The 111,013-nt window shown below is 63.7% G+C and carries 113 protein-coding genes and 1 tRNA gene (2 of these 114 only partly in view); 35 read left to right on the top strand and 79 right to left on the bottom strand.

Annotated features, from left to right (window positions below; all coding sequences use genetic code 11):
• Positions 1-890: the end of a TRAP transporter permease gene (locus AC0L3S_RS05580; protein WP_473278363.1), read on the top strand. Its footprint begins 1,186 nt before the window's first position; only the last 890 of its 2,076 coding nucleotides appear in the window; its start codon lies beyond the left edge, outside the window; the stop codon is at positions 888-890.
• 22 nt (positions 891-912) lie between these two features.
• On the top strand, positions 913-2,760 hold the full coding sequence (gene glsA, locus AC0L3S_RS05575) for a glutaminase A (protein WP_473278362.1): 1,848 nt from the start codon (positions 913-915) through the stop codon (positions 2,758-2,760).
• A gap of 5 nt (positions 2,761-2,765) precedes the next feature.
• Here glsA and AC0L3S_RS05570 read toward each other — a convergent pair whose 3' ends face one another.
• From AC0L3S_RS05570 to AC0L3S_RS05505, 14 genes are all read right to left on the bottom strand, one after another.
• Positions 2,766-3,068 carry a nucleoside triphosphate pyrophosphohydrolase family protein gene (locus AC0L3S_RS05570; RefSeq protein WP_007592303.1) on the bottom strand — a complete coding sequence of 101 codons (303 nt, stop codon included), beginning with the start codon at positions 3,066-3,068 and terminating at the stop codon, positions 2,766-2,768.
• A 26-nt stretch (positions 3,069-3,094) separates the two neighbouring features.
• A complete protein-coding gene (locus AC0L3S_RS05565; RefSeq protein WP_473257475.1) occupies positions 3,095-3,622 on the bottom strand; it encodes a carboxymuconolactone decarboxylase family protein in 528 nt (175 codons plus the stop codon).
• Positions 3,623-4,108: 486 nt separating this feature from the next.
• Positions 4,109-4,468, bottom strand: coding sequence for a Zn-ribbon domain-containing OB-fold protein (locus AC0L3S_RS05560; protein ID WP_473278361.1), 360 nt, complete (start codon positions 4,466-4,468; stop codon positions 4,109-4,111).
• Entirely contained in the window at positions 4,465-5,601 is a 1,137-nt protein-coding gene (locus AC0L3S_RS05555; RefSeq protein WP_473278360.1) for a thiolase family protein, read from the bottom strand. The genes AC0L3S_RS05560 and AC0L3S_RS05555 overlap by 4 nt, the downstream gene beginning before the upstream one ends.
• The gene (locus AC0L3S_RS05550; protein WP_473278359.1) at positions 5,598-6,821 is read right to left on the bottom strand and encodes a CaiB/BaiF CoA transferase family protein; all 1,224 of its coding nucleotides are present in this window, start codon (positions 6,819-6,821) and stop codon (positions 5,598-5,600) included. The genes AC0L3S_RS05555 and AC0L3S_RS05550 overlap by 4 nt, the downstream gene beginning before the upstream one ends.
• A gap of 123 nt (positions 6,822-6,944) precedes the next feature.
• Positions 6,945-7,151 (bottom strand): hypothetical protein, encoded by a 207-nt coding sequence (locus tag AC0L3S_RS05545; RefSeq protein WP_473278358.1) that lies wholly within the window; start codon positions 7,149-7,151, stop codon positions 6,945-6,947.
• Positions 7,152-7,266: 115 nt separating this feature from the next.
• Positions 7,267-8,436, bottom strand: coding sequence for an acetyl-CoA acetyltransferase (locus AC0L3S_RS05540; protein ID WP_063992796.1), 1,170 nt, complete (start codon positions 8,434-8,436; stop codon positions 7,267-7,269).
• Between the two features lie 59 nt (positions 8,437-8,495).
• Positions 8,496-9,146, bottom strand: a complete 651-nt coding sequence (gene eda / locus AC0L3S_RS05535) for a bifunctional 4-hydroxy-2-oxoglutarate aldolase/2-dehydro-3-deoxy-phosphogluconate aldolase (RefSeq protein ID WP_007609035.1) — start codon at positions 9,144-9,146, stop codon at positions 8,496-8,498.
• Positions 9,147-9,159: 13 nt separating this feature from the next.
• Positions 9,160-10,140, bottom strand: a complete 981-nt coding sequence (locus tag AC0L3S_RS05530; RefSeq protein ID WP_473278357.1) for a sugar kinase — start codon at positions 10,138-10,140, stop codon at positions 9,160-9,162.
• A gap of 23 nt (positions 10,141-10,163) precedes the next feature.
• Entirely contained in the window at positions 10,164-11,150 is a 987-nt protein-coding gene (gene denD / locus AC0L3S_RS05525) for a D-erythronate dehydrogenase (protein ID WP_473278356.1), read from the bottom strand.
• Positions 11,151-11,229: 79 nt separating this feature from the next.
• Positions 11,230-12,105, bottom strand: coding sequence for a carbohydrate ABC transporter permease (locus tag AC0L3S_RS05520; protein WP_473257496.1), 876 nt, complete (start codon positions 12,103-12,105; stop codon positions 11,230-11,232).
• A gap of 2 nt (positions 12,106-12,107) precedes the next feature.
• Positions 12,108-13,055: a carbohydrate ABC transporter permease gene (locus tag AC0L3S_RS05515; protein ID WP_473257499.1), complete on the bottom strand. Its 948-nt coding sequence runs from the start codon at positions 13,053-13,055 to the stop codon at positions 12,108-12,110.
• Between the two features lie 66 nt (positions 13,056-13,121).
• On the bottom strand, positions 13,122-14,435 hold the full coding sequence (locus AC0L3S_RS05510) for an ABC transporter substrate-binding protein (RefSeq protein ID WP_473257501.1): 1,314 nt from the start codon (positions 14,433-14,435) through the stop codon (positions 13,122-13,124).
• Positions 14,436-14,512: 77 nt separating this feature from the next.
• Positions 14,513-15,574: an ABC transporter ATP-binding protein gene (locus AC0L3S_RS05505; protein WP_473257504.1), complete on the bottom strand. Its 1,062-nt coding sequence runs from the start codon at positions 15,572-15,574 to the stop codon at positions 14,513-14,515.
• A 202-nt stretch (positions 15,575-15,776) separates the two neighbouring features.
• On the opposite strand from AC0L3S_RS05505, the gene gntR reads away from it, so the two are divergent.
• The 7 genes from gntR (at position 15,777) to AC0L3S_RS05470 (ending at position 22,186) form a co-directional block, all read left to right on the top strand.
• Positions 15,777-16,877: an HTH-type transcriptional regulator GntR gene (gene gntR / locus AC0L3S_RS05500; RefSeq protein WP_473278355.1), complete on the top strand. Its 1,101-nt coding sequence runs from the start codon at positions 15,777-15,779 to the stop codon at positions 16,875-16,877.
• 122 nt (positions 16,878-16,999) lie between these two features.
• On the top strand, positions 17,000-18,829 hold the full coding sequence (locus tag AC0L3S_RS05495; RefSeq protein WP_473278354.1) for an IlvD/Edd family dehydratase: 1,830 nt from the start codon (positions 17,000-17,002) through the stop codon (positions 18,827-18,829).
• Between the two features lie 132 nt (positions 18,830-18,961).
• Complete coding sequence (locus tag AC0L3S_RS05490; RefSeq protein ID WP_473257510.1) at positions 18,962-19,693, top strand: SDR family oxidoreductase; 732 nt, start codon at positions 18,962-18,964, stop codon at positions 19,691-19,693.
• A 16-nt stretch (positions 19,694-19,709) separates the two neighbouring features.
• Positions 19,710-20,456, top strand: coding sequence for an SDR family NAD(P)-dependent oxidoreductase (locus tag AC0L3S_RS05485; protein ID WP_473278353.1), 747 nt, complete (start codon positions 19,710-19,712; stop codon positions 20,454-20,456).
• Positions 20,457-20,463: 7 nt separating this feature from the next.
• Positions 20,464-20,856, top strand: a complete 393-nt coding sequence (locus AC0L3S_RS05480) for a GFA family protein (RefSeq protein WP_473278352.1) — start codon at positions 20,464-20,466, stop codon at positions 20,854-20,856.
• Positions 20,857-21,017: 161 nt separating this feature from the next.
• Entirely contained in the window at positions 21,018-21,698 is a 681-nt protein-coding gene (locus tag AC0L3S_RS05475) for a site-2 protease family protein (RefSeq protein ID WP_473278351.1), read from the top strand.
• 65 nt (positions 21,699-21,763) lie between these two features.
• Positions 21,764-22,186 carry a hypothetical protein gene (locus tag AC0L3S_RS05470; protein WP_473278373.1) on the top strand — a complete coding sequence of 141 codons (423 nt, stop codon included), beginning with the start codon at positions 21,764-21,766 and terminating at the stop codon, positions 22,184-22,186.
• Here the strand turns inward: AC0L3S_RS05470 and AC0L3S_RS05465 are convergent.
• From AC0L3S_RS05465 to AC0L3S_RS05440, 6 genes are all read right to left on the bottom strand, one after another.
• Positions 22,174-22,989, bottom strand: a complete 816-nt coding sequence (locus tag AC0L3S_RS05465; RefSeq protein WP_473257516.1) for an energy transducer TonB — start codon at positions 22,987-22,989, stop codon at positions 22,174-22,176. The genes AC0L3S_RS05470 and AC0L3S_RS05465 overlap by 13 nt on opposite strands.
• A 9-nt stretch (positions 22,990-22,998) precedes the next feature.
• The gene (exbD, locus tag AC0L3S_RS05460) at positions 22,999-23,454 is read right to left on the bottom strand and encodes a TonB system transport protein ExbD (protein WP_007609020.1); all 456 of its coding nucleotides are present in this window, start codon (positions 23,452-23,454) and stop codon (positions 22,999-23,001) included.
• 3 nt (positions 23,455-23,457) lie between these two features.
• On the bottom strand, positions 23,458-24,378 hold the full coding sequence (exbB, locus tag AC0L3S_RS05455) for a tonB-system energizer ExbB (RefSeq protein WP_473278350.1): 921 nt from the start codon (positions 24,376-24,378) through the stop codon (positions 23,458-23,460).
• Positions 24,375-25,064: a Fe2+-dependent dioxygenase gene (locus AC0L3S_RS05450; protein WP_473278349.1), complete on the bottom strand. Its 690-nt coding sequence runs from the start codon at positions 25,062-25,064 to the stop codon at positions 24,375-24,377. Before AC0L3S_RS05450 ends, exbB begins: the two co-directional genes overlap by 4 nt.
• Positions 25,065-25,083: 19 nt before the next feature.
• Entirely contained in the window at positions 25,084-27,615 is a 2,532-nt protein-coding gene (locus tag AC0L3S_RS05445) for a TonB-dependent receptor (RefSeq protein WP_473278348.1), read from the bottom strand.
• A gap of 229 nt (positions 27,616-27,844) precedes the next feature.
• Positions 27,845-28,084, bottom strand: coding sequence for a hypothetical protein (locus tag AC0L3S_RS05440; RefSeq protein ID WP_007592354.1), 240 nt, complete (start codon positions 28,082-28,084; stop codon positions 27,845-27,847).
• Positions 28,085-28,459: 375 nt separating this feature from the next.
• On the opposite strand from AC0L3S_RS05440, the gene AC0L3S_RS05435 reads away from it, so the two are divergent.
• The 3 genes from AC0L3S_RS05435 (at position 28,460) to AC0L3S_RS05425 (ending at position 33,414) form a co-directional block, all read left to right on the top strand.
• A complete protein-coding gene (locus AC0L3S_RS05435) occupies positions 28,460-29,632 on the top strand; it encodes an efflux RND transporter periplasmic adaptor subunit (protein ID WP_473257532.1) in 1,173 nt (390 codons plus the stop codon).
• A complete protein-coding gene (locus AC0L3S_RS05430) occupies positions 29,629-32,775 on the top strand; it encodes an efflux RND transporter permease subunit (RefSeq protein ID WP_473257535.1) in 3,147 nt (1,048 codons plus the stop codon). The genes AC0L3S_RS05435 and AC0L3S_RS05430 overlap by 4 nt, the downstream gene beginning before the upstream one ends.
• Before the next feature lie 66 nt (positions 32,776-32,841).
• Positions 32,842-33,414 carry an invasion associated locus B family protein gene (locus tag AC0L3S_RS05425; protein ID WP_473278347.1) on the top strand — a complete coding sequence of 191 codons (573 nt, stop codon included), beginning with the start codon at positions 32,842-32,844 and terminating at the stop codon, positions 33,412-33,414.
• Positions 33,415-33,425: 11 nt separating this feature from the next.
• Here AC0L3S_RS05425 and AC0L3S_RS05420 read toward each other — a convergent pair whose 3' ends face one another.
• Positions 33,426-35,714, bottom strand: coding sequence for an arylsulfatase (locus AC0L3S_RS05420; protein ID WP_473278346.1), 2,289 nt, complete (start codon positions 35,712-35,714; stop codon positions 33,426-33,428).
• A gap of 108 nt (positions 35,715-35,822) precedes the next feature.
• Here AC0L3S_RS05420 and AC0L3S_RS05415 point away from each other — a divergent pair, with 108 nt between their 5' ends.
• Complete coding sequence (locus AC0L3S_RS05415) at positions 35,823-36,491, top strand: TetR/AcrR family transcriptional regulator (protein ID WP_473278345.1); 669 nt, start codon at positions 35,823-35,825, stop codon at positions 36,489-36,491.
• Here the strand turns inward: AC0L3S_RS05415 and AC0L3S_RS05410 are convergent.
• The 8 genes from AC0L3S_RS05410 to AC0L3S_RS05375 form a co-directional block, all read right to left on the bottom strand.
• Complete coding sequence (locus AC0L3S_RS05410; RefSeq protein WP_473278344.1) at positions 36,486-36,656, bottom strand: hypothetical protein; 171 nt, start codon at positions 36,654-36,656, stop codon at positions 36,486-36,488. The genes AC0L3S_RS05415 and AC0L3S_RS05410 overlap by 6 nt on opposite strands.
• A gap of 81 nt (positions 36,657-36,737) precedes the next feature.
• Positions 36,738-37,004, bottom strand: a complete 267-nt coding sequence (locus AC0L3S_RS05405) for a hypothetical protein (protein WP_473278343.1) — start codon at positions 37,002-37,004, stop codon at positions 36,738-36,740.
• 49 nt (positions 37,005-37,053) lie between these two features.
• Positions 37,054-37,773, bottom strand: coding sequence for an ABC transporter ATP-binding protein (locus AC0L3S_RS05400; protein ID WP_473278342.1), 720 nt, complete (start codon positions 37,771-37,773; stop codon positions 37,054-37,056).
• Positions 37,770-38,537: an ABC transporter ATP-binding protein gene (locus tag AC0L3S_RS05395; RefSeq protein ID WP_473278341.1), complete on the bottom strand. Its 768-nt coding sequence runs from the start codon at positions 38,535-38,537 to the stop codon at positions 37,770-37,772. The genes AC0L3S_RS05400 and AC0L3S_RS05395 overlap by 4 nt, the downstream gene beginning before the upstream one ends.
• A complete protein-coding gene (locus tag AC0L3S_RS05390) occupies positions 38,527-39,498 on the bottom strand; it encodes a branched-chain amino acid ABC transporter permease (protein WP_473257553.1) in 972 nt (323 codons plus the stop codon). The genes AC0L3S_RS05395 and AC0L3S_RS05390 overlap by 11 nt, the downstream gene beginning before the upstream one ends.
• Before the next feature lie 13 nt (positions 39,499-39,511).
• Positions 39,512-40,375, bottom strand: a complete 864-nt coding sequence (locus tag AC0L3S_RS05385; RefSeq protein ID WP_473278340.1) for a branched-chain amino acid ABC transporter permease — start codon at positions 40,373-40,375, stop codon at positions 39,512-39,514.
• A 65-nt stretch (positions 40,376-40,440) separates the two neighbouring features.
• Positions 40,441-41,694 carry an ABC transporter substrate-binding protein gene (locus AC0L3S_RS05380; protein ID WP_473278339.1) on the bottom strand — a complete coding sequence of 418 codons (1,254 nt, stop codon included), beginning with the start codon at positions 41,692-41,694 and terminating at the stop codon, positions 40,441-40,443.
• A 179-nt stretch (positions 41,695-41,873) separates the two neighbouring features.
• Positions 41,874-42,236 carry a DUF1428 domain-containing protein gene (locus AC0L3S_RS05375; protein ID WP_473257559.1) on the bottom strand — a complete coding sequence of 121 codons (363 nt, stop codon included), beginning with the start codon at positions 42,234-42,236 and terminating at the stop codon, positions 41,874-41,876.
• Between the two features lie 295 nt (positions 42,237-42,531).
• Between AC0L3S_RS05375 and AC0L3S_RS05370 the strand changes: the two genes are divergently transcribed.
• Positions 42,532-42,605, top strand: a tRNA-Gln gene (locus AC0L3S_RS05370).
• 61 nt (positions 42,606-42,666) lie between these two features.
• Here the strand turns inward: AC0L3S_RS05370 and rnz are convergent.
• Positions 42,667-43,569 (bottom strand): ribonuclease Z, encoded by a 903-nt coding sequence (gene rnz / locus AC0L3S_RS05365; protein WP_473278338.1) that lies wholly within the window; start codon positions 43,567-43,569, stop codon positions 42,667-42,669.
• Positions 43,570-43,834: 265 nt separating this feature from the next.
• Here rnz and AC0L3S_RS05360 point away from each other — a divergent pair, with 265 nt between their 5' ends.
• Complete coding sequence (locus tag AC0L3S_RS05360) at positions 43,835-45,337, top strand: amidase (RefSeq protein WP_473278337.1); 1,503 nt, start codon at positions 43,835-43,837, stop codon at positions 45,335-45,337.
• 22 nt (positions 45,338-45,359) lie between these two features.
• Here the strand turns inward: AC0L3S_RS05360 and AC0L3S_RS05355 are convergent, their stop codons facing one another.
• Positions 45,360-45,965: a TetR/AcrR family transcriptional regulator gene (locus AC0L3S_RS05355; protein WP_473278336.1), complete on the bottom strand. Its 606-nt coding sequence runs from the start codon at positions 45,963-45,965 to the stop codon at positions 45,360-45,362.
• A gap of 201 nt (positions 45,966-46,166) precedes the next feature.
• Between AC0L3S_RS05355 and AC0L3S_RS05350 the strand changes: the two genes are divergently transcribed.
• Positions 46,167-47,408 (top strand): efflux RND transporter periplasmic adaptor subunit, encoded by a 1,242-nt coding sequence (locus tag AC0L3S_RS05350; RefSeq protein WP_473278335.1) that lies wholly within the window; start codon positions 46,167-46,169, stop codon positions 47,406-47,408.
• 150 nt (positions 47,409-47,558) lie between these two features.
• Positions 47,559-50,747 (top strand): efflux RND transporter permease subunit, encoded by a 3,189-nt coding sequence (locus AC0L3S_RS05345; protein WP_473278334.1) that lies wholly within the window; start codon positions 47,559-47,561, stop codon positions 50,745-50,747.
• Here the strand turns inward: AC0L3S_RS05345 and AC0L3S_RS05340 are convergent.
• From AC0L3S_RS05340 to AC0L3S_RS05275, 14 genes are all read right to left on the bottom strand, one after another.
• The gene (locus AC0L3S_RS05340) at positions 50,744-51,472 is read right to left on the bottom strand and encodes a sulfite exporter TauE/SafE family protein (protein ID WP_473278333.1); all 729 of its coding nucleotides are present in this window, start codon (positions 51,470-51,472) and stop codon (positions 50,744-50,746) included. The genes AC0L3S_RS05345 and AC0L3S_RS05340 overlap by 4 nt on opposite strands.
• A 14-nt stretch (positions 51,473-51,486) precedes the next feature.
• On the bottom strand, positions 51,487-51,663 hold the full coding sequence (locus AC0L3S_RS05335; protein ID WP_473257574.1) for a hypothetical protein: 177 nt from the start codon (positions 51,661-51,663) through the stop codon (positions 51,487-51,489).
• Positions 51,656-51,913 carry a hypothetical protein gene (locus AC0L3S_RS05330; protein WP_473278332.1) on the bottom strand — a complete coding sequence of 86 codons (258 nt, stop codon included), beginning with the start codon at positions 51,911-51,913 and terminating at the stop codon, positions 51,656-51,658. The genes AC0L3S_RS05335 and AC0L3S_RS05330 overlap by 8 nt, the downstream gene beginning before the upstream one ends.
• Positions 51,914-52,141: 228 nt before the next feature.
• Positions 52,142-53,260, bottom strand: coding sequence for a helix-turn-helix transcriptional regulator (locus tag AC0L3S_RS05325; protein WP_473278331.1), 1,119 nt, complete (start codon positions 53,258-53,260; stop codon positions 52,142-52,144).
• A 112-nt stretch (positions 53,261-53,372) separates the two neighbouring features.
• Complete coding sequence (locus tag AC0L3S_RS05320) at positions 53,373-54,491, bottom strand: helix-turn-helix transcriptional regulator (RefSeq protein ID WP_473278330.1); 1,119 nt, start codon at positions 54,489-54,491, stop codon at positions 53,373-53,375.
• Positions 54,492-54,656: 165 nt separating this feature from the next.
• A complete protein-coding gene (locus AC0L3S_RS05315; RefSeq protein ID WP_473278329.1) occupies positions 54,657-54,905 on the bottom strand; it encodes a DUF6894 family protein in 249 nt (82 codons plus the stop codon).
• A gap of 82 nt (positions 54,906-54,987) precedes the next feature.
• Complete coding sequence (locus AC0L3S_RS05310; protein WP_473278328.1) at positions 54,988-55,959, bottom strand: helix-turn-helix transcriptional regulator; 972 nt, start codon at positions 55,957-55,959, stop codon at positions 54,988-54,990.
• A 228-nt stretch (positions 55,960-56,187) separates the two neighbouring features.
• On the bottom strand, positions 56,188-57,345 hold the full coding sequence (locus tag AC0L3S_RS05305) for a helix-turn-helix transcriptional regulator (RefSeq protein ID WP_473257589.1): 1,158 nt from the start codon (positions 57,343-57,345) through the stop codon (positions 56,188-56,190).
• 240 nt (positions 57,346-57,585) lie between these two features.
• Positions 57,586-58,098 (bottom strand): hypothetical protein, encoded by a 513-nt coding sequence (locus tag AC0L3S_RS05300; RefSeq protein ID WP_211399667.1) that lies wholly within the window; start codon positions 58,096-58,098, stop codon positions 57,586-57,588.
• A 90-nt stretch (positions 58,099-58,188) separates the two neighbouring features.
• Entirely contained in the window at positions 58,189-58,635 is a 447-nt protein-coding gene (locus AC0L3S_RS05295; protein ID WP_247297582.1) for a MaoC family dehydratase, read from the bottom strand.
• 384 nt (positions 58,636-59,019) lie between these two features.
• The gene (locus AC0L3S_RS05290) at positions 59,020-59,442 is read right to left on the bottom strand and encodes a hypothetical protein (protein ID WP_007592397.1); all 423 of its coding nucleotides are present in this window, start codon (positions 59,440-59,442) and stop codon (positions 59,020-59,022) included.
• 12 nt (positions 59,443-59,454) lie between these two features.
• Positions 59,455-59,676, bottom strand: a complete 222-nt coding sequence (locus AC0L3S_RS05285) for a hypothetical protein (protein WP_007592399.1) — start codon at positions 59,674-59,676, stop codon at positions 59,455-59,457.
• 195 nt (positions 59,677-59,871) lie between these two features.
• Entirely contained in the window at positions 59,872-60,690 is an 819-nt protein-coding gene (locus AC0L3S_RS05280; protein ID WP_473278327.1) for a lytic murein transglycosylase, read from the bottom strand.
• Positions 60,691-60,729: 39 nt separating this feature from the next.
• Entirely contained in the window at positions 60,730-62,583 is a 1,854-nt protein-coding gene (locus tag AC0L3S_RS05275) for a flavin-containing monooxygenase (protein ID WP_473278326.1), read from the bottom strand.
• 176 nt (positions 62,584-62,759) lie between these two features.
• Here AC0L3S_RS05275 and AC0L3S_RS05270 point away from each other — a divergent pair, with 176 nt between their 5' ends.
• Positions 62,760-64,385: a long-chain fatty acid--CoA ligase gene (locus AC0L3S_RS05270; protein WP_473278325.1), complete on the top strand. Its 1,626-nt coding sequence runs from the start codon at positions 62,760-62,762 to the stop codon at positions 64,383-64,385.
• A gap of 43 nt (positions 64,386-64,428) precedes the next feature.
• Positions 64,429-65,640, top strand: a complete 1,212-nt coding sequence (locus AC0L3S_RS05265; protein ID WP_473278324.1) for an acyl-CoA dehydrogenase family protein — start codon at positions 64,429-64,431, stop codon at positions 65,638-65,640.
• Positions 65,641-65,661: 21 nt separating this feature from the next.
• Here AC0L3S_RS05265 and AC0L3S_RS05260 read toward each other — a convergent pair whose 3' ends face one another.
• The 5 genes from AC0L3S_RS05260 to AC0L3S_RS05240 all read right to left on the bottom strand — a co-directional run bounded on the left by AC0L3S_RS05260 (position 65,662) and on the right by AC0L3S_RS05240 (position 70,503).
• Positions 65,662-66,528: an efflux RND transporter periplasmic adaptor subunit gene (locus AC0L3S_RS05260; protein ID WP_473278323.1), complete on the bottom strand. Its 867-nt coding sequence runs from the start codon at positions 66,526-66,528 to the stop codon at positions 65,662-65,664.
• Complete coding sequence (locus AC0L3S_RS05255; protein ID WP_027517340.1) at positions 66,525-66,731, bottom strand: DUF1656 domain-containing protein; 207 nt, start codon at positions 66,729-66,731, stop codon at positions 66,525-66,527. Before AC0L3S_RS05255 ends, AC0L3S_RS05260 begins: the two co-directional genes overlap by 4 nt.
• A complete protein-coding gene (locus tag AC0L3S_RS05250; RefSeq protein WP_473278322.1) occupies positions 66,728-68,779 on the bottom strand; it encodes an FUSC family protein in 2,052 nt (683 codons plus the stop codon). The genes AC0L3S_RS05255 and AC0L3S_RS05250 overlap by 4 nt, the downstream gene beginning before the upstream one ends.
• A gap of 217 nt (positions 68,780-68,996) precedes the next feature.
• Positions 68,997-69,905, bottom strand: a complete 909-nt coding sequence (locus tag AC0L3S_RS05245; protein WP_473257609.1) for an amino acid ABC transporter substrate-binding protein — start codon at positions 69,903-69,905, stop codon at positions 68,997-68,999.
• A gap of 178 nt (positions 69,906-70,083) precedes the next feature.
• Complete coding sequence (locus AC0L3S_RS05240; protein ID WP_473257611.1) at positions 70,084-70,503, bottom strand: nuclear transport factor 2 family protein; 420 nt, start codon at positions 70,501-70,503, stop codon at positions 70,084-70,086.
• 143 nt (positions 70,504-70,646) lie between these two features.
• On the opposite strand from AC0L3S_RS05240, the gene AC0L3S_RS05235 reads away from it, so the two are divergent.
• Together AC0L3S_RS05235 and AC0L3S_RS05230 are read left to right on the top strand one after the other, a co-directional pair.
• Complete coding sequence (locus tag AC0L3S_RS05235) at positions 70,647-71,888, top strand: amidohydrolase family protein (protein ID WP_473278321.1); 1,242 nt, start codon at positions 70,647-70,649, stop codon at positions 71,886-71,888.
• A 212-nt stretch (positions 71,889-72,100) separates the two neighbouring features.
• Positions 72,101-72,412 (top strand): hypothetical protein, encoded by a 312-nt coding sequence (locus AC0L3S_RS05230; RefSeq protein ID WP_473257615.1) that lies wholly within the window; start codon positions 72,101-72,103, stop codon positions 72,410-72,412.
• A 12-nt stretch (positions 72,413-72,424) separates the two neighbouring features.
• Here AC0L3S_RS05230 and AC0L3S_RS05225 read toward each other — a convergent pair whose 3' ends face one another.
• The 6 genes from AC0L3S_RS05225 to AC0L3S_RS05200 form a co-directional block, all read right to left on the bottom strand.
• Positions 72,425-73,348: a DUF1932 domain-containing protein gene (locus tag AC0L3S_RS05225; protein ID WP_473278320.1), complete on the bottom strand. Its 924-nt coding sequence runs from the start codon at positions 73,346-73,348 to the stop codon at positions 72,425-72,427.
• Positions 73,348-74,217, bottom strand: coding sequence for a substrate-binding domain-containing protein (locus AC0L3S_RS05220; RefSeq protein ID WP_473257619.1), 870 nt, complete (start codon positions 74,215-74,217; stop codon positions 73,348-73,350). The genes AC0L3S_RS05225 and AC0L3S_RS05220 overlap by 1 nt, the downstream gene beginning before the upstream one ends.
• 19 nt (positions 74,218-74,236) lie before the next feature.
• Positions 74,237-74,920 carry a 4-carboxy-4-hydroxy-2-oxoadipate aldolase/oxaloacetate decarboxylase gene (locus AC0L3S_RS05215; RefSeq protein WP_473278319.1) on the bottom strand — a complete coding sequence of 228 codons (684 nt, stop codon included), beginning with the start codon at positions 74,918-74,920 and terminating at the stop codon, positions 74,237-74,239.
• Positions 74,917-75,630 (bottom strand): PIG-L deacetylase family protein, encoded by a 714-nt coding sequence (locus tag AC0L3S_RS05210; RefSeq protein ID WP_473278318.1) that lies wholly within the window; start codon positions 75,628-75,630, stop codon positions 74,917-74,919. The genes AC0L3S_RS05215 and AC0L3S_RS05210 overlap by 4 nt, the downstream gene beginning before the upstream one ends.
• An 83-nt stretch (positions 75,631-75,713) precedes the next feature.
• The gene (locus tag AC0L3S_RS05205) at positions 75,714-76,598 is read right to left on the bottom strand and encodes an amidohydrolase family protein (protein ID WP_473278317.1); all 885 of its coding nucleotides are present in this window, start codon (positions 76,596-76,598) and stop codon (positions 75,714-75,716) included.
• 29 nt (positions 76,599-76,627) lie between these two features.
• A complete protein-coding gene (locus AC0L3S_RS05200) occupies positions 76,628-77,338 on the bottom strand; it encodes a TetR/AcrR family transcriptional regulator (RefSeq protein WP_473278316.1) in 711 nt (236 codons plus the stop codon).
• Between the two features lie 111 nt (positions 77,339-77,449).
• Here AC0L3S_RS05200 and AC0L3S_RS05195 point away from each other — a divergent pair, with 111 nt between their 5' ends.
• A complete protein-coding gene (locus tag AC0L3S_RS05195) occupies positions 77,450-78,430 on the top strand; it encodes a tripartite tricarboxylate transporter substrate binding protein (RefSeq protein ID WP_473278315.1) in 981 nt (326 codons plus the stop codon).
• 88 nt (positions 78,431-78,518) lie between these two features.
• On the opposite strand, the gene AC0L3S_RS05190 is transcribed toward AC0L3S_RS05195, so the two are convergent.
• The gene (locus tag AC0L3S_RS05190; protein WP_473278314.1) at positions 78,519-79,667 is read right to left on the bottom strand and encodes a mechanosensitive ion channel family protein; all 1,149 of its coding nucleotides are present in this window, start codon (positions 79,665-79,667) and stop codon (positions 78,519-78,521) included.
• A 127-nt stretch (positions 79,668-79,794) separates the two neighbouring features.
• Here AC0L3S_RS05190 and AC0L3S_RS05185 point away from each other — a divergent pair, with 127 nt between their 5' ends.
• Positions 79,795-81,045: a DUF763 domain-containing protein gene (locus AC0L3S_RS05185; RefSeq protein ID WP_473258369.1), complete on the top strand. Its 1,251-nt coding sequence runs from the start codon at positions 79,795-79,797 to the stop codon at positions 81,043-81,045.
• 38 nt (positions 81,046-81,083) lie between these two features.
• On the opposite strand, the gene AC0L3S_RS05180 is transcribed toward AC0L3S_RS05185, so the two are convergent.
• The 8 genes from AC0L3S_RS05180 to AC0L3S_RS05145 form a co-directional block, all read right to left on the bottom strand.
• Entirely contained in the window at positions 81,084-81,326 is a 243-nt protein-coding gene (locus AC0L3S_RS05180; protein WP_473278313.1) for a hypothetical protein, read from the bottom strand.
• Positions 81,327-81,359: 33 nt separating this feature from the next.
• Positions 81,360-81,623 (bottom strand): hypothetical protein, encoded by a 264-nt coding sequence (locus tag AC0L3S_RS05175; RefSeq protein WP_007608913.1) that lies wholly within the window; start codon positions 81,621-81,623, stop codon positions 81,360-81,362.
• A gap of 15 nt (positions 81,624-81,638) precedes the next feature.
• On the bottom strand, positions 81,639-81,866 hold the full coding sequence (locus AC0L3S_RS05170; protein WP_473278312.1) for a hypothetical protein: 228 nt from the start codon (positions 81,864-81,866) through the stop codon (positions 81,639-81,641).
• A gap of 3 nt (positions 81,867-81,869) precedes the next feature.
• Positions 81,870-82,070 carry a hypothetical protein gene (locus AC0L3S_RS05165; protein ID WP_007592432.1) on the bottom strand — a complete coding sequence of 67 codons (201 nt, stop codon included), beginning with the start codon at positions 82,068-82,070 and terminating at the stop codon, positions 81,870-81,872.
• Between the two features lie 13 nt (positions 82,071-82,083).
• On the bottom strand, positions 82,084-82,266 hold the full coding sequence (locus AC0L3S_RS05160) for a hypothetical protein (RefSeq protein WP_473278311.1): 183 nt from the start codon (positions 82,264-82,266) through the stop codon (positions 82,084-82,086).
• Between the two features lie 136 nt (positions 82,267-82,402).
• Entirely contained in the window at positions 82,403-83,659 is a 1,257-nt protein-coding gene (locus AC0L3S_RS05155; RefSeq protein WP_473278310.1) for a cytochrome P450, read from the bottom strand.
• A gap of 107 nt (positions 83,660-83,766) precedes the next feature.
• Entirely contained in the window at positions 83,767-84,093 is a 327-nt protein-coding gene (locus AC0L3S_RS05150) for a hypothetical protein (RefSeq protein ID WP_473257645.1), read from the bottom strand.
• A gap of 106 nt (positions 84,094-84,199) precedes the next feature.
• Positions 84,200-84,973, bottom strand: coding sequence for a ferredoxin--NADP reductase (locus AC0L3S_RS05145; RefSeq protein WP_473278309.1), 774 nt, complete (start codon positions 84,971-84,973; stop codon positions 84,200-84,202).
• A gap of 156 nt (positions 84,974-85,129) precedes the next feature.
• On the opposite strand from AC0L3S_RS05145, the gene AC0L3S_RS05140 reads away from it, so the two are divergent.
• Positions 85,130-86,326, top strand: coding sequence for an amidohydrolase family protein (locus tag AC0L3S_RS05140; RefSeq protein ID WP_018459312.1), 1,197 nt, complete (start codon positions 85,130-85,132; stop codon positions 86,324-86,326).
• Between the two features lie 57 nt (positions 86,327-86,383).
• Here AC0L3S_RS05140 and AC0L3S_RS05135 read toward each other — a convergent pair whose 3' ends face one another.
• From AC0L3S_RS05135 to AC0L3S_RS05095, 9 genes are all read right to left on the bottom strand, one after another.
• A complete protein-coding gene (locus AC0L3S_RS05135) occupies positions 86,384-86,773 on the bottom strand; it encodes a hypothetical protein (RefSeq protein ID WP_473257648.1) in 390 nt (129 codons plus the stop codon).
• 43 nt (positions 86,774-86,816) lie between these two features.
• Positions 86,817-87,272 (bottom strand): MarR family winged helix-turn-helix transcriptional regulator, encoded by a 456-nt coding sequence (locus AC0L3S_RS05130; protein WP_473278308.1) that lies wholly within the window; start codon positions 87,270-87,272, stop codon positions 86,817-86,819.
• Between the two features lie 26 nt (positions 87,273-87,298).
• The gene (locus AC0L3S_RS05125; protein ID WP_027569464.1) at positions 87,299-88,003 is read right to left on the bottom strand and encodes an ABC transporter ATP-binding protein; all 705 of its coding nucleotides are present in this window, start codon (positions 88,001-88,003) and stop codon (positions 87,299-87,301) included.
• Positions 88,000-88,791 carry an ABC transporter ATP-binding protein gene (locus tag AC0L3S_RS05120; RefSeq protein WP_473257653.1) on the bottom strand — a complete coding sequence of 264 codons (792 nt, stop codon included), beginning with the start codon at positions 88,789-88,791 and terminating at the stop codon, positions 88,000-88,002. Before AC0L3S_RS05120 ends, AC0L3S_RS05125 begins: the two co-directional genes overlap by 4 nt.
• On the bottom strand, positions 88,788-90,677 hold the full coding sequence (locus tag AC0L3S_RS05115) for an ABC transporter permease (RefSeq protein WP_473278307.1): 1,890 nt from the start codon (positions 90,675-90,677) through the stop codon (positions 88,788-88,790). Before AC0L3S_RS05115 ends, AC0L3S_RS05120 begins: the two co-directional genes overlap by 4 nt.
• A gap of 147 nt (positions 90,678-90,824) precedes the next feature.
• A complete protein-coding gene (locus AC0L3S_RS05110; protein ID WP_473278306.1) occupies positions 90,825-92,027 on the bottom strand; it encodes an ABC transporter substrate-binding protein in 1,203 nt (400 codons plus the stop codon).
• 25 nt (positions 92,028-92,052) lie between these two features.
• Positions 92,053-92,637, bottom strand: coding sequence for an amino acid synthesis family protein (locus tag AC0L3S_RS05105; protein ID WP_354103794.1), 585 nt, complete (start codon positions 92,635-92,637; stop codon positions 92,053-92,055).
• A gap of 27 nt (positions 92,638-92,664) precedes the next feature.
• Positions 92,665-93,561, bottom strand: coding sequence for a UPF0280 family protein (locus tag AC0L3S_RS05100; RefSeq protein WP_473278305.1), 897 nt, complete (start codon positions 93,559-93,561; stop codon positions 92,665-92,667).
• Complete coding sequence (locus AC0L3S_RS05095; protein ID WP_035974002.1) at positions 93,558-95,015, bottom strand: hypothetical protein; 1,458 nt, start codon at positions 95,013-95,015, stop codon at positions 93,558-93,560. Before AC0L3S_RS05095 ends, AC0L3S_RS05100 begins: the two co-directional genes overlap by 4 nt.
• 281 nt (positions 95,016-95,296) lie before the next feature.
• Between AC0L3S_RS05095 and AC0L3S_RS05090 the strand changes: the two genes are divergently transcribed.
• Positions 95,297-95,779, top strand: a complete 483-nt coding sequence (locus tag AC0L3S_RS05090) for a (2Fe-2S)-binding protein (RefSeq protein WP_473278304.1) — start codon at positions 95,297-95,299, stop codon at positions 95,777-95,779.
• Complete coding sequence (locus AC0L3S_RS05085; RefSeq protein WP_473278303.1) at positions 95,779-99,309, top strand: molybdopterin cofactor-binding domain-containing protein; 3,531 nt, start codon at positions 95,779-95,781, stop codon at positions 99,307-99,309. The genes AC0L3S_RS05090 and AC0L3S_RS05085 overlap by 1 nt, the downstream gene beginning before the upstream one ends.
• Here the strand turns inward: AC0L3S_RS05085 and AC0L3S_RS05080 are convergent.
• A complete protein-coding gene (locus AC0L3S_RS05080; protein WP_473257671.1) occupies positions 99,306-100,274 on the bottom strand; it encodes a catechol 2,3-dioxygenase in 969 nt (322 codons plus the stop codon). The two genes, AC0L3S_RS05085 and AC0L3S_RS05080, sit on opposite strands and share 4 nt — an antisense overlap.
• Before the next feature lie 439 nt (positions 100,275-100,713).
• Between AC0L3S_RS05080 and AC0L3S_RS05075 the strand changes: the two genes are divergently transcribed.
• From AC0L3S_RS05075 to AC0L3S_RS05065, 3 genes are all read left to right on the top strand, one after another.
• Positions 100,714-102,453, top strand: a complete 1,740-nt coding sequence (locus tag AC0L3S_RS05075) for an ATP-binding protein (RefSeq protein WP_007592463.1) — start codon at positions 100,714-100,716, stop codon at positions 102,451-102,453.
• Between the two features lie 204 nt (positions 102,454-102,657).
• Positions 102,658-103,239, top strand: a complete 582-nt coding sequence (locus tag AC0L3S_RS05070; protein ID WP_473257675.1) for a peroxidase-related enzyme — start codon at positions 102,658-102,660, stop codon at positions 103,237-103,239.
• A gap of 200 nt (positions 103,240-103,439) precedes the next feature.
• On the top strand, positions 103,440-104,381 hold the full coding sequence (locus tag AC0L3S_RS05065; protein WP_473278302.1) for a hypothetical protein: 942 nt from the start codon (positions 103,440-103,442) through the stop codon (positions 104,379-104,381).
• Between the two features lie 15 nt (positions 104,382-104,396).
• Here AC0L3S_RS05065 and AC0L3S_RS05060 read toward each other — a convergent pair whose 3' ends face one another.
• The 3 genes from AC0L3S_RS05060 to AC0L3S_RS05050 form a co-directional block, all read right to left on the bottom strand.
• Positions 104,397-104,618, bottom strand: a complete 222-nt coding sequence (locus AC0L3S_RS05060) for a hypothetical protein (RefSeq protein ID WP_473278301.1) — start codon at positions 104,616-104,618, stop codon at positions 104,397-104,399.
• 141 nt (positions 104,619-104,759) lie between these two features.
• Positions 104,760-104,993 carry a hypothetical protein gene (locus AC0L3S_RS05055; RefSeq protein WP_473257681.1) on the bottom strand — a complete coding sequence of 78 codons (234 nt, stop codon included), beginning with the start codon at positions 104,991-104,993 and terminating at the stop codon, positions 104,760-104,762.
• Positions 104,994-105,052: 59 nt separating this feature from the next.
• Positions 105,053-105,676 carry a ParB-like protein gene (locus AC0L3S_RS05050; RefSeq protein ID WP_473257683.1) on the bottom strand — a complete coding sequence of 208 codons (624 nt, stop codon included), beginning with the start codon at positions 105,674-105,676 and terminating at the stop codon, positions 105,053-105,055.
• Between the two features lie 268 nt (positions 105,677-105,944).
• Between AC0L3S_RS05050 and AC0L3S_RS05045 the strand changes: the two genes are divergently transcribed.
• The 6 genes from AC0L3S_RS05045 (at position 105,945) to AC0L3S_RS05020 (ending at position 110,823) form a co-directional block, all read left to right on the top strand.
• Entirely contained in the window at positions 105,945-106,286 is a 342-nt protein-coding gene (locus tag AC0L3S_RS05045) for a hypothetical protein (protein ID WP_473278300.1), read from the top strand.
• Positions 106,287-106,534: 248 nt separating this feature from the next.
• Positions 106,535-106,822: an acyl carrier protein gene (locus AC0L3S_RS05040; protein WP_007592476.1), complete on the top strand. Its 288-nt coding sequence runs from the start codon at positions 106,535-106,537 to the stop codon at positions 106,820-106,822.
• Between the two features lie 10 nt (positions 106,823-106,832).
• Positions 106,833-107,303, top strand: a complete 471-nt coding sequence (locus AC0L3S_RS05035; RefSeq protein WP_007608856.1) for a 3-hydroxyacyl-ACP dehydratase FabZ family protein — start codon at positions 106,833-106,835, stop codon at positions 107,301-107,303.
• The gene (locus AC0L3S_RS05030; RefSeq protein WP_007592478.1) at positions 107,300-108,505 is read left to right on the top strand and encodes a beta-ketoacyl-ACP synthase; all 1,206 of its coding nucleotides are present in this window, start codon (positions 107,300-107,302) and stop codon (positions 108,503-108,505) included. Before AC0L3S_RS05035 ends, AC0L3S_RS05030 begins: the two co-directional genes overlap by 4 nt.
• Before the next feature lie 99 nt (positions 108,506-108,604).
• Positions 108,605-109,882: a beta-ketoacyl-ACP synthase gene (locus tag AC0L3S_RS05025; RefSeq protein ID WP_473278299.1), complete on the top strand. Its 1,278-nt coding sequence runs from the start codon at positions 108,605-108,607 to the stop codon at positions 109,880-109,882.
• A gap of 8 nt (positions 109,883-109,890) precedes the next feature.
• The gene (locus AC0L3S_RS05020) at positions 109,891-110,823 is read left to right on the top strand and encodes a lipid A biosynthesis lauroyl acyltransferase (protein ID WP_473278298.1); all 933 of its coding nucleotides are present in this window, start codon (positions 109,891-109,893) and stop codon (positions 110,821-110,823) included.
• A gap of 144 nt (positions 110,824-110,967) precedes the next feature.
• Here the strand turns inward: AC0L3S_RS05020 and AC0L3S_RS05015 are convergent, their stop codons facing one another.
• On the bottom strand, positions 110,968-111,013 hold the 3' portion of the coding sequence (locus tag AC0L3S_RS05015) for a polyamine ABC transporter substrate-binding protein (RefSeq protein WP_473278297.1). 1,061 nt of this gene lie beyond the right edge of the window; the window shows 46 of its 1,107 coding nt (coding positions 1,062-1,107); its start codon lies off the right edge, out of view; its stop codon occupies positions 110,968-110,970.

Raw genomic sequence — 111,013 nt, 5'->3', positions numbered from 1 at the left:
TGCTCTACTTCAAGCGCGAGAGCCATGCGCCGTTCTACGCCACCGCCCTGCTTCTGGTCCTCAACCAGCTGTTCGCGAAGGACACGCGCTGGACTGTCGCGACCATCGGCAAATTCCTCGAGGTCAACGGGCGCACCTTCGTCGAGCTCGTCGGCATCCTCGCCGGCTGCGGCCTGCTGATCGGCGCCTTCTCGATGACCGGCGTGGTGTCGAGCCTCGCCAACGATTTGCTGCGCATCGCCGGCGACAATCCGTTCCTGCTGCTCGGCATGTGCGCACTGACCAGCCTGATCCTCGGGCTCGGCCTGACCACGACGGCCTGCTACATCTTTCTCGCCATCCTGGTCGCGCCGGCGCTGGAGAAGCTCGGGTTGAACAGGATGGCCGTGCACATGTTCATCTTCTACTGGGGCATGCTGTCCTCGATCACCCCGCCAGTCGCGATCGCCTCGTTCGCGGCCGCAGGCATCGCCGGCTCGCCGGCGATGAAGACGGGCTGGGAATCGATGTGGGTCGGCAGCATCATCTATTTCATTCCGTTCTTCTTCGTGCTCAATCCGGCGCTGGTGCTGCAGGGGCCGAGCCCCTATTTCGCCGGCCTCGGCTTGATGGCGCTCGCGGCGTTCGGCACGCTGTTCATCTGCGGCGGCATCCAGGGCTACCAGCCCTTCGTCGGCGATCTCCGCGGCGCCGGTGCCCTGGAATGGCCAATCCGCGTGCTGCTCGTGATCGGCGGGTTCGTGGTGGCTACCCCCGGCGGCGGCATCATGCCGCTGTCGCAGATTCAGGTGACGCTGCTCGGCCTCGCCATCCTCGTCCCTACGGTTTTGCTCGCCCTGCTGCTGGTCCGGCGGCAGACCGTGGTGCCGGACGGGTTGCGCGTGCCCTGATTGCGTTGCACAAAGAGAGGCGATGAAACCGCTTTCGCCTCTCGCCACCGCCTGGACCCGCTCGAAGCCGCCTTTGCTGCGGTTTCTGGACAATTGCCTCAACGAATTCTCGGCGGAGACCTCCGGCACAGTCGCCGATTACATTCCCGAGCTGAGCAAGGCCGATCCTGCCTGTTTTGGCGTCAGCCTCGCGACCCTGGACGGTCATGTCTACGAGGTCGGCGACTCCAGGGTGCCCTTCACCATCCAGTCGATGTCAAAGCCGTTCGTGTTCGCACTGGCGCTGGACCTGCTCGGCGCAAACAGGGTCGAGAGCGCGATCGGCGTCGAGCCTTCAGGCGATCCCTTCAACTCGATCCGGCTCAACTCGGAGAACCATCCCTTCAACCCGATGGTCAATGCCGGCGCGATCGCCTGCACCGGGCTGATCCACGACAGCAAGGGTCCAGATGCCTTCGAGCAAATTCGCCTCGCGCTCAGTCGTTTTGCCGGCCGCGACCTCGCCGTCGACGAGGCCGTCTACGCTTCCGAAAGCCAGACCGGCGACCGCAACCGCGCCATCGGCTATCTTCTCAAGACCAATGCGGTGATCTCGGACAATGTCGCCGCCGTACTCGACGTCTATTTCCGGCAATGCGCGGTGCTGGTCACCGCGCGCGACATCGCGGTGATGGCGGCAACGCTCGCGAACCGCGGCGTCAACCCGGTCACAGACGAGCAGGTGCTGACGCCTTACGCAATCTCGCGCACGCTGTCGGTGATGACGTCGTCGGGCATGTACGACTATGCCGGCGAATGGATCTACCGGATCGGCATCCCCGCCAAGAGCGGCGTCGGCGGCGGAATTCTCGCAGCCCTCCCCGCCCGCCTCGGGCTCGGCAGCTATTCGCCAAGGCTCGACAAGCACGGCAACAGCGTGCGCGGCATCAAGGTCTGCGAGGCGCTGTCCTCGCATTACGATCTGCATATGCTCAACCGCAGCGACGATGCGCGCAACGCCGTCATCGCCGATTACGACATCGGCAAAAGTCCGTCGCGGCGCGTGCGCCGCCCGCAGGAGCGCGATATTCTCGCGGCCCACGAACAGGAAGTGCGGATCATCGAGCTGGTCGGCACGCTGTCGCTGTCGGCTGTCGACTATGTCTCGCGCCGGCTTGCGGGCCGGCCGCGGCCGCAATTCGTGATCTTCGATCTCCACCGCGTCACCTCCACCACGCGCGCCGGAGCGCGGCTGGTGGCCGAAGCGTTCGAGGAGCTGGCGGCGCTGAATGTGACTGTCGTCCTGTCAGGCGTCAGGCGCGCCTCCAAGGAATGGGACAGCCTGCGGGAATGGACCGCCGAGCTCAAGAACGTCCGCGACTTCTATCTGCTCGACACCGCGATCGAATGGGCCGAAGACCAGATCATCTATCGGTACGGAGGTTCGATCGATTTCCACGAGACCACCGAGCTTGCCGAACAGCCGCTGCTGGACGGCATGAGCGAGGAAGAGCTGACCGACCTCGCCTCGATCTGCACGATCCGGACCTATCAATCCGGGACAAAGATCCTCACCACGGGCGATCCCGCCGATGCTCTGTTCTTCCTGCGCAGCGGCGCCGTGCATGTCACGCTGCCCGACGGCGTGCGGCTGGCGACGCTCACCGCCGGCATGGCCTTCGGCGAAATGGCCCTGATCGAGACCACTCGCTCCGCCGACGTGTTCGCGGACATGGCGGCGACCGCGTTCGAAGCGCCCCTGAAAGCGTTCGAACGCTTCCGCAAGCAACACCCGCACGCCAGCGAACGCATCATGCGCAATCTTGCGCAGCTTCTCGCCGACCGCCTGATCGTCGCCAACGCCAGGGTGGATATCCTGACGTCGACCTGAGCGGCCTAGCGGCCCGCCGCCTCGCTGATCCGCCGATTGATCTTGGCCGCACTCGCCTTGAGCAATTCGGATGGCTGCTGGCCGGTCGCGGCGCACAGGCAGGCCCAGTAATAGATGACATCGCCGAGCTCTTCGACGAGGCCTGCCTGGTCAAGCCAGTCATCGCGCAGCAGCTTCTTGATGTGCTCGGCGACCTCGCCGGATTCGCCGGCGAGACCGAGGCCCAGATAGGACAGCCGTTCGTTGGACGGATGCTCATCGACTTTTGCAACGGTGGCGGCCCAGGCCGCATATTCATCGATTGTCATGAGCATCCCTCACAGCAATTGCTCGATCAGCCTACCACTTCGGTGACCGGCTGAAGGTCGATCTCAAAGGTCTCCAGAAACTTTGACGTCATGATGTAGAATCCGACCGAGAGCTGCAGTTCAACCAGCGCGGCCGGCGTCAGCTTCGATGAGATCGCCTTGAACGTCGCATCAGTCGGCTTGTTCAATTTCACGATCTCGTCGGTGAAGGCGAGCGCGGCACGCTGCACCTCGTCGAAGCACTTGGCATCCTGCCAGTTCTCGATCGCTTCGTTCTGCTCGTCGGTGACGCCGACATTCTTGCCGATGCGCTTGTGCGCGACGATCTCGTACGGCGCCTCGCACAAAATGCCGGTGCGGGTGATCGCGAGTTCGCGCACGATCGGATCGAGCTCCCCCTTGTGGCGGATGGCGCCGCCGAGCCGGCAGTACTGCTCGAAATAGCTCGGCGAATGCGACATCATCCGGAAGATGTTGGCATTGCGGTTCTTGTCGAGGATCTCGCGGGTGCGGTCGGATGCCTTGGACGGGTCGCTGTAGTTGATACGGGCCATGATTTTCCTGAAGTTTTTCCCTAGGCCTTTGATGCTTTTTGTCGCTAGCGGCGAAAGTTCCACGAAACTGTATTCTTGCGCGTCCGCAGGAGCAACAACATCGAGTCAAAATGCCGCCGCATTGCTGAACGACCTTGGCACAGTCGATATTCGCCGCGTGGGGACTTGATCGCGGCGGATACTCGCAAGGGGTGTTCCGAGTAAAAACAATTGGCCATTGGGCGCTAACCGCGCATCGATGAGTCACGCCCAAGTCTAGGGAGAAAATGGCATGAAGGAAGCCACCAAGGGGGCGGCCTCGGAAGCGTTCGCGCATATGCTGGCGGTGATGGCGATGCTCGTCATCGCCAGCATCTTGTTCTACGGGCGTTAGTTAAGAGTCGCGTAGGAGTTTTCGTCATTCCGGGGTGGCCCTCGCACAAGCCAGGCCCAGAATTCCCGTTCCAGGCTCGGTCTCTCAGGACCGCCCCCGAATGACGAATCCCACTATGATCTCTTCGTGAAAAACGGCACAATCTTCCCAGCGAACAGTTTGAAGCTCGCACTGACCTCATCGCCGATGGCGAGATCATTCTCACCATGCGCCATCATGCGAAAACCCTCGGCGCAATCGACCAGCAGGATGTTGTAGGGCACGTGGGACCGCGTCTCAGGCGTCGCGGCGCGGCAGACCAGCGATGCCGCGTAGACCCTGCCCTTGCCGCTGGCGTGCTGCTCGCGCGGATCGGACGCGCCGCAGGCCGCGCAGAAGGCGCGGTGGAAATACTGCACATGTTTGCATGAGGTGCAGGTCTGAAAGGTGATGACCTGCTCACCTTGGGTCCAATCCGCGATTCGCTCGCTCATCGCACCCGCTCCAGGAACATGGTCACGTGAGACGACAGCACGCCGCCGTCGCCGTGCAGCAGCGCGATCGAGGCGTCACGCACCTGACGATTCGCCGCCCGCCCCGTCATCTGCAGATGCGTTTCGACCAGATGCGCCATGGCGCCACCGACGCCGCAATGACCGTAGCTGAGCAGGCCGCCATGGGTGTTCAGCGGCATTGCGCCGTCGCGGCTGAAATGGCCTGCGCGCACGCGCGCGGCTGCCTCGCCCCGGCCAGCGAGGCCGAGGTCTTCCAGCAGCATCGCGAGCGTGATCGTAAAGCTGTCGTAGATCGCGGCGTAGCGCACGTCGGAAATCGCGAGGCCGGTGGCCTCCCTGGCGCGGGCGACGGAGATCTCGGCGCCGAGTTCGCTCAGGGCGGGCGCTGCAGTAACGTGCTGATGGGTATGAGCCTGGGCACAGCCGCGAATGCGCACGCCGGCCTCTCCGGTCCGCTCGCGGCTGATGACGAAGGCGGCGCCGCCGTCGGACACCGGGCAGCAATCGAGCAGCTTCAGCGGCATCGCCACCGGCTTCGAGGCCATGACGTCGGAAACAGTGATGGGATCTTGGAATTGCGCACCGGGATGAGTGCAGGCGTGGGTGCGCATCAGCACCGCGAATTCGGCGAGGTCTTCTTCTGTCACGCCGTATTCGTGCATGTATCTGTTAGCGACGAGGCCGTAATAGGCGGGAATGGTCGGTCCGAGCGGCACCTCGTAGTCGGGATGGCCGACCTGCGCCAGCGCCTGGATCGAGGCATCGCGGCTCTGCCCGGTGAGGCGGTTTTCGCCGGCCACGACAAGCACATTGCTGGCGACGCGCGCTTCGACCAGATGATGGGCGAGCATGGTCATCGCGAGGCCGGTCGCGCCGCCGACCTGGACGGCGTGGGCGTAACTGGGGCGGATGCCGAAATGCTCGGCAAAGACGGTCGCCAGCATGATGTGCGGCGAGACGGTCGAGTAGCCGCAGAGGATGCCGTCGATCTCGGCGCGCTTGAGCCCGGCATCATCGAGTGCGGCCTGCGCGGCCTTGCTCATCAGGTCGAGCGAGGACGAGCCTTCGTGCTTGCCGAAAGGCGTGAGGCCGACGCCGGTGATGAAGCTCATGGGCGCACCAGTGCATCGTCATTCCGGGGCGGCGAACGGGTGACGCCATCGCGGACCATGGCGTCGATCTCGTCGGCGGAATAGCCGATCTCACGCAGGATTTCCGCGCCGTGCTCGTTGAGCTGCGGCGCAAGCCGTACCGGTTCGGCCTCGGTCTCCGACCAGGTCGCCGTCACCCTCATGCTCCGGATCGGCCCTTCAGTTGGATGGTTCACCACTGGGAAAAAGCCGGTCGTCTCCAGATGCTCATCGTGCAGCATCGACGCAAGGTCGTGCATCGGCATCACAGGCACGTCCGCCCTGGTCAGCAGGTCGATCCATTCTGCCGTGGAACGCGTCTCGAAGATGCGCGCGAGCTCGGCATAGACGACGTCGATATTGGCGGCGCGACCGGCGAAGCTCGCGAACTTGGGATCGGCGCGCAGATCGTCGCGTCCCGTCGCCTTGAAGAAGTTCTCCCACTGCTTGTCGTTGTAGACGATGACGCTGAGATAGCCGTCTGATGTCTTATAGGGCCGGCGGTCGCGCGAGAGGTGGCGGGCGTACCCGCCCTTGTCGAGCGGGGGCTCATAGGTCAATCCGCCCATGTGGTCGCCCATGACGAAGCCGGCCATGGTCTCGAACATCGGGATGTCGACGCGCTGGCCGCGTCCGGTGCGGTCGCGATGCACGAGGCTGGCGCAGATCGCGCCCACGGCAGTCAAGCCTACGATGCGGTCGACCAGCGCGTTCGGCACATAGCGCGGCACACCGTCACCAGTCTGCGCCATCAAGGTCGGCAGCGCGGTGGCGCCCTGGATCAGATCGTCATAGGCCGGTTTTGCAGCATACGGCCCGTCCTGGCCGAAGCCGAACACGCCGGCATAGACCAGCCGCGGGTTGATCTTGGAAACAACGTCATAGCCGAGTTGAAGCCGCGCCATCGCCTGCGGGCGGACGTTGTAGACGAGAACGTCGGCGTCTTTCAGCAAGCGCAGCACGGTCTCGCGGCCGGCGGGCTTTTTCAGGTCGAGGCAGATCGAGCGCTTGCTGCGGTTGGTGTTGAGGAACACCGGGCCCATGCCGGCGTGCCGCATCGGACCGATCAGGCGGGTGACGTCACCGTCCAGAGACTCCACCTTGATGACATCTGCGCCGTAGTCGCCGAGCATCTGGGTCGCATAGGGACCCATCAGCACGGTGGTCATGTCGACGACCTTGATGCCCTTCAGCGGCCCCATCGTTCACTCCCGATTGCGCGGGCTCAAGGCGCGGCCCTGCGATTTCGGTTCAGCTAACGGCAGCGGCGGCGCGTGCGCAAGGGCGGCTGGCGTATGGCCGCATGCGCCGGCGGCGAAAGGCCGCTATTTCTTCTGACGGGATTCGCGAACCTTGAGGAGACGGTCGAGCTCCTCGTTCTGCTGGTTGATGCGGTCCGCGATCCGCGACTCGCTCTGCTCACCCGAGGCGGCCGCGGCCTGCTCGATGAGCTGGCGGATATTGTCCTCGAGAATCGCGATGCGGTCGTTGAGTGTGTCCATCGACAGCGAGTCTTCGTAGTCATTGCTCATGATGTATTCCCTGCAAATCGATCAAGAGCTTTAAGGGCCCCGGGCGGGCCCACCATGATCTAGCGCAAGAAGAAGGTGGGCATGGGCGCTTCTCGCCTTTGCCCACCGTGGAGCCTTACTTCAGCGGCTCCAGTACGGAGACGTAGTTGGCGACCGCGGCGCCGCCCATGTTGAAGATGCCGCCGAGTTTTGCGTTTTTGAGCTGCATCCCCTCGGGCGCTTGGCCGGCGAGCTGCATCGCGGTCATCACGTGCATGGAGACGCCGGTGGCGCCGATCGGATGGCCCTTGGCCTTCAGGCCACCGGACGGATTGACCGGCAGCTTGCCGTCCTTGAGCGTCCAGCCTTCCTTGATGGCGCGGGCACCCTGCCCCCTGGGCGTCAGGCCCATCGCTTCGTACTCGATCAGCTCGGCGACGGTGAAGCAGTCATGGGTCTCGACGAAGGAGAGATCGGACAGTGTAATGCCCGCCTTCTCCAGCGCGCGCTGCCAGGCGACCGTGCAGCCCTCGAACTGGAGGATGTCGCGCTTGGACATCGGCAGGAAATCCTGGGCGTGCGCGGTGGCGCGGAAGCCGATCGACTTGCTCATGCCCTTGGCGGTTTCCGCGTCGGCCAGCACCAGGGCAGCGGCACCGTCCGAGACCAGCGAGCAGTCGGTGCGCTTCAGGGGGCCGGCAACGTAGGGGTTCTTCTCGCTCTCGGCGCGGCAGAAGTCGAAGCCGAAGTCCTTGCGCATCTGGGCGAAGGGATTGGCCACACCGTTCTTGTGGTTCTTGGCCGCGATCAGCGCCAGTGCGTCGGACTGGTCGCCGTATTTCTGGAAATAGGAGCTGGCGATCTTGCCGAACACGCCGGCGAAGCCGCCGACGGTGTCGCCGTCCTCAGGCAGATAGGACGCCTTGAGCAGGTTCTTGCCGATCTCCGGCCCCGGCGTGCGCGTCATCTGTTCGACGCCGACGACGAGGACAATCCTGGCCGCGCCGGCCGCGATCGCGCGCACGCCCTGATGGACGGCGGCGGAGCCGGTGGCGCAGGCGTTCTCGACCCGGGTCGCCGGCTTGAAGCGCAGCTTCGGGTCGGCCTGGAGCACCAGCGACGCCGTAAAATCCTGGGGCGAGAAGCCGGCGTTGAAATGGCCGAGCACGATCTCGTCGACATCGCCGGCCGAAATGCCGGCATCCGCCAGCGCCTCATTGGCGACCTTCACCACAAGGCTTTCCACGGTCTCGGTGTCGAACTTGCCGAACGGCGTATGCGCCCATCCGACGATGCTGGCGGTCATGGTCATTCTCCCTGGCGCTCTCTTGCTGAGCTAAGTCTTAGCTCAGCGATGGCAAGACTTCACGCGGGTTTAAGGGCCTGGAGGGTGCGCTGGCAGATGGCAGTTATGCCGGCCCAGTTCCCGGCCCTGATCTCCGCCGTCGGGCACAGCCAGGAACCGCCGACCGCGATCACATTGGGCTCCGCGAGCCAGGTTGCCGCATTGGTCTCGCCGACCCCACCGGTCGGGCAGAACCGCACGTTCGGGAACGGACCACCCAGCGAGCGCAGCCCCTTGATGCCGCCGGCCTGCTCGGCCGGGAAGAATTTTGCGACGTCGAAGCCGTAGGACAGCGCCATCATCAGTTCGGAGGCCGTGGCGATACCCGGCGCAAACGGCAAGGAGCTATGGGTCGCGGCCGCCAACAGGTCCGGTGTCAAGCCCGGGCTGATGCCGAACGCAACGCCGAGCTTCTCGACACGCGTAAAGTCGGCCGGATTGAGAATCGTGCCGATGCCAACCACCGCCTCGGGCACCTCGGCCATCATCGCCCTCGCCGCCTCGATCGCAACAGGGGTCCGCATGGTCACCTCCAGCGTGCGGACGCCGCCGGCCACCAGCGCACGCGCCAGCGGCACCGCATCCTGGATACGCTCGATGGTGAGGACGGGGATGACGGTCGCGGCCTTGAACAGCGCGACGAGGTGGTTCTGCTGGGCAGTGGTGGTCATCTTGGCTTTCGTTTCACTTGGTCGCTTGACGCGTCGTCGCCGGCCGGTGCCGTTTCTTCGGCGGCATGGCATACCCCGGAATGATGGCACCGGAATAGCAGATCACGAGGCTGGCGAGCCGGTGCCCGGCCTGGGCGGCCTCGACCGGGTCGGACCCAGCGAGCCGCGCCGCGATATAGGCCGCGGCAAAACTGTCGCCGGCCGCGGTGGTGTCGACCACGGGTTTGGTCATGGGCTCGGCGCGGACCTCGTAAGGCCCCCCGGGAAAACGCAGCAGGCTGACCGGCTCGGCGAGCCGGAACACCAGCTCGGGGCTCGGGATGTGCGCCATCAGCTGCTCGTGGCTCTCGCCGGGATAAAGGGCGAGCAGATCCTCGGTCGAAGTCAGCACGATGTCGGCAGCCGCGAAGGCCGCTGAAAACACCTCGCGCGCGACATCGCGATCCGGCCATCCCCGCGCGCGGAAATTGGTGTCGAACACGAAGCGGGTGCCGAGCAGGCGCGCGCGCTTGATCGCCGCGAACAGCCGCTCGCGCCCGGCCGCGTCGTAGATCGAGAGCGTGATCGCAGAGAGATAGACGATGTCGTAGCTCATCAAGGAGTTGAGGAGATCGTCCGTCTCCGGCAGATTCATCAGCTGTCGCGCCGCCGCACTGTCGCGCCAGTGGAAGAACTGGCGCTCCCCCTTCGCATCCAGCTGGATCATGTAGAGGCCGGGCAGCTTGCCGGGCAGGCGCGCGACGCGCCTCGTGCCGACGCCCTCCGCAGTCCAGGCCGCGATCATCTCATCGCTCAGGGCATCGTCGCCAAGCGCGGTAAAATAATCGACTTTGACCTCGAGCCGCGCGAGGTACACGGCCGTGTTGAGAGTGTCGCCGCCGAATCCACGCGAGTAGAGGCCACCACCCTGCCCGCTGGAATGTCCGGCGGATTGTCCACCCTGGGCCTGCCGGAGCTCGACCATGCATTCGCCGATGCAAGCAACGCTCGCCATCACTTTACCCGCTCAGTCAGGGATCAGGCGACGAAATTGCCGCCGAGCTCGTCTTCGATGTGAATGCGGATGATGTCGTCGAAAGTCTTCTCGGCGGTGGTGAAGCCGAGCTCGAGCGACCGCTTTGCATTGAAGTTGCGCGGCCAGCCGCCGACGATGCCGACGATGAAGGGATCCGGCTCCCGCTTGATGCGGGCGGCGACCTTGTCGCCGGCGACGCGCTTCAGCGCAGCGATCTGCTCGCCAACCGTCGCCGACAGGCCCGGCATGGTCAAATTACGGCGCGGCCCCACTGCGGCCAGGTCCATGGTGCCTGCATGCAGCAGGAAGCCGACGGCGGAGCGCGGCGTGGCATGCCAATGGCGGACGTCCTCGGACACGGGAAGGACCGCTTCCTTGCCGGCCAGCGGCTCGCGCAGGATGTTGGAAAAGAAGCCCGATGCCGCCTTGTTGGGCAGGCCGGGCCTGATGCAGATGGTCGGCAGGCGGATGCCGATACCGTCGAGGAAACCGCGGCGGGAATAGTCGGCCAGCAGCAATTCGCCGATCGCCTTCTGCGTACCGTAGCTCAGAAGCGGCGTGTGGAAGAACTCGTCGCCGATCGCATCGGGGAACGGCGCGCCGAACACCGCGATCGAGGACGTGAAGACCACGCGCGGCTTGTAGCCGCCGCCGGCGAGCCTGACGGCATCGAGCAGCATCCGCGTGCCGTCGAGATTGATGCGGTAGCCCTTGTCGAAATCGAGCTCGGCTTCGCCCGAGACGATCGCGGCGAGATGAAAGATCACGTCCGGACGGCCGGCGATCAGCTTTTCGGCCGCACCCGGCACGGCGAAATCGCTCGACATGGTCTCGACGGCAAAACCGGCTTTTTCCGGCGCCTTCGGCTCGACCACGTCATGCATAGTCAGCTTGGTGATGTCGCTCTTGCCGAGCCGGCCGTCGCGCAACAACCGTTCGCATAGTTTGCGGCCGACCATGCCGGCGGCGCCCAGAACCAGAATGTGCAAGAGCCTACTCCTTTTTATTGGCCGGAACGCGCCGATTTTGCCGATTCGTCCTGGCGCGTTCTCAAGGCAGGCCCCGCGATCATTCCTTCACGGCGCCGGTCATCGCCGACACATAGTACTCCACGAAGAAGGAATAAAGGATAACTACGGGAACCGAGCCGGTCAGAGCCGCCGCCATCAACGCGCCCCAATGATAAACGTCGCCATTGACGAGCTCGGTGATCGCGCCGACGGGGATCGTCTTGTTCTCGGACGAGGAGATGAAGGTCAGCGCGTAGATGAACTCGTTCCAGGACAACGTGAAGGCGAAGATGCCCGCCGAGATCACGCCCGGCAGCGACAGCGGCAGCGTGATCTTCATCAGAATCTGCAGCCGCGTCGCCCCGTCGATCAGCGCACATTCCTCCAGCTCATAGGGGATGGTGCGGAAATAACCCATCAGGAGCCAAGTGCAGAACGGGATCAGGAAGGTCGGATAGGTCAGGATCAGCGCCAGATTGCCGTCGAACAGGCCGAGCTGAAACACGATCGCCGCCAGCGGAATGAACAGGATCGAGGGCGGCACGAGATAGCCGAGGAAGATCGCAAGACCGACATAGCGCGAGCCCTTGTAGCGCAGGCGCTCGATCGCGTAGGCGGCGCAGACGCTGGCGAACAACGAGATGAAGGTCGAGGACACCGAGACGATCACGGTGTTCCACATCCAGAGCGGATAGTCGGTGTCGAAGAACAGCTTCTTGATGTGCTCCAGCGTCGGATGCACGATCCAGAACGGATTGTACTTTTCGTAGTCGTACATCTCCGCGTCCGGCTTGAACGTCGCGATCGCCATCCAGTAGAACGGGAACAGCAGGAAGAAGATGATCAGGCCGAGCGGAAAGTAGACGCGGAGAAACCTCCGCGGGAAGCTTTCGAGGTAGTCCATTCCGACGCTTTGGTCGTCCGCCGTGGTCATGGTCAGTCCCTCCCGCCCTGCTGCCAGCGGGAACGCTGAAGCCCGAAAAAGCTGAGCAGGATCGCCGCGACCAGGAACGGAATCATCGCGTTCGAGATCGCCGCGCCCTCGCCGAGATTGCCGCCGGTGATGGCGCGCTGGAACGACAGCGTCGCCATCAGATGGGTGGCGTTGATCGGCCCGCCCCGCGTGATGGTGTAGATGAGCTGGAAGTCAGTGAAGGTCATCAGCACCGAGAACGTCATCACCACCGCGATGATCGGCGACAGCATCGGCAGCGTGATGTGACGGAATCGCTGCAGATTGGTGGCGCCGTCGAGATTGGCGGCCTCATAGAGCGAGGGCGAGATGGTCTGAAGTCCCGCCAGCAGCGTGATCGCCACGAAGGGCACGCCGCGCCAGATGTTGGCGGCGACGACCGACCAGCGCGCATTCCAGGGATCGCCGAGGAAGTCGATATAGCGTGTGATCAGACCGGCCTTGATCAACACCCAGGAGATGATCGAGAACTGGCTGTCATAGATCCACCAGAACGCGATCGCAGAGAGCACCGTGGGCACGACGAAGGGCAACAGGACGATGGCGCGGACCATCGACTTGAACGGCAGCCGCTCGTTGAGCAGCAGCGCCAGGTAGAGTCCGATGGCGAATTTCACCGCGCTGGCGGCGACCGTGTAGAAGATGGTGTTGAACACCGACAGCCAGAACACCGAGTCCTTCGAGAGCGAGACGAAATTCTGGAAGCCGATGTAGCGCCCGGCGCCACCGATCTTGGTGTCGGTCATGCCGAGCCAGAAGCCCAGCGCCAGCGGGTAAGCCAGAAACAGGATAAGGATCGCGATTGCCGGCACCATGAACATCGCGCCGAGAAAATGCCGGCTTTCGAATGCTCTGGTCCACAAGCTGGGGCGCTTGACCTGCGCGACTGCGGACTCGGCCATAACTGCCATGTCGGATTCCCCTCGACGAAAAGTCGCGGCGTCCGGCGAACCGGACGCCGCGCAGAATGGAGCTGATCAGACCTGGTAGTAGCGCTTGGCGCGCTCGGCTGCGCGTGCGGCTGCCGCCTTCGGCGTCACGGAGCCCGACGCGGCTTCCGCGAACATGTCGACGACGACGAAATCGCCCATCACGGCGGCCGAGGCATAGCCGAGATCGCCGGCATAGCCGTTATCGCGGCAACGCTTTAGGCAGTCGCGATACGGCGTGATCTTCGGATCCGACGTCCACACCGGGTTGTCGTTGTAAGCCGGAAGCGGCGGCGACACGTAGCCGTTGGACGAGACCTCCCAGGCATCGTAGTTCGCCTTGTCCATCATGAACTTGATGTATTCCTTGACCGCCTTGGGATACTTCGAGTGCTTGTAGCCGTAATAGACGAGCACGTTCTGCTGCTCGGTCGACACGCCCACGGGACCGATCGGCATCGGCGCGTGGTTCATGTCCTTGGCGATCTCCTGCTGCTTCGGATCGGTCGAGTTCTTGCCGACGGTCCAGATCGAGATGCCGTTCAGCGTCAGGCTGAGCTCGCCGTTGAGGAACGCCTTGTTGTTATTCGAGTCGTTCCACGACAGCACGCCGGGGATGAAGGTCTCGTAGAGCTGCTTGACGTATTCGAGCGCGGCGATCGTCTCCGGGGAGTCGATCACGACCTCGTTCTTGTCGTTGACGACCTTGCCGCCGAAGGCCCACAGCGCCCACTGGCACCAGCCGTTGGCGTCACCCGTGGCGTGGCCGAGCGCGAAGCCGGCCGGCGTGTTGTTCTTCTTCAGCGCCTGGCAGAGCTTGAGGAAGCCGGCGGTGTCCTTGGGAAATTCATCGAAGCCGGCGGCCTTCACGTGGCTGACGCGGTAGTTCAGGCAGCCGCCGGTCGCGCCCTGCGGAATGGCGATCCAGCTGTTGCCCTTCTTGCCATAGCGTTCGGCAACCGGATACCAGCCGCCATATTGCGCGCCGAGATAGTTGGCGACGTCAGTCATGTCGATGAGCTTTTCCGGGAACTTGTGGGGATCATCGAGCGTGCCGATGATCAGGTCGGGACCGGCGCCGACATTGGCGGCGACCGCGGCTTTCGGGCGGATGTCCTCCCAGCTCTCGGCCTCGAGCTTGACCTTGACGCCGGTCTTCTCCGAGAACGCCTTGGTCTGCTCGGCGAATTTGTCGAACTCCGCCTGAATGAACTGCTTCCAGCGCAGCACGCGGATGGAGGCGTTCGGCTCGGGCGTGTTGGTCCACTCCGCCGCGCGCACCGGGACGATACCCGGGCCGGCCAGCAGCGCCGCGCCGCCCAGACCGACTTTAAGCACACTTCGCCTGTCGAAATCGCTCATCGTTCTCTCCCTAATTTTATATTTGTATTGGGTCGTCTTGTATTGGGTAGTTCTGCTTGGGCCGTTCTTCGGCCTCGCTACACGCGTTTGCCCGTCGCCTCGTCGAACAGATGAATCACGGAGGGATCGGGCTTCAGCTTGACCTTGTCACCCGGGTTGAACTGGTGACGTTCGCGGAAAACCGCGACGACCTGCTCACCGCCGAGCTTCGCAAACACCTGCGTTTCCGAGCCGGTCGGCTCGACCACGACGATCTCGGCATCGGCACCGTCGTCAGCGATGGTGAAATGCTCGGGACGCACGCCGTAAACGACAGGACGCCCGTCGGACGCCGCCGGCGCGTTCTTGAGCGGCAGCTTGACGCCGTTCGGCCCCTCGAAGGTCGCAACGCCGTTGACGCGCACATGACCCTTCAGGAAGTTCATGGACGGCGAGCCGATAAAGCCGGCGACGAACTGGTTCTCGGGCTTGTCGTAGAGCTCGAGCGGCGTACCCATCTGCTCGACGATGCCGTCATGCATGACGACGATCTTGTCGGCCATGGTCATGGCCTCGATCTGATCGTGGGTGACGTAGACCGTCGTGGTCTTCAGCCGCTGGTGCAGCTCCTTGATCTCGGTGCGCATCGCGACGCGCAGCTTGGCGTCGAGATTCGACAAGGGCTCGTCGAACAGGAACACCTGCGGATCGCGCACGATGGCCCGGCCCATGGCGACGCGCTGGCGCTGGCCGCCGGAAAGCTGGCGCGGATAGCGTTCGAGCAGCGGTGAGAGGGCCAGGATCTCGGCGGCGCGCTTGACGCGCTTGTTGATCTCTTCGGTGCTCTCGCCCCGCAGCTTCATCGAGAAACCCATGTTCTCGCCGACGGTCATGTGCGGATAGAGCGCGTAGTTCTGGAACACCATCGCAATGTCCCGCTCCTTGGGCTGGACATTGTTGACGACGCGGTCGCCGATCGAGATCGTGCCGGAGGTGATGTTCTCGAGACCGGCGAGCATGCGCAGAAGCGTCGACTTGCCGCAGCCGGAGGGGCCAACCAGGACGACGAACTGGCCGTCCTCGATCGGAATCGAAACGCCGTGCAGGACTTCAAAATTGCCGAACGATTTCCGCACGTCGCGAATTTGCACAGACGACATCTAGCTCCCTCCTCGAAAGTCCACGACGCCTCTTGCGCCGCGACCGTCTTGTTTTTTCAGACTTCACCGAACGAAGCCCAACCTTAGCGGGCGACATTGTCGGCAGTTTGTGCGGTTTTGGCAATTTGTCTTTGGTTAGTCCGTGCTGGTAGCGCTGTCAACGTTCCTTTGTTTGCGACAATGAGTGTGTTAAGAGCAGCGAATGGGTCGAAACCGCACCAAGTCAGGCAAAATCCGGCTGGCGGAAGTCGCCGAGCTTGCCGGCGTCAGCCCGATCACGGCGTCGCGCTTCTTCCGCAATCCCGAGGCGCTGTCGATCGCCAAGCGGACCCGGGTCGAGAGCGCGGCCAGGGAGCTCGGCTATGTGCCGAACCTGGCGGCACGCGCGTTGGCCTCGCAGCGTACAGAGGTGATCGGTGTCTTGATCCCGTCACTGACCAATAACGTGTTCTCCGACGTGCTGCGCGGCATCTACGACGCCTCCGAAAACAGCCGTTACTCGATCCAGCTGTCCAACACACGCTACAGTATTCTCCAGGAGGAGAAGCTGCTCCGCCTGTTTCTTGCGCAGAAGCCGGCCGGGCTGATCGTCACCGGCATCGACCAGACCACGGAATCGCGCGCGATGCTCGATGCCGCCGACTGCCCGATCGTGCAAATCATGGAGATCGGACCTAATCCGATCGACATGATGATCGGCTTTTCGCACTATGACGCAGCCCGTGCGGCGATTGCGCATCTGTTCGTGCAAGGTCACCGCAAGATCGGCTTCGTCGGCGCGCGGATGGATCCGCGAGTGCAGCGGCGGCTCGACGGTTACGTCTCGGCCATGAAGGACGCAGGACTGTTCGAGCAACGCCTCGTCGTCACGACGGCGACTCCGACCTCGGTAACGCTCGGAGGCGCCCTGTTCACCGATCTCCTGGCGCGTGAGCCCGGCATGGACGCGGTGTTCTGCGCCAATGACGACCTCGCGCTGGGTGTGCTGTTCGAATGCAAGCGCCGCGAGATCGCCATCCCTGAACAGATCGCGATCGTCGGCTTCAACGATCTCGAATTCATGGCCTCCGCCGTCCCGACTTTGACGAGCGTGCGCACCAACCGCTACGAGATGGGCAACACGGCCGCCAGCATGCTGATCGACGCGATCGACGGACGGCGCCCGGAGCACCCGGTGCTCGATCTCGGCTTCAAGGTGATCGAGCGGCAAAGCTCGTTGGCCCGGCGGTCGGACAACCGGCCAGCCGCTTCAGGCACAGGCGCTGCGAACAAAATGGTAGCGTTACCAAGTGGCCATGACTAGTATCGGATTTGTGAGGAAACGACCCGCCAGCGGGCAGGCAAATCGTCGCTCGCGCCGTTGGGCATCGCACAAGCCGATACCCTAAAACGGACGCCAGTGCGTTTGCATTGCAGGAGAAACCAATGACAAAAAAACCAACCAATGGGCATGCCCCCGCCGGCAACGGCGCTCGCCGCCACCTCCGCTCGCAGGAATGGTTCAACAATCCGCATAATCCGGGCATGACCGCGCTCTATATGGAGCGCTATTTGAACTATGGTCTCACCCGCGCCGAGCTCCAGTCCGGCAAGCCGATCATCGGCATCGCACAGACCGGCAACGACCTCTCCCCCTGCAACCGCCACCATATCGAGCTTGCTCATCGCGTCCGGGAAGGCATCCGCGAGGCCGGCGGCATTGCGATGGAATTCCCGACTCATCCGATCCAGGAGACCGGCAAGCGGCCGACCGCGGCGCTCGACCGCAACCTAGCTTATCTGGGCCTCGTCGAAATCCTCTATGGCTATCCGCTCGACGGCGTGGTGCTGACCACCGGCTGCGACAAGACCACCCCGGCCTGCATGATGGCGGCCGCGACCGTCAACCTGCCCGCGATCGTGCTGTCGGGCGGCCCGATGCTGAACGGCTGGCACAATGGCGAGCGCACCGGCTCCGGCACGATCGTGTGGAAGTCGCGCGAGCGGCTCGCCGCCGGCGAGATCGACTATGAAGAGTTCATGGAGATTGTGGCGTCATCGGCGCCTTCGGTCGGCCATTGCAACACCATGGGCACCGCCTCCACCATGAACGGGCTTGCGGAAGCACTCGGCTTCTCCCTGCCGGGCTGTGCGGCGATCCCCGCTCCCTATCGCGAGCGCGGCCAGATCGCCTACGAGACGGGAAAGCGTATCGTCGACATGGTTTGGGAAGACCTCAAGCCTTCGGACATCCTGACCCGCGAGGCGTTCGAGAACTGCATCGTGATCAACTCGGCAATCGGCGGCTCGACCAACGCGCCGATCCACATCAACGCGCTGGCGCGCCACATCGGCGTCGAGCTCTCGATCGACGACTGGCAGAAGGTCGGCCACGACGTGCCGCTGCTGGTCAACATGCAGCCGGCCGGCTTCTATCTCGGCGAGGAATTCCACCGCGCCGGCGGCGTGCCAGCCGTGGTGCGCGAATTGATGAAGCACAAGCGGATCCACGAGAACGCTGTCACGGTCAACGGCCGCGGCATCGGCGAGAACTGCGCCAATGCGCCAAAGCCCGACAACGACGTGATCTGGGCTTACGACAAGCCGCTGGTGAAGGACGCCGGCTTCCTGGTGCTGAAGGGCAATCTGTTCGATTCCGCGATCATGAAGACCAGCGTGATCTCCAAGGAATTCCGTGATCGCTACCTCAGCAATCCGACCGATCTCAATGCCTTCGAGGGCCGCGCCGTCGTGTTCGAGGGTCCTGAGGACTATCACGAGCGGATCAACGATCCCTCGCTCGAGATCGACGAGCGCTGCGTGCTGTTCATCCGCGGCACCGGCCCGATCGGTTATCCCGGCGGCGCCGAGGTCGTGAACATGCAGCCGCCTGCGGCGCTGATCAAACGCGGCATCATGTCCCTGCCCTGCATCGGCGACGGCCGGCAGTCGGGCACCTCGGGCTCGCCTTCGATCCTCAATGCTTCGCCGGAAGCCGCCGCCAATGGCGGGCTCGCGATCCTCAGGAACGGCGACAAGGTGCGCGTCGATCTGAACAAGGGCAGCGCCAACATTCTCATCTCGGACGACGAGGTGAAGAAGCGCCACGCCGAGCTCAAGGCCAATGGCGGCTTCAAGCATCCGCCGAACCAGACGCCGTGGCAGGAGCTTTATCGCAACACCGTCGGCCAGCAGTCGACCGGCGCCTGCATGGAGCTCGCCACGCGCTACCAGAACGTCGCCGGCAGCTTCGGTGTGGCGCGGGACAATCACTAGCAGCGACATCGTCATTGCGAGCGCAGCGAAGCAATCCAGATATATCTCCGCGGAGACAGTCTGGATTGCTTCGTCGCAAGTGCTCCTCGCAATGACGAGCCGATAGAACTTTCAGGCAAGGGAGAAGAAAAAATGGCAGACCGCCTCAAGGGAAAGCGCGCCGTCATCACGGCTGCAGCGGCAGGCATCGGACGCGCATGCGCCATCGCATTCGCGCGTGAAGGCGCAACCGTCATCGCCACCGACATCAACGAGAGCGGCATCGCGGGCCTGACCAAGGAAGGCATCGCCGAGGTCGCCAAGCTCGACGTCCGCAACACCGCCGACGTCAACGCCTTCGCCAAGCGCATCGGCAAGGTCGACATCCTGCTCAACGCAGCCGGCTTCGTGCACCACGGCACCATCCTCGAATGCTCGGAAGAGGATTTCGATTTCTCGTTCGACCTCAATGTCAAATCGATGCACCGGACCATCAGGGCCTTCCTGCCGGACATGCTCGCGGGTGGCGGCGGCAGCATCGTCAACATCTCCTCCTGCGCGGCGCTGCGGCCGCCGGCCAACCGCTACGTCTACAGCGCCTCGAAGGCCGCGGTGTCGCTGCTGACGCGCGCGGTCGCGCTCGACTTCATCACCAAGGGCATCCGCTGCAACAGCATCTGCCCGGGCACCGTCGAGACGCCTTCGATGCTCGACCGGGCCGCAGCGCAAGGGCCGCAGGGCAAGGAGATGTTCGTCTCCCGCCAGAAGATGGGCCGGCTCGGCACCGCCGACGAGATCGCGTCCATGGCGGTCTATCTCGGCAGTGACGAGAGCGCGTTCACCACCGGCGTCGACCTCGTCGTCGACGGCGGCTACATGCTCTGACGCCAAGGCATCCAGCATGAACAAGATCGATCTCAACGGCCGCTTCGCCATCGTCACCGGCGGCGCACAGGGCTTCGGCCGCGCCATCGTTCAGCGCTTCGTCGCCTCCGGCGCCAAGGTCGCGATCTGGGATTTCGACGCCGCGCTGGCCGAGAAGACGGCAAAGGAAATCGGCGATAACGCCCGCGTCTTCAAGGTCGACGTCACCGATACCGTGGCCGTCGAGCAGGCGCGCGACGCGACGCTGGCCGCCTTCGGCAAGATCGACATCCTCGTCAATAACGCCGGCGTCGCCGGGGTCAACAAGCCGGTCTGGGAGACCGATCTCGAGGAATGGCGGAAAGTTCTGCGCATCAACCTCGACGGCCCCTTCATCGTCTGCAAGGCGATCGTGCCCGCGATGCTCAAGCAGAAATACGGGCGCATCGTCAACATCGCCTCGATCGCCGGCAAGGAAGGCAATCCGAACGCCTCGCACTATTCGGCCTCCAAGGCCGGCCTGATCGCGCTGACCAAGTCGCTCGGCAAGGAATTGGCGACGCATGACATCCTCGTCAATGCGGTGACGCCGGCCGCGGCCAAGACCGCGATCTTCGACCAGATGACGCAGCAGCATATCGACTTCATGCTCTCGAAAATTCCAAAAGGCCGCTTCGTGCTGGTGGAAGAGCTCGCCGCGATGGTGAGCTGGCTCGCATCCGAGGACTGCGCGTTTTCGACCGGCGCGGTGTTCGACATCTCTGGCGGGCGCGCAACTTACTGAGGGCGTCATGATCAGAGAAGGCGGATGTCTGTGCGGGACGGTGCGGTTCAAGGCGGAAGGTGAGCCGCTCAACGTTCGCATCTGCCATTGCCGCATGTGTCAGAAGGCGATGGGCTCGCCCTACTTCGCCCGCGCGCAGTTCGACCAACGCGCGCTGACCGTCGAGGGCGACACCGAGCGCTATGCGTCGTCCGAGCACATCGACCGCGTGTTCTGCAAACGCTGCGGCACGCGGCTGTTCGCCTGGCGGCGCAACGGCACGCTGGCGGGCGTCGCACTGGCGACCTTCGACGATCGCAACGCGTTTGTGCCGACCGAGCACATCTGGGTCAGCGAAAAGATGGGCTGGGTGACGATCGAAGACGGCATGATCCGATATGAGGGGACGATCCCGACGTAGCTCATGCGGCGGCAAGGCTCGGTGTCAAGGCCGCCGGTCGCGCCAATCATTTGCGGCGTGGCATTTCGGAGCTGGCCACCCTATGTGAGGTGAAGCGCTGCTGCACCACCGGTTTGGCTGGGTCGGCTGCAAGACCGCAGGCAAACCGGGACGGACGAACCGTGAATATCTCTCTCTATGACCTCTCGGTGTGGGTGCTGCCGCTGGTGCTCGCCATCACTTTCCACGAGGCTGCGCACGCTTTCGTCGCATATCGTCTCGGTGACGACACCGCATGGCAGCTCGGCCGTGTCAGCTTCAACCCGCTCCGCCATATCGACCCGTTCGGCACGCTGATATTGCCGGCGATGCTGCTGTTCGCGCATTCGCCGTTCCTGTTCGGCTATGCCAAGCCTGTGCCGGTGAATTTCCGCAAACTCAACGACCCCAGGCTCGGCATGGTCTGGGTGGCGCTGGCCGGGCCCGCCACCAACATCCTGCTGGCGCTGGCCGCAGCTCTTGCCCTGCACGCCCTGCCCTGGGCTCCGGCGAACTCGGCGCAATGGGTCTTCGACAATCTCAAGAACGCACTGCTGATCAACGCGGTGCTCGCGGTGTTCAACATGATGCCGATCCCGCCGCTCGACGGCGGGCGCGTCGCGGTCGGGCTGCTGCCCCGGCCGCTCGCCCTGCCGCTGGCGCGGCTCGAGCCGTTCGGGATGCTGATCCTGATCGGTCTGCTGATCCTGCTACCGCTGGCGGGCTCCCAGTTCGGTCTAAATCTTGATGTTATTTCAGCAATACTGCGAACGTTGACCGGTTATGTGATTCAGGGTGTTCTCATTCTGACCGGCAATGCGTAGTTGAACAGCGACACACCCGAACACAAGCCGAAGGGCTCGAGGCCGACTTGGTCAAAGCTGCCGATATGTTGATTGCGCGACGCGCCGATACCCGCGCCCGCGCGGATTTCGCCACCTGGAAGATGATGGCCAAGCTCAACGGGTCATCGGCGCTGCCTCCGGGGGCGCAGGAATTCCTCGTGAGCTACAAGAACCTGCAGGCGCAGATGAACGAGGGTGAGGCTACCGAGGCCACCATCGGCGCCATCTACAAGGCCTACTATGCGGAGATGGGCGGCGCGGGAACCCCGCCTGACGTCCGGCCCCGGGCGGCCGAACCGGCGGCGGACAATGTTACCGCTTTCCGCCGCCCAGAACCGAAGCCGAAGAAGGCCAATTTCTTCGGGGCAGCGACCGGAGGCGCGACCCAGAAACGGCCGCTTCCGGTGGCGCTGATCTTCGCCTGCCTGGTCGCGGTCTATGTCGGGATCAGGCTCTACTGGCGCTGAGCCGTCTTCTTCTTTTTCTTTGCGTCCGGCGGCGTGAAGATGATGTCGACGGTGCGCTCGAACCGGTCGTCGGTCAGGCTGGCAGGCGGTTGCGGGATGGGATCGGATTTGCGGACAATCGAGATCGCGGCCGCATCGTAAGCTGCGTCCCCGGACGACTCGACAACGTCGACTGAAAGCACGTTGCCCCGTCGGTTGATCGCGAAGCTGACTTTGACCTTCTGATTGTTGGGCTCCTTGCCCTCCGGATTGACTTTGTGGGCCGTGAGGTGCGCGCTAATCTTGCGGTTCCAGTCGGCCGTTATCTTCAAGATGTCCTTGCCAATGCCCAGCACAGGAGCCAGCGCCTTCTCGGCCTCGCGCGCGTCCTCGTCGAGCGTCTGCCGCGCCGTCGCAACGGACTTCGGCGAGGCCTCCGCAGCGGGCGTTTCGACCGCCGCAATCTTCGGATCCTCGTCCTGCGGCTTCTTCGAGATGTTCTCGGTGACGACCCGATCGGGATCGTCGACCTGTTGCGACTGATCCTTTGGAAGCTCGGTTTCCTTGGTCTCGGCCTTTTGCTCAGGAAGCGCCTGCTGCTCCTGCATCGCTTCGCTATCCGGTCCCGGCGGAAGGTCGGTGTCAGGCGCCTTCGGCGAGGCCATCTCGACAGCGAACTCCGCGCCGGCCGCGCCGAGGCCATCGTCGCCGTCATCGGCTCGCAGGTGCGCCAGCGCGAGCGCGGCACCACCGAGATGCAGCGCGAGCGCCGCCAGCGCTGCCAAAATCCAAAGCGTCCGGGCTGGTCTGGACTCGTCCGACATCGCGGGCCTCTAAGGCTGAGCGGCGCCTGCCGCAGGCGCCCCCGGAGCGCCTTCCAGCGCAACCAGCTTCACCCGCGAATAGCCGCCTGAGCGCAACAGCTCCATGACGCCCATCAACTCGCCATACGGCACCGAGCGATCGGCGCGCAGGAAGACATACTTGTCCTTGCTCATGTCGGATAGGCCGTCAAGGGTGCCGATCAACTCGGCGCGGTTGACCGGGTTCTCTCCGATGGCAAGCGTCAAATCGGGCTTGATGCTGAGATAGGTCGGCTTGTCCGGCTTCTTCTGCGGCGTCGCGCTCGACGTCGGCAGATCGATCGGCAGGTCGACGGTCGACAGCGGCGCTGCGACCATGAAGATGATCAGCAGCACCAGGATGACGTCGATGAACGGCGTGACGTTGATTTCATGCGTTTCGCCGAAATCGTCGTCGTCATCATTGTCTGCGAGCGAAACGCCCATGGTTCACTCCGCCGCGCGCGAATGCGCGCCGCCGTGGCTGCGGTCGAGATCGCGCGAGAGCAACCGCCCCGCCGCGCCCGAGGCACGGCTGACGAGTTCGAGGTAGCTCTTCGTCACGCGCGAGAAGTAGTTGTAGATGATGACGGCGGGAATGGCGGCGACCAAGCCGATCGCGGTGGCGAGCAGCGCCTCGGCGATACCGGGCGCGACGACGGCGAGATTCGTGGTCTGCGACTTCGAGATGCCGATGAAGCTGTTCATGATGCCCCACACCGTGCCGAACAGGCCAACGAAGGGCGAGGTCGAGCCGATGGTCGCGAGCACGCCCATGCCGACGCGGATGCGCCGCGCTTCCGCGCGTAGGATCTCGGAGAAGCTCGAAGCCGCCCGCTCCTTGATGCCGGTATCGCTGGACAGGCCGGCCGACATCCGCGCCTCGCGCAGCGCCGCCGCCAGGAAGGACGGCAGGATGCCCTCCTTGGCGCCGAGCGCCATCTGCGCTTCCGCGAGCGAGCGCGCCTCCGCGATCTTCTTCAGCGCCGAACGGAGCTTGGTCGCGGCAATCGACAATTCGATCGACTTGGCGATCAGTACCGTCCAGGTCATCAGCGATGCAAAGGCGAGCCCGATCATCACCGCCTTCACGATGACGTCCGCCGACATGAACATCACCCAGGGCGACAATTCCTTCATGGCGGGCGCGATGCCGGCTGCCGTATCGGACTTTGCAGCCGCGGGCACGGCAGCTTGGGGCGCCGCAGGCGGAGCAACAACCGGGGCCGGGCTGACCGCGGACGGCTGAGCCGTCGACTGGACCGGTGCCGGGGGCGCGGCCTGTGTCTGGGCAGAAACAGGGGATGCAAGCCAGGCGGCCGCCAGCACCAGAGCTGCGGCGAGGCTTGCTTGGAAGGACATGATCTTCATACTTCGGCCCAGTAGCGAATGAGGTTGTGATAGATACCCGTCAATTTGACCGTTTCGGGATCGTCACGCCCGAGCCGTTCCACCAGCGCCTGTATCGCGGTGTTGAGATCAAAGATCATGCTCCGGGCTTGATCGTCCCGTATCATGCTCTGAAGCCAGAAGAAAGACGCAACCCGCGTTCCCCTCGTCACCGGGGTGACCAGATGGAGGCTGGTCGAGGGATAGAGCACGCAGTCCCCGGCTTGCAACTTGACTTCGTGCGAACCGTAGCTGTCCTCGATCACAAGTTCGCCACCGTCGTACTCCTCCGGCTCGGCCAGGAACAGCGTCACCGAGACGTCTGTGCGGATGCGAAGGCCGGTCAGGCGGTCGCCGCGGATCGCATTGTCGACGTGCAGGCCGAAATGGTGGCCGCTGCTGGCCGCATAGCGGTTGAACAGCGGCGGGAAGATCTGGAGCGGGATCGCCGCCGCGATGAAGCGCGGGTTCGACGTCAGAGCCGAGATGATGCGGTTGCCGAGCTTGCGCGCAACCTCGCTGTCCGGCGGCAATTGCTCGTTGCGCTTGACCATCGCCGACTGCGAGCCGGCGGTGGAGCGCCCATCCTCCCATTCGCTGGCGTCCATGATGCGGCGGAAATCCGCCACATCATCCTTGCTCAGAACGTTTTCTATGCATGTCAGCATGAAACTGGCTGTCGCTCCATCAGTAGCGCGCCGAGAGCACCACATAGGCGGCACGGCCCGGTGCTTCCAGCACGAAGGGCGCAGCGCTCTGGTACAGCGCGTCGTAATAGCGTTTGTCGAAGATGTTGTTCACGAACAGCTTGACCTGCCAGTTCTTGTTGATCTTGGCCTCAGCAAACATGTCGAAACGCCAATAGCTCGGAAGCGACGTGCCCACGTTCGCCGCGAGCAAAGTGCCGCCGTAGATCTTCGAACGGTAGACCGCCTGTCCACCCAGTTCCCAGACGTCGGTGAGCTGGTACTTCGTGAGCAAGCTGAAGGACTCATGGGCGACGTTGGCGAGCGGACGCCCGACATTTGTCGGATACAGCGCCTTGTTCGCCGACGGCGCCAGCGACTGCGTCACCTCCGACTGCATCAGCACGAGACCGCCGAACACGCTCCACTTGTCGGTGATCTTGCCACCGATACCGAGATCGATGCCGCGGATGCGGTAGGCTGCACCGGCGGTAATGCAAGATATGTTGCCGGTCGTTCCGGTCGGATAGACGCATCCCAAGGGCGCAGCGGCGGCCGCACTACCGACGTTCTGCGACTCGCGCGCATTGTCCTTGGTGGTCTGGAACAGCGCCGCGGTGAGCAAAAGATGACGATCGAACAGCTCCCATTTGGTGCCGAGTTCGATCGCCTTGTTTTTCTCGGGCCCGAAGATCTGGGTGTTGCCGCCGGCGAGAGTCGGATTGAAGGCGCCATAGGGCGTGCTGGTGCCGTCGAACTCGGCACCGACGGGGTTCGCCGAAGTGGCATAGGCCACATAGACGCTGCCGTTCGGAGCAGGCTTGAGCGTCAGGCCGAGATTGAAGTTGGGGATCAGGAATTCCGCCGACTGCTGGCCGAGCGTGCCATTTGCCGCATAGCCGGATGAATTGATGCTGTAATTGTCGTAGCGAAAGCCGCCGTTGAGGATCAGCAGGTCGCGATAATTCGCGCTGTCCATGACGTAGCCGCTGACGGTGTCGATGCCGACGCTGATGGGCAGACCTGCCAGTGCGAGCGCTTTGCCTGGCAGATAAGTGTCCTGGGGAGAGAACACACTGACGCCCGTCGGCGAGCCACCTGGCGTTACGAGAACACCATTTCCCTCCGAGGTAAGCCCGAGGTACTTATCGATCGACGATCTCTCGCGATCGACTTCGATTCCTGCCAGCGCGGTATGCTTGAAGCCGGCCCCATCCTGGAATTTGTAGGTCGCCTCCGTCTGGTTGGCGAGCACGTCGGTGATCTGCAGGCGGCTCTGCGGATTCATCGTGAGCGTCGACGCCGAGAGCGGAGTGGCGATGACCGGGCTCTCCGGCAGCGTTCCGACATAATTCTGCGTCGAACGCGACGCGCGGAACTTGTTGCTGACGATCAGGTCCGGGGTGATCTGAACCTCGGCGTTGAGCGTGCCGATGTCCTGACCGGTCCGGAAGAAGTCCCGGTTGATCTGACCATACCAATTGTTGCGGTTGGCACCGAAGTCCGGGAATGGACCGCCGGCGGTGGTCGAGGTGCTCGGCCGATAATAGGGCACACCGAAGTCCGGAACTCCCGTCAATTCGGTATGGATGTAGCCAGCGGTGACCTTGACGGCGTCGACAGGCTTCCAGGTCGTCGCGACGAAGGCGCCGTTGCGGTCGTCCTTGACGTAGTCACGACCGGCGACATTGGCGTCCTGGAACAGACCGCCGGCGCGAACGGCGAGCGTCGGATTGATCACCTGGTTGACGTCGAGCGTGACACGCTTGGTCTGGTCGGTGCCAAACGTCGTGTCCATGTTGTAGAAGCTCTTGTCCGAATTTGCCTGCTTGGTGACGATGTTGATCGCACCGCCAGCGACACCGCGGCCGGAAAAGGTCGAGCCGGGGCCCCGCAGGATCTCAACTTGCTCGGTGAAGAAGTTCTCACGAACGCTCACGCCGGAATCGCGAACGCCGTCGATGAAGATGTCGTTGCGAGCATCGAAGCCGCGAATGAAGAAACGGTCTCCGAACGCATTGCCGCCCTCGCCTGAACCGAGCGTCACGCCGGCCGTGCTCAGAATCGCCTGCTTCAGCGACGTGGCGTTCTTGTCCGCGAGCACTTCCTTGCTGAGAACCGTGATGGATTTCGGCGTATCCACCAGCTTCTCCGGGAATTTTCCGCCGGCCTGCACGTGATCGACCTTGTAGGGCGCGACCGGATCCGCATACGGATTGGCGTCGGCGGGACCGGACAGCGGGGTGGGAGCGGTCTGCTGCGCCGCCTGCTGCCGCTGCGCGGCGCGGCGAAGCGCATTGCGCGCGCGGACCTGATCCGCCGTCGGCTTCGAAGCCACCGGGCGCGGACGCGCGACCGGCGCATCGACTGTTACCGGCGGCAGGTTCGACTGCTGCGCCTCCGCGCCGCTCGACACCGATGCTGCCGCGATCAGGCCCGCGACAGCCGAGACCTTCTTGCCGGAAACGCCCGTGAACTTTTCATCGAATGCTGCGACCGAACGCAACGACTTCGGTGCGACCACCTGCCCCATTACCAAACACGCCCCATATTCCTGTTCGCCCATTCACTTCGATGAGCGATTGGAGTGTTGGTATCGGCCGTAAAATATCGGGTCAATGCGAGTAAGCCGCGAGAACGCTTGAATAAGTCCAGATCAAAGCGATTCTAAATTGCAGTTTGAAACCGTTCTAAATCGAGATTGGATTAGTTCTAAAGAGAGCGCGAAAATGCTGCGAAATCCGGCGGTCGCGCGCGCATCGTCAATCGCTGCTCGGCGGCTTCATCAGCGAGAACAATTCATCGACGGTCTTCTGCGCCACCGCGCGCACGCGATCGCTGTTGTCCATGCCGGCAATGTTGACGCCGCCGACGACGGCTCTGATCTCGTCGCGGAAGTCGGTGAGAAAGCGCAAGGGATCGCGCTGCTCGTTGGCGACGCGCGCGATCAGTCCCGTGATCAGGATCTGACACGCGATCAGCTTGCCGTTCAGTTCGTCCATGCTGCGCTCCCGTTGTGGCGCGCCGATATGACCGATGCCGGTTTTCCTGACAACCGAAACGGCCGTCCCACGATTTAGAACCGTTCTTGCGGGCCATCGCCTTGCGGCCCATGCGCAGCGCCGCTCTGTCCAGAGCACACCGCTTTCGAGCATTGCACAGATTTTGCACGCTGATCGTTCCCGACAGGAAAATGCAGCACTGCACACCGTAGTGACACGGAGCTGCCTAAGCAGTGCAAAGCTTTCCAATTGTTTAGGATTCTCAACCGATACTGCTGTTTACACTGGAACTTGGCGTGTATTATACAAGCGCCCTGGAACCCTATGATTGCCTCATAATTCGTACTTAAGGCACAAGAGCCGACACGAGACGATATGAACAAGTCCCGGCCGATCCTCTGGATTCTGATCATCGCGGCCGTGGCCTCCGCGGGTTACTATGGTTGGCAGAAATTCGGCTCGCCCGACGCCCGAAAAACCCAGGCCGCACAGAAGGGGCCGCAGCGCCCGCCCGCTGTCCCCGTGAGCGTTTCGCCGGTCCAGAAGGTGGACTTTCCGGTTTACCTGACCGGTCTCGGCACGGTTGCGGGCTTCAATACCGTCCAAGTCCGGACCAGGGTGGACGGCCAGATCGACAAGATCGCCTTCACCGAAGGTCAGATCGTCAAGGAGGGCGAGCTCCTCGCCTCGATCGATCCCCGCCCCTATCAGGCCACGCTCGACCAGGCCAAGGCCAAGAAGGCCCAGGACGAGGCAAATCTGGCCAATGCCAATCTCGAGCTCCAGCGCGCCATGAAGCTCGGCGAATTCGCCACCGCACAGCGGGTCGACACCCAGCGTTCCACGGTCGCCCAGCTCAACGCCCAGATCGCCGCCGACGAAGCTTCGATCTCCAATGCGCAGACCCAGCTCGACTACACCCAGGTCAAGGCGCCGATCACCGGCGTCGCGGGCCTGCGCCAGGTCGACATCGGCAACATCGTCAATTCCTCGACGCAGACCGGCATCGTCACGATCTCGCAGGTCGAGCCGATCTCGGTGATCTTCACCGCGCCGGAGGATCAGCTGCCCTATATCAGCGAGGGCCAGAAGGCCGGCGCGCTCAGGGTGATCGCCTTCACCACCGACGGCAAGAAGACGTTGGCCGAGGGCAAGCTCGCGGTCATCAACAACCAGGTCGACACCAGCAGCGGCACGATCCGGCTCAAGGCGGTCTTCGAGAACAAGGACCATGCGCTGTGGCCCGGGCAGTCCGTGTCGACGCGCCTTCTGGTGCGTACTCTGAAAGATGCGACCGTTGTTCCGGATGACGCGGTCCAGCACTCCACCAATGGACTCTACGCTTATACGGTCAATCAGGACAACAAGGCCGAGGTGCACAAGATCAAGGTCAGCTACGCCATCGACGGACGTTCGGTCGTCGACGAAGGGCTCACGCCCGGGCAACAGGTGATCACCGGCGGCCAATTCAAGGTCCAGCCCGGAAGCCTCGTCTCCACGGCCGTGGCGAGTACGGATCCGGCCCAGAACAAGGTTCGACAGGAATGAACGCGGGCGGGATTTCGGCACCTTTCATCCGTTATCCCATCGGCACGTCGCTGCTGATGGCCGGCATTCTCTTCGTCGGTCTCGTCGCCTATCCCCTGCTGCCGGTCGCGCCCCTGCCGCAGGTGGACTTCCCGACCATCCAGATCACCGCCAATCTGCCGGGCGGCAGCCCTGAGACCATGGCCTCGTCAGTGGCCCAGCCGCTCGAACGGCAATTCGCCCAGATCCCAGGCATCGCCCAGATGACTTCGACGAGCTATCTGGGCACCGCGTCAATCACCATCCAGTTCGACCTCAACCGCAGCATCGACGGCGCCGCCAACGACGTGCAGGGCGCCATCAACGCCGCGAGCGGTCAGCTACCGAAGAACCTGCCCTCGCCGCCGACCTATCGCAAGGTCAACCCGGCCGACGCCCCGATCCTGCTGCTGTCGGCGACCTCCGAGACATTGCCGCTGACCAGTGTCAGCGACGCGGTCGACGCCCAGCTCGCCCAGCAGATCAGCCAGCTCTCCGGCGTCGCGCAGGTCTTCATCGGCGGCCAGCAGAAACCGTCCATCCGCATCCAGATCGACCCGGCGAAACTCGTCGCCAAGGGCCTGTCGATGGAGGACGTGCGCAGCCAGATTGCGATCACCACGGTCGACAGCCCGAAGGGTAACATCGACGGTCCGAAGCGCGCCTACACGATCTACGCCAACGACCAGCTCACCCAGGCCAAGGACTGGAACGACGTCATCATCGCTTATCGCAATGGCGGTCCCTTGCGAATCCGCGATGTCGGCCAGGCGGTCAGCGGCGCCGAGGACGCCAAACAGGCGGCTTGGGCCAACGGCAAGCGCGGCGTGTTCCTGGTGATATTCAAGCAGCCAGGCGCCAACGTCATCGAGACCGTCGACCGGATCAAGGCCACTCTGCCTCGCCTCGTCGCCGCGATCCCGCCCGCGATCAAGATCGAGCTCATCAGCGACCGCACCACGACGATCCGCGCCGCGGTCGAGGACGTCCAGTTCACGCTGCTGCTGACCATTGCGCTGGTGGTCATGGTCATCTTCATTTTCCTGCGCAGTTTCTGGGCGACCGTCATTCCCACCATCACGGTGCCGCTGGCACTGCTGGGCGCGTGCGCCTTGATGTGGGTCGTCGGCTATTCGCTCGACAATCTGTCGCTGATGGCTCTCACCATCGCGGTCGGATTCGTCGTCGACGACGCCATCGTGATGCTCGAAAACATCACCCGCTATATAGAGGAAGGCGAATCGCCGATGGCGGCCGCCTTCAAGGGCTCCAAGGAAATCGGCTTCACCATCGTGTCGATCAGCATCTCGCTGGTCGCAGTGCTAATTCCGCTGCTGCTGATGGGCGGGATCATCGGGCGCCTGTTCCGCGAATTCGCCGTCGTGCTGGCGATGACGATCTTCGTCTCCATGTTCGTGTCGCTGACCCTGACGCCGATGATGGCCTCGCGCTTCCTGCGCGCCCATGGCGAGGTCACGCACGGCAAGTTCTACCAGTGGAGCGAGCGCGGCTTCGACCGGATGTTGCGCGGTTACGAATGGGTGCTCGACCATGCCCTGGCCTGGCGCCGCACGACGCTCACGATCTTCTTCGCGACCCTCGCCCTGTCGATCTATCTGTTCGTCCTGATCCCGAAAGGGTTCTTCCCGCAGCAGGACGTCGGCCTGATCACCGCGACCTCGGAAGCCTCCCAGGACATCTCGTTCGCGGAGATGCAGCGCCGCCAGGTCGAGCTCGGCAAGATCGTAATGGACGATCCCGACGTCGCAACGATCGCAATGAACATCGGCGGCAGCGGCCGCGCCGGCAACAACGGCAACATGTTCATCACGCTGAAGCCGCTCAGCGTCCGCAATGCCTCCGCGCAGCAGATCATCGCCCGGCTGCGTCCCAAGCTCGAAAAGGTGTCCGGCGCCCGCCTCTACATGCAGGCGGCCCAGGACGTCCGGCTCGGCGGCCGGCCGACCCGTACGCAGTTCGAGTTCACCCTGCAGGACGCCGATCTCGCCGAGCTCAACGACTGGGCGCCCAAGATCCTCGCCAAGATGCAGACCTTGCCGCAACTGCGCGACGTCGCGACCGACCAGCAGACCCAGGGCACCACGGTCCAGCTCAAGATCAACCGCGATACGGCAGCGCGTTACGGAATCCAGCCGCAGCTGATCGACGATACGTTGTACGACGCGTTCGGACAGCGTCAGGTCACGCAGTATTTCACCCAGCTCAACACCTACAAGGTGATCCTTGAGATCCTGCCGGAGATGCAGGGCAGCCTCGAGAGCCTGAACAAGCTCTACCTGAAATCTCCGCTGACCGGCGACCAGGTGCCACTGTCGACGTTTGCGACCTGGAGCACCGACCCGGTGCGGCCGCTCTCAATCAGCCACCAGGGCCAGTTCCCGGCGATCACGATCAGCTTCAACCTCGCCCAGGGCGTCGCGCTCGGCCAGGCCACGGAGGCCGTGCAGAAGGCGATGGCCGATCTCGGCGCGCCGCCGACGCTCAATTCGAGCTTCCAGGGCACGGCACAGGCGTTCCAGCAGTCGCTCGGCACTGTGCCGCTCCTCATCCTCGCCGCGCTGGTGGTGGTCTATCTGATCCTCGGCATCCTCTACGAGAGCTACATCCACCCGATCACGATTCTGTCGACCCTGCCCTCGGCCGGCGTCGGCGCGCTCGCGATCCTGATGGCAGCCGGCTTCGAGTTCAGCCTCATTGCTTTGATCGGAGTCATTCTGCTGATCGGCATCGTGAAGAAGAACGGCATCATGATGGTGGACTTCGCCATCGCCGCGGAGCGCGACGAGCACAAGACGCCGGCGGAATCGATCCGGCAGGCGGCGCTGTTGCGCTTCCGTCCGATCATGATGACGACGATGGCTGCCCTGCTCGGCGGCGTGCCGCTGATGCTCGGCCACGGCACCGGCGCCGAGATTCGCCAGCCGCTCGGCTACGCCATGGTCGGCGGTCTAATCGTCAGCCAGGCGCTGACGCTGTTCACCACGCCGGTCGTCTATCTCTATCTCGACGAGCTCAACAACTGGTTCTCCGGCTGGGGCCGTAAGGGTGACGGCGAAGGCGACGAGAGGGTCGAGCACGGCACCGTAAAGGAAGCTGCCGAGTAGCAGCTTGCACCGCGCGTCTCACGACGTTACAGCGAGGCCCTCGGTTCACGTCAATGCGGTCTTGCCATGCCCATGCAATCCAGATTTGTCGCCCTTGCCACCGCTGTCCTGTTGTCGGCGGGCACCGCGCATGCCCAGCAAGGCGCCAAGAAGAACGCGGCTCCCTCTGCCCCGGTGGCACAGCCCGCACCGGCTCCGACGCAACCGCAGGCTGACGGCGCTCCGGCGCAGCAGCCCGGCTGGGTCGTGCGCTGCACCAGCGTCAGCCGCGACGCACCGCTCGAATGCGCGATGGAGCAAAACGCAGTGCTGACCAAGACTGGCCAGACCATCGTCCTGATCAACATCCGCATCGCGTCCGACACCCGCACGCCGGTGGCGCTGCTGCAATTGCCGCTCGGCCTCAACCTTCCCATCGGCGCCAAGCTCCAGGTCGACGAAGGCAAGACGGTCGATCTCCCAATCCAGACCTGCGAGAATCGCGGCTGCTACGCCTCGACGCCGATTGCGCCGGACCTGCTCGCGGCCCTGCGCTCGGGCAAGCAGTTGAAGGTCTCCTTCCAGAACATGGCCAAGGAAACGATCGCGATCCCGATGCCGTTGGGCGATTTCGCGGCCGCCTACGACAAGATCAAGTAGCCGTATCGTCGTCACTGCCGCGCCATCTGCGCATTGCCGACGGCGTCGCCGTCGAGCTTCTGGTCGTCGTGCATGGTCACGCTGACGTGCGAGAGCCGTCCGGTGAATTCGAACGGCGCCTCGTAATGCGACACCGGGCTGCCGCGGTCGCGGCCGATGTCGAGGCCCGACCACGAGATCAGCGTGTGGAATCCCAGCTGGGTCTGCAGCGATCCCGCCTTCTCGCCATCGATCAGAAGCGTGTAGTCGGTGATACCGGTGCGCGAGCCCTTCGCCGGCGGCTCTTGGCGCACGAGACGCTTCACGTGAACGCCGAGCCGCCGCGCGCCCGACGGCACCTTGCGGTCCGAGCGGATGATCTGGTGACTGCCGCCGATGTTGAGGTCGTGCACGAGATGCCCCCCTTTGACGTAGAGGCTATAGCCTGACGTCGCATCACCATGCGAGATCAGCACGCCGTCGGCACCCGCCTCGTCGAGCTCGACATGCGCCTCGATCGTATAGCTACGGCTGCGTACGTCCGGTGCAACATCGGTCGGCACATGGCCCATGCCAGCATGGAAGACGAAACGATGGCGAGCACCGTGAAAGCGCGCAGCATTCTCCGCAAAGCGCGGCCCGAACCGGTCGTCGAGCGGTAACACGTTGTGCTTCTCTGCCTCCGCCCACCATGCTGCGATCATCGTTGCCAGCCGCTCCGGCTCTTTCGCCGCGAGATCATCGGTCTCGGAGAAATCCTCATCGAGATGGAACAACTCCCATTTGTCGCTCTCGAACGGCGTGCCCGATGGATGGAAGGCGACCGCCTTCCAGCCGCCCTTCCAGAGGCCGCGATGGCCGAACATCTCGAAATATTGCGGCGAGCTCTTTGAAGGAGCAGACGCGTCCATGATCGAGCGCGCGAAGCTATCGCCTTCCAGCGGCATCTGCCGGCAGCCAGCGATCGTCGTGGGCGCCTCGATGCCGATCAGCTCCAGCAGCGTCGGCGTGAGGTCGCAGGCGTGCACGAACTGGCGCCGCAGCTCGCCCGTGCCCGCGATCTTCTTCGGCCAGTTGATGACGAAGGGATCGCGGATGCCGCCGCCATGGGTGTTCTGCTTGTAGCGGCGCAGCGGCGTGTTCGAGGCCATCGCCCAGCCATGCGGAAAATTACTGTGGGTGTCCGGCCCGCCGATGTCGTCGATGCGGCTCAGCTTCTCCGCGATCGGCTCCGGCTTGAAGTTGAACGGGCCCATCGCGTTGACGAAACCGAGCGGCCCGCCCTCCTGGCTCGCGCCATTGTCGGACATCACGATGATCATGGTGTTGTCGCGAATGTCGGCCTTCTCCAGAAATGAGACGAGGCGTGCAAGATGACGATCGGAATGGTCGAGCATTCCGGCAAAGGCCGCCTGCAGGCGCGTGAAGACGCGACGCTCGTCGGCCGAATGATCTTCCCAGGCTTTCACGCCGTCATTGCGCGCCGGCATCCGCGTTCCCTCCGGCACCAGTCCCAACGCCTTCTGACGCGAGAGCCGCTGCTCGCGTTCGACGTCCCAGCCGTGCGCAAACGAGGCGTCGTAGCTCCTGATGATATCCATCGGAGCCTGGTGCGGCGCGTGGCAGGCCCCCAGCGCGACCCAGGTCAGCCACGGGATATCCGGTCGATCGGCGACGTGATCTCCGATGAAGCGGATCGACTGGTCGATCAGGTCCTCGGTCAGATGGTAGCCGTCGGCATAGGTGCCCGGGGGATCGACATGCGTGTTATCGGAGACGAGCTCCGGCGCGTACTGGTCGGTCTCGGCGTCGAGGAAGCCGTAGAAGCGATCGAAGCCGCGGCCAAGCGGCCAACCGTCGAACGGGCCGGTGGCGCCGCTCTCGGTCAGAGGCGTCACATGCCATTTGCCGACCATGTAGTTGCGATAACCGTGGGTGCGGAGCATCTCGGCGAGTGTCCCCGCCTCGCGCGCGATCTTGCCGCGGTAGCCAGGATACCCGGAATCGAAATTGGCAAGACACCCGACGCCGACCGAGTGATGGTTGCGCCCCGTCAGCAGCGCAGCCCGCGTCGTCGAGCACATCGCTGTGGTATGGAAGCCGGAATAGCGCAAGCCTTCGGCGGCGAGCCGGTCGATGGTCGGCGTCCGGATCGCCGAGCCGTAGCAGCCGAAATCGGAGAAGCCGACGTCGTCGAATAGCACCACCAGGATGTTCGGCGCGCCCTCGGGCGGCCTTGGCGAATCCGGCCACCAGGGTTTTGAGTCCGCAACCGTCCTGCCGACGGTGCCGCGAAACCGCGTATCGCTGCCTGCACTCATCTGATCCTCCCTGTTCGGCCGGCCTGGGTGGCCGCGGACGGCCACGGTTGACCCGCAGCTCGTCCCCACCTAAATTATAATAAGAATTATGATTATCATTTAGCCGCGATGCAAGCACGGAAGCAGCCACGTTCCGAAGACCCCGGGGTTCGCGATTTCGACCTGCCCGGCGTCGCCCCGTCGCGCCAGAAGCGCAGCAGAGAGACGACGCTGGCGCTGCTGCGCGCCGGCGCCGAGATGCTGCGGACGCGCAGCCTCGCCGAGCTCTCGATCGAAGCACTCTGCACCGAGGTCGGCGCCACCGTTGGCGCCTTCTACAGCCGCTTCGAGAGCAAGGAGGCCTATTTCAACGCGTTGATGGCGCTGGCCGCGCGCGACGGCGAGCACCGACTGGGCGAGATCAGGCAGCCGTCGCCCGAGACAGGCCTTGGCGAGCTCTGCCAAATCGTTGTCAAAGGCATCATCGCCTGGATGCGCAACCACGAGGGCGTGCTGCGCGCCGCGCTCCAGCATGACGACAACCGCCCGGACAAATGGTCGGCGTTCAAGGCGCTGGCGAAAGCCACCACGATGGGCGCCACCCCTCTCCTGCTGTCGGCCATGGGCAAGCGACGCAAGGTTGCCAAGACCCGCACCATCGCCTTCGGCTTCCAAATCGTCCTCGGTACGCTGGTGAACGCCATCCTCAACGATCCCGGCCCGCTGTCGCTTTCGTCGAAAGAGATGGAGACGCGGCTGGCCGGCTGCCTGTTGCTGCTGCTTCAGGCGGAGCTATGACAGTCCTTCCTCGCGAAGGATCTGCTTCGCCTCCTCGTCCCCGAGCTCCGCGGCTTTGCTGAGCCAATACACGGCACGCTCATTATCTTTCGGCGTGCCGTTGAGGCCGTCAAAACAATTCACGATCATCTCTCGGATCGTCGCCAAATGACCTGACTCGGCCACCCGCTCCTTCAGATCGAAGGCCCTGAAGTAGCGCTCCCTGGGGGTTCCGGCCCCGAGCCCTCTTCGCAAGGCTCCGGCGAGCTAGAGCCATGACTCGCAATCGTCGGCAGCGATCGATGCCCCGGCTCGCGCCATCAGCGCCAGACTGGCTGGCTGATCGCCCTTGTCATGCAGATATTCAGCCATCTCGATCATGGCCATGACAGAGCCTTTCGCGATGAACGCCTCCAGATAGGCGACGCCTTCGCCGTCCCCGACTTCCTTCAAAAGTTGTCGGGCGACCCCAACATCGAATCCGAGCCCGTCTGAGAACACGATCCAATCTCCCGGCAGGCTCGCAAACTGCAAGCATAACATCATTCGCTGACATCCCGCGGTTGCTGCGAACGGACGCCGATCAGTCCACCCCGAGATAAGCCTTCTGCACCTGCGGATCCTCCGCGAGCGCGGCCGCCGTGCCTGACAGCACGCTCTTGCCGACCTGGAGCACCGTGGCGAAATCCGAGACCTCCAGTGCGAGCTCGATCGACTGCTCGGCGAGCAGAATGGTCAGGCCCTCGCGATGCAGGCGGCCGAAGGTCTCGTACATGGACTCGACCACCGCCGGCGCGAGACCGAGCGACGGTTCATCCAGCATCAACAGCTTCGGGTCGCTCATCAGCGCGCGCCCGACCGCGAGCATCTGCCGCTCGCCGCCGGACATGGTGCCGGCGCGCTGGTTGCGGCGTTCCTTCAGGCGCGGAAAGATCTCGTAGACGCGTTCGAGCAGCGTGGCCTGACGCGACTTGTCGCGCAGCGGCGTTGCTCCGAGCAGAAGATTGTTCTCGACGCTCTGCTGCACGAACAGCCGCCAACCTTCCGGCGACAGCGCCAGCCCCTTGCGCACGATCGCAAACGCCTTCTCGCCCGCGATGTCCTCGCCGCGAAAGCGAATCGATCCGGAATGCACGGGAATGAGGCCGGCGATCGCGTTCAGCGTCGTGGTCTTGCCGCCGCCATTGGAGCCGAGCAGCGCGACCACGCTGCCTTCGGGAACCTCCAGCGAGACGTCGGACACGCCGATGAGATCGCCGTAGCGCACCTCGAGGTGCTCGATCCGCAGCAACGGCTCGCTCATAGGTCCGGCCCGCCCATCAGCTCGACTGGCGTGTGGCCGGCGGCTGCCTTCGCTGCACGCTTGCCGAGATAGGCCTCGATCACCGCCGGGTTGGAGGTGACCTCGCGCGGCGAGCCGCGGGCGATCTCCTTGCCCTGGTGGAACACCATCACGCGGCTGGCGAGCGACATAATAACTTCCATGATGTGCTCGACGATCACGAGGGTGATGCCGGAACGGTGAATGTCGCGCACCAGATCGATGGCGAGCCTCACCTCATGGGCGTTGAGGCCGGCCATGGCTTCGTCGAGCAGAAGCACCTTCGGCTCGGTCGCGAGCGCCCGTGCGATCTCCAGCCGCTTGCGGCCGGGCGTGCCGAGCGAGCGTGCCGGCGCATCCGCAAGCCTGATCATGCCAACGCGCTCAAGCACCGCGCGCGCTTTGGTCTCGGCGTTCTTGCGATGCGAGGTGCGCAGAAAGGCGCCGATCATGACGTTTTCCAGCACCGTCATGCCCTCAAAGGTCTGCGGCACCTGGAAGGTACGGGCGAGCCCAAGTCCGGCGCGCAGCTCCGGCGTGAAGTCGGTGATGTCGCGGCCCTCGAACAGGACGCGGCCCGAGGTGGTCTTGAGATCGCCAGTCAGGCAATTGAAGAAGGTGGACTTGCCCGCGCCGTTCGGGCCGATCAAGCCGAGGATGTCGCCTTGCTCCAAGGTCACGGAGGCGTCGTCCACCGCCTTGAAGCTGCCGAACGCCTTAGTGATTGCGCGTGCCTCAAGGAGCATGGCCAGCTCCCGTGTCCTTGGTCGGTTTGCTGCGCCGCGTGAGCAGGCTGAGCAAGCCACCCGGCTGGAAACGCGCGATCACGACGATGATCGCGCCATAGAGCACGAAGGTGAGCCCGGCGCCCTTGCCGCCGAGCCAGCTGTTGGAGATCTCCTCCAGCGGCACCAGGATCGCGGCACCGACCAAAGGTCCGAACAATAGCCCTGCCCCGCCGAGCGCCGCCATGATCAGAATTTTCACCGAAATCAGGATGCCGAATCCCGACTCGGGATCGACGAAGCCGAACATCATGGCATAGAGCGCGCCGGCAACGCTCGTCAGCGCCGCACTCAGCATGTAGGCGTAGAGCTTGGTGCGGCTGGCGGGTGCGCCGAGCGAGCGCGCCGCGCGCTCGGAATCCTTGATCGCGCGCAGGTAAAATCCCATGCGGCTGTTGGTCATCCACCAGGTGATCAACAAAGTGATCGCGAGGATTGCGAGGAAGAGATAGTAGTACGGCAGCGACGACAGGAACGAGAGATCGAAGATGTTGCGCGGCACCGTCGGCCCGGAGAGCCCGACCGCCGCACCGAGCCAGTCGGTGTTGGTTACGATCAGCCGCATCGTCTCGGCGACCGCGATTGTCGCCATGCTGAAATAATGGCCCGACAGGCGCAGCGTCGGCACGCCGATGATCGCGGCCAGCGCCACGGCGAGCACGATCCCGCCGGGAATGCCGAACAGGGGCGACAGGCCGAACTTTGCGTAAGATCCCATCGCGGCATAAGCACCGCAGCCGAAGAACACGACGTGGCCGACCGAAACCTGGCCGGCATAGCCGCCGACGATATTCCATGCGGATGCCGCAATCGCATAAAGCAGCACCAGCGCGCCCACGCGCTGCTGGAACGGCGAGGACAGCAGCAGCGGATAGGCGATCGCAATCGCCGCGACAACTGAGAGCCAGATCAAGCGCCGCATCACAGCTTGCTCATCACATCTTCCCCATCAGGCCCTGTGGCCGGAACCAGAGGAAGAGCAGGAACAGGACATAGACGACGATGTCCTTGTAGATCGCGCCGATCAGATAGCCCGACAGCGACTCGATCACGCCGATCAGCAGGCCTGCGACAAGGGCGCCCGGCACACTGCCAAAACCGCCGAGCGACACGGTGACGAAGGCGACGATGCCGAGCGTCTCGCCGACGGTCGGCACGATGTAGAAGAAGTTCGCGATCAGCGCGCCGGCAAGCCCGGTGGCGCCGGCCGCAATCGCCCAGGCGATTGCCTGCATGGTGTCGGGACGGATGCCCATCAGCTGGGCTGCGGTTTGATCCTCCGCCACCGCCAGCATCTTCGAACCGAGCGACGTCCGCGTCAGCAGCAGATGCAGCCCGAACGTGACGAGCAGCGCGACCACGCCGGCAAGCAGCCGCGAGGCCTCGATGCGCAGGCCCGCGAACGCATAAGTGCCCCCCACGATGTTCGGAGGCATCGACAGGAAGTTGGCCCCGAACCACCAGAACACGGAATAGCGCAGCAATAGCGCAAGCCCGAAAGTGCCGAGAATCTGCGCCAGCATCGGCCCTTTCATGATATCGCGGATCAGGGCGAAATAGACGACGACGCCGACGGTCGCGAGCACCAGCGTCGCCAGCGGCGCACCGAGGAGCGGCCCTCCCCCCATCAGGGTGTAGACGACATAGGCGACATACATGCCGAGCATGACGAAATCGCCATGCGCGAAATTGACGATGTTCATCATGCCCCAGACCAGCGTGAGGCCTGAGGAAAACAGGGCGTAGACGGCGCCAAGCAGAAGCCCGCCGACGATCACCTGTACGAGGACAAAGGACATGAGCCAGTGTTGCTCTGATCAAATCATTTCGGGAGTGGCGGGGCGCGCAGCCCCGCCTTCAAATCTCACCAGCCCTTGTAGGGCAGCACCGGCGCCTTCGCGGCGTTGGCCTTCGGCCACACCGCGGTGTAGTTCTCGCCGTCCTGGAGCTGGATGATGAGCCCGGACGCGAGAATATTCTGGCCCTTGTCGTCGAACTTCACGCCCTTGTAGCCCATCATCAATTGCTCGGGCTTCAGATCCGTCGCCTTCAGCGCGGCCTGGATTTTTGCAGGCTCAGTCGAGCCGGCGCGGTCGATCGCGTCGGTCAGCACGAAGAAGCCCTGCATCTGACGGCCGACGGTGTCGTCCATCTCCTCGCCGCTCTTCTTCTTGTACATGTCGGCGATGATGGCCGACGGTGAGCCGGCCGGCCCCACCGACCATGACGAACGGTTGAAGACGCCTTGCGATATCTTGCCGACCGCCTTGATAAAGGAGGGATCGGAATAGCCGGCGTCATCGGCCAAAAGCACCGCCGGCTTGTAGTCGAGCGACTGCATGGTCTTGGCGAACAGGATCGCATCCGACGTGTAGCTGATCATGATGATCACGTCGGGCTTCTTGTCCTTGAGCTGGAGCACCTGGCCCTGAACATCGGTCGCGTTGACGGGATAGGCGACGTCAATTGCGATGGCCTGGCCCTTCTCCTTGAAGGCGGCGCTGATCGTGTTGGCGACCGAGGTGCCGTATTCGGTGTTGTCGTGAACCAGCGCGATTGCATCGGTCTTGGCGCCCTGCGCCTTGATGTCGGCGAGGAAATCGACATAGGCCTTGGCGAAGTCGGTGGCGATCGGCGTGGTGCGGAAGAACCATTTGAAGCCGCGCTCGGTGAGATTGGCAGCGACCGACTCGGAGTTCAGGAAGGGAATGCCGTATTTCTCGGCGATCGCGCTCGACGTCAGCGTGACGCCAGACTGATAGGAGCCGAACACGGCGGCCACCTTGTCTTCCGTAATCAGGCGCAGCGCCTGGTTCTGGCCTGTTGCCGGGTTGCCCTGGTTGTCGGCGAACACGATCTCGATCTTGGCGCCGCCGAGGCCCGCAAGGCCTGCGTTCTTGGCCAGCGGCAGAGTCCCGAGTTCGGGATGAGCGTTGTTGATGATATCCATGGCGACCTCGAGCGCCGCCTTGGCGTGCGCCCCGATCGAGGCGGTGCCGCCGGACATCGGCAGGATCGCGCCGATCTTGACGATTTTGTCCTGGGCCTGCGTGCCAGAAGCGAACGCAACGGATATCGCGGCCGCGCAAAGCAGCCCGGTGACGTGCTTCAATCTCATGAAATCAGACCTCCCAAAGGGTTTCCCCAACCAGATTTTTTGGAAGCTCGGCTAAGCGCCCGCTTCCGTTGTTTATGCCTGGCGATGAGAGGATGGCATGCTGGCCCGGTACCGGCAAGCAAAACGGCTTGCCACGATGCTGCATAGACAAGCACCGACGTGTGGGCTGGGTCAGCGCCTCACCCCACGGGGTCGCTCGCCGTCAGCAGCGTCGTGAAGCCGCCATAGATCATGCGCTTTCCGTCGAACGGCATGCCGTCCAACTTCAGCCGCGGGTCCGCCATCACCTTCTTGTTGACGGCGTCGCGAGTCTCCCGGTCGCGATAGACGATCCAGGAAAACACCACGATCTCGTCCTCCTTCGCCATCACCGCACGCGGAAACGAGGTGAGCTCGCCATAGGGCACGTCGTCGCCGATGCTTTCGACATAATCGAGCGCACCGTGCTCCATCCAGATCGCGCAGGCCGTTGTCGCCAGCGCCTTGTAGGCCTGGATCTTGTCCTTCGGCACGGCCAGCACGAAACCATCGACATAGGGCATCACGGATCTCCTTGTTGTGTGTCCGAAGGACGATGGGGCGCGTAACGATCCGACCGGGAAGCGTGATTTCGGATGAGGCAAACGGTCGCGCGCCGCCGCGGCGCTCCGCCGGAGCCTCCACCCCACGGCCCGCAGGCCGCAGGTGAACCGCAAAACATCCCTGCGTCGCAGCGCTTGCCAGCCCACAGCCGAGCGGGTAGAAACCCTCCACGCCTGAGCCGTGATTTGCGCGATAAGTGCCATCGGCCGCAGCCGGACAAATCAACAAGTCCTTGAATTTGTTCGGCTATTCCGTTGGGGAATGGTGTAACGGTAGCACAACAGACTCTGACTCTGTTTGTCTAGGTTCGAATCCTAGTTCCCCAGCCACCGCAGGTTAAGCGGCTCACAATCAGACCGTCAGAGGTTGCGCTCTCTTTGAGCGCTGCCGCTAGATCACGATGCGATCGAAGTCGGCGGCGATCCGCGTGTTCGGAAAAATTATCGTCGCTTCGGCCAGAATCTCTTCGTCGCGATAACGCCCGGACATGTGATTCAGCACGAGTTGCCCGACGTTGTTCGCGGCGGCAAATGAAGCCGCCTCGCGTGCGGTGAGGTGGCCATAGTCCGGTGCGGTCGCGGCGTCGCAATCGAGGAAGGTCGCCTCGATCACCAGCAGGTCGGCGTCGGCCACATGTTTGGACAGCCCCTCGGTGGTTTCGGTGTCGCCGATCACCACGAGTTTCCTGCCGCCGCTCGGCGGCCCCATGACGTCTTCGGAATCAATCGTGCGGCCGGCGATCACGACTGGTCGTCCCGCGGCCAGTTCTCCGCGCATCGGCCCATCGGGAACACCGAACTCGGCGAGGCGCGCCCGCTCAAGATGGCGACGTGAGGGACTCTGGAAGCAAAAACCAAAGCTGTCGGTGTCGCGGTGGCGAACCGGAAAGCAATCGATGGTGAAGTCGCCGGCGTCGATAACCTGTCCTTCGGCCAGCGGCGCGAACTCCACAGGGATCGGCGCCCTGCCCGCGCCCCACAGGCCAGCAAGCATGCGGATGACGATGTCGAGCGTGCCCTGCCCTCCATGAACGGTCATCGCGTCCGATTGCTGACGCAACCCCAGCGTCGAGAAGAGACCGGGGATGCCGAGCACGTGATCGAGATGGGCATGCGTCAGCAGGATGCGGTCAAGCCGTCGAAAGCCCGCGCCGCTGCGCAGCAACTGGCGCTGTGTGCCCTCGCCGCAATCGATGAGAACGCGCTTGCCCGCTGCCTCCACCAGGAGAGCGGGATGGTTGCGCTCCGCGGACGGAACGCTCGCCGAAGTGCCAAGGAATGTCAGGGCGAACATGCTCGTCAGTATCCAGGCTTCACCGCCCCCAATGCCACGTGAGCAGCAGCGCGTACAGAGCCCATCGATCGCGCGTAGATCGCGGCAAGAGGTGCGTATCCCGCGATCTGATTGCCAGGCGCCGCCTTCGGACCCCGACCGGCGGACAGATCTGGTTCCCGTTGCGCGGCCTCCTCATCCCATCTGCCAAACTGCATGCTCAATCCTCGGATTGATTTGCAGCCGAACGACATCAGCGCGGCGATGCAAGGCAATGGAGATCGTGATGCCGCCCGGATTGACCGCCACTGACTGGGACTATGGTTCGATCAGCACACTGCTGAGCGCCCTGCACGCACGCAAACTTTCTGCGTCGGAGTTGATCGATCATACGATCGCGCGGATCGAGGCGCTGGACGGGCGGATCAATGCCGTCATCGCTCGCGATTTCGATCGCGCAAGAGACGCCGCACGCGCCGCTGATGCCGCGCTTGGCCGCGGCGAGCGCCTGCCATTGCTCGGCATCCCCGTGACGTTGAAAGAACCGTTCAACGTCGCCGGCCTGCCGACGACATGGGGCTTTCCGCATTTCAAAGATTTCCAACCGGCGGAGGACGCCCTTGTCGTCTCGCGGTTGAAGGCGGCGGGCGCCATCATCATCGGCAAGACCAACATCCCGATCGGTCTGCGGGATTTTCAGAGCTACAATGATATCCACGGGACGACGAACAATCCGTGGGACCTCGGCCGATCGCCCGGCGGCTCTTCAGGCGGATCGGGCGCGGCGCTGGCCGCGGGATTCGGTCCGCTCTCGATGGGCTCGGATATCGGCGGCTCGATCCGGGTCCCGGCGCATTTCTGCGGTGTGTTCGGACACAAGCCGAGCCTCGGCCTGGTCCCGCTGCGCGGATACAGCCTTCCGCCGGCACCGCCCGCGCCTGGCCAGGGCGATCTGGCCGTCGTCGGGCCGATGACGCGCACCGCCTCGGACCTTGCGCTCGCCCTCGACGTGATCGCGGGGCCGGATGAGACGCGCGACGGGATCGGCTATCGTCTTGCGCTGCCGGCCCCGCGCCACGACCAGCTCAGGGATTTCAGGATCCTCGTGATCGATACGCATCCGTTGATGCCGACGGGCGATGCCGTGCGTTCCGCCATCGGGCGGCTGTCGGACCGGCTCGAACGATCAGGCGCACGGGTCGCTCGCTCAAGCACGTCGCTGCCCGATCTCGCCGAATCCGCGCGGCTCTACATGAAGCTGTTGAACGCGGCGCGAAGTCCACGCCTGACACCGGCCGCCCTCGCAGAGGCGGAAGGCGTTGCCGCGGCACTCTCGCCCGACGACCGCAGCCTGCAGGCAGAGGGCGCGCGCGGCTGGGCGATGGTCCATCGCGAATGGCTGGCGACCGATGCGGCGCGCTTGCGGCTCCAACAACGGTGGCAGGAACTGTTCCGAGATTTCGACGCAGTGATCTATCCGGCCGCGGCCGTGCCGGCGTTTCCACAGGACCAGTCAGAGCCGTTCGACGCGCGGCAACTCGATATCGACGGACAGCTCTACAACTATGCCGATGCGTGCTTCATCTGGGCAGACCCCGCTTCGACCTGCGGACTGCCTGCGACCGCCGTTCCGATCGAGCGCACGCCATCGGGCCTGCCGATCGGCATCCAGATCATCGGGCCTTATCTCGAGGACCGCACCACAATTGCCTTCGCCGGACTGATCGAACACGCGTTCGGCGGCTTCGTCCCGCCGCCGTCGCTGGCTGCCACGCAATCGGTGAGATGATAGAGGAAGGCGGCAACGGTCGTCAGGTTCTTTCAGTCGATTGCGCCTCGACCGCCTGTACGGCGACACTCGCGACCTGCTGCAACGCTTCGCGGTCCGAGCCCGAAGACGCCATCACGCCCATACCGACGGATACCGCTGAGACATAGCGTGCGAGTGCCGCGGGGTCGGCGCTCTCCTTGAGATCGCCTTCGGCCTTTGCGCGAATGAAGCGATCGCGGAGCTGATCTTCGTTCTCGGCGCGGCGGGCGGCGAGTTCAAAAGGGACGCTCTCTGATCCGGTGCCGCACGCAATGCCGCCCTGCACAAGCAGGCAGCCCGGCGGGTTGGCCGGATCAGTTTGCTTGTCGGCGATGCCCATCAGCATCCGCTCGGCGACGTCGCGGGCGGTGGGTGCCGCCACCACCTCATCCATCCAGACGTTGCGCAATTTGGTGTAGCGGTCGAGTGCGGCCTTCAGCAGCCCTTCCTTGTTGCCGAAACAGGCATAGAGGCTGGGCGGATTGATCCCCATGGCCTCGGTCAACTGAGCGATCGTGGCACCCTCGTAGCCATGGCGCCAAAACACTTCCATCGCCTGGTCCAACGCCGTTTCGGCGTCGAATTCGCGGGGGCGTCCCATGCCCATGTGCCTGTTCTCCTCGAAATCGGCATCGTCTCTCAACCTAACGCCGGATCCTATCTCTTTGTTCTCGCTTTATTTTCTCTTCCGCTTGCCAACTCTTGCGGTAAGCGGCTACAATTTTCTTAGCGGACGGTACATAAGTATCTTGCGCTGCGGTATCCAGCTCCACATCTGTAGTGAACACTACATATCTGGAGCGCGCAAATGCCCCCCTCCCAAAATACCTCTCGCCCTGGCCGTGTTCGCCGCCTTCTCGGCGGCGTCGCCATCGTGGGCGCTCTCGTCGTAGCCGGCTCGATCGCGACGGGCCATTACTTTCGTGCCGCGCAGGCGACCGCGACCGCCGCGGCCGAGCAAGCCGTTCCCGTCACTATCGCGCTGATCGAACCAAAGCAGACGGTGCTGTGGGACGATTTCTCCGGCCGGCTCGAGGCCATCCAACGCGTCGAGCTACGCCCGCGCGTGGCCGGTGCGATCCTTTCGACCAACTTCACCGAAGGTGCGTTGGTGAAGGCAGGCGACGTCCTCTTCAAGATCGACCCGGCGCCCTACGCGGCCGAGGTCGACAAGGCCGCGGCCCAACTCGAAGCCGCGAAAGCGCGCGTGGTGTTCACGCAGAATGAGCTCGAGCGCGGCGCGCAACTGGTCGGCAACGCGGTGGTCACGCGGCGCGACTACGACCAGCGCGACAATGCCAATCGCGAGGCCATCGCCAACGTGAAGGCGGCCGAGGCGACGCTCCAGACCGCAAAACTCAATCTCGATTACACCGAGGTACGTGCGCCCGTGGACGGCCGCGTCGGCAAGATCGAAATCACCGTCGGCAATCTCGTCGCCGCCGGCACCGCCTCTCCGGTGCTGACCTCGCTGGTCTCGGTCAATCCGATCTATGCCTCATTCGATGCGGATGAAGAGCTGGTGGTGCGGGCGTTGAACTCGATTTCCGAGGACTCCGGCAAGCGCGGCAATCTCGACCAGATCCCGGTCGCGATGGCGACCTCCGGCGGTCTCTCGGCCAAGGGGCACATCCAGCTCATCGACAACCAGGTCAACGGCCAGAGCGGCACCATCCGTGTCCGCGCGGTGTTCGACAACGAGGACGGGCGTCTCATCCCCGGTCAGTTCGCCCGCGTGCGCATGGGCCAACCGAAGCAGCAGGCGCTGGTGATGATCGACGAACGCGCGATCGGCACCGACCAGGACAAGAAGTTCGTGATGGCGGTTGGCGACGACAGCCGCGCGGTCTATCGGCCGATCACGCTCGGCGGCGCGGTCGATGGCTTGCGCATCGTCACCGCGGGCCTGAAGTCCGGCGACCGCATCGTAGTTAACGGCCTCCAGCGCGTGCGCCCGGGTGCCCTCCTCAAGACGGAGATCGCGGCGATGGGCGCGCGCGGGCCGCAGCAGGCCTCCAACCACAGCAATCAGGACGTCGCGCAGCGCTAGCACTCTCCGCTTCCGGAGCGCGCGGGCAGCGCGAGCCGGAATGTCGAATTCGTTGAACTACCAAGACATCGCTTCTGGATTTCCGGGTTTGCGGGCTTTGCCCGCGCCCGGGAATGACGGAAGAGCTGTCTCTCGCGCAGGGGCAAAGCCATGAATCTCTCGAAGTTCTTCATTGATCGTCCGATTTTTGCCGGTGTGCTGTCGGTCCTGATCTTCCTCGCCGGCCTGATCTCGCTGTTCGCGATGCCGATCTCGGAATATCCCGATGTCGTGCCGCCCTCCGTCCTCGTGCGCGCGACCTATCCCGGCGCCAATCCCAAGGTGATCGCCGAGACGGTGGCTACCCCCATCGAGGAGCAGATCAACGGCGTCGAAGGCATGCTCTACATGTCGAGCCAGGCCACCACCGACGGCGCGATGACGCTGACGGTGACGTTCCGGCTCGGCACCGATCCTGACAAGGCGACGCAGCTGGTGCAGAACCGCGTGCAGCAGGCCGAGCCGCGCCTGCCGGCCGTGGTGCGCCAGCTCGGCATCATCACCAAGAAGTCGTCGCCCGACCTCACCATGGTCGTGCATCTCTTGTCACCCAACGGCCGCTACGACATGACGTATTTGCGCAATTATGCCGTGCTCAACGTCAAGGACCGTCTTGCACGGATCGACGGCGTCGGCGACGTCCAGCTCTATGGCGCTGGCGACTACTCGATGCGGGTCTGGGTCGATCCGCAGAAGGCCGCCGAACACGGACTGACTGCGAGCGACATCGTCAAGGCGATCCAGGCGCAGAACGTCGAGGCCGCTGCCGGCGTAGTCGGCTCCTCCCCGAACATCAAGGGCATCGACCTGCAACTGTCCGTCAATGCCGAAGGGCGGCTCGCGAATGAAGAGCAATTCGGGGACATCGTGGTCAAGACCGGTACGCGTGGCGAAGTCGTGCGCTTGCGCGACGTCGCCCGCATCGAGCTCGGCGCGTCCGAATACGGCCTGCGCTCGCTGCTCGACAACAAGCAGGCAGTGGCGATCCCGATCTTTCAGGCGCCCGGCTCCAACGCGCTGGAGATCTCCGATCACGTCCGTGCCACCATGGCCGAGATCAAGAAGAACATGCCGGAAGGCGTGTCCTACCAAATCGTCTACGATCCCACCCAGTTCGTGCGCTCCTCGATCGAGGCCGTCATCCACACCCTGCTGGAGGCGATCGCGCTGGTGGTGCTGGTGGTGATCCTGTTCCTGCAGACCTGGCGCGCCTCGATCATTCCCCTGCTCGCGGTGCCGGTATCGATCGTCGGCACGTTCGCGGTGATGCACGTGTTCGGCTTCTCGATCAACGCGCTCAGCCTCTTCGGGCTCGTGCTCGCGATCGGTATCGTCGTCGACGACGCCATCGTCGTGGTCGAGAACGTCGAGCGCAATATCGAAGGCGGGCTGTCGCCGCGCGATGCGACCTATCAGGCGATGCGTGAAGTTTCCGGCCCGATCATCGCGATCGCGATGGTGCTGATCGCGGTCTTCGTGCCACTCGCCTTCATCTCCGGCCTCACCGGGCAGTTCTACAAGCAGTTCGCGCTGACGATCGCGATCTCGACCGTGATCTCCGCCATCAATTCGCTGACACTGTCGCCGGCCCTGTCGGCGCTGCTGCTCAAGGGACACAATGAGCCTAAGGACCGGCTAACGATCATCATGGAAAAGGGCCTCGGCTGGTTCTTCCGCGGATTCAACAAGGTGTTCACACGCTCGTCAGAGAATTACAGCGGCACCGTTACCAAGGTGATCTCGGGCAAGGCCGCAGTGATGGGACTCTATGTGGCGTTGGTCGGCGTGACCGCGCTCCTGTTCCAGCAGGTGCCGAGTGGGTTCGTGCCGGGCCAGGACAAACAGTATCTGGTCGGCTTCTCACGACTGCCTGATGGCGCAACGCTGGACCGCACCGAAGACGTCATCCGCAAGATGAGCGACATCGCGCTGACCCAGCCCGGTGTCGAGAGCTCGGTTGCATTCCCGGGCCTGTCGATCTCGGGCTTCACCAACTCCTCCAACGCCGGCATCGTGTTCTCAACGTTGAAGCCGTTCGACGAGCGCAAGAGCCCCGCGCTGAGCGGCAATGCAATCGCGGCCGACCTCAACAAGAAATACTCCGGGATTCAGGAAGCCTTCATCGCCATGTTCCCGCCGCCGCCGGTCAACGGTCTCGGCACCATCGGCGGCTTCAAGCTGCAGATCGAGGATCGCGCCGGCCTCGGCTATGAGGCGCTGAACCAGGCGACGAATGCGTTCATGGCGGCGATGCAGAAGGCACCGGAGATCGCCGGCGTGTTCTCGAGCTTCCAGGTCAACGTGCCCCAGCTCTTTGCCGACATCGACCGCACCAAGGCGCTCCAGCTCGGCGTCCCCGTGACGGAGGTGTTCAACACGCTCCAGATCTATCTCGGTTCCTACTACGTCAACGACTTCAACAAGTTTGGCCGCACCTATTCCGTTTACGTGCAGGCCGACGCGCCGTTCCGCGCGCGTGCCGACGACATCAAGCAGTTGAAGGTGCGCTCGTCCTCCGGCGACATGGTGCCGCTGTCGGCGTTGCTCACGATCCGCCAGAGCGCGGGCCCCGAGCGCGCGATCCGCTACAACGGCTTTCTGTCCTCCGACATTAACGCGGCGGCTGCGCCCGGCTTTTCCTCCGGCCAGGCACAGGAGGTCGCGACGCGGATCGCGGCGGAGACATTGCCGCCCGGCTTCGCCTTCGAATGGACCGACCTGACCTATCAGGAGTTCATCGCCGGAAATTCCGGCCTCTGGGTGTTCCCGCTGGCGATCCTGCTGGTGTTCCTGGTGCTGGCCGCACTCTATGAAAGCCTGACCTTGCCGCTCTCAATCCTCATGATCGTGCCGATGGGCCTGTTGGCTGCGATGTTCGGCGTCTGGATCTCCAAGGGCGACAACAACGTCTTCACCCAGATCGGCTTGATCGTGCTGGTGGGACTCTCGGCCAAGAACGCGATCCTGATCGTCGAATTCGCGCGCGAGCTCGAGTTCGCAGGCCGCACGCCGGTCCGGGCCGCCATCGAGGCGAGTCGGCTGCGGTTGCGCCCAATCCTGATGACCTCGATGGCGTTCATCATGGGCGTGCTGCCGCTGGTGCTCTCGACCGGTGCCGGCTCGGAGATGCGGCGCGCCATGGGCGTCGCCGTGTTCTCCGGCATGATCGGCGTCACCGTATTCGGCCTGTTCCTGACGCCGGTGTTCTATGTGCTGCTGCGGACGGTCACCGGCATGAAGCCGCTGACGCATCACGGCAGCGACACCAGCGCGGCGCCGGTGCAACCCGTCGGGCACTAGATCAGGGAAATCCCTGACAGCAACAACAAAACGAGCACGGTCTTGCGAAAGACCGTCTCGTTGACCCTGTGGAACGCGATCACGCCGAGCGCGGAGCCGGCGAACAGCGCCGGCAGGCTGACCGCGAGATCGACGAAGACTTTTGACGACAGATCCTGATGTCCGATCAGCAGCGCGATCGCGAACAGCTGCATCGCGGCGATGAACGGCTGCACCAGACCGCGCTGCTCGCTCTTGGGCACGCCGCGCATGTCGCACCAGATCGTCGGGATCGCGCCGGGCATCGCGGTCAGCCCGCCGACCAGCCCTCCCCCGAACCCGATCAACGCGACCCAGTGTCGCCCGACCGCCTCGCCGGCCGTCACCAGCGTCGGCCGCAGCAGCATGTAGGCCGCATAGAGTGCGACGATGATGCCGAAGCCGCGCCGGAGCAGATGCGTATCGGTGCTCTGGAGCAGCGACACCGCAATGGGAACGCCGATCAAGCCACCGACGATCAGCAGCAGACTGCCTTCCCAGCGAATATTGCGCCGAAGCGCCCACAGATTGGTGGCCTGCACGCCGATGCTGCACGCCATCATCAGCGGCACGGCTTCGAGCGGCTGAAACACCCGGAGCAGGATGGCGCCCGCCACTGCGGAAAAGGCAAATCCCGAGAGCCCGGAGACGAACGCACCGGCAAACACGGCGGCGCTGAGCAGCATCACAGTCGTGACATCAGGCACAATCCGCCCTCCGGTCAGTCGTAGGGAATTTGCAAGACCGGGATATCGGCGCTCTCGGTGCAAACGGCCGGCACGAGTGGAACCGACGGATGCGCGTAAGCGTGCGATCGCTCCAGCATCGCGAGGCCGACCAGTTGGAGAGCAACGAGCGCCGCGGTCAGCGCAATGGCGACGATGCTGACGTTACGCACGCTCGAATTTGGGGTGGCCGGTCTTGGGCTCGCGCGGATCAACTCCGTTGGCATTTTCAAAAGTATCCTCTTCACGGGAGACGGGAATAATTTCATTCAAACACGGCGCTTCGTGCGGCCGGTCCAGCAGGTGGCGATAGCGTTGCAACACGCGCTGCGCGTCGATTTCCCGCTGCGCGCGGAGTACCGCGCCTATGCGGGCGACGATATCGCGGAACCTGCCTGTCAGAACCGGTGACGCCGTTCGCATGACAATCTCCTCTCAATCTGTTCGAGAGATTGACGGGATCCACTTCCGCCTGCAGTGAGTTGCTTCACACAATGCCTGACATGTCGAACAACAGACCGCGTGATGTTCAGTAGAATAGAGCGCGGAAAATCGCGTCATTCGATCGAACGACGCGCGATAACTTTCTAATGATGTTTCTGATTGAACCTATTGCGAGCTGCTGCGACTCGCCTGCGTTTTGAACGCGTCTCAGTGCACGAGCGGATTGGAGAATCCAGCTGCGAGCTTGACGAGATCGGCTTGACGAGAAACGCCGGTCTTGGCGAACACCCGATGCAGATGCGTCTTCACCGTCGTCTCTGCGATACCGAGCGCAACCGCGGTCTCCGGCACGCCGCCGACATCGACGATCGACTGCAAGACCCTCAGTTCCGCAGGCGTGAGTTCGAAGGTGCGATCAATGAGACCGGCACATGAGCGGCCGTCGAGTTCCGCTTTCCAGATGAACAAGGCTCCTACGGCCGAACTGCGCTCGGCCGTCCCCTCGCGCAGCAATGACGGCAGCGCGATGATTTGCGCGACGTAGTAGGAACCGTCACGCGATATCAGCGGAATTTTCCGCCCCGAAGATGCCGCCAAAGCGACTTCGCTTGTGTCGCGGAAGATATCGCGCAGGGCCGAGTTTGCAGCGGAGGAGCTTGCCACCAACCGGCCCGAGACAGACCGCAGGACATCATCGACGGCCAGGATCGTCTCCGCGGCCAGATTGCTGTGGACGATATGACAGGTCGAATCGAGCAGAATGACGCCCGCGTTGAGTCGGTCCACGACGTCGGTGAGCGCGATCGCGCGCTGCTGCTTCCGTTCGATGGCCCGGTTGATCAGCAGCGCCCGGCTCGCATGCGGAACCAGGAACTGCATCCGCGCCCGTTGTTCGGCGTCGAGCATCTCCCTGCCCGGGATCACCGTCATCAGCATCGGACAGGACGACTTCGACTGCTCGAGCACCACGTTGGCGACGTCGACGCAACCTTGGGGGCGCAGCCATTCCTGGTAGAAGCGGCCGCGGCGATATTCGTCGAAATCCACGAGATCGGGGATGTTGCGCACCTCGCCGTAGCGCGGAAGCCGAGCGAGCGGGTCGTACCGGGAGTAGGTCTCCGCATAGAGCTGAATGTAGTGCGGATCGACTCCGCAGTAATAATGCGTCGCGCCCGATTTGCTGACCGGGTCCTTCGAAATCAGACCACAGGCCTGGCTGCCGATGAAGGCATTGAGTTTGACAACGACCTCGCTCCACAACTCCGGGTGGAGACCCGCGTCATAGATAGTCTCGATCAACTCGGACGGCTTTGGAGGTCGGGGCATCGGAAGAGCCAATGGTGACACATGGAGATGGCGACATGTTCTTCATGCCTGGCGGCTTCCGTGAGTCTTTCGCGGGAGCGAAAGGTTCAATCGCGATGGCAAAATCAACGGTCTAGTTGACGAGCGGATTGGAGAACCCTGCTGCAAGCTTGACGAGATCAGCCTGACGCGAAACGCCCGTCTTGGCGAACACGCGGTGCAGATGCGTCTTCGCCGTCGTTTCCGCGATACCGAGCGCGACCGCCGTCTCCGGGACGCCGCCAACCTCGACGATCGACACGAACACGCGCAGCTCGGCCGGCGTAAGGTCGAATGTCCGCGCGATCAATTCGCCGTAGGACTGTCCGCCGAGCGATACCTTGCGCAGGAGCAGCGCACCGACGGCATCGACCACCCGCTCGCTGCGGTCCCGCAGGACGGACGACAGCGGCAGGATGTGCGCGACGTAACGCTCGCCCGAAGGCGAAAGCAGTGAAAACGCATGCCCCTTTGTGGCAAGCAGGGCAATTTCATTGCGGGCCGTGAACGCTTCCCGCAGCGTCTGATTGGCCTCCGCACTGCTGGTCACCAATTGCCCCGCAACGGACCGAACCAGATCGTCGGCCGCAAGCAAATCGTGCCCCGCGGAATTCGCGTGCACCACCCGGCAGAAACCATCGAGCAGGAAGATGCCGCAGGCAAGATTGTCCAGGACCTCCGCCAGCGCTGTCGCCAGCGTCAGTTGCGAGGTCATGGCGCGGTTGATCAGCAACGCGCGGCTGGCGTGCGGGACGACCAGCGAGAGGCGGTGCTTCATCACGGGATCCACCATCCGGCGGCCCGACAGCACCGTCATCATCACCGGGCAATTCGGATTCGAATCCTCAAGCACGACGTTGGCCGCATCGCTGCAACCCTGCGGCCGCATCCATTCCTGGTAAAAGCGTCCTCGCCGATATTCATCGAAATTGACGAGATCCGGGATGCTGACGATCTGGCCATGCGGCGGCAGGACTGTCAGCGGATCGAACTCCGAATGCGTCTCGGAATAGAGCCGGATGTAGTGCGGGTCCGCCCCGCAATAATAGTGCGTGACGCCGAATTTGCTGACCGAGTCCTTGGAAAACAGCCCGCAGGCCTGGCCGCCGACGAAGTCGCGGATGCCGGTGACGACGTTATTCCACAGCGAGGGATCGAGCCCGGCATCGTAGATGGCCTCGACCAGGTCGGGCAGTTTCCGTGGTCCGTGCATGGCTATAAATGGCCTGGGTGATCAATATCACCAAGCATACCACAACCACAGCATGCGGCATCCTCCGATCGGAGGACGCCGGCCCGGCGGATCGAGCCGGCCGGAACGAACGGACATCCGTTTTGGGCGCTGCTGATGCGGAGTTGCAATACCGCACCGGGACGCTCACGCCTCGTCCCAGCCGACCTTCTCCAGATTCTCCGACCAGACCGCGGCGCGATAGATCTCGCGCCCGTCGCTGTCTCTGACCCGGATGCAGGCATCGCGGCCGCGCAAATCGTCGCGCCAGACGAACAGGTGGCTTGCCATCTCGTTGGCCACCACGAATGTCGCTTCGGGGCATTCGAACACCATGCCACCCGGATCGATCTTCACGATATTGCCGAGCATAAGATCAAAGAAAAAACGGCGCATGCAACACAACACTCCAACTGCGGGCGGCGCACGCCCGTGCCGTCTCCAATCGGCATTTGACCTGACATTCAATCGCGCGCGGTCACGACATCTCGCGGCTCCTGACGTCACTGGGCGTGGCGCCATAAGTCCGCCGGAAGCAGCGGTTGAAATAGGAGAGATCGCCGAAACCGACATCGTAGGCGATCGAGCTGACCGTCCGCTCGGCGTATCCGGGTTCGCGCAACATGCGATGTGCACGCTTGACGCGTTGTTCGATCAGGAAGGACGAGAACGTCTTGCCGTCGGCCTCGAACAGGCGCTGGAGATAACGCGGCGTCACGCCGAGCTCGTGGGCGACCGTGGCAACCGACAGGTCCTGCCGCCAACAATTGTTGGCGATGGAGGCTTTGGCCTTCTGCAGCCGTGCCGCCTTGAGGCCGCGCCGCCCGGCCAGTTCCCGCGGCTCGTTGGTGGCACCGAGGACGATTGCCAGAAGATCGTGCAGATGCCCGACCCCGAGCTGGCGCAAATTGGGCATCGCGAACGCATTCTCCCGCACCAGCGTCACCGCGTAATCGACCAGCAGCCGAAGTCCCGTTGAACTCTCCGGTATGACCCTCATCACAGCGTCATCGACATCCACGATCATCGGCGCCAGCACGCGTCTCGGCACACGCAGCGAGAAACAGCTACCCAGCGACAATCGCTCGAACGTCGTGACGTCCTCCGCGCTCGTCAGGACAGCCTCTCCGGCACGGAGGCTCAGATCGTGCCCTCGCTCGGATATCCCAAGCACGCCGGATCGATTCACGATCAGGGCCAGACTGTCATCGCCATCGGCAACCATGTGCTTGGTGCGAATGACCCGCGCTCCGCACAATCCTCCGATCAGCAATTGGGCTTCCGGCATGACGTGGGACGTGAAGCTCGCCGCGAACGGCTTTCCTTCCCTGGGCTCGACCTCCGCTTTCAACACCCCGCGGCAGTAAAAATCGCGAAGCAGAGGGATGCGCTCGTTTTCGGGAATTTCGTTCGTTGAAACGTTGATAACGGAAAAATCAAACTGGCTCACTGCAATCCTCCAACCGATGAGCAGGCCGGCCGCGCGCTGTCGTTCCTCACACTCGCGTTCGATGCCGTCGTGGCATCTCTTCGCGGCGCTTGCTGCTTTTCACTTTTCTGCAACGCGATATACGAAAGTCTCAAATGACTCGCGTCCTGCATTCGGAGGACACCGGAGCTCGGCTCATCACAATGGATTGAGATTGCGGCACATAGCCGGCGAACCATGTGAAATAAATCACAAGGCATCGTCACCGTCGTTCGTTCGACGCGCGAATGGAACGGCAAAGCCGGTGGCGATCTTGACCAGGTCGGCCTGCCTGCCGGCGCCGGTCTTCTCGAACAGGCGACCGAGATGCGTCTTCACCGTCGTTTCGGCGATGCCGAGCTTTGCCGCAATGTCGGGAACGCCGCCAATCTCGATAATTGCCATCAATACGCGCAATTCGGACGGTGTCAGCCTGAAGGCCGCAGCGATCGCATCGGCTGCGAGCCATGTCGCCGCCGATGCCTTCTGAACGAACAGCACCGTGGCTGCAACATCTCGCGATGGAGTGCGATCGCGCTTCAGGGGAAAAGCGTGGAGCAGATAGTGCTGCCCATCAACTGATGTCGCAAGCTCGATCTGACGGCGGGGAACGGAACGAGTTTCGTTCCCTGAATCGATTTCGCACAGGCCACGGAATATTTTCTCGGTCTGGGTGTTACGGGCCACGATCCGGTCGCCGACCATTGCGAGCAGTCTGGCATCCGCGAACAGCCCGCGGCATGCTGCGTTGGAATGCACGACGCGGCCATCTGCGTCGAGCAGGCAGATCGCCGTGCTCAGCCCATCCAAGATATCGGCAAGGTCGTCCACGGTATGCGAGCGTGCCCTGATCTGCCGGCCCATGATCCTGGCGCGCTGGAGGTGCGGAGCAAGCAGCCGCATGCGCTCACGCATCGGCTCGTCGACGAGTCCGTGCGACCGGTGCCGCAACACCTGCAGGATCGTGGTGCGCGTGGCCGACGTCTCGAGCGCGACGGTTGCAAGGTCCATCGCTCCTTGCGGTTCCACCCACTCGCGATAGAAGCTCGTTGTCAGGAAATCCGCATGAGGCATGATGTCGGCTACGCCGATCGTCTGTTCCGCCGCGAGCGTGAGATGACGATCGAGCAGAGGGTCCAGCTCCACATATCGGTCGCGATATAGCTGGCGGAAGCGGGATTCGCTGCCGAAATGCTCATGGATCTCGATCGAGAGCCTGGCTCTGTCCCTGGACAGGATGGTCGCGGCACATCCGCCGATGAAATGCGAAACCTGTTCCAGCACCCCGCTGCGTAGCGCGGGATCGACCGCCGCGTCGTAGATCTCGCCGACGAGAGACGAAAACCGATTTGCGTGGAGGATTGTCATCGGCCGGACGACGCAATCGACGCGGAGAAAACGTTGCAACGAAATGCTGGAATATCGAACATCGTCCTTGCGTAACGTCAACCGCAGGATGCGGCTTGGACGTTTTCGCCAAAGACTAGGATAAATGCGAACAGCGCGCGGACTGTGTGCGATGAGTCACGTGCGCGATGCGTCAGGCGCCGCGCGCTGCAGAACCCTGTCGTCACCGATCCCGCCGACGTCGCATCCGATTCCGGCAATTTACTTGCGATTCTCCTCGCAGAATTTCAGCGCCGCCAGCGCTTCACCGGCACGCGGCACCTGCATCTCGATGCTGTCGTCGTCATCGTCCTCGAAATCGAGCGAGAGACGCTTGGCCTTAGACAGCCGGTCCATCATGGACTGATCGTATTCGAAGATGCCGCGCACGGTGGTCTTGTCCATGACCTCCCACTTGGCCTTCTTCATGATATCGGCGTCGTCGGTGCCGACATCGGCCCGGAGGATCTCACCAACCTTGTCCCACTCCCAGCCGTCATAGATCATGACGATGACAATAGCCTTCTCGGAATAGGTAATGACGATGACGTAGTCCCGGTTCTCGTCTTCCTTGTCCTTGTAGCCGCGGCTCGCATTGCAATGTGCGTCTTGCGTACGCTTTTCGATGGTCCAGTCGCCGACCTTGGATTGTTGCGCCTGCACCGGTCTTGCGGTCAAAGCGACTGCGCTCAAGGCGCCGGCCAGCAACCCGGCGGCGAGAAGAGATCGTTTCATGTCAGCCTCCAGCGTGTTCCCCGGACCGAGATGACCACCTCTGCCGGTGACCCGCAAGGGCTTCAGGGGTGCGTAGGCCCCGACCTTGCCCTACTCCCGCCGCGGCACGATCGCGATCGGGGTGAAGGTGTAAACCTCCTCGCCGTTCTGGTTGAACATGGTCCATTTCACCAGTGCGATACCCTGCGGCTTCGACTTCGACGGCGTCAGGCTCATGACCTCGCCAACCAGATGCAGGCGGTCATCGGGCCGTACCGGGATGGTCCAGCGCAGCCCGTCGACGCCGGCGCCGATCAGCGGATGCGGGCCGAAGGGGCGGGTCTGGATCGCGAGGCTCATGGCAATCGCAGCGGTGTGCCATCCCGAGGCAGCGAGACCCCGGAACAGGGTCTGCTTGGCGGCTTCGTGGTCGAGATGCATCGGCTGCGGATCGAACTCGGCCGCGAACCGCTTGATGTCGGCCTCGGTGACGTGAACTTCGGGGGATTTGAACTGCATTCCAATGGTGAGATCGTCGAACCACTCGACCTGCGCCATGATTTCGCCTCGCCATGTGATGCGCCGCCTCGCGGCTAATGGGATTGAGCAAGAGCGGGATGTAGCGGCTCCGCAGCGCACAAACCAGCCCGGGGTTCCCCAAGAAACCCGTTTCCAGATGCGACGAAACACGCCTGAAACAGATGCTCGGTTATCTGGTTGTCAAAATCATACAGGGACGGCCACCATGCAATTCTTCCTCGACCTGATCTGGGATTATTCCTGCTGTCAGCACCTCGTCGCCCTGGCGCCGCAGGAGGACGAGCTATGATCGAGCTGATCTCGGCCCTGCTCGCGCTTTGCAGCGTCGGCGTTTTTGCAGCGCACGCGGTGGATGCCTATCGCACCACACATTACTGATAGCCGTGCACTGATAGCCTTGCCCTAGAACGGCCGCCGATAGAAATGCTCCGAATGCGTTGCCGGCGGAAACCTGTTGGCGAGCGCGAGAGCTCCCCTTTCGTCGGTTTCAAGTGCGATCTTCTGTGCGAGCATGACGTCGCCGGGGACGAGAAAGCCTGACGGGACAAAGCACCACCCCATTGTCGCGTTTCCGGCCGCGTCGATCTCGTGGACATTGGCGGCGGTGCCATAGTGGATGCGATAGGTCTTGCCGGTATCGCAGCCGACGACATCGAAATGCCGGTACTGCTCGAATTGCGCGCGCTGCGCCGGTGACAGCCATTCGGCCAGGAGCCGCCGGCCGCGGGCATCCGGCGTGTTCTCGCCGAAGAAGCGCCGATAGAGTTCGCGTAGCGCATGCAGACGCGCACGCGCCGGCGCGCGGAGCCAGACCGCCGCGATCATGAGCAGCTCAGATCAACCGCCGACCAGGCGGGGATAGAACAGCGTTTCCTGCGCGGTCGGGTCGAACGATCGGATCCGGGTGACTTCGCCGGGTCCGGTTCGCAGCGCGGCGGTGAAGCCCGCTCCGGTCAGCTCCCGAAAGCGCCGTTCGGCCCGCGCCAGCGCTTCGGCATTGCCAGGATCAAACTCGTGGCGCGTGTCGCCAGTCTGGTCCATCACGATCTGGGTTGCCATGTTGAGTCTCCTCATGCCCAGCCCTGTTCGATCAAAGCAAACCTCGTGCCGTCGGTTCCAGTTGGCAACAACTTTCTCTTGCCCGCGCATCACGCCTTGCTGAGCAGCAGGGTGCCCAAGCGAAGTGGATGCCGGTCCGCATAAGGAAAACGCGCCAAAACAAGAAGCTAGAGCCCGTTCGAAACGGGGCTCTGGTCAGCGCGAGGCGGCCGTACCTCCGCCCTCGTCGATCTGCCGTCCCATCAGGGCGATCGCCTTCTGATAAACGCCGGCGGCATTCCAGGCTTCGATGGCGGCGAAATTCGGCTCGCCCGGCTGGTAACCGGCTCCTGCACGCCAGCCGTGGGCCTTGAGGAAATTCGCTGTCGAGTTCAGCGCATTGGCGGCAACTTCGAGATTGCCTGTGCCGTAGGCCAGGATGTTCTTGGGCATGAACTGGGTCTGGCCGACTTCGCCGTGCATCGAGCCGCGGGTTGCCCCCGACAGCGTGCCGCGATCGATCAGCTTCAGCGCCGCATAGAGCTGGTCGGTGAAGAATTCGGGACGGCGGCAGTCGTAGGCGAGCGTCGCAATCGAGGAGAGCATGTTCTGGTTGCCGCGCTGGCTGCCGAATCCGGTCTCCATGCCCCAGATCGCGATCAGCGGCCCCGGCGGAACGCCATAGCGCTGCTGGATCGAGGCGAACAAGGCGGCCTGCGACTGCTTGAGCTGGCGCCCCTTGGCGACGATGGTAGTGGCGCCGCGCTTGGCGAGGAATTGGTCGAGTGTCAGCGAGAAGCTGCGCTGGCCGCGGTCGGCCGCGATGGTGGCACTGGCGTAATTGGTCTGCATCAGCGCCCCGAGCGCGGTCTGGCCGACGCCTTTGCCCTGCGCTTCCGCACTGAACTCGCGCTTCCAGGCCTCGAAGCCGGCCGGCGAACTGCCGCATTGCGCGGCGTGGGCGGCGGGCGAGAGGCAGCCGAGCAGCGTCATCGCCCCGAAAACCGCCGCAGTTACAGTTCTGCCCCTGATCATGTCCAATGTCCTCTCTCTGGCGCGATCCAATGCCCGAGCTTACCCGGACGAAGGCGCCGACTCCATGGCGTGATCATACGACATTTCCAGTCCGTCCAAATTGCCCTCCTTGCGCCACTTGTTGAGCAGCCGCAGGAATGCCACCGGCCCGCGCCAATACTGGCTGTTTCTCGCCGCGATCGGATCGAACACGCCTTCATTGTTGTAGTAGCCGGGCGTGCATTCAGCGAGGTAGGTCTGGCGTCCGAGCGCGGCTTTGACCACCTCCTCAACCCAGGCGTTTTCGGCCGCCAGCGTCGGCTCAAGAGTTCGCGCCTTGCGCTTGCGCGCTTCAGCGATCACGTAGGCGATGTGCTGCGACTGCTCGTCGATGATGTGCGGAAAGTTGGCGCTCTGGCCGGCCTGCACCATGACGATCAGGAAGCAGTTCGGGAAGCCGCGGCTGTAGAAGCCATGCATCGTCTTGACGCCGTCGCGCCAGCGCTCGGACAGACTCGTGCCATCGCGTCCATAAATCTCGAAGCCCATACGACGGGCGTAATCGGTGCCGACTTCAAAACCGCTCGCATAGATCAGGCAGTCGAGCTCATAGGCCTTGCCGTCGACCACGACGGCGTTCTCGGTGATGCGCTCGACGCCTTGCCCCCTGGTGTCGACGAGATGCACGTTGGGACGATTGAAGGTGTCGAGATATTCGTCGTGGAAACACGGCCGCTTGCAGAAGGCCTTGTACCACGGCTTTAACGCCGAAGCAGTTGCCTCGTCCTTGACGATCGCGTCGACGCGCGCCCGGATCTCTTCCATCTTGCGATAATCGGCCTGCTCGATGACCTTGAGCGCCTCCTCGATCGAGGTCACCGGCTGCGTCTGGCGACGCGGCGCCAGCAGTATCTCGCCGAGCAGGCCGGTCCAGCCGTCCTGCACCAGATCCTGTTCGAATGGCTCGCCCGAGATCACCGTGGTGAAATTGTCCATGCGCTCGCGCTGCCAGCCGGGTCTGAGTCCCTGCGCCCAGCTCTGATCCGTCGGGCGGTCGTCGCGCACGCCGATCGCCGACGGCGTACGTTGGAAGACGTAGAGCTCCTTGGCCGAGCGGCCGAGATGCGGCACGCATTGCACGGCGGTGGCGCCGGTGCCGATGATACCGACGCGTTTGTCGCCAAGACCACCAAGATCACCTTCGGCCGTGCCGCCGGTGTAGGCGTAATCCCAGCGGCTAGTGTGGAAGCTGTGTCCCTTGAAGTTTTCGATACCGGGAATGCCCGGCAGCTTCGGACGGCTCAGTGGGCCTCCAGCAAGGATGACGAAGCGCGCGCGGATGCAATCACCGCGATCGGTCTCGACCAGCCAACGTGCCTCGTACTCCTGCCATTCCATGCGCGTGATGACGGTCTGAAACAGCGCGCGCTCGTAGAGATCGAAGTGACGGCCGATGCGGCGCGAATGTTCGTAGATCTCGGGGGCTCGCGCATATTTACGCACCGGCATGTAGCCGGTCTCTTCCAATAACGGCAGGTAGATGTAGCTCTCGGTATCGCAGGCCGCACCAGGGTAGCGATTCCAGTACCAGGTGCCGCCGAAATCGGCGGCCTTTTCCACGACCCGGAAATCATCGATGCCGGCCGCGCGCAGTCGCGCGCCACACAGAAGGCCGCCGAAGCCGCCGCCGACGATGACCACCTCGGTCTGTTCGCTGACGGCCTCGCGCGCAAATCCGGAATTGGCCCAGGGATCGTCGAGATAGCGCCCAAACTCGCCGGTCACCTCGACATATTGCGCCTTGCCCTCGGTGCGCAGGCGCCGATCGCGCTCGTCGCGATAGCGCGCACGGAGTGCGTCAATGTCGAGTGTAGATTCGCCGGCTGCACCGGTCTTGTGTCTTTCCGCTGACATCCGTTTCCTCCCCGGCGGAAACTGCTTCGCCGGCAGCTCGCATCACTTAGCCCTGAAAAAGAGACGCATGCAATCAGGTCCCTCGCTTTTTACGTGAACGTCGCGTGGCGTTCCGCTAACCTCAAGCGCACATCACAAGCGCACGCCGCGCAACGACGTGGCGATCCGGAGGAACGATGCAGGGATTGATGATGGATATGCCGCTCCTGATCAGCGGCCTGATCCAGTATGCCGCCGATTATCACGCCGAGGCCGAGGTCGTCGCCCGCGAGATCGAGGGCGACATCCATCGCTACACCTATGCGGACGCCCATCCGCGCATCAAGCGCATGGCATTGGCGCTCAAGAGGCTCAGCATGATGCCCGGCGACAGGGTCGGCACGCTGGCCTGGAATACGCACCGGCATTTCGAAATGTTCTACGCCGCGCCGGGCATGGGCTATGTGCTGCACACGATCAACCCGCGGCTGTTCCCCGAACAGCTCGTCTATATCGTCAATCATGCCGAGGACCGGCTGCTGTTCATCGACCGCGCCACGCTGCCGATCGTGGAGGCAATCGCGCCGCAGCTCAAATCGATCGAAGCCTATGTCGTGATGTGCTCGCGCGAGCGGATGCCGGAGACCAAACTTGCCAACGTCCATTGCTACGAGGAGCTTCTGGACAAAGAGAACGACGCCGGCTTCGTCTGGCCGGAGTTCGACGAAAAGTCGGCGTCCACGATCTGCTACACCTCCGGCACCACCGGCAATCCGAAGGGCGTGATCTATTCGCACCGCGCCGCGATCCTGCAGACCATGGTCTCCTGCAATTTCGACTTCCTGCCCGGGCACCTGGAAGGCGTGCGCGAGGTGATGATGCCGATGGCGCCGCTGTTCCACGGCAACGGCTGGAACATGCCGTTCACCGCGCCCTATACCGGATCGAAGCTGGTGCTGCCCGGCCGCAATTACGAGCCGGACAAGCTCTACGAATTGCTTGAAGGAGAGAAGGTGACGCTGTCGGCGGGCGTGCCTAGCTTCTGGCTGATCCTGCTCGACTGGCTCGGACGCACCGGCAACAGGTTCTCGACACTTCGCGCAACATTGTCGTCAGGCTCGGCGCCGCCGCGCGCGATGGTCGAGAAGCTCAAGCGTGAGTATGACATCGACTACATCCAGGCCTGGGGCATGACCGAAGCGTTGGGCTGCTCGATGCCGGGCCTTCGGCCGGGCTCCGAGCATCTCGAAGACAAGGAGAAGTTCGACCGCCGCCAGGTGTCCGGCCGCGCGTGTTTCGGCACCGCCTTGCGCATCGTCGACGACGGCGGCAACGAGCTGCCGCGCGACGGCAAGAGCGTCGGCCATCTGCGCGCGCGGGGACCGTGGGTTGCGTCCGGCTACATGAAACTCGACGAAGGCCTGGACCGCGACGGCTGGCTGATCACCGGTGACATGGCCGTGATCGACCCCCAGGGCCACGTCACGCTGACCGACCGCTCCAAGGACGTGATCAAGTCCGGCGGCGAATGGATCTCCTCGATCCAGCTCGAGGACGTCGCCTTGTCTCACCCCGATGTGCTGCAAGCCGCCGTGGTCGCGATCAACCATGAGAAATGGCAGGAGCGGCCTCTGCTCATCGTCGTCCGCAAGAAGGGCGCGACCGTCGACGGCAAGACGCTGCTCGACCACATGCGCCCGAAAATCGCGAGCTGGTGGATGCCCGACGCCGTCGAGTTCATGGACGAGTTCCCGATGACCGGCACCGGCAAGGTGCTTAAATCGGCGCTGCGCGAGAAATTCAAAGAGTATCGCGTCGCCTGAGCCGATTGCGCGCCAGCCTGTCCATCGATCGAGGAGACCAAAGATGCTCTACCCGATGTCCCCCAAAGTCGTCGAGCTGAAGCGCAGGCTCGACGGTTTCATGGACCGGCACATCTATCCGAACGAGGAACGCTTTTATCGCGAGGCGGAGGAGCTGGGGCCCTGGAAGGTCTATCCGGTCGTCGAGGAGCTGAAGCCGCTGGCGCGCGCCGAAGGTCTCTGGAATTTGTTCCTGCCGGACTCCGGGCACGGTGCAGGCCTGACCAATCTCGAATATGCCCCGCTTTGCGAAGTCATGGGCCGCTCGCATCTCGCGCCCGAAGTCTTCAACTGTTCGGCGCCCGATACCGGCAACATGGAGGTGCTGGAGCGCTATGGCACGGAGAACGACAAGGAGCGCTGGCTGAAGCCGTTGCTCGCAGGCGAAATCCGCTCCTGCTTCGCCATGACCGAGCCTGCCGTCGCCTCGTCCGATGCGACCAACATCGAAAGCTCGATCGTCCGCGACGGCGACCATTACGTCATCAACGGCCGAAAATGGTACACCACCAACGCGACCGACCCGCGCTGCAAGATCTGCATTTTCATGGGCAAGACTGATCCCGACAATGCGGACCGCCACAAGCAGCAATCCATGATCCTGGTGCCGATGGACACAGCGGGCGTCGCGGTCAAGCGTCCCCTGCCCGTGTTCGGCTTCTACGGCGTGCCCGATCGCGCCTCCGAGGTCGTCTTCACCGATGTGCGCGTGCCCAAGGAGAACATGCTGCTCGGCGAGGGCCGTGGTTTCGAGATCGCGCAGGGACGCCTCGGCCCGGGGCGTATCCATCACTGCATGCGGCTGATCGGGCTCTCCGAGCGCACGCTGGAAAAGATGTGCCGCCGGGTGCGCAGCCGCGTCGCCTTCGGCAAGCCGGTTTCCGAGCAGACGGTGACGCAGGAGCGCATCGCAGAATCCCGCATCATGATCGAGCAGGCCCGGTTGCTGACGCTCAACGCCGCCTACGCGATGGATACCGTCGGCAACAAGGTGGCGAAAGCCGAGATTGCGATGATCAAGGTCGCCGTGCCCAACATGGCCTGCCAGATCATCGACTGGGCGATCCAGGCCCACGGCGGCGGCGGCACGTCGAACGACTTCGGATTGACGCAGGCCTATGCGACCGCGCGTTTGCTGCGTCTCGCCGACGGCCCGGACGAAGTCCACAGGAACCAGATCGCGCGGTTCGAGCTGAAGAAATATTCGAACGCTTGAATCGGGCGATGGCAATCGCGCCTAATTCAGCACCTCCACCGTCGCTGAGCGCCCGGCCACCAGCGACATCCCGTCAGGCACATGATCCAGCGCGATGCGTACCGGCACGCGCTGGGCGAGGCGCACCCAGCTGAAGGTCGGGTTGACGTTGGCAAGCAGGCTGGCGCCCTCGACGCGGTCGCGGTCCTCGATGCCGGCGGCGATGCTCTCGACATGGCCCGGCAGCGTCACCTTCTCGCCCATCAGGCGGACCTGCACCTTGTCACCGATACGAATGCGCGCAAGTTTCGTCTCCTCGAAATAGCCTTCGACATGCAGCGTATCGCTGTCGACCAGCGCCATCACGCCTTTCCCGGCCGTGACATAGGCGCCGGGACGCAGATCCATGTTAGTGATCACGCCGTTCACGGAGGCATGCACCTCGCTGCGATCGAGATTGAGCTGGGCGACCGCGCGGTCGGCAACGGCCGCATCGAAAGCCGCCTTGGCCTGGAGCTGGGTGGCCAGCACCTGCTCCTGTTTCTGCTGCGACACGGCGTCGGTCGTCAGCGCGCTGTAGCGCTTCAAATCGGCATTGGCCTGATCGAGCGTAGCCTGATGACCGGCCACCGACGCATCGGCCTGCCGCAGCGCCAGCGCAAAACGCTCGCGGTCGATCTTGAACAGGACGTCACCGCGATGGACCTTCTGGTTGTCCTTGACCAACACTTCGGTCACGAAGCCCGACACATCGGGCGCGACCTGCACCACGTCGGCGCGCACCCGGCCGTCGCGGGTCCATGGCTGCTCCATGTAATAGACCCAGAGCTCGCGGCCGACAGCGAGCGCGGCGACGACGGCAAGGAGCGTCAACGCGAGGCGCCCGAGCCAGGCAACATTCCCTTTCATGCAAGATACTCCGAGAGATAGACGACGACGCCGAGAATGCAGACATAGATCGCGAAATCGAACAGCGCGCGGTGCCAGACCAGCCGGTAAAGATCAAAGCGCTGCATGAAGCGGCGCAGCAGAGCACTCAGTGCGTAGGCGATGATGATCCACAACAGCAGCGCTGGCACGAGCACACCGTAGATATCGATCACGTATCTCACGCCGCAACACTCTCGCCTGCCCGCGGCCGATAGGCCGGTGCGTCCGGAAACAGGCCGCGCCTTATGCCGACGAGGCCGACCAGAGCGTCCTCGCGCGCCTTTCCGTTGGGATCCTTCACCGCCCGGGCCAGTGCCCGATCGACGCTTGTCAGAAGTTCGGCCGGCATTCCATCACCCGCATATCTGCGGCAGGCGATGGCGAGCTGATCGAGCATGTCGTCGATCACGGCAATGGTGGATGCCGCAAGCCCGTAGCGGGCGCGCCGCAGATCGATGATGTTGATTCCGATACGAAGCTGGACCAGGCTCTCGGCGTCGCGGCGGTCACTCTCGGAGAGAAACGCGATTCGCTGCACCAGAAGGCCGAGCCGGTGCAGCATCAGGCCCGCGAACTCCGCGCGATCCCGCTTGCCGCGCCGTTCGGCGGCGACCGCGAGCGCCGTCCAGTTCGACAGCACCAGGCGGTTGGCGATCCACTCCGCCCCCACCCCACGCGCGATCCGCGTCACCAGCTCGGCAATGATGACACCGACGAAGAAGGCGACAGCGGAATTTGCGTAGGACGCGAAATCCGCGCTGTAGGTCGATTGCAGCGCCAGCAGCGTCGCCGTGTTGGCCGCGAGCGCCATGCCGGTTCCGGTCGTTGCGGGCCGTGCGATCAGGAAGCCATAGAAGAGGAACGTTGGCGCGAGCGCGACGACCAAAACCTCGAGATGCGAGATCGCGGGCACCAGCGCAAAAAGGTAGATCGCCACGACGACAATGGCGACCAGGGACCACAGGCCAAAACTGCGGATGAAGCGCGCGGGCTCGTCCTGCGCGGCGAAGAACGAACAGGCGACGGCCGCCATCATCGGCGCCGACGCGCCGTCCGGCCAGCCGGTACCGATCCAGAACGCGCAGCAGATCAGGATGGCTGCCGACGCGCCGGCAGCCGACCACAGGGCAAGGCCGCGATCCCTATGGCGCACCGGCGCGGCACCTGCTTCGGATTGGAAATCCAGATCGAGGGTCGAGACGTTCCGGTTCTCGACGATCGCTTCCGTCAGGGCGCGGCAATCGCGCGAGAGGTCGACCAGCTCGCGCAGCCGCGACAACAGGCTGGTGACGATGATCCGCTCCCAGGACGCGCTGTCGTCGAGGACCGCCTGCTGCCGTGCGATCATGGCGCGAATCCGCTCGGCCGGCTGCCGTTCGTTGGCGTCGCTCGTGATCCATCCCGCGAGATCTTCCAGGAGCCGCCCCAGCTCGGGTTGCCGCCTCAACGCCTCCTCGCCCAGCGCGGCGAGCCGGTCCTCGAGCGAAGCGATCACCGGCAAAAGCATCAGCATGCGAAGCCGGATTTCACCCAGTGCGACGACGGCATTGCGGTCGGTCAACCGGTCATAAGCAAGATGGGTGGAGAGCGTGTCGATGTCGACGATGTCGGTCGCAAGCTTGATGCGCTTGCCGCGGCGGGTTTCGTTCGTCCCGTGGCGCAGCAGGACGACTTGACTTAGGCGCTGCGCGTCCGCCACCCAATTCTCGATCCGATTGGCAACAGCCGGCGCGACGCTGCGCGGAAAGACGATGGTCGAAACCAGGCTGGCGCAGATGATGCCGAGCGAAATTTCCTCGAGCCTTGCCACCGCGGTTTCGAAAATGGCGCCCGGCTCGGACACCGAGGGAAAGCCGATCAGCGCCACCGTGTACCCGGCCAGCATGAAGACGTAGCTGCGTGGTGTGCCATCGAGCAGCGAGAGATAAAGACAGAGCCCGACCCAGAGCGCGATCGCGAGGCACAGCAGCTCGGGTGCATCGATCAGGTTTGGGACCAGCGCCACCGTCGTGATCGCGCCGACCAGTGTGCCCATCACGCGGAAGAACGCCTTCGAGCTGGTCGCCCCCGCCAGCGGCTGCGAGGTGATGTATACGGTCGCCATGGCCCAATAAGGCCGCGGCAGATCCATTGCCAGCGCGATGACGAGCGCCAGGATCGACGCGGCGAACGTCTTCAAAGCGAAAATCAGGTCCGCGTGGCGGACCGGGAACGGTTCATTTGCGCGCATGGCTATTTCGCTTCGGCGTCGGTCTCTGGCGGCTTGCCCACCGTTCTATGCGCAGGAGAGTCGCGAAGGCGACCGCAAGTTCCTCGGGAGCGATATCATGCAGCAGGCTGGCCCGCCCCCGGCCGGACCCGGGGCGCGGTGGACGTTCCCGACGGCCTACTGACATCTCGGCGGGCCGCATGCGCGCGACACGCCTCCGGCCGCGACAGCTCTCGCCTCAGTTGACGACGTACACATCCGGATCGAAGCTGGAGCTCGGCTTCTTGAAGGCGTTGCGCAAGGCGCCCGACATCGGGACGTTGTAGTTGAGGCCGTTCGGCGGGGTCGGCGATTCCAGCCACTTCTTGTACAGGACCTCGATCTCCTGGCTGGCGTACAGCTCTGCAGTCGCGCGATCGGCGAGCGCCTTGAACGGCGCGTCCTCCCGCCGCAGCATGATCCCGTAAGGCTCGGGCTTCGAGAACGTCTCCTCGCTGATCATGAACAGCTGCGGCTCCTTCGAGCGCGCGATCGCGACCGCGAGCTGCACGTCGTCGAGCGCGTAGGCCTGGGCGCGGTCGGTTTCCAGCAACAGGAAGGCCTCGGCCTGGTCCTTGGCCGGCATCACGTTGATGCCGAGATTGCGCTCCGTGTTGACCTTGGCGAGCTGCGTCAGATTGACCGATCCGGCCACCGCGGTCACCGCTTTGCCCTTGAGATCGTCGATGGTGTTGATCTTTGCGGCTTTCTTGGCCGCAAATCGCGTTGCGCTGAGGAAGTGCGTGTTGGTGAAGGCGACCTGCTTCTGGCGATCGGCATTGTTGGTGGTCGCCGAGCAATGCAGGTCGAGCGTCCCGTTGACCATCAGCGGAATCCGGTTCGACGACGTCACGGCGATGGTGTCGACGGCGATGTCGGGCATGCCGAGCTGCTTCTTCACGGCATCCACGATTCTCAGGCAGATATCCATGGCAAAGCCGACCGGCTTCTGGTTGCCATCGAGATAGCTGAACGGGACCGAGGCCTCCTGATAGCCCAGCGTGATCTTCTTGGTCTCTTTGACCTTCTGAAGCGTACCCGACAGGTCTTCGGCGGAGGCGGCAGTTGCAAGGCATGTGAGGGCCAGGACAAGGGTGGGTAAACGCATCGGGAACTCCTCGAGGAGGCTCGCGCCTCCATGCCGGGCGCAGCAATCGCGCCGTTGATAGCGCAGGCGCGCGACAGCCGCCAGACGAGCTTGCGTCTATCAGCTATCGCGGCTTGCGATACGGTGACCGGCCGTTTGTCTCCGTGGAGTCAGGGCGGCTCAACCGCCAGGATGGCGCTTACGCGTCGATACCGCGCTGGACCAGGATGCGCTCGGCGCTGTCGTTCCAGACATCCATCTTGGTGATCTGGCCATTCCGGACCACGAAGCGGTCGACATAGCGGTTGCCCTCGAACGCGGTCCCATCCATCCATTCGCCGTAGAGCGTGCCGACGCTGTAGACCACGGTCTCGCCGTCGCCCGGGCAGATATCGAACCGATCCATCTTCTTCTTGACCCAGCGGTAGCGCTTGGCGTTGAACCCGGTCGGGCCGCGCGGATGATCGAACTCGCGCCCGCCGGTAAAGGTGATCACCGTGCCCGGCGCCATATAGGCCGCGGCGGCGTCCGGATCGGGGATCATCGATGCCGTGAGATAGGCTTCCACGATCTCGGCGTCGGACGACGGACCGGCTTCGGCTTTTGCGGCAACGGACATGGCTCGTTCTCCCCGGTTTGCGGAATACTAACGCCGCTCTCGGGGAATACGTGCATATATTTTGAACATTTCCGTCGCTACACTGCCGACAATCTGGAGCCGCCAAACGCGGCTGACTGCACTAAATTCCTTCCGCAAGAGCCATGATCACCCAATCCGCCTTTGACCTCATTTTTCGCAACGCCTTGCTGCGTGGTGCCGCCGACCCGATGGACATCGGCGTCACGCGCGGCCGGATCACCGCTATCGAACCGACGCTCGCCTGCGAGGCCGTCGAGGTCGATGTCGGCGGGCGCCTCGCCCTGCCCGGCTTCGTTGACAGCCACATCCATCTCGACAAGGCCTGCCTGCTCGGCCGCTGCGGGCATGGTCACGGCAGCGTCTCGGAAGCGATCCGCGCCGTCGCCGGGATGAAGAAGGACTTCACGGTAGAGGACGTATATGAACGCGGCGCCAGGGTGCTCGAACGTGCCATCGTCCACGGCACCACGCGCATGCGCACCCATGTCGAGATCGACCCGCGCATCGGGTTGCGCGGCTTCGAGGCGGTGAAGGCGCTGAAGCGTGACTATGCCTGGGCGATCGACCTGTCGCTCTGTGTCTTTCCTCAGGAAGGCCTCACCAACGATCCCGGCAGCGAGGAGCTTCTGATCCAGGCGCTACGTGACGGCGGCGAGGTGATCGGCGGCTGCCCCTACACCGACACCGACCCGAACGCACATCTCGCCCGCATCTTCGAGCTAGCGCAGGAATTCGACTTCGATGTCGATCTCCATCTCGATTTCGATCTCGATCCCTCCTGGTGGCACCTCGACGAGGTCTGCCGGCAGACCGAGCGGCGCAACTACGGGGGTCGCGTGGCAATCGGCCATGCGACGAAACTCTCCGCACTGCCACCGGAGCGGCTGAAGGCTGCTACCGCGCAATTGGCCAAGGCCGGCGTTGCCGTCACCGTGCTGCCGGCAACCGATCTCTATCTGATGGGGCGCGAGGCGACCCACAACGCGCCGCGTGGGCTGACGCTCGCCCACAAGCTCGCTGGCGAAGGCGTGGTGTGCTCCATCGCGACCAACAACGTGCTCAATCCCTTCACGCCATTCGGTGATGCCTCACTCCTGCGAATGGCGAATTTCTACGCCAACGTCGCGCATGCCTCGGTCAACGACTTCGATACCTGCCTTGATCTCGTGACCGAGCTGCCGGCGCGGCTGATGAACCTCGGGGATTACGGCATCGAGGTTGGGAATCCGGCCGATCTCGTCCTGCTCGATACGCAGGACAGCCGCTTCGCCATCGCCGAACTGCCGGATATCGTGATGGGCTTCAAGAGCGGCCGGCAGACTTTTGCGCGTCAACGGCCCACTCTGTTCAGCCCCGGCTGCTGATCCGCTCTCGTGCATATCTGCATTGAAGGCCGGCTTATTTCCGAGCAGCTTCCGTTCGATGTTACCGCTGATCGTTCCGCAATTCCGAATCCGGTAGATTCCCGGATAGTAGATTCCTGCTGATTCCCGATAGCTGCGCGCATTGCAAGTCCCGCGGTGCCGGTCATAGTAGGACCGGCACTGATGTCTGCATTCAACGGGGAAGCATCGACATGTTCAGCGCATTCAGCGGCATCGACACTCACTCCATTCGAGCGAGAACGCCCAGCGAGGCCGCGGTGAAGCGGCTCGACGGCATCGGGCACGTCCTGTCGGACCTCGATCTGGCGGGCGTCCGGACACAGGATGACCTGACGCGCATGCTCCTGACGCTCGATACGGCCGACAAGTGTATTCGATCGATCCGCGCAGAATTCCGGACCGAAGTCGCGAACGATCGGCTGGCCCGCAAGGCCGAAGACTTGATGGAGTTGATCGAACGCGCCCGCGACGAGTTCACGGGCTGTCGCACGCCAAAGTCCTGAGCAGGAGCCGCCCTATTTCTCGCGATTGATCTTCGCCAGGATTCGGTCCGCCTCGGTGCGCCAATCAGCGCTGCGGGCGAACTCCTCGGTGCCTTTCGTTCCGAACAGGCCCTGATCGGCAAGGTCCGCCACCCAGGCCTGCCGCTCGGCGGTGCCCTGCGCGGACCACGGCGTCAGCCCCGCTTCACGCACAGTCTCGGCGACCTCGCGCACTTCCTCGGCGCGGCGGCGGCCATGCTCGATCACGCGCTGGAAGCAATAAGCGCCCTGCTTCTCCCAATCGATCGTGGGAAAGGTTTCCGCCAGCGAAGCCAGTACCGCATCCTCGACGCCATAGGCGCGCGCGGTGGTGAAGCTTTCGATGACCATGGCCTCCAGGCCCTTGATCATGATGCTGCGACACATCTTCACCGCCGATGAAACACCAAGCTTGTCGCTCGCAACCTTGGCCGCAAAACCGATCGCGTTCAAAAGCGGCTCCAGCTCCCTGGCGCCGGGACCACCGAGCAGCAGTGGCACCTTGATCCGATAAGGCGGCACCGACGTCATGACCGCGCCCTCGACATAGCGTCCGGCGGCGGCATCGATCAGCGCGGCGGCGCGCTGCTTGGCGCCGGGAGACGCCGAATTGAAATCCAGGAACCAGGTGCCCTGATTGATCGCGGCCGCGCAGGCCTTCGCCACCGGCACGGCCTGGCTGGCGGTGACCGCGGAGACGATGAAATCGGATTTAGCGGTGAGCTCGGCGTGTGAGGCTGCGAGCCAGACACCGAATTTTTCAGCATGCTCCTGCAGCGAACCGCCCTGCTCGCCTCCGAGCTTGATGTCATAGGCGGCAACCTTGATGTCCTGCTGGCGCAAATCCTCGGCCAGGATCCTGCCGACCTCGCCGTAACCGACCAGTCCGATCTGCCATCGTCTCGGATCACCCGCCATCAGTTCAATCCTCGCGTCGTCTCGTCGAACAGCTCCTCGACCGCGTAGCGGCGCGGGATCAGCGCCTGCTGGAACGCATAGTCCACGATCAGCTCCAGCGGCTTCCTGTTAGCTTCGATTCCGAACGGAACAAGGTCCGGCATTGCCGCCGGTCCCGCCTGCACCTTGCTCCGCTTGAGGAGATCATAAATGCCCGAAACCACGTCAGGACGCGATTTCGCCAGCTGCTCGGTCACGACCACGAAATGATTGACCGGCACGACGCCGCGGCGCGCGTACCATATGGCGGCTTCCGCGGCCGGATCGGGGAACAGCGTCTTCAGCTTGGGATCATCGGAGGCCTCGCCGAGGACGGCATCGAGCTCGCCGTCGATCAGCATCTGCAAGATCTTCTTGCCGTTCGGCGCGCGCTCGGTGGAGTCGACATATTCTGCCACATGCGGGTCCTCGAACGTGATCCAGCAGATCTTGTCGAGGTTGACGCCGCAGTCGTTGGCGAGGATGCCTCTGATCCAGGCGCCCGTCGTGGTCGTGAACGAGCGGATGCCGACGCGCTTGCCTTCGAGATCGGACGGCCCGAGCGTTCCATGCGCAGGATTATAGAGCGCGTAGGAATGCTGGAAGCGGCCGAGCATGGTGGCAGGCAGTAGCACGAGCGGCTTGCCATGCGCCTTCGCCATCAGATAGGTCACGATCGCCATCTCGCAGACGTCGAAGGCCTGCTCGCGCACCATCGGCTTGAACGCGGTGTTGGTTGGCGTGTATTCGATGAAGTCGAGATCGAAGCGGTCGGAGCGCAGCTCGCCGCTCTTCACCGCCTGGACGTGGGGGTGATTGCCGAGCACGGCCTTCAGCCTGAGACGATCCATCGGCCCGCTCCGCTTCTCTTCAGACATCCTCGGGATTGTCGACATAGACGAGTCCCGCCTTCGCCAAGGCCTCGCGCATGCAGTACATGTCGAGGCCCAGCTCGCCCGCAGCCAGCCGCTTGCGTTTGCCGCCTTCGTCCGCGTTGCGCTTCTTAGCCTTCTCGGCGACCTCGGCTGCGTAACGCTTCGGCAACACCACGACGCCGTCGCTATCGGCCACGATGATGTCGCCGGGATCGACATTGACGCCGGCGCAGACCACGGGAATGTTGACGGAGCCAAGCGTCGCCTTCACCGTGCCCTTGGCCGAGACCGCGCGCGACCACACCGGAAACTTCATCTCGTGCAGTGCCCTGACGTCGCGGCAGCCAGCATCGATGATCAGCCCCTGCACGCCCCGCGCCTGCAACGAGGTTGCGAGCAGCTCACCGAACATGCCGTCGGTGTTGTCGGTGGTACAGCCGACGACGAGGATGTCGCCCTTCCTGCACTGCTCGACCGCGACATGGATCATCCAGTTGTCGCCGGGTTGCGCCAGTACGGTGACCGCGGGGCCGGCGATCGCCGCGCCGACCCAGACCGGCCGCAGATAAGGCTTCATCAGGCCGAGCCGACCATAGGCCTCGTGCACGGTCGAGACGCCGTACTCCGCCATGGCAGCGGGATCGGCTCGCTCAATGTTGCGAACGACGACCGGCTTCATGCCAGCTCCTCCGCTACCGTCGGGAACAAGCGCTGATAGGCCTCGCCATACGTCATGGGAACGCCGGTGTTACGGCTGCCCTGGATGCCGCGGTTGAGCGCGACACGCTCGTAGTAGCCCCAGAGATGTCTTTGCGCGGCGAGGATCTGGAACGCCTCGTACTTCTCCTTCCAGACCTCGTCGATCTTGAGGAGCAGGTCCGGCTTGTAGTTGCACTGCTCGGGCTGGTGCGGCTCGAACAAAAACACCGGCGGCGCAGAGTATTTGTACTGCGCGCCGGGCTTGTGGCCCATGGCCTGCGCGACCACGCGGGTCTCCTGCGCGAAATGCGCGGCGTTCGGATGGTCAAAATTATAGGGGTCCTCCAGCGCGTGCGTCAGCACGAAGCTCGGATTGAGCTCGCGGTAGATGTCGACCATGCGGTCGAAATGCGCTTCCGTCAGCTTCAGCGGATAGTCCCCGCAATCGAAGAACTCTATCTCGGCGCCGAGCAGCTTGGCAGCCCGCTCCGCCTCGTCCTTGCGGCCGGCCTTGACCGATTCCAGCGTCGCGCCCTTCTCCTTCCAGGCGAACTGGCTCTCGCCGCGCTCGCCGTAGGACATGCAGATGATCTTCATGCGATAGCCCTTCTTCGCATGCAGCGCGATGGCGCCGCCAGCGCGCCAGACGAAGTCGCCGGGATGGGCGGTGACTACGAGACCTGTTTTCATGGGACAAACTCCCCTCTTCTGTTCGTCAACGTCATAAGTTCATCAAGCGACGCGGCCGCGCGGCTTGTCGATCGCAAGCGCCGTCATTGGTCGAACTCGAACAGGCGCGCTGGATTGTCGACGAGGATCTTCTGCTGATACTCCGGCTCCGGCGCGAACAGCGGGATCAGGTCGACGAGATCGCCGTCGTTCGGCATCGTCTTGACGTTGGGATGTGGCCAATCGGTGCCCCAGATGACCCGGTCGGGTGCGGTCTCGACGATCTTTCGCGCGAACGGCACGGCATCGGTGAACGGCGGACCGGCCGATGACACCCGTTCCGAGCCGCAGATCTTGACCCAGCACTTCTCGTCGCGCTGCATCAGCTCGATCAGGATCCTGAACGGAAGCTGATCGAGCCCTTCGGACGCCTTCACCCGTCCCATATGGTCAATCGTGTAGCTCAGCGGCAGCCTGGTCAGCATATCGGCGTATTCGGGCAGGTCGATCGCGTCGAAATGCAGGTCGATGTGCCAGCCGAGCGGCGCGACCATCGCGACGATGCGGTCGAACACCCGCTTGTCGGGAACGCCGCCGAGATGGCGGACGAAATTGAAGCGGCAGCCGCGGAAGCCGCCCTCGTGCAGCACGCGGAGCCCGGGCTCGGTGATGGTGTCGTCGATATTGGCAACCGCACGGTAGGCGCCGTTGCTCTGCGCGATGGCGTCGAGCGCCACCGTGTTGTCGGTGCCATGCACACTGGCATTGACGATGACGGCACGTCCAACGCCGAGCTTGGCATGCAGCGCGCGGAGATCGGCGAGCGACGCATCCGGCGGTGTGTAGGAACGGTCCGGCGCGTAAGGGTATTTCGCGCCGGGCCCGAAGATGTGGCAATGCGCATCGCAAGCCAGCTTCGGCAGCTCGAACTTCGGCGTGCGCGTGTCCGGATCGGGCGGCGGAATGGTCGGCGTGTACATCATTGCCATCAGATAAACCGCCGAACCAGATCGTGTCTTTAAGTCTTGCTGCCGACGACCGGCCGTCGCCGTGCCGGCCCAGCCTGATCGAGCGCCGGCGCCTGGAACGCGGCCACGGTGGCTTGCACCAATTGCTCGATCGCGCTTGCGGCATCGCTGCCGTCGGCCTCGCCGCGCGACAGGCGCGAGACGCGATCCGGCGTCACCAGCGAGTAGTAGAGCGCGCCGAGCAGGAAGTGGCTGCGCCAGACGATATCGGTGCGCGGAACGTGCGGCAGGCTTTCGTGGATCGCGTCGATGAAGGCGTGACTGGTGTCGTCAAAAGTCTGCGCGATGATTTTTCGCGCGACCTCGTTGCCCTCCGCAGACATCACCGCGCGCAGCCGCGTGAACCGCGCCCCACCCCCGGCAAGATCGCTGCCCGAGGTGAAGGCCGGCACGACATAGGCCCGCACCACTGCTTCGAGCCGGTCCTGGAGATCACGCACGCGTTTGGCGGCCGCGAGCAGCTCGGAACGACGCAAGTTCATCGGCCCGCAATGGCGCCGGTAGATCTCCAGCAGCAGGCCGTCCTTGGTCTTGAAATGATAGGTGACGCTGCCGGGATTGGCGCCGGCGGCCTGCGCGATATCGCGCACCGACACGGCGTTGAAGCCGTTGGTAGCGAATAACTCCTCGGCCGCGGCGAGAATCGCCTCGCGCATGTTCGGCTTGCGGGCCGTTTCCTTGCTGGCGGGGTTGCGCATCATGTGATTTGTACTATCGTACAAAAGATCAGGTCTCGTCAACAAAAACCGTGGGCGGCGTCCGGACGGCTCGAAAGACCGACGGCACGCAATGCTCGCAAGGAGTGCTGGAAAATGCTGGGTTTGAACAAGAAGATCGGCGGCTTGATGCTGGGTGCCGGTCTGCTGCTGGCGGGCGGCGGCGCCGAGGCCGCCGACAACTATCCGAGCAAGCCGGTTCACATCCTGGTGCCCTACGCGGCCGGCGGCGCGGTCGACGTGCTCGCGCGCACGCTCGCACAGGCATTGGCGAAGACCTGGAGCCAGCAGCCGGTGGTCGACAACCGCCCCGGCGCCGGCGGCATCGTCGCCTCGCAGGCCCTGACGCAGGCCGCCCCCGACGGCTACACGCTGATCCTGGTCGCGAGCGGTCATCCCCTCAATCAGTTCATTTATCCGAGCGTACCCTACGATACGTTTAGGGATTTTACCGCGATCACCGAGGTCGCCTCCTCACCGCTCGCGATCGTCGTCGCCAAGGACAGCCCCTACAAGACGCTCGGCGATCTCCTTGCTGCGGCGAAGAAGGACCCTGACAAGCTCTCCTACGGTATGTCCGGCAACGGCACCTCTGCGCATCTTGCCGGTGAGCTATTGAAATACATGTCCGGCACCAAGATCGTCGCGATCCCCTACAAGGGCGGCGCGCCCGCGCTAACCGCCGTCATCGCCGGCGACATCCCGCTCAGCATCAATCCACTTGCGGAGGCCATCAGCCAGATCGAAGGCGGCCCGGTGCGCGCACTCGCGGTGACCTCGGCCGAGCGCTCGAAGGCGCTGCCCAATGTTCCGACCATCGCCGAGTCGGGTGTGCCGGGTTACGACGTCTCCGTCTGGTGGGGCGTTCTCGGCCCGGCGAAAATGCCGCCGGAGATCGTGGCAAAGCTCGAAACCGATCTGAAGGCGGCGTTGCAGGACCCGAACGTACTGTCGACGCTCGGCAAGATCGGCGCGGCCCCGGTCGGTTCTTCGTCGAGGGAATTCGACGCCTACATGCATGCCGAGGCAACCAAATGGGAGCCGGTGCTGAAGGCCGCCGACATCCGAGCGCAATGAGGTGCTTCGCAAGAGGACCGGCGCGCTGGACACGATCCAGTAGCGGGGGCAGGCTTGCGCGGCGCTACGAAGGCGACGCGCAAGTAGGTCAATTGCGTGCGCTCGCCCGCATCATCTCCGGCGGCGCGGCACGCCGCACGAAATCGGCGTCATCCTCGCCTCCTCCGGACGGGATCAGGATCGCGCGCTCGCGCGGCAGCGCTTCCGGCATCTCGTCGCGGATGAAGGCGATGAGCTTCTCCCTCATCTCGCAGCGCAAATCCCAGGACTGCGGCGCATTCCTGGCGCTGACGAGGGCGCGGAGCTCGATGGTGCGCGAATCCGCGTCAACTACCTGGAGATTGACCACCTCGCCATCCCAGAGCTTGGACTCCTTCACTGCTTCTTCCAGCCAGCGCCGGATCCGCGGCACGTCGGCACGATAATCGACGTGGAGCGCAATCACGCCGATCAAAGACGCGGTGTCGCGGGTCCAGTTCTGGAATGGTTTTTCGATGAAATAGGACAACGGCACCACCATACGGCGCCAGTCCCACAGCCGGATCACCACATAGGTCGAGGCGATGTCCTCGACCCAGCCCCACTCGTTCTCGATGATGACGGCGTCCTCGATGCGGATCGGCTGGGTGATCGCGATCTGCATGCCCGCGATCAAATTGCTCAGCAGCGGCCGGGCGGCAAGACCAACGATGATACCCGCGGCACCGGCGGAGGCGAACAGGCTGACGCCATATTGCCTGACCGAGTCGAACGTCATCAGCGCGGTCGACACCGTGATGATGACAATGATGATATCGGCGACGCGCTTGAAGACGCGGACCTGGGTGACGTGCTTGCGCGCGACAAAATTCTCGGTGACGTCGCGAAAGTTCAGGAGATACCGTGCCGCGCTCATATCGACGATCCGGATCGAGATCCAGCCGATCAGCGCGATGAAGGCGACGACGAACAGGCGCGTCAGCGGCGTGCGGAAGGCATCGTCCAGCGGCGCGAGCGGCAGCACCAAGGCTACGGCGGCAAGACTGAGGGCCAACTGAGCAGGGCCCGCCGTGCGCGCGATGAACACGCTCACGAGCGGGAGACGGGTTCCGAAGGCGCGGTTGAACAGCCAAACCGAGAGGCGATAGATCGACAGGGCCATCAGAATAGCGCCAGCGACCAGACAGAGGCCGACGAACCACGACGGTATCCACCCGAACATCCTGTCGATGTCGGCCAAAATGGTCTGCCGATTCATTAAAGTCCCCGCATTTGCATTCGCGCTTGCCGCTCAACGCATTACAGCGTGGTTCGCTCCCCCGCTCTGTGCAATGCAGCATCCCTCTGGTGCAATCATCGCCGAACTGCGCTATTTCTGGTCAATCATGACTCGACGGACCGGCAGCGCCGATCTTCCCCTTCACACCGGCCGGGTTCCACCCTGGCTGGCGACCCGCATGTCTTCGCTCGGCGCGATCGTCACGCAGGCGATCGTGCATCACTACGGACGCGATGCATTCCTCCAGCGGCTCTCGCACCCGTTCTGGTTCCAGTCCTTCGGCGCCGTGATGGGGATGGATTGGCATTCCTCTGGCATCACAACCTCCGTGATCGGGGCGCTGAAGCGCGGGTTGGGACCGCTCCAGGATGAGCTCGGAATCTACGTCTGCGGCGGCCGTGGCCAGCACTCGCGCAAGACCCCGGACGAACTGATGCAGCTCGGCGATCGCGTCGGCTTCGACGGCGCAAAGCTCACGCGTGCGAGTCGCCTCGTGGCCAAGGTTGACAGCGCGGCGGTCCAGGACGGCTTTGACCTTTACCTCCACGGGTTCTTCGTCACTTCCGACGCCAAATGGACTGTGGTGCAGCAGGGCATGAACGGCGACAAGCGGCAGGCCCGCCGTTATCACTGGCATTCCGAGGCCTTGAAGAGTTTTGTCGATACCCCGCACAGCGCGATCGACGGGCCGCTGCAGGGCGAGATCGTCAATCTCACCGACCATCGCGCCGAGATCTCGCGCGCCGCGCAGCTCGAGCTTCTGAGCGATCTCGGCCCGGACCGCATCCTTTCAGAATTCGAGCGGCTGACCGGGACTGCGCCCGAGCCCGCGCAGGGGATGCTGCCGCACCTGATCATGCCCGCGCATCACGACGTCCGGCCGAAGGATGTGTTCGCGCGTCGCCTGCACGGCACACTCGCGGCCGCGGCCGAGCGCGGCCCGGTCGACTTTCCGGAGCTGCTGCTGACGCCCGGCGTTGGCGCGCGCACCGTCCGTTCCCTGGCGATGGTGGCCGAGGTGGTGCACGGCGCGCCCTACCGCTTCAACGATCCCGCCCGCTTCTCGCTCGCCCATGGCGGCAAGGACCGGCACCCCTACCCCGTTCCGATCAAGGTCTACGACGAAACTATTCGCGTGCTGAAGGGGGCGATCCAGAACGCAAAGCTCGGGCGCGAGGATGAGATGCAGGCCATCAAGCGCCTCGACGACCAGGCCCGGCGGCTGGAGCGCACCGCGCGCGGGCCGTCGGTCGATGCGTTCATCACCGGCGAGCGTGCCGCCTCACCCGATCTCGACGGCCGCTCCGTGTTCGGCTGGGAACGCGAGATGGCATCGACAAAAAAGCGGACCGGCTGAAGACCGGTCCGCGAGTTTAGCCGGGAGGAACGCCGCTCTCACGTCTCGTCGGTGCCCGGCTCCTCGTCGAGCCGGTTGGCCGAGTGATCCTGATATTGATCTGTCTGGATCGCCTTGCCGTCCATGCCGCGAATGTCGGAATGCCGCTTCTTGTCGCGGTTGGACAGGACCATGTTGTCGCCGATCTTGTCCTTGGGCACGTCCGTCATGGCGCCGGTGCCGTCGCCCTTGCCGTGCATGCCCGATCTGAAATGCGTCTTGCTGCCATGACCACCTGGCATCTTTTTCTCCTCTTGCTTTGATAGCCGTGAAGCTCAGTGCTTCTGCTGTGCCGGCGTCGGTTTCGGCGGCTTGTGGCCGCTCTGGCCGGAATCGTTGTGCTTGTTGTGGTCGCTTTCCTGGTTGAGGCCGCCCCGACTCACCGGAAATTCACTCTGCCGCGCCTCAGGTCGCGCGCGATGGACGGCCGTGTCCTCCGGATTGTGGCCGAGGGCGCGCTCAAGCTCGCGCGCGTCTGGAACATCCGGCTTGCGCTCGAGGATGCGAACCTGTTGCTCGTGGGTCTTCTTGCCTTGCATGCTCGTCCTCCGGAGCTATCGGTCTCGTCGGCGCGCGCCACTGCGTGCGACGTCCTTGTCGATGCCGCCAGCGGCGTTCACATCGTTCTCGACGTCGCCTTCGATCGTGTTCTCGCCCAGCGCGTCCTCGAGGTCCTCAGGCGAGATACCGGCCATCGTTGCGCCCTTCGATCCGCCGATGAGCGGGTTTTCGCGCAGATCCTTTTCGGTCGGTGCGTAGAGTTTGGGTTGCTTATTGGTCATGTCTCACCTGCCTCCGCCTTTTCCGGCCTCGTCATGCCTGTGGTGTGAATCGTGCTCGCCACCTCCGCCGGAGACACGGCTGTGGTTCCGCTGCGGGTCGTCCGCCGGTGGCTTCTTCACTTCGAGCGGTGCCTTCGCATTCTCATGCGATGCGCCAGGTCCGCCCTGACGGATGCTGTTCGGTGTTTTGGTTGATGTCGACATGAAGATCCGCTCCTCAGCGATCTTGCTGATGACCTTGGTTGCTGGTGTTCTGCTTGATGTTGCCCTGCTGCCCTTGCTGGTCCGGATTTTGCGCACGCTGCTGGCCGCGCGGGGCACTCGAGGACACTTGCTTGCTGTCGCCGGTTCCCTTCGGGCTTTGGTTCTCGGCGGGAACAGGTGGCATCTTGCCGGTCATGATGCTGTCTCCTGTTGTTGGTCTGCGACATCGACCGGAGGAACTCATCGCGGCTTTTGATGTCGCAAAAACAACCAGAGCAACGGCATGCCGTTCCTACCGACGAATGCAGAGAAATTCCGCAAGGGTATAAGGCTCAGTAACCCGCTGGCTGGGAACGAACCATCATCGATCCAGCTGCTCCGTGACCGTCCGGCACGACAGGGAGGTTCGCGATCGCGCGCATGCCCGGTCGCTTGCGCCAGTGGATCTGAGACACGTCCACAGCAAAGCCAAGTTTTGGCCATCGCACAAAGAGCGCTTCCAGAGCGCACGCGGCCTCGATCCGCGCAAGTTGATGACCGAGGCAGAAATGGATGCCCGTTCCGAAGGACATGTGACGGTTCGGCTTGCGCGCGAGATCGAGGCTCTCGGGACGCTCATGCATCGCCGGGTCCATGTTCGCGGCGGCGAGCATCACCATGACGCGATCGCCCTTGTTGAGACGCACGCCCGCGAGCTCGATATCCCGCCTCACATAGCGCGGCTTGGAGAACTGCACCGGCGACACGAAGCGCAGGAATTCCTCCACCGCGAGCCCGACGCGGCTCCAGTCCTGGGCCAGCCAGTCGCGGACGCCGGGATTTCTGAGGAGTTCGTAGACAGAACCGCTGATGAGATGCGTGGTGGTCTCGGAGCCGGCCGCGAGCAGCAGGAACACCATCGACACCATTTCGTCCGGCGTGATCTGGCCGCCCTCGCGCTCGACCTGGACCAGCTCCGCGATCAGGCCCTCGCCGCCCCGCACGCGCGCAATCTGTAACTGCCGTTCGAGGTAGGCTCGCATCTTGCGGAACGCGAACAGCAGGCGGAAGAAGCTGGCAACGTTCGTGAGAGAGGACATCGTATTGGCCCAGGCGATGAAGCGAGGGCGATCGGCCAGCGGCAATCCGAGCAGCTCGGAGATCACCGCGAGCGGCAGGATGCGGGCGTAGCGCTGCACGAGATCGGCCGGGCTTCCCGCCGAGAACAGCTCGTCGGCGAGACCGTCCGCGATGGCGCGGATGCGCGGCTCCATCGCGACGATCGCGCGGAGCCGGAACGCCTCGTCCACGATGCTGCGCAGCCTTGTGTGGTCGGGCTCGTCCATCGTCAGCATATTGTTGGCGATGGTTCTAACGGAGTTCGGCATCCACCAGCGCAAACCTGCGACGTTGCCATCCTCCTTGCGCAGCGTGAAACTGGTGCCGTCCTTCAGGACTTGCGCCGTGGCCTCATGGGTCGTGGTGATCCAGACATCCCCGACGAACGGAAATCGCGCCGCGACCACAGGACCGGACATGCGCAACGTTGCGATCGCCTTGGGCGGATCGCGAAAGAAAGCCTCGCTGGTGAAATCGAGGCGTGGTGCCATGTGATCACCGGAGCGGTTGATGGCGCCTCACCGAAATGGTGCGCGTCATTGCCCGCGCAAGGGGTACGGAACTTCGCTTCGGCAGCGCAGGCGTAGCGACGACGAGTCTACCCCCGCCCCGGTGAGCGCGGGCCGATCTTGCGCTGCTGCTGATTGGTGTAAGCGTCCCAATTGCTCCAGCTGCCGTTGCTGAGGCTCTGCAGGTCGGTAGTGAGCGGACGGCGCGTGCGCTTGTCGTGATCGGCGATGGCGCGCTCGGACTGCGCGATCTTGCGCTTGAGTTCCCCGACCGCCTTCTGGGTTTGGCCGTTCCGCTTCGAAGACGCGATCTCGCCCATCGTGAAGCGCGCGGTCTCGAGCGCCTTCAGCTCGGCGCGGTTCTTCTTCAACTGAACCCGGTGCCAGGCGATGTTGCTGTCGCTGTCCGCAACCATGTGGGAACTCCGCTGATTCGCTCCCGCAGTGTATCGCGCGCCGAATCGGCGCCGCAACGGGCGTCCGGCGGCGAAAATACGGTCTTATTGCGTGAAAATTCCGGGCCTAGCGTTCGGCGAAGGCCTTTTCGACCACGAATTGGGCCGGCTCGCCGTGATTGCCCTCGACAAGCCCCCGCTCGCCGAGGAGCACGCGCGTATCCGCCACCAGCGCCGGGCTGCCGCAGATCATGACGCGGTCGTGGGCGGCTTCAAGTGCCGGCAGGCCGATATCGGAAAACAGCTTGCCCGAGGTGATGAGGTCGGTGATGCGGCCGCGATTGCGGAAGGGATCGCGCGTCACGGTCGGATAGTAGATCAACTGATTGCGGATGTACTCGCCGATCAGCTCGTCCTTGGGCAGCGTTTCGGTGATCATCTCGCCATAGGCGAGCTCCTTGACGTGCCGGCAACCGTGCAGCAGCACGACCTTCTCGAACCGCTCGTAGGTTTCGGGGTCCTTGATCACGCTCAGGAACGGCGCAAGGCCCGTACCGGTGCCGATGAGGTAGAGGTTGCGGCCGTCCTCCAGATTGTCGATGACCAGCGTGCCGGTGGCCTTGCGGCTGACGATGATCTCGTCGCCTTCCTTCAGATGCTGGAGCCGGGAGGTGAGCGGGCCGCCCGGCACCTTGATCGAGAAGAACTCCAGCGTGTCCTCGTAATTGGCGCTGGCGACGCTGTAGGCCCGCAGCAGCGGCTTCTCGCCGACCTTGAGCCCGATCATGGTGAATTCGCCGTTGCGGAAGCGGAAGGTCGGGCTGCGGGTGGTCTTGAAGGAGAACAGCGTGTCGGTCCAGTGGTGGACGCTCAAAACGGCTTCCTGATTGAAATTGCTCATCTCACCCTTCCGTGGCGCGTCGTGGCGGTTTTCAAGGCGGCAGCTATGCGTCGTTTGTACACGATCATTTGTATACTAATGAATAATCCGGCTTGATCCCGCGGTCAAGGCTGCCCAAGATCGGAAGCGTTGCAGTTAAGGATAAGGACCCATTCCATGGCGCATGACGCACCCCAGGCCACCGGACCCTCGAAGCTCGTGATCCGCAATATCGGCCTGATCCTGTCCGGCGCGCTGGAAAAGCCGATCCTGGACGGCGACACCATCGTCGCCGAGAACGGCAAGATCACCGCGATCGGCCGCTTCAAGGACCTCAACACCGAAGGCGCGACCACCATCGTCGAGGCCAACGGCACCACGGTGGCGCCCGGCCTGATCGACAGCCATGTCCACCCTGTTGCGGGCGACTGGACGCCGCGCCAGAACCAGATCGGCTGGATCGACAGCAATTTGCATGGCGGCGTCACCACGATGATTTCCGCCGGCGAAGTGCATATGCCCGGCCGCCCGCGCGACGTCGTCGGGTTGAAGGCGATGGCCATCTTCGCACAGCGCGCATTCTGGAATCTGCGGCCCGGCGGGGTGAAGGTTCACGCCGGCGCACCTGTGATCGAATGCGAGATGGTGGAGGAGGACTTCAAGGAGTTGGCCGCAGCCGGCGTCAAGCTGCTCGGCGAAGTCGGCCTGGGCGGCGTCAAGGACGGCCCCACGGCGCGAAAAATGGTCGGCTGGGCCCGCAAATATGGCATCCAGAGCACCATCCACACCGGCGGTCCCTCGATCCCCGGCTCCGGATTGATCGACAAGGACGTGGTGCTGGAGGCCGACACCGATGTGGTCGGCCACATCAATGGTGGCCACACGGCGCTTCCCGACGATCAGATCCGCTGCATCTGCGAGGGCTGCAAGCGCGGCCTCGAGCTCGTGCACAACGGCAATGAGCGCTCGGCGCTGTTCACGTTGCGCATTGCGCGCGAGATGGGCGATCTGCACCGCGTCATCCTCGGCACCGATGCGCCGGCCGGCTCCGGCGTGCAGCCGCTCGGCATTCTGCGCATGGTGTCGATGCTGTCCTCGCTTGGCGACCTACCGGCCGAGGTCGCGTTTTGCCTTGCCACCGGCAACACGGCGCGGATGCGCGAGCTCGATTGCGGCCTCATCGAAGTCGGCCGTTCCGCCGACTTCGTCATCATGGACAAGGCGCAGCATTCGGCCGGCAAGAACATTTTGGACAGCGTCCAGCTCGGCGACCTCCCCGGCATCGGCATGACCATCATCGATGGTATCGTGCGCACGCAGCGCAGCCGCAACACCCCGCCGGCCGGCCGGGTGCCAGAGGTGGTGGCGAAGTGACGCAGCCGGAGCGGTTCGCCGCTCCGCGCGGTCCCTCGGGAAAAGCTGATCACCCAATCAACGGCGCTTTGCGATTTCGCAACGCACGTAGGTCTGGCGCTTGCCTGGCCCGACCGGGCTGTTGTCCATCACCAGCTTGCCATCCGCGGCAATGGAGACCCGGGGACTAGAGCGATACTTCTCGCCCTCGCCTTCGCAGGCGAGCTTCATTTTCCAGCTGAGCTTCCCGTCGGCGGTGATCTCGCTGGCGCGGCACCTGGTCTCGTACCAATAGAGGCGGTTGCCGCCCTCGATGCTCATGCGGTTGGCGCTGTCCTGGTCGCGGCAGTCCTTTTTGGTTGACGCCCAGAACCCCTCATAGGCTTGCGCCGCCAGGGCTGGAGCACACTGGCCCGCCAGCACCGCACTCATATTCAGAACCATCGCAAACTGCGTCGCCGCTCTCATACCGAAAAACCTCGACAAGACCTTCATCGAGGTTAGTCGCGCCTCACCGCAGCTTGTTCAACAGCGCCATCAGCATCTCGCGCTCCTTTGCCTCGAGCGGCGCCAGCGTCTCCCGGGTGATCGCGAGCGCATTCGGCGCGACTTTTTCCGCCAGCTGCTGGCCCGCGCGCGTCAGGCTGACCAGCAGCCGCCGTCCGTCCTCGGGATCCTGGCTGGTTTCGGTCAGGCCGCGCGCCGTCAAACGATCGATCACACCCTTGATGGTCGCCACATCCATCGCCGTCAGGCGTCCAAGCTGGTTCTGCGAGCATGGCCCGGCCTCGGCAAGCTTCGACAGCGCCGCCCATTGCGTCGGCGTGATATTGGTGCCGATCTCGCGAGAGAAGATCGCGCTGTGGCGCTGCCAGACCTGGCGGAGGATGAAGCCAATCTGCTCATCGAGCACGTAAGGCGGCTTTGCTGGTTTGACGCTTTTCTTCGCCGCGACGCTTCTCGCCATCCGCTCGATACCCTTGCCCTTTGCCTTCACAACGACAAATGTGCGTCGCGGATATCCGGACGCGCGTCGAGCTCGGCCATGGTGCCGCCGAAACAGATGCGGCCGCGCTCGATGATATAGGCGCGATCGGAGATCAGCCGCGCAAAGTGCAGATTCTGCTCGGAGACGACGATGCTGACGCCCTCCTTCTTCATGGTCAGGATGGCATCGACCATCTGCTCCACGATCTTCGGCGACAGGCCTTCCGAGGGCTCGTCCAGCAGCACCAGCGACGGATTGCCCATCAGTGTGCGTGCGATGGTGAGCATCTGCTGCTCGCCGCCGCTCATGCGCCCGCCCGGGCGATTTTTCATCTCGCCGAGGTTTGGGAACAACGAAAACAGCTTGTCGCGGGTCCAGTGCGGCGCGTTCGGGCGCTTCGGCTGGCGGCCCACCTCCAGATTCTCTTCGACCGTCAAATCAGTGAAGATGCGCCGCTCCTCCGGCACGTAGCCAAGCCCATCCCGCACGATCTCATGTGTGGGACGTGCCGAGACGTCCTTGCCTTCGAACATGATCCGTCCCGAGCGCTGCGCGACAAGTCCGACGATCGAACGGAACGTCGTCGACTTGCCGGCGCCGTTGCGGCCGAGCAACGCCACGACTTCCCCCTCGCCGACCTCGAAGCCGATGTCGAACAGGATATGGGCCGGGCCGTAGTGACTATTGAGGTCCTGCACCGTGAGCTTCATGCCGATGCTCCCTCGCGATGCCCGGCCTCGTAAAGCAGGCCCTCGCCGAGATAGACCGCCTGCACCTGCGGATTGCCGCGGACCTCGGCGGGCGAGCCCTCGGCGATCAGCGTGCCGCGGTTGAGCACGATGATACGATCGGCATGCTCGAACACCACGTCCATGTCGTGCTCGGTGAAGAGAACGCCGATCGATTTTTCCCGGGCGATCTGCGCGGTCAGTCGCATCAAGTCGACGCGCTCGCGCGGCGCCATGCCGGCGGTCGGCTCGTCCATCAGCAGCAGCTTTGGCTGGTTGGCGAGCGCGACGGCAAGCTCGAGCCGCTTGAGATCGCCATAGGCAAGCTCGCCGCAAGGGCGATCCGCATAGCCGCCCATGCCGACCAGCTCGAGCAGTCGCCCGGCTTCGCCGCGGTCGAAGTTCGGCGCCGAGCCCCAAAGATTGTACAATTGCTTGCCGTGCGAGATCAGCGCGACCTGCACATTCTCCCGCACCGTCATGGTCGCGAAAGTCGCGGTGATCTGGAAGGTGCGGCCCACGCCCATCCGCCAGATCTCGCGCGGTTTCCTGCCGGTTGTGTCTTCGCCGAGCAGGCGGACGTGGCCGGTATCAGGCTTGTTCTGGCCGTTGAGCATGTCGAAACAGGTGCTCTTACCCGCGCCGTTCGGTCCGATCAGCGCCAGGATCTCGCCTGATCGCAGCGAGAACGAGACGCCGCGCACGGCATGGACGCCGCCATAGGATTTGGTCAGGCCTTCGACCGCGAGAAGTGGGGGGGCGACGCTCATTCGGCGGACTCGATCGGCTTGGCAAGCAAGGGTGACCCGGGCGGCGATACCTTCCTGCGGCGCTGCGCCAGTCTCTCCAGCATGCCGACGATGCCCTTGGGGAAGACGACGGCGATCAGAACGATGAAGCCGCCGAGCACGAGTTTTGACAAATCGGTCTGGCTGACCAGCCAGATGTTCAAGGCCTTGTAGACGATGGCGCCGATCACCGCGCCCGACACCGTCTCGACGCCGCCGAGCAGCACCATGACAAGCGCATCGACCGAGAGCGAGATGCCGAGATTGTCCGGGAAGACACTGCCCTTGAGATAGGCGAACAGCGCGCCGCCGATGCCCGCGGTCGTGCCCGCGATCACGAAGGCCGTCCACTGGATGCGCTTGGCGTTGATACCGACCGCTTCGCTGCGCAGCAGCGAGTCGCGCGTCGCCCTCAGCGCATAGCCGAACGGCGAGAACACCATGGCCCGCAGCGCGATCGTCACGAGCGCCGCAACGCCGAGCGACAGCCAATAAAAATGCGATGGGCTCGCCGCCCAGCTCGCCGGCCAGACGCCCAGGATGCCGTTATCGCCGCCGGTGACGCTCACCCATTGGAACGCGATGGACCAAACGATCTGCGCGAAGGCGAGCGTCAGCATCGCGAAATAGACGCCCGAGAGCTGTACCGCGAAGAAGCCGAACACGGCAGCGCCCATGCAGCCCAGCAGCGGCCCGAGCAACAGGCAGACGATCATCGGCAGTCCCGCCATCTTGGCGAGGAAAGCGACGCCGTAAGCGCCGAGGCCGAAATAGGCGGCATGGCCGAAGGAGGCAAGCCCGCCGACCGACATCAGGAAGTGCAGGCTGACGGCAAAGATGACTGAGATCGCGATCTCCGAGCTGACCGTGAGCGCATAGTTGCCGGCGAACAGCGGCAGCGTCGCCGCGATGACGAGCGCTGCAAGCGCAGCCAGCCGCTCATTCGACGTCAGCGGTCGCCACGGATTGACCGTGAGGCCCGGCGTCTTGCGCGCGGGGGCCTCAGGTTTGCCGAACAGGCCCCAGGGCCGCACGATCAGCACCGCTGCCATCACCAGGAAGACCAGGATGATGGAGATCTTTGGAAAGATCAGGATGCCGAAGGCGTTGAGCTCAGAGACCAGCACCGCCGCGACGAAAGCGCCGATGATGCTGCCGAGGCCTCCGATCACCACGACGACGAAAACCTCGACGATGATGCGCAGATCCATCGCGTGATGCACGGCATCGCGCGGGATCTGGAGCGCACCGCCGAGAGCGGCGAGGAAAACGCCGACCGCAAACACGCTCGTGAACAGCCATTTCTGGTTGACGCCGAGCGCTGCGACCATGTCACGGTCCTGTGTCGCTGCGCGCACCAGAACGCCCCAGCGCGTGCGCTGGAACAGGAGCCAGAGAATGCCGAGCACGACCGGACTGAGCACGATCAGGAACAAATCATAGCTCGGGATGTTCTGGCCGAAAAAGTCGATCGCCCCCTTGAAGCCGGGTGCACGGCGCCCGACGAGATCGTCCGGGCCCCAGATCAGGACGACCAGGTCCTCGACCATCAAGGTCAGGCCGAAGGTCGCAAGCAGCTGGAACAACTCGGGCGCGTGATAGATGCGCCGGAGCAGCACCATCTCGACAATGACGCCGATCACCGCTACGGCAAGCGCCGCGATGACGATCCCGCCCCAGAAGCCGAACGTCCCCGATAGGCGCTCCGTCAGCGTGAAGGCGATATAGGCGCCGATCATGTAGAACGCACCGTGCGCGAAATTCACGATCCGCGTCACGCCAAAGATGATCGACAGGCCCGACGCCACCAGGAACAGCGACGCTGCGCTGGCGAGACCGGTCAGAAACTGTACGACGTAAAAGGCCATCGGCGGTCCGGGTTGGGTTTCAGTGCGCACCCCGCGGGAAGCGCTGACCTTGTAGGGTGGGTTAGCGAAGCGTAACCCACCTTCTTGTCGTGCGGCACCGAAGTGGTGGGTTACGCCTCCGGCCAACCCACCCTACGGCAGCGGAGATCAATCCTTCGGACGCAGCTTCTCGACTTCGGCATCACTCGGCAAATAATCCGCGCCCTTCTTGTAAGACGAGTCCACCATGACACCCTTGCCGTCCTTCAGCGCGGTCTTGCCGACATAGGCACCGAGCGTCGACTGGTGATCGATCTTGCGGAAGGTGATCTCGCCCAGCGGCGACGGCATCGACAGTCCTTCCGCCGCAGTAATCAGCTTCTCCGGATCGGTCGAATTGGCCTTCGCCAGGATCGCCGCCGCCGACTTGATGGTCTGGTAGCCGACGATCGAGCCGAGGCGCGGATAGTCGTTGTACTTGGCCTGATAGGCCTTCAGGAACGCGTCATGCTCGGGCGTCTTTATCGAGTACCAGGGATACCCCGTGACGATCCAGCCCTCGGGCGTCTCCTCCTTGAGCGGGTCGAGATATTCGGGCTCGCCGGTGAGGAACGAGACGACCTCGCGTCCCTTGAACAGGCCGCGGGTGTTGCCTTCACGCACGAGCTTGACGAGATCCGCGCCGAAGGTGACGTTGAGGATCGCTTCCGGATTGGCCGCGGCAACCGCCTGCACCACCGGACCGGCGTCGATCTTGCCCTGCGGCGGCCACTGCTCGTCGACCCACTGGATGTCGGGCCGCTTCTCCGACATCAGCTTCTTGAATACGGCAACCGCCGATTGGCCGTATTCATAGTTCGGCGCGATCGTCGCCCAGCGCTTTGCCGGTAGCTTGCTGGCTGCTTCCACCAGCATCGCCGCCTGCATGTAATTGGAAGGACGCAGTCGGAACGTGTACTTGTTGCCCTTCGACCAGGTGATGGCGTCCGTCAGAGGCTCGGCCGCCAGGAAGAACACCTTCTTCTGGTTGGCGAAGTCGCTGACCGCAAGTCCGATGTTCGACAGGAACGTACCCGTCAGCATCGCCACGCCCTCGCTCGACACCAGCTCGTTGGCCGCGGTCTGCGCATCCGCCGGCTTGCCGCCGTCGTCCTTGGAGACGACGACAAGCTTCTTGCCGTTGATGCCGCCGGCCGCGTTGATCTCCTCAACCGCGAGCTGCCAGCCCTTGCGATAGGGCTCGGTGAACGCCGGCAGCAGCGAATAGCTGTTGATCTCGCCGATCTTGATGTCCTGCGCCAGGGCCGAATGAGCCATGCCGCTTGCCAACAGCGCGAACGCCGCGCCGACAAAATAGTTCTTTGCTCGCATCCCAACCTCCACTTTTCTGAAAAGATTAACGCAGTCCGTCTTCGCCCTTGATCTCCGCAACCGTCAGCCCGCCGACGCGCGGCAGCGGACGGCCGCTGTCGGTGACGGCGACCGCGACCATGATCTCGTTGGCGCGCGGCGCGTCGTTGATCTGCACTTCCATGCCGTCGAAATGACTGCGCACGAAGGCCGCATCCTTGTGGCCCAGCGGAATGTCCAGCGTCGTGCCGGGTCCACTGCGCTTCTTCGACGACGGGATCAGCGCAGCGCCTTTGCCCAGCACTTTACGGACCGGCGCGCCCATTTTTGGGTGAAGGATGGCGGCGGCATGCTCCAGCTCGCCGTTCTCGCCGACGGCCGCAGCCTTGCCATAACTCTGCGCCTTGGACCCGTCGATGCCGAGCGCCGCCACCGCACGCTTCGACAGCAGCTCGCCGAGCTCCTCGCCAATCGCGATCAGCGGCGAGAGATCCTCGACATACTTTCCAGCGAACGGATTCTCGATCACGGCGATCGCCGCCGCACGCCGCGTCGGCGGCGAGACCTGGCGGCCCATCTCCATCTGCGTCTCTTCGACGACGGTGACGATCTTGCGGATGATCGCGCTCATGATTGTTTCCTCAAGCCGCTTCCCTGTTCAGGCATCAACCGCGTTCTCCAGCACAAGCGGGCGCGATCGTTGCCGTTCAATATCCTTGGTCCCGATGACAAGCATATCAGCACAAAGCTGCAACACGGCACCCTCGATCAATCCGCGATCGAATAATTGCCGTGCACATTCCGCGCCAGATTCCAGCGCGGTGGTGATCTCGGTCTGCGACAATTCACTGACGTCACGGGTCACGAGCCGCGCGCCGAGATCGCTGTCGGGCTGAAGCTCGCTGGCTGGCTTTCGGATGATGGCGGGATGCCCCGGCAGATCGACGGCATTCGCAATGATCGTCGCGGCCGCGTCGGCTTGCGACGCCGTTCCGGCCAACACGGTCACCGCATCGGCAATCCCGAGCGAAAAGCTGCGGCCGTGCCGTCCACTGGTCGCGATGCCGCGCACGGGATCATCGGCATCCACCCTGATTGTCCGCATCACGCCGTCGCCATCGGGCCGGTCCATCAGACCGACCGAAAAATGCTCGCCGTCGCCGAGATGCAGGGCAATGTCGCCGCCATTGTTGACATAGGCTCGATCGAGCGCCGCAGCGTTCAGCATTGCGCCGAGAATCTCCTCCGCCACGGCGCCGGCAACCGCCGCCATCGACGTAATGAAGTCATCAGCGGCATAAGGCGCGACCGCGGCGTGCATGCGGCGCGCCACGACGCCTACCAGCGAGGTCCGCCCCTCGACGGCAGCCCGCAACTCCGGCAGTTCCGCGCAGAGCTCGTCGAGTAATCCCGTGAAGCGCCGGGCGGCCGCCTCATAGGCTGCACGCACCTCGCTCGGCTCTCCCCTCGCCTCGACGATCAAATCAATCGGTCCATCCTGCAAATGCAGCCGCCGGCCATCTGACAGCAACGCGATTTGCGGGAGCCTTGTCATGCCCGAGGTCCCGGGATCGGGTTTTGCCAGGGCAATTGGCGGACGTCGTCGCCACGCTGAACTTCGGCGAGCGGTTTCACATAATCCATGTGCCCGCCGAGCGCCGCATAGTCCGACAGCTTCATCGTGAATTCGATCGGCGCGACCAACGCGGGCGTCGGCACGTAACCGAATGCCCCCGCCGGCATCTGCGTCACGTCGACCATGTAGGTGATGCCGCCGCCCGGCCAGACATAGACCGGCGCGCCACCACTGGTGACGCGCGTCAGCGCGTCCTTCACCGAGCGGGTCAGCCGCACAGGATTGTCGGTCACGCCCGCCCGCAAGGAACCACCGGCGCCCGCCATGAACAGCACCGTACACAGCGCCGGCTCGCAATTCTCCTGAATGCGCTCGACCGAAAACTTGAGGACATCAGGCATCTCGGTCTCGACCGGCTTCAGGGCCTCGTCGAGCACATAATAGGAGGAATGTTCGCCCGTCGTGGATACCATCAGCATCGAGAGGCCAGGCTTGGCCTCATTCGCATCGAACGGTCCCAGGATTGCGAGCGGATCGGAGATATTGGTGCCGCCCCAACCCGTGCCGGGATCGGCGACCTGGAAATAGCGGCCGGGCGTCGAGCGGCGCCCCTTCATCTTGATGCCGGTGTCGGCGATGTCGAGCAGCTTGCCGGCCTGGTGCTCCGAGAGCACGCCGGTGATATGGTCGTCGACCACGACGACCTCGTCGACCTTGCCGTGCCATTGCTTGGCGAACATGCCGATCGTCGCCGAGCCGCAGCCGACGCGCATGCGCTCTTCTTTCATGCCGTTAACGATCGGCGGCTGGCCGGCCTGCACCACCACGCTCGCGCCGCCGTCGATGGTAAGTTCGACCGCCTTGCAATTTGCGAGGTCCATCAACGTGTCGCAGGTGACGCGGCCTTCCTTCTTGGAGCCGCCGGTCAGATGGTGCACGCCGCCGAGCGACAGCATCTGCGAACCGTATTCGCTGGTGGTGACATGACCGACCGCCTCGCCTTGTGCACGGACGGTCGCGGTCTCCGGCCCGAGATAGCGGTCGGTGTCGATCTTCACCTTGATGCCGCAATAGGAGAAGATGCCCTCGGTGACGACAGTCACCATGTCGACGCCGTCGACCTCCGCCGAGACGATGAACGGCGCCGGCTTGTAGTCGGGATAGGTCGTACCCGCGCCGATCGCCGTTACAAAGGTGGAAGGCTCGTGGACGATCTTGCCGTCCCAATCCTCGGTGCGGCTGAACGGAACGAGCTTGCCGCCATGCGACACGGTGCGCTCCAGGATCACATGCGGATCGACGCGGACGAGCTTGCCCTCGTGATTGGCATAGCGGTCGCAGGCGCCCGCCGCGCCCGGCTTGATGTAGCACATCACCGGACACGCATCGCAGCGGATCTTGTCGATGGCGGCGCTCGTAGGTTCAGTCACCATGTCAAAGCCAGCCGACAGTGCAGTTATCATTTGTACACGAACGATGTTGCGCGCCCTCCCGATGGCTGTCAAGCGGGGGTGCGGCGCAAAACATACGCCTGCCGCATAAAATCATTTGCCTATCCGCCCTGTCCACAAAGAAGGCATTCGCGCTGCACTGCGGCATGCACGGCTTGCACGTTTGTGTACAAACGGTATCGTCGCAACGTAGATTTTGAGCGCACGTGGAATTTTTGCGAAGCTTTGGCCACGGCGCTCAACGACTCGACTTGGGAACGAGGATGACGCAGAAACCGATCCGCCTCACCGTGAACGGCAGGATCCACGAGATCACTGCGGCGCGAGACACGCCGCTGCTCTACGTGCTGCGCAACGATCTCGCGCTCAACGGTCCGAAATATGGTTGCGGCCTCGGTGAATGCGGTACCTGCACTGTTCTGATCGATGGCGCGGCGGCGCGCTGCTGCGTGATTCCGATCAGTGGCTGCGCCGGCCGCGACATCGTGACGCTCGAGGGGCTCGGTACCCACGACAAGCCGGATATGGTGCAGCAGGCCTTCATCGACGAACAGGCCGCGCAATGCGGCTATTGCCTCAACGGCATGATCATGACCACCAAGGCGCTGCTTGCGACCAACCCGCGGCCCACCGAGCAGGAGGCGCTGGCGGCGCTGCGCTACAATCTCTGTCGCTGCGGAACGCACATCGAAATCCTTCGCGCCGTCATGCGTGCGTCTGGCCAACTCGCCAAGGCCGGTGACTGATGACCTCCCCTGCCTCGCACGGAGCTGAGCTGCCATCCGGCTCGCTCGTCGTCGTCCGCATCGTGGACGCGAGCACATCCGAGACCTTCGTCCGCATCACCGCGGACGGTTCGGTCACAGCCTACAATGGTCATGTCGATCTCGGCACCGGCATCCGCACGGCGCTTGGCCAGATCGTGGCTGAAGAGCTCGACGTCTCCTTTGCCCGCGTCGTCGTGGTGCTCGGCGATACCGCAACGGTGCCAAACCAGGGCGCCACGATCGCCAGCGAGACCATCCAGATCACCGCCGTTCCCCTGCGCAAAGCCGCCGCGCAGGCGCGTCACTTCCTGATCGCACGTGCGGCCGAGCGCCTGGAGCTGCCGACAGCCGATCTCAGGATCGAAGATGGCCTCGTGCGCGGGCACGACAATCGCAGCGTCAGCTATGGGGAGTTGATCGGCGGAGAGACCGTTCGTCTCGAGCTTGCCGACGACGTCGCCCTCAAGCCGGTCGGCGATTACGCCATTGTCGGCCAATCGATGCCCCGCGTCGACCTGCCTGCCAAGGCCACGGGCGAGCTGACCTTCGTGCACGACGTCCGAGTATCCGGCATGCTGCACGGCCGCGTGGTGCGTCCGCCCTATGCCGGCGTCGACGCCGGACCGTTCGTCGGCACCAGCCTGATTTCGGTCGATGAATCCTCGGTGCGCGACATCCCCGGCATCATAGCCGTCGTGCGCATCGGCGATTTCGTTGGCGTCGTCGCGGAGCGCGAGGAGAACGCGATCCGTGCGGCCGAGCAGCTTGCGGTGAGCTGGCGACCGACGCCTGAACTGGCCGATCTCGCCGACGTCGAGACGGCGCTTCGCGCCAACCCGTCGACGCCGCGCACGCTGATCGACAAGGGCGACGTCGATGCCGCCATTGCCGGCGCGGCCAAGCCGATGCAGCGCACTTACGTCTGGCCATATCAGATGCATGCCTCGATCGGCCCATCCTGCGCGGTCGCCGACTTCCAGGACGGCAACATCCGCGTCTGGTCGGGCACGCAAAATCCGCACCTGCTGCGCGGCGACCTGGCGCTGCTGATCGAGCGTCCCGAGAGCGAGATCGAGGTCATCAGGTTGGAAGCGGCCGGCTGCTACGGCCGCAACTGCGCCGACGATGTCACCGCGGACGCGCTGTTGCTCTCGCGCGCGGTCGGCCGGCCCGTGCGCGTGCAGCTGACGCGGCAGCAGGAGCACGCTTGGGAGCCCAAAGGCACCGCGCAGCTCATCGACGTCAATGGCGCCCTGAACGCCGCGGGCAACGTCGCTGCTTACGATCTTGCCACGCGCTATCCGTCGAATGCCGCCCCGACGTTGGCGCTGTTGCTGACGGGGCGGATATCGCCGAAGCCGGACGTCCTCCAGATGGGCGACCGGACCGCGGTCCCGCCTTACGATTACGAGCACATGCGCGTCGTCGCCCACGACATGGCGCCGATCGTGCGCGCGTCCTGGTTTCGCGGCGTCTCGGCCCTGCCGAACACGTTTGCGCATGAATCCTATATCGACGAAGCCGCGACCGAGGCCGGCGTCGACCCGATCGAATATCGTCTGCGTTACCTGAAGGACCAGCGTGCCGTCGATCTCGTCCATGCGGTCGCCGAGCGGGCGGGTTGGACGCCGCGGCCGGTGCGAGAAGAGAAAGACGGCGAGATCGTGCATGGGCGCGGCTTTGCCTATGCGCTCTATGTCCACAGCAAATTTCCCGGTTATGGCGCGGCGTGGTCGGCCTGGGTCACCGACGTTGCCGTGAACAAGGCGACCGGCGAGGTCAGCGTCACGCGAGTAGTCGCAGGCCAGGATTCCGGCCTCATGATCAACCCGGACGGCGTGCGCCATCAGATCCACGGCAACGTCATCCAGTCCACCAGCCGCGCGCTGATGGAGGAGGTCTCGTTCGAGCGCGGCGCAGTCGTGGCGCGGGAATGGGGCGCCTACCCGATCATCCCCTTCCCTGACGTGCCCAAGATCGACGTGTTGTTGCTGCCGCGGCCGGACCAGCCGCCGCTCGGCGTCGGCGAATCCGCCTCGGTCCCGAGTGCGGCTGCGATTGCGAACGCGATCTTCGATGCCACCGGCGTGCGATTTCGCGAGCCGCCGTTCACGCCCGAGCGCATCCTGAAGGGGCTGCACGGCGGCGCACCGGCCACGCCGCAGGCGCTGCCCGCTCCGCCTGCGCCACAACCGTCCCGTATCTGGGAGAATCCGTTCGCCAAACGCGCCGGCATCTTCGCGACCATCGCGGCGATCTGCACCGCGGCGATCAGCATCGGCGCGGCTCTTTTGCCTGGCCGCGCCATCGCGCCGATCGCGCGGCCTGACCCATCGGTCTATTCCGCAGCGACGATCGCGCGCGGGCAACAACTGGCCGCACTCGGCAATTGCGCGGAGTGCCACACCATGATCGGCGGCGCGCTCAACGCCGGTGGCCGCGCGCTGGAGACGCCGTTCGGCACGATCTACGCGACCAACATCACGCCCGACGTCGAGACCGGCATCGGCGCCTGGTCCTATCCAGCGTTCGAGCGCGCGATGCGCGACGGGCTGCATCGCGACGGACGGCAACTCTATCCCGCCTTCCCCTACACGCATTTTTCGAAGACCGGCGACGCCGACATGCAGGCGCTTTATGCCTACCTGATGGCACAGCCGGCGGTGCGCACGACGCAGCCTGCGAATACGCTCGCCTTCCCGTTCAATCTCCGTCCGCTACTTGCCGGATGGAATGCGCTGTTCCACCAGACGCGGGAGTTCAAGCCCGACCCTGCCAAGTCCGAAGTCTGGAATCGCGGCGCTTATCTCGTCGAAGGTCTCGGCCATTGCAGCGCCTGCCATTCGCCGCGCAACGCGCTCGGCGCCGAGCAGCGTGGCGCCTATCTCGCCGGCGGCTTTGCGGAGGGCTGGGAGGCGCCGCCGCTGACCTCGCTCTCGCATGCGCCGATCCCATGGAGCGAGGACGAGCTTTTCGCCTATTTGCGCACGGGCCACTCGCGATACCATGGTGTCGCCGCCGGACCGATGGCGCCGATCGTCAGGGATCTCGCGGCCCTGCCCGAGCAGGACATCCGCGCCATGGCCGTCTATCTCAACTCGTTCAATGATGCCGCGACCGACGGGAAAGCCCAGGATGCGATTGCTCTGAAGCTTGAAGCTTCAACGCAAGTCGGGATGGCGTCCTCAACCGGCGCGCGACTCTATCAGGGCGCCTGCGCCGTCTGCCACGAGGTCGGCGGCCTGCCGCTGTTCGGCAGCCGCCCCTCGCTCGCGCTCAACAGCAATCTGCACAGCGCGACATCGGACAATCTCGTACAGATCATCCTGCACGGCATCGCCGAGCCGGTGTCGAGCGATCTCGGCTACATGCCGGCCTTCAAGAACAGCATGAGCGATGGGCAGGTCGCGGAACTCGTCACCTTCCTGCGCAAGCAGTTCGCACCGGACAGGCCGGCATGGACCGGCGTGCGCGAGACAGTCACGCGCCTCCGGACCTCAGCACATTAAGCGTGCTTCTTCACGTCCACCGGCGGCGTGCCGTGCGTATGGAACGACTCGATCGTCTTCAGGCCCCACGCCTGCCCCTTCTTGCGTTCTTCTTCGGTCCACACGATTGGCTTCCAGTCCGGTGCGAGAATGAGGCGCGCGCCCGCATTAGCGACCTCGACGCGGTTGCCGCCGGGTTCGTAGACATAGAGGAAGAAGGTTTGCTGGATCGCGTGCTTGTGCGGCCCGGTCTCGATGTGGATGCCGTTCTCCAGGAAGATGTCGGCGGCGCGAAGAATCTCTTCGCGGCTGTCGAGCGCGTAGGTGACGTGGTGGAAGCGGCCGGGCGTGCCGGAATGGTCGAGCGAATAGGCGAAATCGTAGCTCTTGTTCGACATGGTCAGCCACATCGCCGCTTCGCGGCCATCGTTCAGCACGATCTGCTCGGTGAGCCGGCAGCCGAGATAGTTCTCGAAGAACTCGCGGTTGGCCTTGATGTCGGTGGCGAGGCAGTTGAGGTGGTCGAGGCGGCGGACGTTGACGCCGCGCGCGGGAAAGCGCTGCGCCTGGTTCTTCAGCGCCGGCTTCAGCTCGGGCGGCGCCTGATACCATTCGGTCTCGTAATAGAGCTCGACGATGTGGCCATCGGGATCGCGGCAGCGGAAGGTCGGCCCCTGCCCCATGTCGCCGTCGATCCAGCCGATGTCGAAACCGGACCCCTTCAGCGCCGCGACGCGTCGCTCAAGCGCCTGCTGGCTGCGCGCGCGCAATGCCATGTGCTCCATGCCTGATGTCTTCGACGCCGTCAGTTTGAGCGAATAGCGCTCGTAATCGTCCCAGCCGCGCAAATAGACCGAGTCGCCCTTTTGTCCGCTGACGGTCATGCCCATTACGTCGACGAAGAATTTCAGGCTCTCGTCCGGCTTTGGCGTCAGCAGTTCCATGTGGCCGAGATGAGCGAGATCGAGGATCGGTTCGGGCTGCATGGTGTCCTCCAAGACGTGGCTTGCGATCCGCTGGACCGGATCCCCGCGATCCGGCGCAGGCTGCAATCCGCTCACGCGCCGGTGGGCGGCACCGAGGCCGCCGATTCATTTGTACTAATGTACAAATGATTAGGTCTCGTCAACAAATCAAAAGTCGCCTCTCTGAGCGAATGACGGCCCACTCGGGATGACGATCCGTCCCCCCGGGCGATCGACTGCCTGAATGGTAAAATCTTCCTTAAACACTCCCAAGCCCCGCCGGCCGGGAAAAAGCAGCATTTTCCGGCCACTTCTGCCTGAAAGTATGCATTGGGAACAAACTTCTCACCCGAATTGTCGCGGATTTAACGAAGCGCCGGCGCCTGCCGTTTAACCGTTTGTCCAGCGACGGCCGTGCATAGTCCAGGACAACCCGTTGCTCTTGCCAGGTTCATTCATTGTGACATCCTTTGGACGCGTGATTTCAGTTCGCGGGTCGCTCGCCCGGGTCGGGCTGCTGGCTGAAAGCCGGATGCCGGTCTCGGAAGTTCGGGCCACTGTCGGACGTTTCGTCAGCATACGCTGCGCCAGCTCGGTCATCGTCGCGATGATTACCGAGGTGTCGTGCGAGAACCTCTCGAGCAACGACAATTTGATCGCCATCGCCTCGGTCGACCTGCTGGGCGAAATCCTCAACGCGACCGGCAAGGCCAAATTCCAGCGCGGCGTCACCAACTATCCAACCATCGGCGATTCCGTCGACCTGATCACGAGCCAAGAGCTGCGCACGATCTACGCGCCCACCGGTTCCGACCAGATCAATGTCGGCTTCCTTCAGCAGGACAGCTCCGTCGTCGCCTATGTCGACATCGAGGAAATGCTCTCCAAGCACTTTGCCGTGCTGGGGTCGACCGGCGTCGGTAAATCGACCGGCGTGTCGCTGTTGCTCAACGAGATCCTCAAGGCACGCCCGAATTTGCGCATCTTCCTGCTCGATGTGCACAACGAATATGGCCGCTGTTTCGGCGACCGCGCGCTGGTGCTCAACCCGCGCAATTTGAAACTGCCGTTCTGGCTGTTCAATTTCGAGGAAATCGTCGACGTGCTGTTCGGTGGCCGCGCCGGCGTGCCCGAGGAGCTCGACGTCCTCGCCGAGGTCATTCCGCTCGCCAAGGGCGTCTACACCCAGTACCAGAACGCCGACCGCATTGGCCTGAAGCGCATCGATCCCAAGCAGATCGGCTACACCGTCGATACGCCGGTGCCCTATCGCCTGGTCGATCTGATGTCGCTGATCGACGAGCGCATGGGCAAGCTCGAGAACCGCTCCTCGCGCATCATCTATCACAAGCTGATCTCCCGCATCGAGGCGGTCCGCAACGACCCGCGCTACGCCTTCATGTTCGACAACGCCAATGTCGGCGGTGACACCATGGCCGAGGTGATCAGTCATCTGTTTCGCCTGCCGGCCAACGGCAAGCCGATGACGGTGATGCAGCTCGCCGGCTTCCCGGCCGAGGTCATCGATTCCGTCGTCTCGGTGCTCTGCCGCATGGCCTTCGACTTCGGCCTGTGGAGCGACGGCGTTTCGCCGATGCTGTTCGTCTGCGAAGAGGCTCACCGTTATGCCTCCGCCGATCGCAATGTCGGCTTCGGGCCGACCCGCAAGGCGGTGTCGCGCATCGCCAAGGAAGGCCGCAAATACGGCGTCTATCTCGGCCTCATCACCCAGCGTCCGGCCGAGCTCGACGCCACCATCATCTCCCAGTGCAACACGCTGTTCACGATGCGCCTTGCCAACGAGCGCGACCAGGCGCTGCTGCGCGCCGCGGTGTCGGACGCGGCCGCGAACCTGCTCTCGTTCGTGCCCTCGCTCGGCACCCGCGAAGTGCTGGCCTTCGGCGAAGGTGTCGCGCTGCCGACGCGGCTGCGCTTCAAGGAGGTGCCGCCGCATCAATTGCCGCGCGGCGAAGCCACCATCAGCAGCGTGCCGTCCGTCACCTCCGGTCACGACATGCATTTCGTCGGCGCCGTGCTCGAGCGCTGGCGTGGTGCCACCTCGCAGCGCGACGTGCCGAACGATCCGGTATTCTCGGCGCCGCCCGCGAAAACGCTCTCCAACGTCGAAGCCCCGATGCTGCAACCATCGATGGGGCTGGATCCGGACCGCTTCTCGCTGCTGAAGAAGCCGCTGCGGTAAGGGGCGGATACCGCTTCGGCAAACTCCGCCGTCATGCCCGCGAAAGCGGGCATCCAGTACGCCGCGGCTTCTCCGCATCCCATCGCTGTCTCTGGAATACTGGATCGCCCGATTAAATCGGGCGATGACACTGAGTGTGTGGCACGTTGAGGCGACCGCCAGCATCGACTAATGTTCGGTGCCCCCGATCCGGAAAACAAGCCAATGACAAAAACCGCCGCGCAACGCTTCCCCGCTCCCGCTCTCGATGCGCTCCCTGACGACATCCGCGCACGTCTCCTCGCCGTGCAGGAGAAGAGCGGCTTCGTGCCGAACGTGTTCTTGACGCTCGCCTACCGCCCGGACGAGTTCCGCGCCTTCTTCGCCTACCACGACGCGCTGATGGAGAAGGACGGCGGCCTCACCAAAGCCGAGCGCGAGATGATCGTGGTCGCGACCTCGGCAGCCAATCAGTGCCAGTATTGTGTGATTGCGCACGGCGCGATCCTGCGCATCCGCGCCAAGAACCCGCTGATCGCCGACCAGATCGCCACGAACTACCGCAAGGCCGACATCACGCCGCGGCAAAAGGCGATGCTCGACTTCGCGATGAAGGTCTCGGCCGATGCGCAGCGGATTTCCGAGGACGATTTCACCGCGCTCGCGCCGCACGGCTTCAACGACGACGACATCTGGGACATCGCCGCAATCTCCGCCTTCTTTGCGCTGTCGAACCGGCTGGCGAATTTCACCGGCATGCGGCCGAACGACGAATTCTATCTGATGGGACGGCTGCCGAAGAAATGATCGACCGCCGCGAGCGCGGAAGGAACGGCATTGCGGACAAAAGCAGCGGATGAGTTCCCGTTTGACGGGAACTCTGCGTTTTCGCAATCGTACACGTTTAATTAAGAATCTCACCCTCAACTAGCACAAACGCTTTGGCACAACTTGCGCAGTTTCCGTCAACGGGGACGCGGCTGAGTCGTGCCTGTTGGGGGCTTCTCATGAACGTGCGGGCATTTGTGATCGCGACCTGTATCGGCACGGCATTCTTCGCGGCCGGATACGCATGGAACTATCAGCCGGAGATCATCAACGCGAACGAGATATGGAGCATGTTCGAATCGGAGCATGGCAAGGCACGGGCTGCCGTCTTACGCGTCCTCATTGCGCCGAATTCAGCTCACTTCAACGGCCTGCGAACGATCGATGCAGACCAGGCAAAATACGTATGCGGCTCCGTAAAGGCGATGGATCAGGACAGGCAGTATGTCGAGGCCGCGTTCGTTTACACCGTCGCGATCGATTTTGCCCGTATCGACGACGACGGGCGGATAACGTCGCAGCGTTCTCCTTACAAGCCCTGCCCAGGCGCGGCCGATGACAAAATTGCCGACCAGAACACGCTGATATCGCCAGGCGCGCTGTCGATGATCAAGACCGTCGAAAAAATCATCCCCAAGTCCAGCGGCGGAACGATGGAGCAACAGCTTGGCCAGCTAGCGGGACAGACAGCGGCGGTCGCGCCAGGTTCGGCGGTCCCGCGGAGATCAACCGGCTCGTCAGGTTCGGCAGCCTCAGCAGGGGCAGGATGGGCGCCAGCAGCACAGCATTCAAATTCGGCGGTGGAGGCGCGACAAGCAGATGAACTGACATGGCGTGTCGACCAACCGCCAGCCGCATGGCCGAATTTCCCCTCGGACCATCCGCTGGCGAAATCGACCCAGAAGCGGACGAGCGCCGAGGCCCTGGCTTTCGCGAAAGATATCGAGGGTCGATGGGAGCAAGCCAAGTCATCCGGGACTCCGGCCAAGCGTCCTTCGCCTGAGGAGATCAAGGAAGCATGCCGCGCGCTACTTGCGATTGATCCCACGGACAAGGATTATCCGCGGGCCTGGGCCGCCTTTGTGCGGCTGCGCAAAATCGATCACGACGCTGCTGGTTGAACCGACGGGCCTCGCTCACGCCTTGCGCCGCAGGCTCCAAAGGCTCCCGAGAGCCACGACGGCGGTCATCAGCAGGACGGCGACGAAAGTTTGGATGATCGTGAAGTTCAGGGCGTCACGCGCGACGAACAGCGCAGTGACAGCTCCGGCGAACACAAACAGAATGCGAAGAATCAGACTCATCATCATGTCTCCAGACGGCATGATCTGGAGCCACCTGGCGACGCGGATGCGCAAGGCTGGTTCGGCGGTCATGCCGGCGGACCTTAGCGGCCGGCCCCAAAAGTCTGTTTGCGATACGTCAAGCGCGCGACGCCGTTGGGCAGCAGGTTTGTCGCAACTGCATTGCCAGCGGCTGCGCAGCACTATGGCGCTGGACTAGCGCTTCGCCATCAACTCGAGCGCCGGGGCAAAGCGCTCGGAAAACGTCAACGTCTTGGCATGGTGAACTGCGGCAAATGATGCCGAGATCCCGGCTGAAGCAACCACGAGCAGGGCAACGGCGAAAACCAGACGGCGCATTTCGGCCTCCTGTGTGAGCTCGACACTCGTACAGATGGCACGGCTTTGTTTCAGCACGGCTTCGTGCGGACGGAAGATGGTTTCGCTCAAGAGGCTGTGATCAGATCCGGTTTGCCGGGCCGCATGCCGGACTGCTGCGAGCGTTGCGCCTAATCATCCTCCGCCGGTCCGCACCAGCCGGGCAGATAGATCGCGTCCTTGCTCTTGGCTGAGAACATCGCCTTCTCGAGCGCCTTGTCGAAATTGGCATCCACGGCCTTGCGCGACAGCTTTCGGCGCAGATAATCGGCCCACAGGAATTCGGAGAAGGGCGTGGTGTCCTTGGCGAAGCCGCCCATACGGCGCAGCTCGCCGGCAAGGCTCCGGAAGGGATCGTCCTTGAGATCGACGACGGATTTGGGCAAATCGCGGAATGGTCGCCGTTCGCCCTTGGCGTCGTAGGGGTAAACCCAGCGCTTGTTGTCCATCACGCCCCAGAACGCTTCGCGCTCGACCATCCTGAGGTCACCGACGATGGTGACCAGTACCTCCTTGACGCCCTCGTCGTGCAGCGCGCGACCGAGATGATGATGGTCGATCACGTAATAGCGCTCGTCGGGGCCGTGCACGACGGGGATCATATGCTTGCCGAGCAGATCGGCCTGCTTCTTCTTGTCGTGCTCGCGCCAGCGCTTGCGCTTCTCCTTGACCTCGCGCATCCCGACCGTCATCTGCGTCGGCCGCAGCGACAGGATCGGCACCGGATGCACTCTCGGTTCGCGCGTATTGGTCATGATCGAAAGGCCCTTAATATGGTTGCAGCTGCGTGGTCAGGTTCCCTGGACTATGCCATGGGCATCGCGCCGGCAATGCATTCGGCTCGGCGGAGATTATTGCATCGCACCCTCTGCATGCCGGAACGATCAGGGTTCCGCGGTCCTTCGTTCGCAGCCCTGCAGGATAGTGCAAACGCGCAATGTACGTGCGTGTGAGAAGATTTTCTGCAACGCGTTCACCACGTATGCTATCTAAAAATCGCTGCTTCGGAGTGATCCCTGCGCCATGACAACCCAGCGGCCCATAAGCTCGGATGACGAGCACCGGGTGCTCCAGTTCAGGCCGCGCACCTCGCCTTCCCCGACGGGCTACCGCGGCAACGGCAGCGTGCAGCAATTGCGCGTCGCGCCCGAGCCGCTCGACCTGTCGCGCTACGAGCAGCCCCGCAGTGAGCCGGACGATTTCCGCCATCGCATGCTCGCCAACATCGCGGCGCTAGCCTTCACCATTGCACTGACCGCGATCGGGATATGGCTCGCGGTGAGCATCGCCGACCTGCGCCGGACCCAGGATTGCGTGCTGATGGGCCGCCGCGACTGCGTCAAAATCACGACGCCGCACATCTAGGCAAAACATTTGGCAGGCAAGACGTCTGGCGCGGCCCGCCGACGGTGCTTCGGCGGAAACGGCTCAGCCTGGCATCCCCAGCCCTGTGCCCACACCCGCCGGCTCCATTGAACTCAGGGCGGCGCTCCGATATACGGGCTTTCGACCCGGCCAGAGGGGGGTTGAGGGCGTCATCGGGGCGCGATGCCCACCCACCGTTCCACTCTGGAAAATCTGACAAATATCTGCAATATATCAAAGGCTTAGTGATGTCCTCCACATTCGATCAGGTCGCTACGATCATCGCTGAAACCTGCGACATCCCGCGCGACACGATCACGCCGGATAGCCATGCCATCGATGACCTCGGCATCGACAGCCTCGATTTCCTGGACATCGCGTTCGCGATCGACAAGCAGTTCGGTATCAAGCTGCCGCTGGAAAAGTGGACCCAGGAGGTCAACGACGGCAAAGCGACCACCGAGCAGTATTTCGTGCTGAAAAACCTGTGCGCCCGCATCGACGAACTGGTTGCGGCCAAGGGCGCGAGCGCCTAAGCGCGCGGTCATGCAACTCGAATACTTCCACATGATAGATCGCGTCGTCGACCTCAACGTCGACGCGAAGACGATTGTCGTCGAGGCTCAGGTCCCGATGGAGAGCACCATCTTCGAGGGGCACTTCCCGGGCTATCCCCTGATGCCCGGCGTGCTCCTGATCGAATCGATGGCGCAGGCCTCGGGCTGGCTTCAGCTTGGCGTGCTCAAATTCGAGCGCATGCCGATCCTGGCTGCCGTCAAGGAGGCCAAGGTCCGCGGCTCGGTCTTCCCCGGCGATCTCATGAGCATCGAGGCGAGCCTGGCCCATCAGGGCTCGGGCTACGCCGTGACCGAAGCCAAGATCAAGGTCGGCGGCAAGCTGCGCGCGAATTCGACGCTGACCTTCACGCAGATTCCCTTTCCCCATGCGGATATGCGTGCCCACATGGACGCGGTCGCCAAACGCGTCGGCTTTCCGCAACAGGCCGTATCGCCATGACCGAGACTGCTTCGAAGCCCGCCCAGACGGAAGTCTGGATCACGGGCATTGGCCTGGCCACTTCGCTCGGCGAGGGCCTGGACGCCAACTGGGCCGCGCTTCAGGAGAAGCGCATCAATGTCGACGAGAAGGGGTTTGCGCCCTACATCGTGCACCCCCTGATGCCCGTTACCTTCGACAGCCAGATTCCGAAGAAGGGCGACCAGCGCCAGATGGAAGCCTGGCAGCGCATTGGCACCTATGCGGCCGGGCTTGCGCTCGACTCCGCCGGGATCAAGGGCAACAAGGATATCCTGTCGAAGATCGACATGGTGGTCGCCGCCGGCGGCGGCGAGCGCGATCTCAACGTCGACACCGGTGTGCTCACGGCCGAGGCCAAGGGCGCCAACGCGCCGGGCTTCCTCAACGAGCGGCTGATGAGCGATCTCAGGCCGACGCTGTTCCTGGCCCAGCTCTCCAACCTGCTCGCCGGCAACATCGCCATCGTGCACGGCATTGGCGGCACCTCCCGCACCTTCATGGGTGAAGAGGTTGCCGGCGCCGATGCCGCCCGCATCGCATTGTCGCGCATCGCCTCCGGCGAGAGCGACATCGCGTTGATCGGCGGCTCGCACAATGGCGAGCGCAAGGACCTGATGGTCCTCTACGAATTCGGCGACTTCAATCTGAAGGACAAGTTCGCCCCCGTGTGGGCGCGCAAGGACCACGCCGGCTTCGCGCTCGGCTCGGCTGGCGCGTTCCTGGTGCTGGAATCGAAGGCGCATGCGGAAGCGCGCGGCGCAAAGCCGTTCGCAAAGCTGTCGAGCGTCGTTGCCGACCTCGCCCGGCGCAAGACCCCCGGCGACATGGCGGCGACGCTGGAGAAGCTTTGGGCAAAGTTGCCGAAGCGCGACGGCAAGGGCGCGATCATATCCGGTGCGACCGGCGCCGAGCCGGCGACATCAGAAGAGCGCGGATTCCTGAAGGGCCACGCCGAGTTCCCGGTGCGCTCGACCGGCACGATGTTCGGCCACACCATGGAGACGCAATTCCCGCTCGGCATCGCGCTCGCCGCGCTGTCGATCTCTCGCGGCGCGCTGTTTCCGCCGAACGATTCCACGGGCACCGAGATTGAAATGCAGGGAGCGCCCACCCAGATTGTGGTGGTGGGGGCCGGACACTGGCGCGGCGAAGGCATGGCGCTGGTCGAGGCAGTAAGCTAAGGCGCGTTGCGCTTTGGCGGGTTATTGTTTGGGCATGATCTTCTCGAAAAACCGCGTCACGCTTTTTCGAATCATGCTCCAGCTCAAGCGGGGATCGACATGACTGCACCACGCGACAAACTCGGGCGTCCCGTCGTCGTCGTCACCGGCATGGGCATCATGACCTCGCTCGGCAACGGCAAGACCGACAATTGGGCGAAGCTCGTCGCCGGCGAATCCGGCATCCGCACCATCACGCGCTTTCCGGTCGACGGCCTGAAAACCACGATGGCCGGCACGGTGGATTTCGTCAGCGTCGATCCGTTCTCCTCCACCGCCCTGTCGGAGCGGATGGCCGAACTGGTGACGCAGGAGGCGCTGGACCAGGCCGGCATCGGCGCCAAGGCGGATTTCCCGGGTCCTCTCTTCCTTGCGGTCGCACCTGTCGAAGTCGAATGGCCGCAGCGCCGCGAGCTCGGCCGTGCTGTCGGTAAGCTCGACTTCAATTATGACGATCTGCTGCGCATCTCCGGGGGCGGCAAGTACAGCGCCTATCACCACCGCTTCATGTTCGGTTCGGTCGCGGCCTACCTCGCCGAGACTTTCGGCACCAAGGGCTCGCCGATCTCGTTGTCGACGGCCTGTGCTTCGGGCGCAACCTCGATCCAGCTCGGCGTCGAGGCGATCCGCCGCGGCGAGACCGATGCCGCGCTGTGCGTGGCGACCGACGGCACCGTGAATCCGGAGGCGCTGGTGCGCTTCTCGCTGCTCTCGGCGCTGTCGACCCAGAACGATCCGCCGCAGGCGGCCTCCCGTCCCTTCTCCAAGAACCGCGACGGTTTTGTCATGGCCGAAGGCGCAGGTGCGCTGGTACTCGAGAGCTATGAAGCCGCCACCGCGCGCGGCGCAAAAATTCTCGGCGTGATCGCCGGCTGCGGCGAGCTCACCGATTCCTTCCATCGTACCCGCTCCTCGCCCGACGGCAAGCCGATCATCGGCTGCATGAACAAGACGCTGGCCGATGCCGGCATGTTGCCGGACCAGATCGACCACATCAACGCGCACGGCACCGCGACGCCCGAGAACGACAAGATGGAGTACAACACGACATCGGCCGTGTTCGGCGATCTCATCTCGAAGATTCCGGTCACCTCCAACAAGTCGATGGTCGGCCACACCATCTCGGCCGCCGGCGCGGTCGAGGCGATCTTCTCGCTGCTGACGCTGGAGCATCAGCGCATCCCGCCGACGATCAACTACGACAATCCGGATCCCACGATCCTGTTCGACGTCGTCGGCAACAAGGCACGCGATGCCCGCGTCACCGCAGTGATGTCGAACTCGTTCGGCTTCGGTGGCCAGAACGCCTCGCTGATCCTGACCCGCGAACCGGCCTGACCGGACGCATGGCGCTGCTTCCTGCGAGGACGAAGGCCCGCGCGCGGGAGACGGCCAAGTCGATTGGTGGAGGCCTGATCGGCGCTGCCACCGTCGGCATGTTGCGCACCACGCGTTATTTCGATCCGGCCAAGACCTCGGACTTTTTCGCACGCGTCACCAGGCTGATCGGGCCCCGCCTTCGCGAGCACCGCATCGGCCGCGCCAACCTCGCCGCTGCGTTTCCGGACAAGTCGCCCGAAGAAATCGAATCCATCCTGATGGGCGTCTGGGACAATCTCGGTCGCGTCGGCGCCGAATTCGCCCATATGGATCACGTCTGGGATTACGACCGCGATCATCCGGAAAACAGTCGGATCGAACTGCCCAGCCGCAGCATCGAGCTGTTCGACTGCATCCGTGACGACGGCAAGCCGGCGCTGATCTTCGCCGCGCATCTGGCCAATTGGGAATTGCCGGCGCTCGCCGCCGTCGCACACGGGCTCGACGCGGCGATCCTCTACCGGCGCCCGAATATTGCGTCTGCCGACCGCATCATCCAGGAGATGCGCCAGGTCAACATGGGCACGCTGATCCCGGCGGGGCGCGACGCGCCGCTGCGGCTCGCGCAGGCGCTCAAGGACGGCAAGCACGTCGCCATGCTGATCGACCAGTATCTGACCGGCGGGGTCGAGGTCACCTTCTTCGGCCGCAAGACCCGCGCCAATCCGATGCTGGCGCGCCTGTTGCGCCAGGTCGAATGCCCAATCCACGGCGTCCGCGTCATCCGCCTGCCCGGCGGCCGCTTCACCGCCGAGATCACCGAAGAGGTCCAGCCGGTGCGCGACGCCGACGGCAAGATCGACATCCAGGGCACCACGCAGGCGATCACGAGCGTGGTGGAAGGCTGGGTCCGCGAGCATCCGGAGCAGTGGTTGTGGCTGCACCGCAGGTGGCGGTAGCGGTCGCGGGCGCAACTCTTCCCGTCATGGCCGGGCCTGTTCCGGCCATCCACGCATCGCCACACAGCAGGAAAGACGTGGATGCCCGGGACAAGCCCGGGCACGACGACTGAGCAAGGTGTGCGTCCGCTTCCTGTCAGCGTCTTACCGCCCCGTCTTCACCCTGGTCCAGAGCCTATTGATGACCCGC

The sequence above is a fragment of the Bradyrhizobium sp. Ken01 genome (assembly GCF_055807355.1).
The sequence above is the reverse complement of the archived record's forward strand: the minus strand, read 5'-3'. Positions and strand labels throughout refer to the sequence as shown.

Excerpts from the sequence above, each read along its gene's own strand:
- AC0L3S_RS05520 (WP_473257496.1), bottom strand. The coding sequence starts at position 12,105 with ATGACCACGGCGGACGACCAAAGCGTCGGAATGGACTACCTCGAAAGC.
- AC0L3S_RS05115 (WP_473278307.1), bottom strand. The coding sequence starts at position 90,677 with ATGGCCTTTTACGTCGTACAGTTTCTGACCGGTCTCGCCAGCGCAGCG.
- AC0L3S_RS05215 (WP_473278319.1), bottom strand. The coding sequence starts at position 74,920 with ATGAAGCCGGTCGTCGTTCGCAACATTGAGCGAGCCGATCCCGCTGCC.
- AC0L3S_RS05095 (WP_035974002.1), bottom strand. The coding sequence starts at position 95,015 with ATGGTGACTGAACCTACGAGCGCCGCCATCGACAAGATCCGCTGCGAT.
- AC0L3S_RS05425 (WP_473278347.1), top strand. The coding sequence starts at position 32,842 with ATGCCCATGCAATCCAGATTTGTCGCCCTTGCCACCGCTGTCCTGTTG.
- AC0L3S_RS05380 (WP_473278339.1), bottom strand. The coding sequence starts at position 41,694 with ATGAGATTGAAGCACGTCACCGGGCTGCTTTGCGCGGCCGCGATATCC.
- exbD (WP_007609020.1), bottom strand. The coding sequence starts at position 23,454 with ATGGGCGTTTCGCTCGCAGACAATGATGACGACGACGATTTCGGCGAA.
- AC0L3S_RS05550 (WP_473278359.1), bottom strand. The coding sequence starts at position 6,821 with ATGGGGCCGCTGAAGGGCATCAAGGTCGTCGACATGACCACCGTGCTG.
- AC0L3S_RS05030 (WP_007592478.1), top strand. The coding sequence starts at position 107,300 with ATGACCGAGACTGCTTCGAAGCCCGCCCAGACGGAAGTCTGGATCACG.
- AC0L3S_RS05325 (WP_473278331.1), bottom strand. The coding sequence starts at position 53,260 with ATGCCCCGACCTCCAAAGCCGTCCGAGTTGATCGAGACTATCTATGAC.
- AC0L3S_RS05065 (WP_473278302.1), top strand. The coding sequence starts at position 103,440 with ATGAACGTGCGGGCATTTGTGATCGCGACCTGTATCGGCACGGCATTC.
- AC0L3S_RS05360 (WP_473278337.1), top strand. The coding sequence starts at position 43,835 with ATGCCGCCCGGATTGACCGCCACTGACTGGGACTATGGTTCGATCAGC.
- exbB (WP_473278350.1), bottom strand. The coding sequence starts at position 24,378 with ATGAAGATCATGTCCTTCCAAGCAAGCCTCGCCGCAGCTCTGGTGCTG.
- AC0L3S_RS05090 (WP_473278304.1), top strand. The coding sequence starts at position 95,297 with ATGACGCAGAAACCGATCCGCCTCACCGTGAACGGCAGGATCCACGAG.
- AC0L3S_RS05270 (WP_473278325.1), top strand. The coding sequence starts at position 62,760 with ATGCAGGGATTGATGATGGATATGCCGCTCCTGATCAGCGGCCTGATC.
- AC0L3S_RS05490 (WP_473257510.1), top strand. The coding sequence starts at position 18,962 with ATGGCAGACCGCCTCAAGGGAAAGCGCGCCGTCATCACGGCTGCAGCG.
- AC0L3S_RS05555 (WP_473278360.1), bottom strand. The coding sequence starts at position 5,601 with ATGAGCTTCATCACCGGCGTCGGCCTCACGCCTTTCGGCAAGCACGAA.
- glsA (WP_473278362.1), top strand. The coding sequence starts at position 913 with ATGAAACCGCTTTCGCCTCTCGCCACCGCCTGGACCCGCTCGAAGCCG.
- AC0L3S_RS05080 (WP_473257671.1), bottom strand. The coding sequence starts at position 100,274 with ATGCAGCCCGAACCGATCCTCGATCTCGCTCATCTCGGCCACATGGAA.
- AC0L3S_RS05275 (WP_473278326.1), bottom strand. The coding sequence starts at position 62,583 with ATGTCAGCGGAAAGACACAAGACCGGTGCAGCCGGCGAATCTACACTC.
- AC0L3S_RS05135 (WP_473257648.1), bottom strand. The coding sequence starts at position 86,773 with ATGAGAGCGGCGACGCAGTTTGCGATGGTTCTGAATATGAGTGCGGTG.
- AC0L3S_RS05145 (WP_473278309.1), bottom strand. The coding sequence starts at position 84,973 with ATGAGCAATTTCAATCAGGAAGCCGTTTTGAGCGTCCACCACTGGACC.
- AC0L3S_RS05290 (WP_007592397.1), bottom strand. The coding sequence starts at position 59,442 with ATGATCGCGGCGGTCTGGCTCCGCGCGCCGGCGCGTGCGCGTCTGCAT.
- AC0L3S_RS05350 (WP_473278335.1), top strand. The coding sequence starts at position 46,167 with ATGCCCCCCTCCCAAAATACCTCTCGCCCTGGCCGTGTTCGCCGCCTT.
- AC0L3S_RS05040 (WP_007592476.1), top strand. The coding sequence starts at position 106,535 with ATGTCCTCCACATTCGATCAGGTCGCTACGATCATCGCTGAAACCTGC.
- AC0L3S_RS05495 (WP_473278354.1), top strand. The coding sequence starts at position 17,000 with ATGACAAAAAAACCAACCAATGGGCATGCCCCCGCCGGCAACGGCGCT.
- AC0L3S_RS05565 (WP_473257475.1), bottom strand. The coding sequence starts at position 3,622 with ATGGCCCGTATCAACTACAGCGACCCGTCCAAGGCATCCGACCGCACC.
- AC0L3S_RS05100 (WP_473278305.1), bottom strand. The coding sequence starts at position 93,561 with ATGACAAGGCTCCCGCAAATCGCGTTGCTGTCAGATGGCCGGCGGCTG.
- eda (WP_007609035.1), bottom strand. The coding sequence starts at position 9,146 with ATGACCACCACTGCCCAGCAGAACCACCTCGTCGCGCTGTTCAAGGCC.
- AC0L3S_RS05570 (WP_007592303.1), bottom strand. The coding sequence starts at position 3,068 with ATGACAATCGATGAATATGCGGCCTGGGCCGCCACCGTTGCAAAAGTC.
- AC0L3S_RS05295 (WP_247297582.1), bottom strand. The coding sequence starts at position 58,635 with ATGGCGCAGGTCGAGTGGTTCGACGATCTCACCATTGGAATGCAGTTC.
- AC0L3S_RS05560 (WP_473278361.1), bottom strand. The coding sequence starts at position 4,468 with ATGAGCGAGCGAATCGCGGATTGGACCCAAGGTGAGCAGGTCATCACC.
- AC0L3S_RS05250 (WP_473278322.1), bottom strand. The coding sequence starts at position 68,779 with ATGCGCGCAAATGAACCGTTCCCGGTCCGCCACGCGGACCTGATTTTC.
- gntR (WP_473278355.1), top strand. The coding sequence starts at position 15,777 with ATGGGTCGAAACCGCACCAAGTCAGGCAAAATCCGGCTGGCGGAAGTC.
- AC0L3S_RS05175 (WP_007608913.1), bottom strand. The coding sequence starts at position 81,623 with ATGCAAGGCAAGAAGACCCACGAGCAACAGGTTCGCATCCTCGAGCGC.
- AC0L3S_RS05155 (WP_473278310.1), bottom strand. The coding sequence starts at position 83,659 with ATGGCACCACGCCTCGATTTCACCAGCGAGGCTTTCTTTCGCGATCCG.
- AC0L3S_RS05150 (WP_473257645.1), bottom strand. The coding sequence starts at position 84,093 with ATGGTTGCGGACAGCGACAGCAACATCGCCTGGCACCGGGTTCAGTTG.
- AC0L3S_RS05545 (WP_473278358.1), bottom strand. The coding sequence starts at position 7,151 with ATGAGCAATGACTACGAAGACTCGCTGTCGATGGACACACTCAACGAC.
- AC0L3S_RS05440 (WP_007592354.1), bottom strand. The coding sequence starts at position 28,084 with ATGGACGAACTGAACGGCAAGCTGATCGCGTGTCAGATCCTGATCACG.
- AC0L3S_RS05300 (WP_211399667.1), bottom strand. The coding sequence starts at position 58,098 with ATGAAACGATCTCTTCTCGCCGCCGGGTTGCTGGCCGGCGCCTTGAGC.
- AC0L3S_RS05510 (WP_473257501.1), bottom strand. The coding sequence starts at position 14,435 with ATGAGCGATTTCGACAGGCGAAGTGTGCTTAAAGTCGGTCTGGGCGGC.
- AC0L3S_RS05355 (WP_473278336.1), bottom strand. The coding sequence starts at position 45,965 with ATGGGCATGGGACGCCCCCGCGAATTCGACGCCGAAACGGCGTTGGAC.
- AC0L3S_RS05205 (WP_473278317.1), bottom strand. The coding sequence starts at position 76,598 with ATGGCAATGATGTACACGCCGACCATTCCGCCGCCCGATCCGGACACG.
- AC0L3S_RS05130 (WP_473278308.1), bottom strand. The coding sequence starts at position 87,272 with ATGGCGAGAAGCGTCGCGGCGAAGAAAAGCGTCAAACCAGCAAAGCCG.
- AC0L3S_RS05210 (WP_473278318.1), bottom strand. The coding sequence starts at position 75,630 with ATGAAAACAGGTCTCGTAGTCACCGCCCATCCCGGCGACTTCGTCTGG.
- AC0L3S_RS05485 (WP_473278353.1), top strand. The coding sequence starts at position 19,710 with ATGAACAAGATCGATCTCAACGGCCGCTTCGCCATCGTCACCGGCGGC.
- AC0L3S_RS05390 (WP_473257553.1), bottom strand. The coding sequence starts at position 39,498 with ATGCGGCGCTTGATCTGGCTCTCAGTTGTCGCGGCGATTGCGATCGCC.
- AC0L3S_RS05120 (WP_473257653.1), bottom strand. The coding sequence starts at position 88,791 with ATGAGCGTCGCCCCCCCACTTCTCGCGGTCGAAGGCCTGACCAAATCC.
- AC0L3S_RS05285 (WP_007592399.1), bottom strand. The coding sequence starts at position 59,676 with ATGGCAACCCAGATCGTGATGGACCAGACTGGCGACACGCGCCACGAG.
- AC0L3S_RS05050 (WP_473257683.1), bottom strand. The coding sequence starts at position 105,676 with ATGACCAATACGCGCGAACCGAGAGTGCATCCGGTGCCGATCCTGTCG.
- AC0L3S_RS05125 (WP_027569464.1), bottom strand. The coding sequence starts at position 88,003 with ATGAAGCTCACGGTGCAGGACCTCAATAGTCACTACGGCCCGGCCCAT.
- AC0L3S_RS05470 (WP_473278373.1), top strand. The coding sequence starts at position 21,764 with ATGTTGATTGCGCGACGCGCCGATACCCGCGCCCGCGCGGATTTCGCC.
- AC0L3S_RS05530 (WP_473278357.1), bottom strand. The coding sequence starts at position 10,140 with ATGGCGAGCGTTGCTTGCATCGGCGAATGCATGGTCGAGCTCCGGCAG.
- AC0L3S_RS05025 (WP_473278299.1), top strand. The coding sequence starts at position 108,605 with ATGACTGCACCACGCGACAAACTCGGGCGTCCCGTCGTCGTCGTCACC.
- AC0L3S_RS05165 (WP_007592432.1), bottom strand. The coding sequence starts at position 82,070 with ATGTCGACATCAACCAAAACACCGAACAGCATCCGTCAGGGCGGACCT.
- AC0L3S_RS05480 (WP_473278352.1), top strand. The coding sequence starts at position 20,464 with ATGATCAGAGAAGGCGGATGTCTGTGCGGGACGGTGCGGTTCAAGGCG.
- AC0L3S_RS05140 (WP_018459312.1), top strand. The coding sequence starts at position 85,130 with ATGGCGCATGACGCACCCCAGGCCACCGGACCCTCGAAGCTCGTGATC.
- AC0L3S_RS05105 (WP_354103794.1), bottom strand. The coding sequence starts at position 92,637 with ATGAGCGCGATCATCCGCAAGATCGTCACCGTCGTCGAAGAGACGCAG.
- AC0L3S_RS05195 (WP_473278315.1), top strand. The coding sequence starts at position 77,450 with ATGCTGGGTTTGAACAAGAAGATCGGCGGCTTGATGCTGGGTGCCGGT.
- AC0L3S_RS05515 (WP_473257499.1), bottom strand. The coding sequence starts at position 13,055 with ATGGCAGTTATGGCCGAGTCCGCAGTCGCGCAGGTCAAGCGCCCCAGC.
- AC0L3S_RS05445 (WP_473278348.1), bottom strand. The coding sequence starts at position 27,615 with ATGGGGCAGGTGGTCGCACCGAAGTCGTTGCGTTCGGTCGCAGCATTC.
- AC0L3S_RS05225 (WP_473278320.1), bottom strand. The coding sequence starts at position 73,348 with ATGGCGGGTGATCCGAGACGATGGCAGATCGGACTGGTCGGTTACGGC.
- AC0L3S_RS05420 (WP_473278346.1), bottom strand. The coding sequence starts at position 35,714 with ATGAGTGCAGGCAGCGATACGCGGTTTCGCGGCACCGTCGGCAGGACG.
- AC0L3S_RS05385 (WP_473278340.1), bottom strand. The coding sequence starts at position 40,375 with ATGTCCTTTGTCCTCGTACAGGTGATCGTCGGCGGGCTTCTGCTTGGC.
- AC0L3S_RS05330 (WP_473278332.1), bottom strand. The coding sequence starts at position 51,913 with ATGCGAACGGCGTCACCGGTTCTGACAGGCAGGTTCCGCGATATCGTC.
- AC0L3S_RS05305 (WP_473257589.1), bottom strand. The coding sequence starts at position 57,345 with ATGACAATCCTCCACGCAAATCGGTTTTCGTCTCTCGTCGGCGAGATC.
- AC0L3S_RS05280 (WP_473278327.1), bottom strand. The coding sequence starts at position 60,690 with ATGATCAGGGGCAGAACTGTAACTGCGGCGGTTTTCGGGGCGATGACG.
- rnz (WP_473278338.1), bottom strand. The coding sequence starts at position 43,569 with ATGTTCGCCCTGACATTCCTTGGCACTTCGGCGAGCGTTCCGTCCGCG.
- AC0L3S_RS05450 (WP_473278349.1), bottom strand. The coding sequence starts at position 25,064 with ATGCTGACATGCATAGAAAACGTTCTGAGCAAGGATGATGTGGCGGAT.
- AC0L3S_RS05220 (WP_473257619.1), bottom strand. The coding sequence starts at position 74,217 with ATGGATCGTCTCAGGCTGAAGGCCGTGCTCGGCAATCACCCCCACGTC.
- AC0L3S_RS05035 (WP_007608856.1), top strand. The coding sequence starts at position 106,833 with ATGCAACTCGAATACTTCCACATGATAGATCGCGTCGTCGACCTCAAC.
- AC0L3S_RS05190 (WP_473278314.1), bottom strand. The coding sequence starts at position 79,667 with ATGAATCGGCAGACCATTTTGGCCGACATCGACAGGATGTTCGGGTGG.
- AC0L3S_RS05265 (WP_473278324.1), top strand. The coding sequence starts at position 64,429 with ATGCTCTACCCGATGTCCCCCAAAGTCGTCGAGCTGAAGCGCAGGCTC.
- AC0L3S_RS05230 (WP_473257615.1), top strand. The coding sequence starts at position 72,101 with ATGTTCAGCGCATTCAGCGGCATCGACACTCACTCCATTCGAGCGAGA.
- AC0L3S_RS05465 (WP_473257516.1), bottom strand. The coding sequence starts at position 22,989 with ATGTCGGACGAGTCCAGACCAGCCCGGACGCTTTGGATTTTGGCAGCG.
- AC0L3S_RS05435 (WP_473257532.1), top strand. The coding sequence starts at position 28,460 with ATGAACAAGTCCCGGCCGATCCTCTGGATTCTGATCATCGCGGCCGTG.
- AC0L3S_RS05240 (WP_473257611.1), bottom strand. The coding sequence starts at position 70,503 with ATGTCCGTTGCCGCAAAAGCCGAAGCCGGTCCGTCGTCCGACGCCGAG.
- AC0L3S_RS05110 (WP_473278306.1), bottom strand. The coding sequence starts at position 92,027 with ATGCGAGCAAAGAACTATTTTGTCGGCGCGGCGTTCGCGCTGTTGGCA.
- AC0L3S_RS05400 (WP_473278342.1), bottom strand. The coding sequence starts at position 37,773 with ATGAGCGAGCCGTTGCTGCGGATCGAGCACCTCGAGGTGCGCTACGGC.
- AC0L3S_RS05375 (WP_473257559.1), bottom strand. The coding sequence starts at position 42,236 with ATGCCCTATGTCGATGGTTTCGTGCTGGCCGTGCCGAAGGACAAGATC.
- AC0L3S_RS05415 (WP_473278345.1), top strand. The coding sequence starts at position 35,823 with ATGCAAGCACGGAAGCAGCCACGTTCCGAAGACCCCGGGGTTCGCGAT.
- AC0L3S_RS05235 (WP_473278321.1), top strand. The coding sequence starts at position 70,647 with ATGATCACCCAATCCGCCTTTGACCTCATTTTTCGCAACGCCTTGCTG.
- AC0L3S_RS05185 (WP_473258369.1), top strand. The coding sequence starts at position 79,795 with ATGACTCGACGGACCGGCAGCGCCGATCTTCCCCTTCACACCGGCCGG.
- AC0L3S_RS05345 (WP_473278334.1), top strand. The coding sequence starts at position 47,559 with ATGAATCTCTCGAAGTTCTTCATTGATCGTCCGATTTTTGCCGGTGTG.
- AC0L3S_RS05505 (WP_473257504.1), bottom strand. The coding sequence starts at position 15,574 with ATGTCGTCTGTGCAAATTCGCGACGTGCGGAAATCGTTCGGCAATTTT.
- AC0L3S_RS05315 (WP_473278329.1), bottom strand. The coding sequence starts at position 54,905 with ATGCGCCGTTTTTTCTTTGATCTTATGCTCGGCAATATCGTGAAGATC.
- AC0L3S_RS05395 (WP_473278341.1), bottom strand. The coding sequence starts at position 38,537 with ATGCTCCTTGAGGCACGCGCAATCACTAAGGCGTTCGGCAGCTTCAAG.
- AC0L3S_RS05260 (WP_473278323.1), bottom strand. The coding sequence starts at position 66,528 with ATGAAAGGGAATGTTGCCTGGCTCGGGCGCCTCGCGTTGACGCTCCTT.
- AC0L3S_RS05160 (WP_473278311.1), bottom strand. The coding sequence starts at position 82,266 with ATGACCGGCAAGATGCCACCTGTTCCCGCCGAGAACCAAAGCCCGAAG.
- AC0L3S_RS05320 (WP_473278330.1), bottom strand. The coding sequence starts at position 54,491 with ATGCACGGACCACGGAAACTGCCCGACCTGGTCGAGGCCATCTACGAT.
- AC0L3S_RS05430 (WP_473257535.1), top strand. The coding sequence starts at position 29,629 with ATGAACGCGGGCGGGATTTCGGCACCTTTCATCCGTTATCCCATCGGC.
- AC0L3S_RS05085 (WP_473278303.1), top strand. The coding sequence starts at position 95,779 with ATGACCTCCCCTGCCTCGCACGGAGCTGAGCTGCCATCCGGCTCGCTC.
- AC0L3S_RS05180 (WP_473278313.1), bottom strand. The coding sequence starts at position 81,326 with ATGCCAGGTGGTCATGGCAGCAAGACGCATTTCAGATCGGGCATGCAC.
- AC0L3S_RS05070 (WP_473257675.1), top strand. The coding sequence starts at position 102,658 with ATGACAAAAACCGCCGCGCAACGCTTCCCCGCTCCCGCTCTCGATGCG.
- AC0L3S_RS05540 (WP_063992796.1), bottom strand. The coding sequence starts at position 8,436 with ATGACCGCCAGCATCGTCGGATGGGCGCATACGCCGTTCGGCAAGTTC.
- AC0L3S_RS05200 (WP_473278316.1), bottom strand. The coding sequence starts at position 77,338 with ATGATGCGCAACCCCGCCAGCAAGGAAACGGCCCGCAAGCCGAACATG.
- AC0L3S_RS05245 (WP_473257609.1), bottom strand. The coding sequence starts at position 69,905 with ATGCGTTTACCCACCCTTGTCCTGGCCCTCACATGCCTTGCAACTGCC.
- AC0L3S_RS05020 (WP_473278298.1), top strand. The coding sequence starts at position 109,891 with ATGGCGCTGCTTCCTGCGAGGACGAAGGCCCGCGCGCGGGAGACGGCC.
- AC0L3S_RS05170 (WP_473278312.1), bottom strand. The coding sequence starts at position 81,866 with ATGACCAATAAGCAACCCAAACTCTACGCACCGACCGAAAAGGATCTG.
- AC0L3S_RS05045 (WP_473278300.1), top strand. The coding sequence starts at position 105,945 with ATGACAACCCAGCGGCCCATAAGCTCGGATGACGAGCACCGGGTGCTC.